Source organism: Paracoccus sp. SJTW-4 (assembly GCF_047716885.1).
Lineage (GTDB): Bacteria > Pseudomonadota > Alphaproteobacteria > Rhodobacterales > Rhodobacteraceae > Paracoccus > Paracoccus solventivorans.
Genome location: NZ_CP136681.1, coordinates 2,373,063 through 2,485,079, shown reverse-complemented (window position 1 = coordinate 2,485,079; position 112,017 = coordinate 2,373,063). Strand labels below are relative to the sequence as shown.

Below are 112,017 nucleotides of genomic sequence, written 5' to 3'. Positions count from 1 at the left end.
GCGCCACGGCGGCGGCGGCGGCCTCGTCGATCAGCCGGCCGGTGCGGAAACGGTCCAGCGTGAAGGGCGCGTTGATCGGGTGCGGCTCGTCCTTGGCGACGGTCCAGGCCAGCACATGCGCGGCCCCCGGCGTCGCCTTGAACCCGCCGGTGCCCCAGCCGCAGTTGACGTAAAGCCCCTTGGCCGGCGTCTTGCCCAGGATGGCCGAGCGGTCGGGGGTCACGTCCACGATCCCGCCCCATTTGCGCAGCATCCGCATCCGGTTGAAGATCGGGAACACCTCGGTGATCGCGGCGATGGTGTGTTCGATCAGCGGCAGCCCGCCGCGCTGGCTGTAGCTGGTGTACTGGTCGGTGCCCGAGCCGATCACCAGCTCGCCCTTGTCGGACTGGCTGATATAGGCGTGGACCGCGTTCGACATCACCACGCAGGGGAAGCAGGACTTCACCGGCTCGCTGACCAGCGCCTGCAGCGGATAGCTTTCCAGCGGCAGCCGCACGCCGGCGCTGTCCATCACCACGCTGGTATTGCCGGCGGCAGAGACCGCAACCTTTTTCGCCTTGATGAAGCCCTTGGCGGTGTCCACCCCGGCGACCGAGCCGTCGGGATTGCGCCGGATCGCCGTCACCGGGCAGTTCTGGATGATGTCGACGCCGCGCGCCGCCGCCGCGCGGGCATAGCCCCAGGCCACCGCGTCGTGGCGCGCGGTCCCGGCGCGTTCCTGCAGCGCGCCCCCCATCACCGGATAGCGGGCGTCGGGCGAGATGTTCAGCGGCGGGCAGTACTCCTTGCATTCCTGCGTGGTCAGCCAGCGGTTGTCGACGCCGTTCAGCCGGTTGGAATGGATGTGGCGCTTGAAGCTTTGCACGTCATGGACGTTGTGGGCCAGCATCAGCACGCCGCGCCGCGAATACATGACGTTGTAGTTCAGCTCCTGGCTGAGGTTCTCCCACAGGTCCACGGCGTGGTCGAACAGCCGCGCGCTTTCGTCATAAAGATAGTTCGAGCGGATGATGGTGGTATTGCGGCCGGTGTTGCCGCCGCCCAGCCAGCCCTTGTCGATCACCGCGACATTGGTGATGCCGTGTTCCTTGGCCAGGTAATAGGCCGCGCCCAGCCCGTGCCCGCCGGCGCCGACGATCACCACGTCGTATTCCGCCCGTGGCTGGCTTTCGGGCCATTGCTCGGTCCAGTGCTTATGCCCGGTCAGGGCGTTCCTTACCAACGAAAATGCGCTGAAGCGTGTCATGTCCGGCCGCCAACTCTAGGGATACAGTGCAATCTACGCTGGAGCGGCGAGCCAGGATGGAATATATGCGCCAGAGACGTTGGATGATTGCGCCATGACCCGCCCTGCCCCCCTGCCGCAGAAGCGGCTGCGCATCGGCTTTCTGCTGGCCGACCGCTTCACGCTGTCGGCCTTTGCCAATTTCGTCGACGTGCTGCGGCTGGCCGCGGACGAGGCCGACAATTCGCGCCCGATCCTGTGCGACTGGTCGGTGCTGTCGCACGACCAGTCCCCCATCCGGTCCAGCTGCGGCATCCGCGTCCAGCCCGACACGCGGCTGCGCAACAGCGGCGGCTATGACTATCTGGTGGTGGTCGGCGGGCTGATCGGCGACTATCGCCCGATCAGCGACGAGGCGCTGGACTACATCCGCACCGCCGCGGCCGCGGGCGTGCCCCTGATCGGCCTGTGCACCGGCGTGTTCATCCTGCAAGAGGCCGGGCTGCTGCAGGGCTACCGCTGCTGCGTCAGCTGGTTCCACCATCAGGATTTCCTGGACCGTTTCGACACCGAAACCCCGGTCTCGGACCAGATCTTCGTGATCGACCGCGACCGGATGACCTGCTCGGGCGGGCATGGCGCGGCGCATCTGGCGGCGTTCCTGGTCCAGCGCCATATCGGCCAGTCCGCCGCGATCAAGAGCCTGAACATCATGATGATCGACGACGCGCTGAGCGGAGAGCGCCCCCAGCCCGGCCAGCAGCTGGCGCAGCGGGCCGCCGATCCGCTGGTCAAGCGCGCGGTGCTGCGGATGCAGCAGAACATCGAGATGCCCAAGACCATCGACGATCTGGCCCGGGAACTGGCGGTGCCGCGCCGCACGCTCGAACGCCGCTTCCGGGCCGATCTGAAACGCTCGCCGCGCCAGGTCTATCTGGAGCTGCGCATCGACAAGGCGCTGCGGCGGCTGCGCTCGAGCTCGGACAGCCTGACCTCGGTCGCGCTGGCCTGCGGCTTTTGCGACGCGCCGCATCTGGCACGCACCATGAAGGCAGAGCTGGGGCTGACCCCCACGGAATACCGGCGGGCGCAGTCCGGCCATGCGGACGGGCAATATGCCACCGGGGTGCTGATCCCGCCGCCGGCGCAGGCCGGTGCGGGAAAGCCGCTTGCGTCCGGGGAAACGGACCCCCCCGCCACCGGCTGACGATCAGAACGTCATGCGGGTGGTCAGGTAGAAGCTGCGCCCCGGTTCCGGGAAGCCCTCGACCAGCTGGTAATTGCGGTCGAGGAGATTGCGCACCCCGAACACCACGCTGGCGCGGTCGGTCGCCTGCCAGTCGAAATCGAGATTGGCCAGCGCGAACCCCGCCATCCGCGTATAGTCGATGTCCAGGTCGCCGCCGGTCTGGACCGCGCTTTCCGACAGGCGCGAGCTGTAGACCTCGACCGAGGGCGAGACCGTCAGGCTCTCGCCCGCCTGCCAGTCCAGCCGCAGGAAGGCGCTGTGGCGCGGCGTATCGGTGGGGCGGAAACCCGGGCGCACCGGATCGCTGACCCCGCGATGCAGCCAGGTGTAGTTCGCCGCCAGCCCCAGATCGGGGGCGATCTGCCAGTTGGCGGCGATCTCGAAGCCCTTGTAGGTGCCGTCGCCGACGTTCTGGCTTTGCACCAGATCCTCCGCCGGATCGCCCACCGGCACAGAATGGATCATGTCCTTGACCTTGCTGTAGAACAGCGCCGACCGGATCGTCGCGGGCCCGAGATCGCCGCCATAGCCGACCTCGACATGGGTGGCGCGTTCGGATTTCAGCTCGGGGTTCGGAACCGCGCTGCCGAAACGGGTGCTGTAGCGTTCATGCAGCGTCGGAAAGCGGGTGCGCGACGAAATGCTGGCATGGTATTCGCCGCTGTCGTGATCGTAGATCGCCGCCAACTGCCAGTTGACCGCATCGGTCGCGCCGGTCGCAAGCCCCGGATCCCCGGCCGTGCGGTCAGCTTTCAGCACCTCGGCCCGGTCATAGCTGATCCCGGCGATGACGCTCAGATCCTCGCGCGCGGCCCAGGTGTTTTCCAGCGCGACCGAGATGGTTTCCTCGTCGCTGGTCTCGGCCGGGTCGAAGGTGTTCGCGCCATCAGGCGCATTATGTTGCAGGCTGACATGGCGGTCGCGGCGGTAATGCAGCGCGCCGCGCAGCGTGTTCGCGGAGCCCAGATCGACCCCGGCCTCGGCGCTGCCCCCCCAAGAGCGGTCGTTGTAGTGGCTGTTGAAGGCGCGGCGTTGTGTCTGGCTGCTCTGGGTGGAATCGTCCCAGGCCGACAGCAGGTTGTCGAAACGGTTGTAATAGGCCCGGGTCTTCAGATAGCCGCCGCCGAGTTCGGTGTGCGAATAAAACGCCAGGCTGTCGATGTCCCATTCCGGCCATGTCCAGTCCCGCTGCGCCCCGCTGGGGCCCCCAGTCTCCGGCCGTCCGCGCATCGGCAGATCGATGTTGTAGGGCGCGCGCTTGGCCCCGGTCTGGCGGGTATAGCTGAGAACATATTCATCCGTCGCGTTCGGCGTCCACCCGGCCTTGAGGTTCAGGCGGCTGTCATCGGTATCGGCGAATTCGCGCAGCCCGGCGCCCTGCTGCGGGCGCGGCACGAAGTCGCGCGACAGATAGAACCCGTCGCTGTCCCGGCGCAGATAGCTGCCTTGCAGGTAGAAATCCTGCTGCCTTGTGCCCAGCGACAGATAGCCGCTGCGGGCGGCGATGTCGCCGCGATTGCCGGCCTCGACGCCCAGCCGGGCCTCGCCCTCGAAGGGTTTCGAGGGCTGGCGCGTCGCCAGGTTCAGCGCCCCGCCCATGCCACCCGGGCCGTTCAGCACCGAGACATAACCCTTCTGTACCTGGATCTCGGCCAGGTCGGGGGTCAGGAAACGCCCGTAATCCAGCCGGTTGTCGGCCGGCAGATAGACGCGGATGCCGTCGATCGACAGCGGCACCTGCAGGCGGTCGAAGCCGCGCACATAGACTAGCCGCTCGTTCCGGCTGCCGCCGGTGTTGCCGATGGCGACCCCCGGCACGGTGCGCAGCGCGTCGTCCAGCGTGACGCGGTTCTGGCGCAGCACCTCTTCGCCCGAGACGGTGGACGAGGTCCCGCCCTGATTCTGCTCGCCCTCGGCGGTGATCACGATCGTGCCCAGCACGAACACATCGCTCGGTCTGTCCTGCGCGCCGGCGCCCAGCGGCATCAGCCACAGGGCCGCCGCCCCCATCAACGCCCGTTTCCCCAGTCGCATCAATCCCTCCTGATCGTCGTTCCCCCTCGGGATGGAGGGAATCGTTATGTGCACGCATACATAACGAGATCGTAACGATGCAACCACCCTTGCGCCGAGCTTGCCAAGGACTTCCGATATGTATCATAATTCACAACGAAACCGCCATGGAAGGGAAGCGCATGGACATCCGCTATGTCTGCTCGGACGAGGAGCAACGGACCGACAGGGTGCTGGGCGGGGTGGCGGAACGCGCCGCCCGCGACGGCATCGCGCTGGCGGGCACGGTGCAGGTGGCGGACCCCGGCGCGCCGCAGGAAAAATGCCATATCATCCTGGCGCTGCTGCCCGACGGGCTGCGCCACGACATCAGCTTTCCGCTTGACCCCGACGTGCCCGGCTGCCGGCTGGACCCCGAGGCGCTGGAGGATGCGGCGCTGGTCGTGAACCGGCGGCTGGCCGCGGCGCAGGCGCTGGTCGTCAACAAGTTCGGCAAGCAGGAGGCCACGGGCCGCGGCCTGGTCCCCGCCATCGGCGACGCCTGCGAACGCGGCCTGCCGGTGCTGGTCGGGGTGGCGCCGCAGTGGCTGGACGCGTTCCTGGCCTTTGCCGGCGGCGACGCCAAGCCGCTGCCCGCCGACGAGGAACAGGTGCTGGCATGGCTGCACGGCGCCTGCAGAGCTGCCGCAGCCTGACCGATTCACGAAAGGGAAATCCCATGAAACTCAGCGCCCGCAACGTCCTGCCCGGCACCGTGACCGAGATCATCACCGGCGCGGTCACCAGCCATGTCCGCATCGACCTGGGCGGCGGCAGCAGCATCACCGCCTCGATCACCAACGAGGCGGTGAAGGAGCTTGGCCTCAAGGTCGGCGCCAGCGCCTCGGCGGTGATCAAGGCGTCGGACGTGATGGTGGGGGTCAATGACTGACCCCGATGCCTTGCGACCGCATGAGCTGGCAGTCACCGTCCCCGACAGTTTCGACGCGCAGCTCTGGTTCATCGGCCGCATCCATACGCCGTGGACCCGGCGCGGCGACTGTCCGCACCGGGGCGACCCCGAGAACGGCCCCGACTGCCGGATCGAGGTCTTCGACCCCTGGGTGCCGGGCCTGACCGGGATCGCGCAGCACGAACAGGTGCAGGTGCTGTACTGGATGGACCGCTCGCGGCGCGACCTGGTGTTGCAGAACCCGCGTTTCAGCGACGAATCCACCGGGACCTTTGCCCTGCGCTCGCCGGTGCGGCCCAACCCGGTGGCCTCGTCGGTGGTGCGGCTGCTGGGCGTCGAGGGGCGCTGGCTGACGGTGCGCGGGCTCGACTGTCTCAGCGGCACGCCGCTGCTCGACCTCAAGGCCGCATTCGGAGCCCTTGCATGAGACCGCTTTCCCGCCGCGCCCTTGCCGGTGCCCTGGCCGGGCTGCTGCTGGCAGCCGCGGCCCTGCCGGCGCTGGCCGGGGACCGCACGATCACCGACGCCACCGGGCGCGAGCTGTCGGTGCCCGACGACCCCGCCCGAGTCTTTGCCGCCGGCCCGCCCGCCGCGGTGCTGCTGTATGCGCTGAAGCCGCAGGCGATGGTCGGCTGGGTCAGCGCCCCCAAGCCCGAGGCGCTGCCGTTCCTGCGCCCCGATGCCGCGGCCCTGCCCGCGCTTGGCCGCCTGACCGGGCGCGGCGACACGCTGAACCTGGAAGTGCTGCTGGCCGCCGATCCCGAGCTGATCGTCGATTACGGCACGGTCAGCGACACCTATATCGACCTTGCCGGCCGGATCCAGGACCAGGCCGGCCTGCCTTATGCGCTGGTCGACGGCCGCTTCGCGCAGATGCCGCAGGGGATCCGGCAGATGGCCGGGCTGCTGGCCGTGCCGGAACGCGGCGAGGAGCTGGCCTCTTACGCCGAACGGACCCTGGCCGATCTGGACGCGCTGCTGGCGACCATCCCCGAGACGGATCGCCCCACCGTCTATCTGGCCCGCGGCCCCGAGGGGGTCGAGACCCCGGCGCGCGGCTCGATCAACGCCGAGATCATCGAGCGGGTCGGCGCCCGCAACGTCGCCGCCGCCGAGACGCGCGGCCTTGCCACTGTCTCGCCCGAGCAGGTGCAGGCCTGGGCGCCCGAGGTGATCATCACCATCGACCGCGACTTCGCCGCCAATGTCGGCCGGATGCGGGAATGGCGGGGCATCCCGGCGGTGGAAAACAACCGGGTCTATCTGGCGCCCTCGGCCCCCTTCGGCTTCATCGACGCGCCGCCCTCGGTCAACCGGCTCGCCGGGCTGATCTGGCTGTCGCACAAGCTCTATCCCGATGCCGCGACGGGCGACCTGCAGGCGAAGATCGCGGAGTTCTACGAGCTGTTCTATGGCATCCGTCCCGACGAGGCCGCGCTGGCGGGGCTGCTGGGTGACTGAACGCAGCCTGACCGGGGCGCTGCTGCTGTCGCTGGGCGCGGTGCTGATCGCGGGCGCGGCGATCGGCCCGTTTCCGCTGTCGCCCGACCGCATCCTTGCGGTGCTGGGCGGCGACCGCTCGGACGCGCAGGCGGTAACGGTGCTGCTGAACATCCGCCTGCCGCGGGTGCTGGCCGCCGCGGTGGTCGGCGCGGCGCTGGCGGCCGCAGGGGCGGCCTATCAGACCACCTTCCGCAACCCGCTGGTCTCACCCGACATTCTGGGAGTATCGGCCGGGGCCGGGTTCGGGGCGGTGCTGGGCATCCTGCTGGGCCTGCCGGTGATCGGCATCCAGATGCTGGGCTTTGGCACCGGGCTGCTGACCGTGGGGCTGGTGCTGGCGCTGAGCCTGGCGCTGCGCGGCACCGGGCAGGTGCTGGTCATGGTGCTGTGCGGCATCGCCATCGGCGCGCTCGCGGGGGCCGGGATCTCGCTGGTCAAGCTGCTGGCCGACCCCGAACAGCAGCTGCCGGCGATCACCTTCTGGCTGATGGGCAGCCTGGCCGGGGTCAAGCGCGCCGATCTGGTGGCGGCGCTGCCGGCGCTGCTGGTGGGCATCGCGCCGCTGCTGGCGCTGCGCTGGCGCATCGGGCTGCTGGCGATGGGCGACGACGAGGCCCGCGCCATGGGCATCGACGCGGCCAAGCTGCGGCTGCTGGTCATCGCCTGCGCCACGCTGATGACCGCGGCGGCGGTGGCCATGGCGGGGGTGATCGGCTGGATCGGGCTGATGGTGCCGCATATGGCGCGGCTGGTCACCGGCCCGCGCTTCGACCGGCTGCTGCCCGCCGCGATCCTGATCGGCGCCGGCTTCATGGTGCTGGTCGACACCGCCGCCCGCAGCATCGCCACGCTCGAGGTGCCGCTGGGCATCCTGACCGCGGTGCTCGGCGCGCCGGTCTTCGTCTGGCTGCTGGCGCGGGGGGCAAGACCGTGGAGCGAGTGACGCCCCTGATCGAGGCGCGCGGCCTTGCCATCGGCCATCACGGCCGGCCGCTGATCGCGGGCATCGACCTGCAGCTTGGCGCAGCCGAGGTGCTGTGCCTGCTGGGCCCCAACGGCGCGGGCAAGACCACGCTGTTTCGCACCCTGCTGGGGCTGATCCCGCCGCTGGGCGGCCGCATCACCCTGGACGGCCAGCCGCTGGCCGGGCTGTCGCGGGCCCGGATCGCCAGCCGCCTGGCGCATGTGCCGCAGGCGCTGGCTACCCCTTTTGCCTTTACCGCGCTGGACATCGTGCTGATGGGGGCGGCCGCGGGGCTTGGCCCCCTTGCCCGCCCCGGTCCGCGGGAAACCGCCCGGGCAAGGGCCGCGCTGCACCGGCTGGGCATCGCCGATCTTGCGGGGGCCGAGGTGACAAGCCTGTCGGGCGGCCAGCGCCAGCTGGTGCTGATCGCCCGGGCGCTGGCGCAGGACGCGGCGGCGATCATCATGGACGAGCCGACCGCCAGCCTCGACTTTGCCAACCGCCGGCAGGTGAACGAGGCGATCCGCTGGCTGGTCGCCCAAGGCACCGCGGTCATCCTGTCCACCCACGACCCGGACCAGGCCGCCGCCCTTGGCGACCGGGCAGTGCTGCTGAACCGCGGCGGCGTGGTCGCGGCGGGCCGGGCAGAGCAGGCGCTGACCGCCGCAAACCTGTCGCAACTCTACGGCATCCGCGTCCACCGCGACCGCACCGCCGACGGCAGGGTTCATTTCTACTAGGCGGGGCGGCGCTGGCGTTGGGCGGGCAGCGGCTCAGCCGCCGGACGCTCGCGCTTTCGACCGGCAGGCCGATCCCGCGCGCGAGGCGGGTCAGCTCCAGCGCAGCCGCATAAATAATCCGGCAGCACCGCTTCCCGGCCCTTGCCTACCCTACCCCTCCTGTTCGCGGTCGATATCCACCCGCGAGGGCCAGAGTTCGGCGCATTTCAGATAGAACGGATGGCCGATCAGTTCGTCCCGGGTCGAGACCTTGAAGATGCCGCGCGCGCTCATCACCGGGGTGTTTTCCACCCGCGCCACCATCTGGGTGAAGCACATCTTCCGGGTCAGGCCGGTGATCTCGACCCGCGCCGTCACCCATTGCCCGGACAGGACCGGCTGCAGAAAGTCGATGGACAGGGTGATCGTGGGGTGACCACCCGGGACAGCCCCACGGCATATTGCGCACCCAGCGCCGCGTAATCCGCAAAGGCCGCGATCGCGCCGCCGTGGTCGCCCCATTTCTGCCTGTCCCCACCGGGCAGGCCTGGGCGCAGGCAGCGCGGGGCCGCCTGCGCCGGTGATCCGCTCAGGATTGCAGCATGTCGCGCAGCAGGAATTTCTGGATCTTGCCGCTGGGGGTGCGGGGCATCGCCTGGATGATCTCGATACGCTCGGGCCAGTATTGCTTGGCGACCTTTTTCTCGTCCATCCAGACGCGCAGATCGTCCAGCGACACGGTGGCGCCGTTTTCCGCCACCACAAAGGCGCAGGCGCGCTCGCCCAGACGCTCGTCGGGATAGCCGACCAGCGCGGCGATGGTGATCGCGGGATGCTCGACCAGCAGGTTCTCGATCTCGACGACCGGGATATTCTCGCCGCCGCGGATAATGACATCCTTGGTGCGGCCGGCGATGCGGATATAGCCGGCGCAATCCCCGTCGGCCAGGCCATAGGCCAGATCGCCGGTGTCCATCCACCCCTCGGCGTCGAAGGTATCCTCGGGGGGGATGCCCATGTAGCCGATATGCAGCTGCGCGCCGCGCACCAGCAGGCGCCCGCGCTCGCCCGCCGCCAGCGTCCGGCCGGAATCGTCGACCACCTTCACCTGCATCCCCGCCACCGGCCGCCCGTCCGAGGTCGCGGACAGCTGCCCCGCCCGCTCGGGCTCTGTCATGGTCGAGGCCAGGCTTTCCGTCATCCCCCAGACCGAGGTCACCGTCGTGCCCAGCACCTCGCTGGCCTGACGGACCAGCACCGGGGGAATCGGCGCGCCGGCGCACAGGAACAGCCGCAGCGTTTCGGGACGCGGGGCGCCGGCCTGAACCTCGCGCACCAGATCGGCCAGAAAAGGCGTGGCGCCGCCGCTGAAGGTGACCTTGTATTCGTCGATCAGCTCCAGCGCGTGGCGGCCGTTCCAGCTTTCCTGCAGCACCATGGTGGCGCGGTTGAAGATCGCCAGCAGCACCCCGGCCGCAAGTCCCAGCATGTGGCCCACGGGCGAGCCGACCAGCAGCACGTCGTCATTGGTCAGATGGCCGCGCTCGGTCATGCTGCGGGCCGCGTTCACCATGCTGTTGACGGTGTGCTGCACCCCCTTGGGCGAGCCGGTGGTCCCCGAGGTGTACATCAGCATCGACGCCTCGCCCGGATCGGTGACCGGCGGGGTACCCGCGGGCGGCAGCTCGACGCGCTCGCCCGACTCCAGCAGCGCCTCGAAACTGTCGGGGCCGGTGCCGTTCGCCACCACCACATGGTCCAGATGGTCCAGCTCGTCGCGCAGCAGCCTTGCGGTGCCGACCAGATCCAGCGAGCCGAAGCCCTGCGGCACGATGAACACCTTGCAGCGCGCAAACCCCAGCATGAAGCGCAGCTCGCGTTCGCGGAAGATCGGCATCAGCGGGTTGGTGATCGCGCCCAGCCGCTGGGTCGCCAGCACGGCCACCACGAACTCCCACCAGTTGGGCATCTGCAGCGCCACCACGTCGCCCTTGCCCACGCCCAGCTTGCGCAGGCCGCCGGCGGCGCGGGCGATGCGGTCCTCGAGCTCGCGGAAGGTCAGCCGGACCACACCCGAGGCGCGATCGCCGACCACCGCCAGCTTGTCGGGGTGGTCCTGCAGCGCCCGGCGCAGGAAATCGTCGTAATGCTCATCCGTCCAGTGGCCCTGGTCGCGCAGCTTGCGCCTGTGCGCGGCGAGGTCGAATCGGGTCATGTGTATCCCTCCCATGAATTGGCGCAGCGCCCCTCCACCCCCGGGGCGATGGCTGCGAAAGCGGCGGCTGCGGTGCGGCCGCGTCAGCTGGCGATCGGGGCGATCAGGCGGCGGACGCCGTCGCTGCCGATGGAATCGTAAAGCGCGAAGGGGCCGCCCAGATATGCGGGGAAGCCGGCGGCGCTGATGCTGTGGAAATCGGCGGCCCGGCGGCTGTCGGCATCCAGATCCCCGCCGTGTTCCAGCGCCGCGACCACGGCCGCGCCCAGCAGCGCGCCGGCGATGACCTGATCCTGCCCCTGCGGCGCGTCGATCCAGATGCCGGTGGGGGCGATGCCCGGATGCTCGCCCAGCACCCCGGCCGAGACCGGCTGCACCGGCCCGCCCGGCAGGATCGTCGCCGACAGCCGCGCCCAGCGGGCCGCGGCCTCGACATCGGCGGGCTCGAACCGGGCGGCCACATTGGCCCAGCTCTGGCGGATGGCCGCGGCAATGCTGTCGTAGACCTCGGGCAAGGCGCCGCTCTTGCGCTGCTTCTGCCAGGTCTGCTTGCCCAGAAACAGGCTCGAGATCATGTCGCGCGGCTCGGGGCGCTTGATCAGATCGGCGAAGATGTCGATTTCCTTGCCGACCGCGGCATCCATCGGCAGCGGCAGGCCGAACTCGACGCAATCGAGGATCGCGGTGATCGCCGGATAATGGCCGCCGGTTTCCTCCTGCCGGGCGCGGCGCAGCCCTGCCAGCCGGGCCGCGACCTCCTCGGCCGGGGGGATGCGGTAGTCCGCGCGGTCCCAGGGTTGTTTCGGCTGGGGGCCGGACCGGATCCATTCCACGCAGGCGGCGATTTCCTGCCCGGCAGGCACGACGCGATGCGCGACCCCGGCGGCGACCGCATCGGCGGCGGTAAAGCGGGCCGCGTCCAGCAGCACCGGCATCGCCGCCTCGATCCCGACCAGCCGCGGCATCCGCTGGGTGCCGCCGCCGCCCGGCAGCAGCCCGACCAGCGATTCGGGCAGGCCGAGCGCGGTCGCGGGCGTGTCGGCCAGCACCCGGTAATGCCCGGCCAGCGCGAATTCGCAGCCGCCGCCCAGCGCCAGCCCGTTGATCGCAGAGGCGACCGGCACGCCCGCGGTTTCCAGCTTGCGGAAGGCGCGGCCGATGGGGGCGAAATGGTCGCGCCCGATCTGCCAGCGCTGGTCTTCAGGGGCGGCGATGATCATCGCATAGGCCTGTGCCAGCTCGCCCAGATCGGCCCCCGCGCAAAAGGCGGTGGCTTTGCCCGAAGAGATCACCAGCCCCCGCAGCCCGCTGCTTCCCAGCCAGTCGGCGACCGCCTCGGCCTCGTGGATGGCGCGATTCGAAAAGACATTCATGGTCCGGCCCGGCATATCGAAGACCAGATGGCCGATGCCGTCCTCGAGCAGCTCATATCGGAACTCGATAAGTTCCGGCGGTTGCGTGGTCATGTCCTGTCCTCCCAGCAGACGGCGGTGCCGGCACGAATATAGTGTGCTGCAATATAGTGCACATGCATACCGGATGCGTCAATTCCCTGAATGCGGGAAGCGCCGGAATATGCGCGCGCTCAGCCGGCGGAGGGCGCGCGCAGGTAGATGCCGGTCGCGATGGTGCGATAGACCGCCACCCCGTCCTGATTCTCGCCCTCCATGCGGAACGAGACGATGCCCCGGTCCGGCTTCGACTGCGACGGCCGCGCGGACAGCACCTCGACCCGCAGCCACAGCCGGTCGCCCGGCCGCACCGGATGCAGCCAGCGCAGTTCGTCACAGCCCGGCGCCGCCAGCCCCGCCCGCGACGGCAGGAACCCGTCGACCAGCAGCCGCATCATCAGCGCCGCCGTCATCCACCCCGAGGCGATGACGGAACCATAGGGCCCGGCCGCGGCCGCCTGCGGGTCGATGTGGAACGACTGCGGATCGTAGCGGCGGGCGAACTCGATGATCTCCTGCTCGGTCACCTCGACCGGGCCGAACCGACAGCGGTCGCCGGGGCGATAATGCTCGAACCAGCGATCTGCCGCCGGTAGCTTGAAACCGGTTTCCGTTGTCATCCGTCCCGCCCTTATCCAGCCCTGCGCGCCGGCAGATCAATTGCTAGCATACTATATGATTGCATATTTATTTGGCATCGTCTAGGCTGGTCCCTGCATCACAGCTCAAGCACCGGAGGAGGGGGCATGGAGTTCCAGGGGCAGTCCATCAGGATGACGATGGAGGACGGGCTTGCAAGGGTGACCCTGTGCCAGGCCGAGCGCGGCAATCCCATCGACGCGACGCTGGGGGCCGAGCTGCTCGAACTCTCGGGCATCCTCATGACCGCGCCCGGCGTGCGCGCGGTGCTGCTGACGGCCGAGGGGCGGTTCTTTTCCGTGGGCGGCGACCTCAACAGCTTCAAGGACCGCATCGACGAGCTGCCCCGGCTGGTGCTCGACTGGACCTCGGATTTCCACACCGCGCTGTCCCGCCTGCGCCGCATGGACGCGCCAATTGTCTGCGCGGTCGAGGGTGGCGTCGCCGGCGGCGCGGTGTCGATGATGGCTTTCGCCGACGTGATCCACGCGGCCGATTCGATCAGGTTCACCGCCGCCTTCCCCGCCATCGGCTTCTGCGCCGACAGCGGCACCACCGTGTCGCTGTCCGAGCGGATGGGCATCGCCCGGGCGCGCCGCTTCATCCTGTGCAACGAAACCATCACCGCGGCCGAGGCGCAGGCCGCCGGTCTCGTCGATCACCTGCACCCCGTGGCCGAGGTCCGCGCCGCGGCCGAGGCGACGGCCCGGCGCCTCGCGCAGGGGCCGACCCGCGCCTATGGCATGATCAAGCGCTGCTTTTCCGGCGCCCTCGGCCGCAGCCTCGACGAGCAGCTCGAGCTCGAGGCGGTGTCGCTGTCCCAAGCCGCCGGCTTTGCCGATGCGCGCGAGGGGATCACCGCCTTCGTGCAGAAGCGCAAGGCGGATTTCACCGGCAGCTAGTTTCGCCGCCCGACCCCGCCGGCCGGGCAAGCAATGGCAAGAAGAAGGAAACGGACGATGAAGGTTCTCGTTCCGGTCAAGCGGGTGATTGACTACAACGTCAAGGCTCGTGTTAAGGCCGATGGTTCGGGGGTTGACCTCGCGAACGTGAAGATGTCGATGAACCCGTTCGACGAGATCGCGGTGGAAGAGGCGATCCGTCTGAAGGAGAAGGGGGCGGCGTCCGAGATCGTGGTGGTGTCGATCGGCGTCAAGCAGGCGGCCGAGACCATCCGCACCGCGCTGGCCATGGGCGCCGACCGCGGCATCCTGGTGGTGGCGGCCGACGACGTGCATCAGGACATCGAGCCGCTGGCGGTGGCGAAGATCCTGGCCAAGGTGGTCGAGGAAGAACAGCCCGGGCTGGTGATCGCCGGCAAGCAGGCGATCGACAACGACATGAACGCGACCGGGCAGATGCTGTCGGCGCTGCTGGGCTGGGGGCAGGCGACCTTTGCGTCTGAAGTGGCGATCGAGGGCGATGCTGCCAAGGTCACCCGCGAGGTCGACGGCGGGCTGCAGACCATCTCGGTCAAGCTGCCGGCGGTGGTCACCGCCGACCTGCGGCTGAACGAGCCGCGCTATGCCAGCCTGCCCAACATCATGAAGGCCAAGAAGAAGCCGCTGGATGAAAAGACCGCCGCCGATTACGGCGTCGACGTCGCCCCGCGGCTGACGGTGGTGTCGGTGCGCGAGCCCGAGGGCCGCAAGGCCGGGATCAAGGTCGGCTCGGTCGACGAGCTGGTGGCGAAGCTGAAAGAAGCGGGGGTGGTGTGATGGCGGTTCTGCTGCTGGGCGAAGTGACGGATGGGCAACTGAACCGCGACGCCACCGCCAAGGCGGTCAAGGCCTTGGCGCCGCTGGGCGATGTGACGGTGCTCTGCGCCGGGGCCTCGGCCGCGGGCGCGGCGCAGGATGCGGCGAAGATCGCGGGCGTCGCCAGGGTGCTGGTCGCCGAGGATGCGCGCTACGGCCACCGGCTGGCCGAGCCCACCGCGGCGCTGCTGGTCAGCCTTGCGGGCGATTACAGCCACATCGCGGCGCCGGCCACCACCGACGCCAAGAACGTGATGCCGCGGGTGGCGGCGCTCTTGGACGTGATGGTGATCTCGGACGTGATGGAGGTGGTCGACGCCAACACCTTCGCCCGCCCGATCTATGCCGGCAACGCCATCCAGACGGTGAAATCCGCGGATGCCAAGAAGGTGCTGACCATCCGCACCGCCAGCTTCGACGCGGCGGCCGAGGGCGGCGCGGCCGCGGTTTCCGACGCGGCACTGGCCGAGGACCCGGGCCTGTCGTCCTGGGTCGAGGACAAGGTGGCGGCCTCGGACCGCCCCGAACTGACCTCGGCCAAGCGCATCGTCTCGGGCGGGCGCGCGGTGGGCTCGAAGGAGAACTTCGCCCTGATCGAGGCGCTGGCCGACAAGCTGGGCGCCGCGGTCGGGGCCTCCCGCGCCGCGGTCGATTCGGGCTATGCCCCGAACGACTGGCAGGTCGGGCAGACCGGCAAGGTGGTGGCGCCGGAACTGTACATCGCCGCCGGCATCTCGGGCGCGATCCAGCACCTGGCCGGCATGAAGGACAGCAAGGTCATCGTCGCCATCAACAAGGACGAGGAAGCCCCAATCTTCCAGATCGCCGACTATGGTCTGGTCGGCGATATCTTCACAGTCCTGCCGGAACTGACCGAGAGACTGTGACCCGACGCCACGGCAAAATCCCCCCGGCGGGGATTTAGCGGTGGCGGCCCCTCAAACAGATATGCATACTGACGATATTGATACGAACGATAATCGCAGCACGTCGCCTGATCGCAATCGCACCCCTGCCGCATGACTGGAGGAGAGCCCCACATGGCAAACGCACCCGCTTTCGAGGACATCATCTACGAGGTCCGCGGCCGCGCCGCCTGGATCATCATCAACCGCCCAAAGGTCTACAACGCCTTCCGCGGCCAGACGCTGGAAGAGATGATCCGGGCGCTGCATCTGGCCGGCAACGACAAGGACGTGGCCTCGATCGTCATCACCGGCGCCGGCGACAAGGCGTTCTGCACCGGCGGCGACCAATCCGCGCATGAGGGCAATTACGACGGCCGCGGCGTCGTCGGCCTGCCCATCGACGAGCTGCAGGGCCTGATCCGCGACGTGCCGAAGCCCGTGATCGCCCGGGTGAACGGCTTTGCCATCGGCGGCGGCAACGTGCTGGCGACGCTGTGCGACCTGACCATCGCCTCGGAAAACGCCATGTTTGGGCAGGTGGGACCGAAGGTCGGCTCGTTCGACGCCGGCTGGGGCACCTGCCTGCTGGCCCGCATCGTCGGCGACAAGAAGGCCCGCGAGATCTGGTATCTGAACGACCGCCTCTCGGCCCGCGACGCCATGAGCTATGGGCTGGTCAACAAGGTCGTGCCGCTGGAGGAGCTGGACGCCGCGGTCACGCAATGGACCGACACGCTGGCGGAACGCTCGCCCACCGCGCTGGCCTTCCTCAAGCGGTCGTTCAACGCCGACAGCGACTCGATCCGCGGGATCTCGAACCTCGCCCTGCATGCGGTCAAGCTGTATTACGCGACGCCGGAATCGCAGGAAGGCGTCAATGCCTTCAACGAGAAGCGCAAGCCCGATTTCTACAACTTCGTGGAATAAGCGGGACCTGCCATGGCACCCTTGCGGATCGGTTCGCACGACATCGCCGGCCATCTTCCCGCCGGCGCCCGCATCTGGCTGCACGCCTGTTCGGGGGAAAGCGCGCTGATCCGCGACGGGCTGGAGGCCGCGGATCTGCGCGGCCTGACCTTTACCGGGATCTTCGTACCCGGGCTGAACCGGCTGGGCGGGCTGCTGGCGGCCGGGGCGCGGATCGACAGCTATTTCATGATGCCGGAGTTCGCGGGAAATGACGCGCAGGTCCGCTTCCTGCCCTTCTGCTACCGCGATATCCGCCTGCATCTGGGCGCGCTGCTGCCCGATGTGGCGCTGGTCATGGTCGCCCCCCCGGATGAACAGGGCATGTGCAGCCTTGGCCCGGTCAACGACTTCATTGCCGATATCTGGCCGCAGGTCCCGCGCATCATCGCGCATGTGAACCCGCTGCTGCCGCGGACCCATGGCCGGGCGATTCCCTACGACCGCTTCCACGCGGTGATCGAGGGCGAGGCGCCGCTGCCGGTGTCGGACCCCGGCACGGACGCGGTGTCCGCCCGCATCGCGGCGCTGGCGGCCGGGTTGATCCCCGAGGGGGCCACGATCCAGGCCGGGCTGGGCCGCACCCCGGAAGCGGTGCTGTCCGGGCTGACCGGCCACCGCGATCTGTCCATCCATTCCGGGCTGATCGGCAACTCGACGCTGGACCTGCTGAACGCCGGCGCCCTGCGCGCCGATGCCCCGATCCTTGCCGGGGTCGCCATCGGCAGCGCCCGGCTTTACGACGCCGTGTCCCGGCCCGAGTTCCGCTTTGCCCCGCCCTCGGTCACGCATGACATCGCGCAGCTGGCGACGATGGGGCGTTTCGTGACCATCAATTCGGCCATCGAGGTGGATCTGGCCGGCAATTCCCATGCCGAGGCCACGCCGAGGGGGCTGGTCTCGGGCCCCGGCGGGGCGTCGGATTTCGCGGCTGGCGCCCGCGGCCTGCAGGGGCTGCGCATGGTGGTGCTGCCCGCGACCGCTGCCGGCGGCAAGATCAGCCGCATCGTGGCCCCCGGCCGGGCCAGCGGCCCGGTGTCGCTGGGACGGTTCGATACCGACGTGGTCGTCACCGAATACGGCATCGCCGATTTGCGCGCCGCCAGCCCCGCCGAGCGCCGCGAAAGGCTGATCGCCATCGCCGCGCCAGAGCATCGGGACCGGCTGGCGGACGGCTGATCCGCCCCGCACCCGGCCTTGCGGCCCCCGCCACACGAAAGGAAACCACATGATCGAACGCAGCCTGTTCAACGAGGAACACGAGCTTTTCCGGGCCACCGTCCGGCGCTTCGTCGAAAAAGAGATCACGCCCTATCACGCGCAATGGGAAAAGGACGGCATCGTCCCGCGCGAACTATGGCTGAAGGCCGGCGAACAGGGCCTGCTGTGCTGCACCGTCCCCGAGGAATACGGTGGGCTGGGCCTCGACTACCTGTTCGACGTGGTGGTGTTCGAAGAGCTGTGGCGCGCGGGCGCCTCGGGCCCCGGCTTCCTGATCCACACCGATCTGGTGGCGACCTATATCCTGTCCTTCGGGACCGAGGACCAGAAGCGCAAGTTCCTGCCAAAGATGGTGACCGGCGAATGGATCGGCGCGCTTGGCATGACCGAGCCGCATGCCGGTTCCGACCTCAAGGCCATCCGCACCCGCGCCACCCGCGACGGCGATGATTTCGTCATCAACGGGCAAAAGGTGTTCATCTCGAACGGGCAGCACGCGGATGTGCTGGTCTGCGCCACCAAGACCGGCCGCGACGCCGGGGCCAAGGGGGTGACGCTGTTCCTGATCGAGGGCGACCGCGAGGGCTTCCGCCGCGGCCGCAACCTGGAAAAGCTGGGGATGCACGCGCAGGACACCTCGGAACTGTTCTTCGACAATGTGCGCGTGCCGGCCGCCAACATGCTGGGGGCCGAGGGCGAGGGCTTCGCCCTGATGATGACCAAGCTCAGCCAGGAGCGGCTGGCCCAGGCCATCCGCTCGGCCGCCGTGGCCGAGACGATCATCGAATGGACGCTGGACTACACCACCCAGCGCGAGGCCTTCGGCAAGACGATCTTCGATTTCCAGAACACCCAGTTCAAGCTGGCGGAACTCAAGACCCAGGCGACGCTGGCCCGGGTGTTCACCGACAAATGCATCGAGCTGTTCATGCAGGGCAAGCTGGACCCGGTCGATGCGGCGATGGCCAAGATGTACACCACCGAGCTGCACTGCAAGGCGGCCGACGAATGCCTGCAGCTGTTCGGCGGCTGGGGCTACATGTGGGAATACCCGATCTGCCGCGCCTATGCCGACGCGCGGATCACCAAGATCGCCGGCGGCTCGATCGAGATCATGAAGACGATCATCGCCCGCGCCATGAAGGCCGAGCACGAGCGGCGGTAAGGGGCGGCCCCGGCGCGCGCGCTGCGCCAGTCCCGGGACACCACTGCCTGCCGAGGTGGCTTGGCGCACCGCCGCCATGACCGCGAGCAACGGTCCCGGACACCCCACACCCTCCTGAGCCGCGCCCCCTGAAAGCAGAAGGGCGCCGCCGGAAGCGGGGCCCCATGCGGCCGATGGCGTTCCGGCGCTCAGCCCCGGTTCTTCAGGATCTGCGGCTGCACTGCGCGGTGAAAGCCGTTGTATTCCGGGATGTTGGTCGCGGGATAGTTCTGGGTCCAGGTCTGCCGGCGGTTCGGCGCGCCGCCGTCGACGCGCAGGCAGCTGCCGGTCACATAGGCCGCCGCCGGCGACAGCAGATAGGTGATCGCGGCCGAGATTTCCGATTCGGTGCCGTAGCGCGGCAGCGGCACCTGCGCCGGATAGGCCAGGATGCGCTCGGTGATCTCGGGGGTGTACTGGTCGAACCCCGAGGACGCGATTCCCCCCGGCGCCACCGCATTCACCCGCACCCCCGAATGCGCCCATTCGCAGGCGGCGGTTTCGGTCAGCGTCCACATCCCCCCGCGCGAGGCGCCGGAGTGCCCCATCTCGGGCCAGCCGTTCCAGATGTCGGCAATCACGTTGACGATGGCGCCGCCGTTGCCCTCCATCCAGCGGTTGTAGATTTCCCGCATGAAGATGAAGCCGCCGGTCAGGTTGTTGCGCACCACCGCCTCGAACCCTTTGGTCGAGATGGTCCTGAGCTCGGCGCGGTATTGCCCGCCGGCGTTGTTGACCAGCGCGTTGATGGCGCCAAAGCGTTCGAGCGTCTGGTCGATCACCCCGATGACCTGGGCTTCGTCGCGGATGTCGCAGGTGGCGGTGTGGACCTTGCCGCCGTCCTCGGTGATCTCTTGCCGGACGGTTTCCAGCTTGTCGGGGTTGCGGCCGACGATCACCACCTGCGCGCCCAGATGCGCCAGCTCGTGCGCGGTGCAGCGCCCGATGCCGCTGCCGCCGCCGGTGACGATGATGGTCTGGTCCTTGAACAGGCCGGGTGCATATACGGAATTATAGGGCATTCGCATCTCGCTGGTGCTGCGGCGGGCGCAAGGCCGGCCTGTTGACATTTCTCCCGCGGCGGGGCTGAAGCATACCGTGCGCTTGTATACTATATTGCCCCGATGACGACGCAACGGTTATTTGCCCCGCCCTACGGGCTGCCGCATCACAGTCCCTGCCCGGCGCGGCGGTAAAGCCGCTCGCTATAGACCGACAGCAGCAGGGCCAGCCCCGCCACCGCGCCGCCGGCGACGCCCAGCCAGTCATAGCCCAGCCCGGCCACTACAAGACCGCCCAAGGCGGATCCCAGCGCAAATCCCAGATAATTCATCGTCGCGTTCAGCCCCAGCACCACCGCCCCCCGTTCCGGGTTGCGCTGCATCAGCAGGATCTGCTGCGGGATCATCATGCCGCCGGCCAGCAGATGCCACAGCAGCGCCTGCACGATCAGCAGCGCCCCCGGCAGCGGCGCGATGCCGATCAGCGGCAGCGACAGCACCGGCAGGATCACCAGCTGCGAGCCGATCGCGATCCTGCGCGCCCGCACCGCCCCCAGCCGCTGGGTGACGCGGCCCATCATCAGCCCGGCCACCACCCCGCCGACACCGAAGGCCCCGACCGTCAGCCCGACATTGCCGCCGTGCCGCATGACCAGCGGCGCGATCAGCCCATAGCACAGGATCAGCGCGCAGGCGTGCAGCGCCATGATCGACACCGCCGCCAGCGCCCTGAGGTCGCGCCCCGCATCCAGCAGCGTGCGCAGCGAAGTGACGGGGACCACCACCCGTCGGGGCAGCGTCCACCACAGCCCGGCCGCCGACAGCATGCCCAGCCCGGCCACGGTCAGGAACGCCGCGGGCCAGTCCAGCTGATGCGCGATGACCACGCCCAGCGGCAGCCCGGCCGCTTGCGACAGCTGCAACCCGGCAAAGACCAGCCCCAGCGCCCGGCCGCGCCGCGGCTCGGGCACGGTGGCAAAGACCACCGATGCGGCGACCGGCGTGTAAAGCCCGCCGCCAAAGGCCGCCAGCGCCCGCGCCGCCAGCATCACCTCGAACGAACGGGTAAGGGCGCAGACCAGCGCCGAGGCCACCACCATCGCCAGGGCGGCAAGCAGCAACCGCCGCCGCCCGATCCGCCCGGTCGCCGAGATCAGCAGCGGCGAGCCGATGGCATAGGCGCCCGCATAGATGGTGAACAGCAGCGCCCCCTGGGCCAGGCTGACGCCCAGCCCGGCGGTGATCTCGGGCAGGATGCTGACGACGATGAAGCCGCTGGTTCCAACGACAAAGTTCCCCGTCGCCAGCAGGACGAGGGCCAGCGGCGATGCGGGCACCGGCTCGTCCCTGCCCTGCCCGACCGCACCCGCCGCGATGCCGGCCTGCCCGCTGGCGGGGCGGGCATTTGGGGCTGCGCCGGATTGGCTCACCCGCAGCGCACCGGCCGGAGCCCTTGAATGGGCTTCCTGCGGGTTGACCGGATCGTCCATCTTTCTCCACCCGTCCGCTGCCGGAGATTTCCGCATATCATACACTTATTGATAATTGATATACATATCAGATGACCGCCGCCATGGTGGGGACCGCCTTCAACCCTCGCTCACAAACAAAGCCCAGCTGCCCGGGTCGGTGTCGTGGCCGATCCCGATGCCCGGCGCATAAAGGATGCTGTCCCGCTCGTCACAGCTTTGCGTGACCTCGGGGATGCGCAGCGCCCTTTCGGGAAGGATCGCCACCCTGCTACCCCGCCGCCGGGGGCGTGGCGCCGTCGCCGCCCAGCCGCTCCCAAAGCGCCTGCGGAAGCCCCCAGTCGCTCCAGATCTCACGGCTGTTTTCACCCGGCGCCGGGGTGGTGCGGCGCAGGCTGCCGGGGGTGCGCGACAGCCGCGGCACGGGCGCGGGGTGGACCAGCCCGCCGAACCGCTCATGGACCGCGCGCGCGCGCATCTGCGGATGCTCCCACGCCTCGGTGATGCTGAGCACCGGAGAGAAACAGGCGTCGCGCCCGGCCATCGCCGCTTCCCACTCGGCGCGGGTCCGCTGCCGGAAGCGGTCGGCGAAAAGCTGTTTCAGTGCAGGCCAGTTCGCCCGGTCGGCACGGTCGGGGATCGCGGCCGGGTCCAGCCCCAGCGCCTCGAGCAGCGCGGCGTAGAACTGCGGCTCGATGGCGCCCACGGCGACATGCTTGCCGTCCGCAGTCTCGTAGCAGCCATAGTCCGGCGAGCCGCCGTCCACGATGTTGTCGGCCCGCCGCTCGGTCCAGATTCCCTGCTGGGTAAAGGCCATGAAGGCCGATATCAGATGCGACACCCCGTCGATCATCGCCGCATCCACCCGCTGCCCCCGGCCCGAGCGCCGCGCCTCGTGCACCGCGGCCAGGATGCCAAAGGCCAGATACATCCCGCCGCCGCCCAGGTCCGCCACCAGATTCAGCGGCGGCGCCGGCGGGCGGTCGGAATAGCCAATGGCGTGCAGCGCCCCGGTCAGCGCCAGATAGTTGATGCCGTGCCCGGCCTCCATCGCCATCGGGCCGTCCTGCCCCCAGCCGGTCATCGAGCCGTAGATCAGCCGCGGATTGGCGGCGGCGCAGGCGTCATAGCCCAGCCCCAGCCGATCCATCACCCCCGGCCGGAACCCCTCGATCACCACATCGGCGGCCGAGACCAGCGCCACCGCCGCCTCGCGCCCCGCCGCGGATTTGAGATCCAGCGCGATCGAGCGCTTGTTGCGGTTGTAGAAATCATATTCAGGCGGCAGCAGCGGCGGGCCCGGACGGTCGACGCGGATGACATCGGCGCCGAAATCCGCCAGCAGCCCGCCGGCGAAGGGCCCGGGCCCCTGCCCCGAAAACTCGACGATCCGCAGATCGGACAATGGTCCGCTCATGTGACTTTCTCCTCCCTACGGCGGACGGCCGCGGAATGGCGGCGTCTCGCCGGAATCTTCCGATGGGCTACCCATTCAAGGACGTAATCAGCGCTTGTGTTTTATATTCGCTTTCATACAGTAACAATGCTAAATATTTTGACAAGCTGGCGTAACATCCAGTCTGCGCGGACCGCACGGCTCTCGGGGGAGGAGGGAACATGCAGGACCTGCACCATCCGACGCCGTCTGCGGACAGCCGGCACAGGACATGTCCGTAACAATTCGGGCAAAGATCGAGGGGGAAAACCACATGCAAGGTACGCTGCTGCTCAAGCAGGCGCTTCACCGCAACCGCGACGGCGTCGCCACCATTTGCGGCTCGCGCAAGCGCCTTTGGCGCGAAGTGGGCGACCGCGTTCCGCGCATGGCTGCGGCTCTGCGTCGGCTTGGCGTGGAAGACGGCGGTTTCGTCGCCGTGCTGGCAATGAACTCGGACAGATATCTGGAACTGTTCTATGCGGTGCCCTGGGCGGGCGGTTGCTTCGCGCCAATGAACGTCCGCTGGTCGGCCCAGGAAAACCTGCTGGCGCTGCGCGACTGCGACGCGGTGGTCCTTTGCGTGGACGACAGCTTTGCTGAGCAAGGCCAACAGCTGCGCAGGGATTTCCCGGGGCTCAAGGCGGTGATCCACATCGGCGACGCACCCACCCCCGAAGGCATGCTGTCCTATGAGAAGTTGATCGCCAGCCATGACCCGATCGAGGACGCCGACCGCAAGGGCGACGATCTTTACGCGGTGTTCTATACCGGCGGCACCACCGGCCAGCCCAAGGGCGTGGCGCTGACCCATAACGCGCTGGGACACGCTGCCACCGCGTGGCTGGCCATGATCCCGGATGTCGAGGATCTGAGCTTTGCCTATGTCGGCGGCTTCTTCCATTTTTCGGGCGCAAGCCCGGTGCATTACATCACCATGGCAGGCGGCACCCATGTGGTGCTGCCCAAGTTCGACCCGCTGCTGATGATGCAGGCGATTCACGAACACAAAGTCACCAACGCGGTGATGGTGCCCACTATCGTCAACATGCTGATCAGCCACCCCGAGTTCGACAAATACGACCTATCGAGCCTGCGCACCTGCGTCTATGGCGGCTCGCCCATGCCCGAGGCGCTGATGGCCGCGGCGGCGGCGAAACTGCCCGACCTGCGGTTCTACCAGATCTACGGCATGACCGAGACCGGCGGCTTCGCCACCATGCTGCGCTGGCGCGACCATGTGTTCAGCGGCCCAAAGGCGGAACGCATCCGCTCCTGCGGCCAGCCCGGACCGGGGGTCGAAGTCAGGATCGTCTCGCCCGACGGCCGGACCCTGCCACCCCGCGAGCTGGGCGAGATCGCCATGCGCTCGGACTATCTGATGATGGGCTATCTGGGCAAACCCGAGCAGACCGCCGAGGTGCTGCGCGACGGCTGGATGTATTCGGGCGATGCCGGCTATCTGGACGAGGACGGTTATCTGTATGTCGCCGACCGGGTGAAGGACATGATCGTCACCGGCGGCGAGAATGTTTATTCGATCGAGGTCGAGCGGGCGCTGTTCCAGCACCCCGCCGTGCACGAGGCGGCGGTGATCGGCATCCCGTCCAAGGAATGGGGCGAGCAGGTCCATGCCGTCGTCGTGCTCAAGCCCGGCGCGACCGCGACGGAAGACGAGCTGATCGCGCATTGCCGCACCCTGATCGGCGGCTACAAATGCCCCAAGTCGGTCGAGTTCCGCTCTGAGCCCCTGCCGCTGGCCCCCAAGAACACCGTGATGAAGAACGTGCTGCGCGACCCCTACTGGGCCGGGCATGAGCGCAAGATCTGATACCGGCCGGTCTGCCCCCGCCGGGGCAGATCCTTCATCCGCCCGTGGCGGCGGCAATATACAGGGAGTATCGAATGTCGTTTTTCAACCGCTCTGGGCTGCTGGCCGGGGTCATGCTGGCGGCCAGCGCCGCCGCGGCGCCGGCGCAGGAGGTCACCCTGCGCTATTCCAACTGGCTGCCCGCCGGCTATGCGCTGGACGCCCAGCTGATGGAGCCCTGGATCGCCGAGATCGAAAAGGTCACCGAGGGCCGGGTCAAGATCCAGAAGACCCCTAAGGTGGTGGGCAGCGTCGCATCGCAATATGACGTAGTGGCGGACGGGATGGCGGACATGTCGCTGATGGTGCTTAGCTATGCGCCCGGCCGCTTCCCGCAGGTCGAGGGGATGGAGCTGCCCTTTGCCAGCGACGACGAATCCCGCACCTCGCCCGCGGTCTGGGCCACTTACGAGAAGTTTCTGGCCGATCAGGAGGTCTTCCCCGATGTCGTGCCGCTGGCGCTGTTCCAGACCGGGGTGTTCCACGTCTTCACCACCGGGCGCGACCTGTCGGTGGTGGACAACTGGGCGGGCGCCAAGATCCGCAGCTCCAGCCCGTCGCTGACCCGGATCATCGAGCTGCTGGGCGGCACCCCGGTCAACAAGCCGGTGTCCGAGGTCTATGAGCTGGCCTCGGGCCGCATGATCGACGGCGCCACCACGCCGCCCGACGCGCTGCTGGGCTTCAAGCTGGACGATGTGCTGCACAGCATGACCTTTGTGCCGGGCAGCCTCGGCTCGACCACGGTGCTGGTGTCGGTCAATCCCGACGCCTGGGCGCGGATCTCCGAGGCCGACCAGCAGGCGATCCGCGAGGTCTCGGGCGCTGCGGTCGCCCGGATGTCGGGCGAGCTGCACCGCAAGGAAACCGAGGCCGCCATCGCCGAGATGCAGAACCGCGGCCGCACGATCCACCGCATGAACGACGCGGAACTGGCCAGGATGAAGGAACGGGTGGCGCCGCTGACCGCGGAATGGCTGGACAAGGCCAAGGCCGCGGGGCTGCAAAATCCGCAGGAAATGCTGGATTTCTTCCGCGCCCAACTGGACCGGCCCGCGCAGTAATTCCCTCTCGTCCTGCGCGGACGGCGGGCGAGCCCCTCGGGGCTCGCCCTTCTTGCTGTGGGAAAGGCGGAATCGCCCTCTCCCGCCGGAAGATGCAGGACGCGCGCCAACCCGGCGCCCGCCCATACGCCCCGGCCGCGGATGCGGGTCCGTGGCGGAAGGCGCGCAAGCCCGAAGGCTGCCGCCATCACGCCGCGGCGGCTGCGCTCAGATATGGTCGGTGGGGCGGATTACCACCTCGGCCAGCGCGACGCGGCGGGGGCGGGTGACGATATGGGCGATGGTCTCGGCCACGTCCTCGGGGTGCAGGTATTCCACCTCGGACAGGCCCGCGACAGGCGTTCCTGCGCCTTTGGGGCCTGATGGTCGAACAGTTCCGTCTGCACCGCACCCGGCTCGACGACCGAGACGCGGACATTGCGCCGGGCGAACTCCTGCCGCAGCGCCTCGCTGAAGGCGGTAACTCCGAACTTGGTCGCGTTATAGACCCCTGCCGTCCGCGACGCCACGCGGCCGGCGATCGAGCTGATGTTCACCACGTCGGCCACGCCCCGCGCGCCCTGCGCCGCCTGAACCAGATGCGGCAGCGCCGCCTTGGTGGTCGCCAGCAGCGCCATCAGGTTCAGGTCGACCATCTGTTCCCATTCCGACAGCGGCCGTTCCAGGGCATCGCCGTTGAGCATCACCCCGGCCGCGTTCACGAGGATGTCGAGCCGCCCTTCCGCCGCGACCGCATCCGCCACCACCTGCGCGGGCACCCCGCGTTCGGCGATGTCGGCGGCCAGCACCCGCGCCTGGCCGCCGGCCGCGGCGATCCTTTCGGCCAGCTCGGCCAGCCGCTCGGCCCGCCGGGCGACCAGCACTACAAGGGCGCCCTGCGCCGCCAGTTCGACCGCGGTCGCCGCGCCGATCCCGCTCGAGGCGCCGGTCACCAGCGCCACATATCCGTCCAGCTTCCCCGCCATCCGCTCCTCCTCGTTGATCGCTCGCCTTCTTGCCCGGCAGCGGCCGCTAGGCCCGGGCCGCGTCGCGGTGGAACACCACCGCATCCTCCAGCCCGGCCCGGCCGACGCGGGCGCGGTTCGCCTCGACCGCCGGGTCCTCGTAGCCGAACGAGATGCCGAAGATCAGCCGGTGCGTCTGCGGCAGGCCCAGATGCTCGCGGATGATCCCCGGATACAGCCCCAGCGCCCCCTGCGCGCAGGAGGAAATCCCGCGCGAGGTCAGCAGCAGCATCAGCGTCTGCGCATAGATGCCCAGATCGACCGCCTCGCGTTCCTCGAACGTGTGATGCAGGAAGATCAGCGCTGCATGGGGCGCGCCGAAGAAATCGAGGTTGCGGCGATAGGCCCAGTCCCGGCGCGGGCGGTCGTGCCGGTCGATCCCATCGCACCGTAAAGCTGGACGGCGGCGTCGATCTGGCGGGCGCGATAGACCCCCTCGAACTTGCGGTCGGCAGAGAAATCCGGGTCCGGGGGAATCCCGGCCTCGGCTGCCGCCACCATCTTGTCGCCAAGGCTGCGCAGGCTGGGCCCGGACAGCACATGGGTGATCCACGGCTGGATATTGCAGTTCGAGGGCGCCATCTGCGCCAGCGCCAGCAGCTCGCGCAGCCTGTCCTGCGGCACCTCGTCGGGCAGATAGCCCCGTACAGAGCGGCGCCCGGCCACGGCCTCGTCGATGCTCATCATCCCCGGTTCCCCCTAAAGCCCGCTGCGGGCCGCGATCTCCATCCCGCGGCGAGCATAGGCGCCGGCAAGCCGGCGGCCAACCTGCGCGGAATCGGGCAGCGTGCTGTTGCCCAGCTCGCCGCGATACGCGACGCCGGCGCTGCCCACCGCGGCGCGGAACATCGCAAAGACGCGGTGGAAATCGCTCAGCCGCTCGGTGGTGCCGGCGGCGGCGTAATAATCCTCCAGATAATCCGCCTCGGCCGGGATCCCCTCGGCCGCCAGCTCGATCCCCAGCAGGCCGCCGTTTTCATCGGGGGCCATGTGCCAGGCCTGGGTATTGAACGCCACGTCGACGAGCGGGTGGCCGAGGGTCGAAAGCTCCCAATCCAGCACGCCGATGACGCGCGGCTCGGTCGGGTGGAACATCAGATTGCCGATCCGGCAATCGCCATGGCACAGCGCCAGCAGCTGGCTGTCGGGGATGCGGGGGCCCAGCCAGTCCAGCATCCGGTCCAGATCGGGGTTGTCGGCATCGCCCTTGCGATACTGCTGCCAGAGCTGCGACCAGCGGCTGATCTGGCGCTCGAAGTAATTCCCCGGCCGCCCGAAATCGCCAAGCCCCGCGGCGCGGAAGTCGAGGCTGTGGATCGCCGCCATCGTCGCGGCCATGGATCGGTAGATCGCGCCCCGCTGCTCCGGGGCCAGCCCGGGCAGCGCGTATTCGGTGAAGATGCGGCCGTCGAGCCACTCCATCAGGTAGAAGGGCGTACCCAGCAGGCCCGGGTCCTCTTCGTAATGATAAAGCTGCGGGACCGGCACGGCGCTGCCCTGCAGCGCCCCGATCACCCGGAACTCTCGGTCGATGGCATGGGCCGATTTGGCCAGCTTCATCCCCGGCTGCTTGCGCAGCACCGCCCGCCAGCCGTCGGCGGTGACGAAATAGGTCGGGTTCGACATCCCGCCCGAGGTGGGCGCGACCGTCAGGTCGCGCACCTCGCGCCCCAGGAAGCCGCCAAGAAAGCCGCGCAGCGCCTCGGGATCGAAATCGGTCGCCGGGGTTGAGGGGGACGCGCTCATTCCGCCCTCCGGCCGCGGAAACCGAACAGCTTCTGGGCGATGCGGCGCTTCTGCACCTCTTCCGAGCCCTCGGTGATCTTGTAGCGGCGGTGGTGGCGGTAGATGTGCTCGAACGGCATGTGCCGGGAATAGCCCAGGCCCCCATGCACCTGCATGGCGAAGTCCGCCGCCCGGCAGACCAGGTTGTTGGCCATGTAGTTGCAGATCGACACCTCGTCCGACATCGTGGCAGAGTCCTGCCGGTCCATCTTCCAGGCGGTGCGGAAGACGTAGTTGCGGATCACCTCGCATTCGGCGTGCAGTTCCGCCAGCGGAAACTGGATCGCCTGCCGCGAGGAAAGGGATTCGCCGAACAGCACCCGTTCTCTGGCGTATTTCACCGCCTCCTGAATGCAGTAGCGGGCGGCGCCAACGCTGCCTGCAGCCTGGCGGATGCGGTTTTCGTGGATGAACATCATCGCGATCTTCAGCCCCTCGCCCTCGACATGCAGGATGGCGCTGTCTGGGACGCGGACATCCTTCAGCTCGACCTCGGAATGGTCGGTGGGCATGTTGAAGGTCCAGTGGTTCATCACGATGCGATGGCCGGGGGTGTCGGTCGGCACGATAAAGGCGGTGATGCCCTGCGCCTCGCCGGGGTTGCCGCTGGTGCGGGCAAAGACCAGGTTCGCCTGCGCGCGGCCGACCTGGCTGTTCCAGCGCTTGCGGCCGTTGATGATCCAGTGGTCGCCGTCGCGGACCGCCCTGGTTTCCAGCCAGGTCGCGTCCGAGCCGTGGCGCGGCTCGGTCAGCGCAAAGCTCAGGTGGCGCTCGCCGGTGATGATGCCCTCGATATAGACCTGCTGGTCCGCGGTCCCGTATTTCGCGATGGCGGGCACGATCGGGAAGTTGCCGACCACCGAGTTCTCGTCCTGCAGGTCGTTGTGCAGCCCCAGCCCCTTGGCGGCCAGATGTTCGCGGATCGCCGCGTTCATCAGGTTGCCGGCCGCCTGCCCGCCGCAGCTTTCCGGCAGGCACAGCCGCAGATGCCCGGCCTTGTCGGCCCGGCGCTCCATCTCCGCCAGCAGCGCGCGCCATTCCTTGCTGGGGGCGCCGTCGTTTTCCCAGTCGGTGCGGTAATATTCGCGCCGGTGGTCGAAGAACCTGGCGTTCTCGCGTTCCAGCGGCCTGATCTCGGCCTCGATGAAGGCGTCAAGCTCGGCGAGCTTGTCGGTGATGGCCTGCGGCAGTTCGAAATCCATGTGACTGTTCCTGCGGGTTTGAGGAATGCGGGGGGCAGACCGTCGCCAGCCGCCTGCGCGAAGCTTTGACCGCGGCGGGGTCCGCCGCCTGTTTGTCGGGCGGCGGGACCGCCCTGCCGGACGCGCGCCGCCTGCAGACATGCGGGTGGGGCCGGGCTAATGTGATATACTAGCTTACGATACTGAAGCATGGCGGAATTGCCGCCGTCAAGCCTTGCATCCGCCCCATGCGAAACCGCCGCACCGGGGCGCGCGGGACCGGCGGTCAGTAGACGAACTTCCCCGCCGGGTGGGTGGCGGAAATCCCCCCGTCCACCGGCAGCAGCTGCCCGTCCATATAGGCCGAATCGTCCGAGGCGAGGAACGCCGCCACCGCCGCCATGTCGTCCACATGGCCCGGGCGCTGCAGGGGGGTGAGCTTGCCCAGCCGGTCCTCTTTCCCCGCGGTGCGGGCCCAGTCGAACATCGGCTTGGTCAGGCCGGTCTCGGTCAGCCCCGGCAGGATCGCGTTCACCCGCACGTTGCGGCCCGCAAAGGCGCAGGCCGCGGTCATGGTCAGGTGGTTCACCGCCGCCTTGGCCGCCCCGTAAGCCTCGGTGCCGCCGCGGGCCCGCAGCGACCCGGTGGAAGAGTTCAGGATGATCGAGCCGCCGCCATGCTCGGCCATATGGCGCCCGGCCAGCTTGCAGGCGATGAAGGCCGGGACCACGTTGTCGCTGAACATGGCCTGCCACTGCGCGACGGTCTGTTCCAGAAACGGGGTGACGGAATCGGTGTTCCCGGCATTGGCGAAAAACACCTCCAGCCCGCCCAGTTCCTGCACGCAGCGGTCGATGGCGACCTGCATGGCGGCCTCGTCGCCGGCGTCGGCGACATGGGCGATGCAGATGCCGCCCGCCGCGCGCGCCAACTCGGCGGTTTCCTGCAGCGGCGCCTCGCGCCGGCCCACGGCCATGACCAGCGCGCCCTCGGCCGCAAAGCGCAGCGCGCTGGCGCGGCCGATCCCGCTGCCGGCGCCGGTGATGATGGCCCTGCGGCCCTCGAGTCGTTTCACGGTACCTCCTCCCGGACCTTTCTCCCCGGTCCGCCAAATCCCGTATCCGGGACAGTGTGAAGCTTAGCTACCATAAAGTAAACAAGCTTTCGATCTTGCGCACCACGCTTGCCATGTTAGTTTGCATGAGCATCATCCTGCGAACCGCAACCCCCCGGCAAAAGAGGCGATCATGCTGCAAGACCCCGTGCTTGTGGACGACACCCATCCGCGCGTGACCGTGATCCGGCTGAACCGCCCCGAGCGGCTGAATGCCTTTGACGACGCGGCGGTCGATGCGTTCTTTGCGGCGCTGGACCGGATCGGCCGCTCTGACGCCAGCGCCGTCATCGTCACCGGCGAGGGGCGCGGCTTCTGCGCCGGCTTCGACCTGAATGCGGCGGCCGAAACCGGCGAGGATCCGGTCGCGACCGCCGCCTATTGGACCGGGCGGCAGGAACATTTCGCCCAGCTGGTCACCCGGCTGCGGGCGCTGCCCCAGCCGGTGATCGCCGCGGTCAATGGCGCCGCCTGCGGCGCGGGGCTGGGGCTGGCACTGGGCTGCGACCTGCGCATCTGCTCGGACCGGGCAAAGTTCAACGCCGCCTTCATCAAGGTGGGCATGACCAGCTGCGATATCGGGGTCAGCTACCTGCTGCCTCGCGCTATCGGCACCTCGCGCGCGTTCGAGATGATGCTGACCGGCCGCATGGTCGACGCCGACGAGGCCGCGCGCATCGGGCTGGTCCACAAGACCACCACCGCCGCGGGGCTGATGCCCGCCGCCCTCGAGCTGGCCGAGACCATCGCTGACAACGGTCGCCTGAACACCTGGCTGACAAAGCGCGGCATGTGGGCCAATCTCGAGGCCGGAAGCCTTGCCGCCGCGATCGAGCTGGAAAACCGCAGCCAGATCCTGATGCAGGGCACCGGCAATCTGGAGCGCGTGGCAAGGGCGCGCGGCTTCCTTTAAGCATTCCCAACCATAAGGACGGCAGCATGACCATGAATCGCAGCTGGGTGCTGGACAGCTATCCCGAAGGCGCCGCGCGGGCCGAGAATTTCCGGCTGGTCGAGAACCCGATTCCCCAGCCCGGCCCGGGCCAGATCCTGATCCGCACCCGCTGGCTGTCGATGGACCCCTATATGCGCGGGCGCATCAGCCCGGCCAAGAACTATACCGCCGGCGTTCGCCCGGGCGAAACCATGCACGGCGGCGGCGTGGGCGAGGTCATCGCCTCGAACCACCCCGGCTGGCAGGTGGGCGAGCTGGTCGAATCGATGAACCTCGGCTGGCAGGAATATGCGGTGATCGCGCCCGATCAGGGCGGCACCGCCGCCGCCAACCGGGTGCTGCCCGATGCGCCGCCGCAGGCCGCGCTGTCATGGCTGGGGATGCCAGGGCTCACCGCCTATATCGGCCTGTTCGAGATCGGCCGGCCGAAGCCCGGCGACACGGTTGTCGTTTCCGCCGCCTCGGGCGCGGTCGGGCAGATTGCCGGGCAGATCGCCAAGTTGATGGGCGCGCGGGTGGTTGCGGTGGCCAGCAGCGACGACAAGCTGGACTACTGCCGCTCGATCGGCTTCGACGCCGGGATCAACTATCGCACCGCGCCGGACCTGGCTGCGGCGGTCGCCGACGCCTGCCCCGAGGGGGTGGATTTCTTCTTCGACAACACCGGCGGGCCGATCCACGATGCGGTGCTGGCCAATCTGGCCAATTTCGCGCGCGTGGCCATCGTCGGGCGCATCGCCGTCATCGACAAGCCCGCGTCCGAGGATATCGGCCTGCGATCGAGCGCCCGGCTGGTGGTGACCCGCGCCACCGTGCAGGGGCTGGTGGTCTTTGACTGGTGGCACCGCCGCGACGAGGCCTTTGCCCGGCTGCTGAAATGGCACCGGCAGGGGCATCTGCAATTCCGCGAGGACGTGCTGGAGGGGATCGAAACGGCGCCCGAAGCCTTCCTGCGGATGATGTCGGGGCGCAACCACGGCAAGCAGCTGGTGCGGCTGTAGAACGCACGGCGGGCCGGGTTGTCACCCCGGTCCGCCTTTGCGCGTGCAGCCTGCCGGGCCGAAGGCCGCTCAGGATGCGCCCTTGTCCCCGTCGCGTTTCCGGCCGATCTTGTAGACCACGCTGGCGTTCACCGAGGGCACGCCGTCCGCGGTCAGCACGCAGCGGCTGAACAGGATGTTGCGGGTGCGGCGCAGGATCTGGGGCTGCGCCTCGACCCATTGCCCCAGCACCACCGGCGCAAAATAGTCCAGCGTCATCGAGATGGTCGGATTGACCTCGCCAAGATCCTCGCGGCGGCTGATCGGGGTGATGTTCATGTCGGCCAGCGTCGCCAGAACCCCGCCGTGGCACATGCCGCCGCGATTGAGGTGCCGGCGATGCACCCTGAACCCGATCGCGGGTGCATCCTCGTCCAGACGCACGTAATAGGGACCCGAAAGAAGCTCGGCCTCGGAACAGGGGTTCAAGGGCACAAAGCCGGGGGGCGGATTGTCCGCCTCCCGGTCGTCGGCCGCCTGCGGCTCGTTGCGCATCTGCGTCAAATCATGTTCATCCCGCCCGAGACCGAGATGGTCTGGCCGGTGATGAACCCCGCGTCATCGGACGCCAGGAAGGCGACGATGCCCGCGTAATCCTCGGGCTCGCCCATGCGGCGCAGCGGGATGCCGCGGACCATGGCGTCCTTCCATTTCACCGCATCCTCGCCCGTGCCCAGCACCGACGCCATCATCGGGGTGTTGGTCGGCCCCGGGCAGACCGCGTTCAGCAGCACGTTGCTGCGCGCCAGTTCCCGCGCCATGGATTTGGTGAATGCGATCACCCCGCCCTTGCAGGCGGAATAGACCGCCTCGGTCGAGGTGCCGACGCGGGCCGCGTCCGAGGCGATGTTGATGACCCGGCCGCCCTTGCGGCCGACCATATGCGGGCAGACCGCCTTGTGGGTGTTCAGCGGGCCGCGCAGGTTGATGGCGATGATCTTGTCCCACAGGTCGCTTTCGGTCTGCAGAAACATCGCGGGCTTGTCCCAGCCGGCGTTGTTCACCAGCACCCAGATCGGGCCGACATTTTCCTCGACATCCGCGACCGCCGCGTTGACCGCGGCCTCGTCGGCCACGTCCAGCCCGTAGACCTTGACCTCGACACCGCTGGCGCGGGCCTCGGCGGCGGTATCCTCGGCCAGCTCGGGTTTCAGGTCGAAGATGGCGACGTTGTAACCTTCGTTGGCAAGGCGCAGGGTGATGGCACGCCCGATTCCCTGCCCGCCGCCAGTGACGATGGCGGTTTTGCTTGTGCTGGACATTGATCTCTCCTCCGATGGCAGGGCCCGGTATCCGGCTGGGGGTCCTGTCCCGGCCGCATGAACTTAATACGGATACGATATGCTAGCATACAATTGCTGGCAACAGTATTTTCCGCCGCGGACCCCGCGCGGCGCTTTACAGATATAGTTTACGTAAATACCATAAGTAAGCAAACGAAATTGGACCCAGGGCCATGGCAGCGCGCCCAGGCCCGCCGTCCCCGAGGAGGAGGAAGCCATGCGCCCATCCAGCAAGGTGATCGTCAGCTGCGCCATCACCGGCTCGATTCACACCCCGACGATGAGCCCGCATCTTCCGGTCAGCGCCGAGGCCATCGGCACCCAGGCCATCGACGCCGCCCGCGCCGGCGCGGCGATCCTGCATCTGCACGCCCGCGTCGAAGGCACCGGCGCGCCCTCGCAGAAGCCCGAGGACTATGCCCGCTTCCTGCCGCGCATCCGCGACAACTGCGATGCGGTGATCAACATCACCACCGGCGGCGGCCTTGGCATGTCGCTTGAGGATCGGCTGGCGCCGGCGCTGGCCTTTGCGCCGGAACTCGCCTCGATGAACATGGGCTCGCTGAACTTCAACATCTCGGGCGCTGCGGCCAAGATCAAGGAGTTCCAGCACGACTGGGAACGCCCCTATCTGGAGATGACGCAGGACTTCATCCTGTCGAACACCTTCACCCAGATCGAGCGCGGCATCCGCACCCTGTCCGAACAGGGCACACGCTTCGAATACGAATGCTACGATGTCGGGCATCTGTACAACCTCGCGCATTTCCTGGACCGCGGGCTGGTCGACGGGCCGCTGTTCGTGCAGGGCGTGTTCGGCATCCTCGGCGGGATCGCCGCGGAAACCGAGCATCTGCTGCACATGCGCCGCACCGCCGACCGGCTGTTCGGCGACCAGTATGTGATGTCGGTGCTGGCGGCGGGCCGCCACCAGATGCCGATGGCGGTGACCAATGCCACGCTGGGCGGCCATGTCCGCGTCGGGCTGGAGGACAGCATCTATATCGCCAAGGGCGAGCTGGCGCGGTCGAACGCCCAGCAGGTCGAAAAGATCACCCGCATCCTGAACGAGCTGTCGATCGAGACGGCCACCCCCGATGAAGCCCGCGCCATGCTGGGCCTGAAAGGTGCCGCCCATGTCAAGTTCTGAGATCCGCGCGCAAAGCCCCTACAAGCCCGACCTGCTGGCGGGCAAGCGCATCCTGGTCACCGGCGGCGGCACCGGGCTGGGGCTGGAAATGTCGCGCGGCTTTTCCGCGCTTGGCGCGCACGTGTTCATCTGCGGCCGGCGCGAGGAGGTGCTGGCCGAGGCCTGCAAGACCATCGCGGCCGAGGGCGGTGCGGCCGATTACCTGATCACCAATGTCCGCGACCCGGAAAGCGTCGATGCGACCGTGGCGAAGATCTGGGACAGCGGCCCGCTGACCGGGCTGGTCAACAATGCGGCGGCGAACTTCATCGCGCCGACCGAGACGCTGAGCCCGCGCGGCTATCAGGCGATCACCCAGACGGTGATGGACGGCTCGTTCTACGCCACACTTTCCTGCGGCAAGCGCTGGATCGCGGGCGGGCTGCCGGGCACCGTGCTGTCGAACCTGGTCACCTGGGTCTGGACCGGCTCGGCCTTCGTCACGCCCTCGGCCATGTCAAAGGCGGCGATTCAGGCGATGACCATGTCGCTGGCGGTCGAATGGGGGCCCAAGAACATCCGCCTGAACGCGATTGCGCCGGGGCCGTTCCCGACCCCGAACGCCTGGGAAAAGCTGAACCCGATCCCCGGCTCGTCGGTGGGCGCGACGCAAAAGGAAAAGGTGCCGCTGCGCCGCTTCGGGCAGATGCATGAATTGCGCAACCTGACCGCCTTCCTGATGTCGGACGCCTGCAGCTACATCAACGGCGCCACCATCGCCGTGGATGGCGGCCACCATCTGGCCGCGCCCTCGACCTTTGCCGATCTGTCGGACATGAGCGCCGACGACTGGGCCGCCGCGCGCGAGGCGCTGCGGGCCTCGGCCGAAAAGGAAAAGCAGGGCCGCAAGGCCTGATGGCGTCACAAGGAAAAGCCCGCCGACCGGCGGGCTTTTTCGTTCCGCGCTTCCAGCCGGTCAGGTGCTGCTGCGCTGGTAATAGTCGGCGTAGGTTTCGCGCAGATCCATCTTGCGGACCTTGCCGGTCGCGCTCAGCGGGAACTCGGCGATCTGCACCACGTCGTCGGGCACCCACCATTTCGCCACCTGCGCACCGATCAGCTCAAGGATCGCCTGCGCATCCAGCACCGCGCTCTCGCGCAGCTGCACGATCAGCAGCGGCCGTTCCTGCCATTTCGGGTGGTTGACCGCGATGGCCGCCGCCTGCACCACATCGGGATGGCTGGCCGCGATCTTTTCCAGATCGGACGAGCTGATCCACTCGCCCCCCGATTTGATCAAGTCCTTATCGCGGTCCACGATCTTCAGATAGCCGTCGGGGTCGATGGTGGCGATGTCGCCGGTCACCAGCCAGCCGTCGCTGTCCAGCGCGCAATCCTCGGGGTGGTTCAGATAGCCCCGCGCCGCCCACAGCCCCCGGACGCGCAGATGCCCGCGGGTGGTGCCGTCGCGGGGCAGGACATTCCCCTCGTCATCGACGATCCTGATCCGGGTCAGCGCGGTCTGGCGGCCGTCCTTCAGCAGATAGGGCATCCGTTCTGCCAGCGGCAGGTCGGCGTGCAGGCTGAGCAGCGCCCCCGAGGTGCCGAACATGCATTCGGTCATCCCCCAGCTGTGGGTGGTGGCGTTGCCATGGTCGTGCAGCCAGGCGATCAGCTTGGGCGCCGCGCCGGCGCCCGAGGTCACGACGGATTCCAGCCGGCCCAGATCCAGCCCGTTGGCGAGCACATGCTCGATGATATTGGTCAGGATCGAGGGCACCATGGCGGCGCAGGTCACGCCTTCGTCCGCGATCACCCTCTGCAGGTTTTCCGGCGACAGGTTGCGGCCCGGCAGCACCAGCGGCACCCCGGCGTAAAGCGCGCCAAAGGGAAAGTTCCAGGCATTGGAATGAAACATCGGCGCGACGGCCAGCAGCACCGGCTTGCCCCGCCGCGTCGGCGGCAGCCACCCCATCGAGGTGAAGGTCATCGTCTGCAGCACCGTGGCGCGGTGCGAATAGACCACGCCCTTGGGCAGCCCGGTGGTCCCCGAGGTGAAGCAGATGGTCGAGGCGGAACGCTCGTCGAACTCGGGCCACTGGAACTGGTCGGATTCCGCGGCCAGCCAGTCCTCGTAGGATTCAAGCGCCAGCGGCCCGCCGTCGGGCAGGTTCCCGCGCGGCTCGAGCACCACGAAGTGACGGACCTGCGGCAGCTTCCCGGCCAGCTCGATCGCGCGGGGCACGAGGTCCGCGTCAAGGAACAGCACCTCGGCCCCGCCTTCGTTGATGATGTATTCCAGATGCTCGGTGGTCAGGCGCGGGTTGACGGTGTGGATGGGGCAGCCCATCCCGGTGGCCCCATAGAAGATTTCCATGTGCCGGTGGGTGTTCCAGGCCAGCGTGGCGACCCGCTTGCCAAGGCCCATGCCCCGCGCGGTCAGCGCATTGGCCAGCCGCTTGCTGCGCCGGTTCATGTCCAGAAAGCTGTAGCAATGGCGCTGGCCGGCCAGATCGTAAGAGACGATTTCCGTCCGCCCGTGCGCCTCGGCGCCATGCTCGTTGATCGCCGAGATCAGCAGCGGCAGATCCATGCTCAGACCCATGAGATGTGACATCGCTTTCCTCCCGCCCGCGGGCCTGTTGCCACGGACCAATTTCTTCAGGTCACGGCCAGGGCCGGGCGCCTACAGCTCGAACAGATGGGCGTTTTCCTCGGCCGCCATGTCGGCGCTGGTGCCGCCGCCCCTGATCTCTCCCTTCGCCATCACCACGAAACGGTCGGTGACCGCCCGGATCAGCGCGTGATGCTGTTCGACCACCAGGATGCCGGTGCCGCTGGCGCGCACCTTCAGCAGCGCCTCGGTCAGCACATCGACCAGCACGGGGGCCAGCCCCTCGGTCGGCTCGTCCAGCACCAGCACCTCGGGGTTGGCCATCAGCGCCCGGCCGATGGCCAGCATCTGCAACTGCCCGCCCGACAGCGCCATGCCCGGCTGGCGGGCGCGTTCGCGCAGCACCGGGAACAGGTCAAAGACCCCTTCCAGCGTCCAGTCGCCCTTGCGGCCGGTCGCCAGGCTCATGCACAGGTTTTCCTGCACCGTCAGGTTGGGCAGGATCATCCGCCCCTGGGGCGAGAACGACACCCCCAGATGCGCGGCGCGGTAGGCGGGCAGCCGGTCGATGCGGGTGCCGGCGACGCGGATCTCGCCGCCGAAGATGCGGGTCTGGCCGAAGATCGACAGCAGCAGCGTCGATTTGCCGGCACCGTTGCGCCCGACGATCCCCACGGATTCGCCGCGATCGACCGACAGCGACAGGTTGCGCAGGATCGTGGCCTTGCCATAGCCCGAGGTCAGGTCCGAGATTTCCAGAAAGCTCATGCTGCGGTTCCCAGATAGGCGGCGACGACCTGCGGATTGGCGCGGATCTCGGCGGGCGTGCCGGTGGCAAGATGGCGGCCAAGGTCAAGCACGGTCACCACATCGGACAGCGCAAACACTGCCTCGACATCATGTTCGACCACCACGGCGGCGATATCGCGTTCGGCTGCCAGCTTGCGCAGATGCCTGAACAGATTGGCGGTTTCCTCGGCCGACAGGCCGGCGCCGGGTTCGTCCAGCAGCAGGATGTCGGGCATCCCGATCAGCCCCAGCGCCACGTCGACCCGGCGTTGCACGCCATAGGCGGCCCTCGCGGCTTCGAGATGCAGCACCTCGCGCAGGTCCATGGTGTCGATGATCGCGCCCAGGTCGGGTTCGTTCAGATGCGCCGCGACCAGATCGAGCTGCTCAAAGATGGTCAGCCCGGGAAAGATCGAGGTCTTCTGGAACGACCGCGCCATGCCGTTCTTGCGGCGCCGCTGGATGCTGTCGCCGCTGATGTCGCGGTCCTTGTAATAGATGCGACCGGCGCTGGGACGGCGCTTGCCGACGATGGCATCCATGAAGGTCGATTTCCCGGCGCCGTTCGGCCCGATGATGGAATGGACCTGCCCGCGCCGGCCCAGATCGACCGAGATGTCGGTCAGCGCCTTGAAGGCGCCATAGGCGACCGTCAGATTCTCGACGCGGATCATGCCCGCCCCCCTTTCCGGCCGAGCAGCCGCAGCGGGTGCAGGATGCCCTTGGGAATGAACAGCATGACCAGGATCACCGCGATGCCGGTGAACAGCTGCGAATAGCCCAGCGCCCCGAACTCGCTGATCGCCCAGGTATAGATGACCCCGCCCATGACCGGCCCGACGACCGAGGACACGCCGCCGGTGATCGCTGCCAAGAGCGCGTTGGTCGAGGTGATGATGCTGAACATCTCGGGCGAGGCAAAGCCGGTGGCCAGCGCCTGGATCACCCCGGCGACGCCCGCGGCCAGCCCGACCCCGGCAAAGGCGAAGACCCGCGGCCAATAGGTGTCGAAGCCGGAAAACCGCATCCGTTCCTCGTTTTCCTTGATGGCGCGCAGGCGGACCCCGAAATGCGAGCTCGCCACGATCAGGAAAAGGCCGGCGATCACCCAGGTCGCGATCCAGATCAGCGGCCAGACCTGCCCGGTGTCCAGCAGGTCCATGGCGTCGATGCCGAACACCCGCCCCTCGGGCATGAACAGCAGCCCGTCGCTGCCGCCGGTGGTCCTGCGCAGGCTGGGCAGCGCGACAAGGTGGCGCATCAGCTCGGCCAGCGACAGGCAGATCATCATGAAGGCCAGCGGCTTCACCCGAATGACGATGGCGCCGACCAGAAACGCCGCGACCAGCGTGACCAGCAGCGCCACCGCCGCCGCGGCCATCGCGGAAAACCCGAAGCTGTTGACCAGGATCGCGCAGGCATAAGCCGCAAGCCCGTAATAGGCGGCGATCCCGAACAGCACGAAACCGCATTGATGCATGATGAAGGCCACGCACAGCGCCAGGATGCCGGTGATCAGCCCGTTGTTCAGCAGCGACTGCAGATAGCCGCCCTCAAGATACCCGGGCAGCAGGAAACCGGCCAGGAAGACCGCCAGCGCGACACCGCCCAGCACGGGCCAGCGCATTGCCGAAGCCGGGCGGCGGGACAGGGGAAGGCTGGTCATTCCGCGCCTCCTCCGAAATTGAGGCCCCGCGGGCGCCAGACCAGGATCGCGACCAGCATCAGATAGGGCAGAAGCACGGAAATCTCGTGCAGGTAGACGGTGCCGAAGGTCTGCACGAAGCCAAGGATCAGCGCGGCGAAGATCGCCCCCCAGATCGAGCCGGTCCCCCCGATCACCACCACGATCATGCAGGTGATGATCATCGCCACGTCCATGCCGGGGTCGATCGACAGATACGGCCCGACCAGCACCCCGGCCAGCCCGGCAAACGCGGTCGAAAGCATCGAGATCAGCAGGCTCAGCCGGTTGGCGTTGATCCCCATCATCGACGACACGTCGGGCGCATGGCTGACGGCGCGGACGAACATGCCGGTCCGGGTGGCGTTCAGCCAGACCGCCAGCGCGACCACGGAACACAGCCCGACCACGGTGATGAACAGCCGATAGACCGGATAATCCGCGCCGAAGATCTTGACCGAGGACGCCAGCAGCGGCGGTGCCGCCACTGACAGCGGGGTGCCGCCATAGATGCGAATCACGACCTGCGCGATCACGATGCCGATGCCGAAGGTGATCAGCGCCACCTCGATCTGCTGACGCCGTTCCAGCGGCCGCAGCACCGCGAGTTCCAGCAGCACGCCAAGGACCGACATCAGCAGCGGCACGATCACCAGCGCCGCCCAGAAGTTCATGCCCGAGGCGATGGTGTAGCCCAGATAGGCGCCGACCATGTAGATGGCGCCGTGGCCGAAATTCATCACCCGCCGCAGGCCGAAAATCAGCGCCAGTCCGCTAGCCATCATGATATAGAGTGACGAGACTGCCAGCGCGTTCAGGATCAATGTGGGTATCATTCCGCCCCTCCCAAAGCGAAAAACTCCCGACCGGCCGGACTGCCTGCGGCCTCCGGCGGTTCCGCTGCGACGTCTCGGCCGCCGGCACCGTCGAGACTTAAATAGCTAGCAAACTATATGCTTGCAGTCAACACGCTGAAGCGGCGGTCTGCGCATGGTGGCGCCCCCGCGGCCCCAGCGGCTATGGAGGGCAAAGAAACCCCTTGTCGGCGCATAATTCGCCAGCATACATCTGGATCGACATGCACGAAAAGCGTGTGGGGAAGCCCATCCATGACGGGCATGGCACGCCTCGCCCGGCGCAGGCCGGCAAGGCATCGGCACATGCACAAATCCAGAAAGGACGGGGCCAAATGCTGCTGAACTTCCGCGAGATCGCCGGCCTGCGGGGCCATGAGGGGCGCCGGATCCGGCCGGGGATGATCTTCCGCGGCGGCGCGGTCACCGATCCGGCCGCGGCCCTGCTGATGGGCAACCACCGGGTGACCACGGTCTATGACCTGCGCAACCGGCGGGAAGAGGCCGACCGCCCCTCGGCCCTGCGCGGGCTGGGATTGCGCCACCCCGTCCGCCAGCACGACATCGACCTTGCCGCGCCGATCCGCATGATGCGCGACAGCACCGCCAGCGCCGAAAGCAACCGTGCCGCGATGCTGGGGATCTACGGCGAGCTGCCCCGCCTGTTCCAGCCGACGTTCGAGGCGGTTTTCTCGGACCTGCTGGCCAGCGACGGGCCGATCTACATCCATTGCGCCGTGGGCAAGGACCGCACCGGGGTCAAGGTGGCGCTGCTGCTGAGTGCGCTTGGCGTCGGGCGCGAGGCGATCGACGGGGACTATCTGCTCAGCAACGATGCCTACGGCGATATCGCCGCCAGCATCCGCCTGCGCCACCCGCAGCTGTCGACGGCAGAGAACCCCGCCCTGCGCCCGATCATTGCAGTTGAAACGGCCTATCTGGACGCCTTCCTGGACCGCATCGAGACGCCCGAGACCTATCTGCGCCAGAAGATCGGCCTGGACGAGGCCGCCCTGACTGCCCTGCGCCGGCGCTTTCTGGACTGACCCTGCAAGCGGGGGCGGTTGGTCTTTCGACCGCTGGCCCCCTCACTCGTGCCTCGGCGCGCCCAAGGCCACGCTGTCAGGACGGCCCGACCGTATAGCGGCTTTCCATTTCCACGAGATAGTCAGACCGGGCGCCCTTGAAATAATCCTCGCGGGCATATGCGTGGAAATCATGGATGAAGAGTCCGGCCAAGCGGATGGTTTCCAGGACCGGCGGCGGGGCGAAGACGACGAAAAACTCGTGGTCGAGCGGTTGCCAGACATAGGTTTCCGCGGACTCGAAGGCGACCAGCACATTTGCGTAACCGAGATCGAAGGACTGTCGACCGGCCTCGTCCAGGCTCAGCCTCGCAAGATGGTGCGGTTGCTGCTGATGCTGACAGCTCCACAGCTCCGCACGCTCTGCCCCCGCCAGCCTGCCGACCGCCACGATGTCGTCGGGGCTTGCCCATTCGGGAAACGGCAGGGCCGCAAGCCCGGCGGCGCGGATCGCCCCGGCGTCGAGTTCGGTCCCGTCCGGGATGAACCGGGTGAAACTATCCATCTTTCCCCTCTCGCATCCTGCCGCCGCCTGCGGCCTTGCAGAGGCGCGCCGGCGACCTTTCGGGCCGGGATCGCCGCCGGGCAGCAGATCCGGGAACTGTCACCCCCTGATGATCCGCCATTTGGTGCCAAGGGCGCAATATCCGTTCCGTCCCAGCCCGGGGGCACCTACTCCTCCTGCCCTCCGCCCGGATCATGGGCCGAGGCTGCTTCCGGCGCCTGCGTTTGATTTCGCCGGTGAGATATCCTAGCCGTCCAGTGACAGGACACGCCCTTCTCGCTGGGCCGCCCGACCAGTTACGATTGGCCCGAATGAAGCATCGGAGCGACACCATGGCCGCAACCCGCCCCGCCCCCGACCTGGCCGGTTCCATGACGCGTGCCGGGCTGTCCGCTGGCGGCGCCCGGCGCGCCACTGTTCCGATGCTTCGGCCACGGGGCTGAGCATGGATCGCCGCACCGATTACGAAAACCTCGACGAGGCGCTGATCCCCCACCGCCACAGCGGCAACCCGATCATGCGCATCGGCCTGCGGACGCAGCTGTTTTTCCCCGGCGGCACCCGGCCGCAGGTGCGGGTCGCGGCGGTCGAGGCGCTGGAGGCCTATGCCCGGCTTGCCGGCCCACATCTCACCCGCATCCTGCCCAACGGCTCCAAGCGCCTGGCGAACATCGCCCGGGCGGATTTCCCGGAACGGCAGCGCCAGCAGGCAGCCAAGGCTGCGCCCGGCGAGGTGTTCGGGATCACGATCTGCGAGGATCGGAAGATCCCCCTCTGGCACGCCGCGGCCCAGCTGCCCGGGGATTATGCGCCAGAGCTGCTGTCCTATTTCACCGCCGCCACGCCCGCCTCGTTCATCAAGGAAGACCCCGACCGCCATGTTGCCGCCGTGGTGGAATGGGCGTCGATGGTCCGGCCCGATTACGGAACCGCCGGTTTCGCGCTGATTGCAGAGCCGGGAATGGAGTTGCAATGGCCCGATGAAAGCTGGCCGGTCCTGTCGCGATTCTGCGGGCTCGACCATCTCGGCGCGTTCAACCTGAACCGGAAGCCGGGCTGCGTCCAGGCGGTGAACTGGCTGACCGTGCTGGGCGAGGCCGCGCTGGCCGCCATCGGCGGACGCGAGCGGCTTGCCGCGCGCCTGTCCCGGGCGTGGTCCGAGATCGCCCCGGCCGCGCCCGGGTTTTCCCTGCATGATTTCGACGGCGGCATCGTCGTCCGCGCCGGGGATCATCCGCAGATGGGCGATCTGCAGCAGGACGGCATCCCCGAAACCTACCGCGCCGCCAGCGCCGCCCTGCGCCCGATCATCTTCGCCGGATACCGGAACCGCCCCGGCGACCTGCTCAAGCTGCCCGCAAAGCTGGATCGTCACCGCGAGACGATGGGCTGGATCTTTCGCTTCGACGGGGACGATCGCGCCGCAGGGTCCGCGCCTGAGGCCACGTGAAAGCTGTGCCAGAGTGGCCGGACGAGGCCGGCGTCCTGTTCGGGCAGACGCGGGCAGCGCGCCGGCTCCAGCGGGCGCAGCGAGCGCCCCACCGGCATGGGTCTGCGCCAGGTTCAGACCGGATCCCAGGTGAACACATCGCCCGACTTGTGCAGCGGGTAGAAGTCGTTGCGGAACATCGGGAACACACGTTCGGCCACGGTTTCCGGGGTCCAGCCGTCCGAGGTATGCGCGGTGCGGATCGGGCGCGGCTGCGAGAACAGGTAGATCTCGTTGTTGCGCACGCCGAAGATCTGGCCGGTGACCTCGCTGCCCGCGTCCGAGGTCAGCGCCACCACGAAAGGCGCGATCTTTTCGGCGACCAGCTTTTTCAACCCCTCGACGCGCTTCTTCTGCTCGGGGGTCTCGTCGGGGATCGAGGACACCATGCGCGTCCAGGCGAATGGCGCGACCGCATTCGAGCGGACGCCGAAACGCTGCATGTCGATGGCGATGGCCTTGGACAGCCCGGCAATGCCCAGCTTGGCGGCGGTATAGTTGGCCTGCCCCAGATTGCCGATCAGCCCCGAGGTCGAGCTCATGTGCACATAGGCGCCCGAGCCCTGTTCCTTGAAATGCGGGGCGGCGGCGCGGCTGACGTTGAAGGTGCCCTTCAGATGCACGGCGACGACGGAATCGAACTCGTCCTGCGACATGCGGTGGAACAGCACGTCGCGCAGGTTGCCGGCATTGTTCACCACCGCGTCAATGCGGCCGAAGGTGTCAAGCGCCGACTGCACCATCGCCTGGGCGCCGTCCCAGTCGGCGACGGAATTTCCGTCGGCGATAGCCTGGCCGCCCATGGCCTCGATCTCGGCCACCACCTCCTGCGCGGGGCTGAGGCCGCTTTCCGAGGCGCCGCTCAGCGCCACGCCCAGGTCGTTGACCACCACCGCCGCCCCGGCTCGTGCCATGTCCAGCGCGATGCCGCGCCCGACGCCGCGGCCGGCGCCGGTTACCAGGACCACCTTGCCATGCATTGCCTTGGTCATGATGGCCCTCTCAGTAGGATTTCGGCAGGCCGAGAACCTTCTCGGCGATGAAGCTGGAGATCAGCTGTTCGGTGATCGGGGCGATGCGGGTCACCGCCACCTCGCGGAACAGCCGCTCGACATGGTATTCCTTGGCATAGCCAAAGCCGCCCATGGTGAAGATGGCGCGTTCGCAGGCCTCGTATCCGGCGCGCGCCCCCAGGAACTTGGCGGCGTTCGCCTCGGCCCCGCAGGGTTTGCCGGCGTCGTAAAGCTCGGCCGCCTTCATCGCCATCAGCCAGGCGGATTCCAGATACATCCAGCGTTCGGCCAGCGGGTGCTGGATGGCCTGGTTCTGGCCGATGGGGCGGTCGAAGACCACGCGTTCCTTGGCGTATTGCGTCGCCCGGCGCAGCGCGTCCTGGCCGATGCCGATGGCCTCGACCGCGATCAGCACCCGCTCGGGGTTGAGGCTGTCGAGGATGTAGCTGAACCCCCTGCCCTCGTCGCCGATGCGGTGTTCGTCGGGGATGAACAGGTCGTCGATGAAGATGGCGTTCGAATCCACCGCCTTGCGGCCCATCTTGGGGATGCGCTGCACGTCGATCTTGCTGCGGTCGAGGTCGGTGTAGAAGATGGTGATGCCGTCGGTCGGGCGCTTGCAGTCCTCGAACCTGGTGGTGCGGGTCAGCAGCATGATCTTGTTGGCGACCTGGCCGGTCGAGGTCCAGACCTTCTGCCCGTTCACCCGGTAGCCGCCCGGCACCTTTTCGGCGAATGTCTTGATGCGGGTGGTGTTCAGCCCGGCGTCGGGTTCGGTAAAGCCGAAGGCGACCTGATCCGAGCCCGCGATCAGCCGCGGGATCCATTCGGATTTCTGCTCATGCGTGCCGTGGACGACGATCGGATGCGGCCCGAACAGGTTGATATGCACCGAGGATGTCGCGGCCATGCCGCCGCCATGGCTGGCGACCTCGTGCATCATGATCGCGGCCTCGGTCACGCCCAGCCCGGCGCCGCCGTATTCCTCGGGCATGGTGATGCCCAGCCAGCCGGCGTCGGCCATGGCGCGGTGGTATTCGCGGGGGAACACCCCGTCCTCGTCGCGCGCCAGCCAGTAGTCGGCGTCGAAGCGCGAGGCGACGGCGCGCACGCCCTCGCGGATCGCGGCGCGGGTCTCGGCCAGTTCCTCAGCGGATTTATCACTACTCTGGGACATGGTTATCCTTTCTGCACACTGGCGAGGGTCCGCCGCGCCTGTTTCAGATGCGGGATGTCATACATCTTGCCGTCGATACCGATGGTGCCCAGCCCGGGGTCGGCCTCGAAGGCGGCGACGATGCGGGCGGCCAGCGCCAGATCCTCGTCCGAGGGGGCAAAGGCGCGGTTGATCGGCTCGACCTGGGCCGGGTGGATCGCCAGCCGGCCGGCAAAACCGTCGCGACGCGACACGCCGCAGGCCTCGATCAACCCGGTTTCGTTGCGGAAGTCGGCGTAAAGCGTATCCAGCGCCGGCACCTCGGCCGCGGCGGCCGCCATCAGGCACAGGCTGCGGGCCAGTTGGTAGGGCTGCGACCAGTCGCCGTCGGCGCCCTTGTTCGAGGTGGCGCCGACCACCGCCGACAGATCCTCGGCCCCCCAGGTCAGCGCCGCCAGCCGCGGATGCGCCGGCGCGTAGGAACCAAGGTTGAACATCGCCTGCGCGGTCTCGGTCGCCACCACGAGGATGCGGATGCCGCCCGCCGGCAGACCGGCGCGGGCTTCCAGCGCGTCCAGATAGTGGCCCAGCTGCGCGACATCCTGCCCACCGTTGGCCTTGGGCAGGATGATCCCGGCCAGCCCCGGCCGCACCACCGCCGCCAGATCGGCCAGCGTCAGGCCGGTGTCCAGCGCGTTGACGCGGACCCACAGCGCCGGGCCGTCCGAGGCTTCGTCCAGCCAGCCCGCGACCATGGCGCGGGCGGCATCCTTGTTGGGCGAGGCCACGCTGTCTTCCAGGTCGAGGATCAGCCCGTCGGCCGCGGTCCCGCGCGCCTTGCGGTATTTCCTTTCGCTGTCGGCGGGAACGAACAGCAGCGATGTCAGCCTCATGTCGGGCGCTTCATCATCAGGGCCAGGCGCTTGCATTCGCAGACCACCTCGTCGCGCTGGTTCAGGCCGCGGTGCAGGAAGGTGACGATGCCCTGCGTCGGGCGCGATTTGGATTCGCGCCGCGCGATCACCTCGGTTTCGGCGCGGATGGTGTCACCGGCAAAGACCGGTTTGGGAAACTTGACCTCTTCCCAGCCCAGGTTGCCGATGGTGGTGCCCAGCGTGGTGTCGCCGACCGACAGGCCCACCACCAGCCCCAGCGTGAAGACGCTGTTGACCAGCGGTTTTCCGAACTCGGTCGTCTGGCAGTAGTCGTGGTCGATGTGGATCGCCGCCGGGTTCATGGTCATCGTCGAGAACTGCATGTTGTCCCAATCGGTGACCGTGCGGCGCACGTCATGGCGGATGACATGGCCGACCTCGAGCTCTTCGTAATACTTCCCTGCCATGCGCTTTCCCCCTGTTATTCCAGCCGGCCCAGCACCGACACTGCCGCGACCGAGTTCGACGGATGCCCGCCCAGGTTATGCGTCAGGCCGAAGTCGATATTCGCAAGCTGACGCGCCCCGGCGCGGCCCTTGAGCTGGGTGTAGACCTCGTAGGCCATGCGCAGCCCCGAGGCGCCGACCGGATGGCCGAAGCACTTGAGCCCGCCGTCGATCTGGCTGGGCAGCCGCCCGCTCGCGTCGAAGGCCCCGTCCAGCACGTCGAACACCGCCCGGCCGTCCTGCGACAGACCCAGATCCTCCATCGTCACCAGCTCGGTGATCGAGAAGCAGTCATGGACTTCGGTCAGGCCCAGATCGGCGGGGGTGATGCCCGCCTCGTCATAGGCGCGGCCGGCGGCGATGCGGGTGTTGCGGACGTAAGAGCCGTCCCATTCGCCATATTGCATCTCCCACCCGTTCGAGGCGCAGACCTGCACCGACTTGACCGAGACCAGCGCGTCCCGGGACAGGCTGCGGGCGATTTCGGGCGTGCAGATGATCGCGGCCGCCGCGCCGTCCGAGACGCCGCAGCAGTCGTAAAGCCCCAGCGGATCGGCAACCATCGGCGCATTCAGGATCGTCTCCATCGTGACCGCCTTGCGCAGGTGGGCCTTTTCGGCATGGACGCCGTTCTGGTGCGATTTCCACGACACATGTGCCATCGCCCGCTTGAGGTCGGCCGCGTCGATGCCGTGGCGCGCCGCATAGGCACCGGCCAGCTGCGCGAAGGTGCCGGGGGCCGAGCCATAGGGCATCCACAGGTCGTTGACCGAGCCCTTGGTGCGGATCGGCAGGCCGCCGAAGCCGGTATCCTTCAGCTTTTCGACGCCCAGCGCCAGCGCGATATCGACGGCCCCCGAGGCGACGGCATAGGTCGCGGCCCGCAGCGCCTCGGTGCCGGTCGCGCACATGTTCTCGACCCGGGTGACCGGCATCGGCGGCAGCCGCAGTGCCGTGGCCAGCGGGATGGCCGAGTTGCCGACGTTCACGTCGTCCAGCGCCGAGCCCAGCCAGGCCGCGCCGATCTGGTCGCGGCTGATGCCGGCATCGGCCAGCGCCTCGTCGAAGGCTTCGGCCATCAGCATGTCGGAACTCATGTCCCAGCGCTCGCCAAAGCTTGTGCAGCCCATGCCGAGGATGACGGCCTTGTCGCGGATGCCTTGCGCCATGGGTTTACTCCTTTGCTGCAAGCTGCGGGCGCGCCAGCGGCGCAGCCTTCCAGAAATAGCTGCGGAACTGGCGCTGCCGGTCGATGGCCTTGATGCGGAACCGCATCCGCAGGGGGGCGCCGACCTGCTGCGCCCCGCCCTCGACGTCGCAATGCTCCATCACCACGCGGGCGCCGTTCTCGAACTGCACCAGGCCGAAATGGAACGGCGGGTCGGGGGTGAAGTTCAGCCGGTCGGCGGTGATCGAGACCACGCGCGCCGGTTCGTCGCGCAGGATGACGTCCTGATAGGCGCCGGGTTCGTCCAGCCCGGGGTTGACCGGCATCGGGGTCTTGGGGAACTGCACGTTGCCGCCCTGGTCGCGGCCACCGACAAAGCCGTGCATCTCGCGCCCGTGGCGGGCCAGCACGCTGGCGGAAACCTTCTGGTTCACCTCGGCGCGCGGGCCCCAGTCGAGGTCGATGCCGCCGGTCAACGACAGCAGACGGGAATAGCTGGTCAGGGCCGCGCCCTCGGCCAGCGCCTGATGCGCGGGGCGCCGGTCGGTGCTGCCGGTCACCTCGAGCAGCAGCACGTCGCAGCCGTTGCCGCAGCCGGCCAGCAGCACGATCTGGCCCGGCTGAGCCTGTTCCAGCGCCAGCGCCAGCCCGAACAGCGGCGCGGCGGTGCCCAGCTCGCCGGCCTCGGCACCCAGCCGCTCGATGAGGTTCGGCGCCGACAGGCCCAGCTTGCGGGCGGCGGCGGCATAAAGCCCCGACACCGGCTCGGGCACCACCGCCAGCGCCACATCGGCGCCTTGCAGCCCGGCCTCGGCCAGCGCGGCCTTGGCGGCGGGAATCAGCGCCTCGGACAGCATCACGTCGCGGGTGAACCGCTCTTCGGCGGCGTAGGGAAGCCCGCGCGCGACCGAGGTATAGCTGTCGAGCAGGTCGAGATTGACCCGCCCCGCGCCCCGCAGCCGCGCAATGCCCGGCCCGTCGCCGACGACGACCGCCCCCGCGCCGTCGCCCCAGTTCAGGTTCGCGGCGCTGCCGGGCTGGGTGGCGCGCTTTTCGCCGGCGGCGATCAGCTCGACCCCCTCGGGCCCGCGCAGGGCGCGCAGCAGGGCCGACACGGCGGACCGGCGGCAGTTGGCCAGATCGACGGTTTCCGCATCGCGGGGCAGATTCAGCGCCTCGGACAGCAGCACCGACTGCGAGCGGTCGGAGAACGCGGCCGAGGTCGAGGCGAACACCACCCGCGCCACCGGCCCCTGCGCGGGCGCAAGCGCCTCGCGTGCGGCCTCGACCGCCTGGGTCAGCGCATCCTCATCCCAGCCGGCGACCGCGCGCCGCCCCTTGCCGTTGCCGCCCAGCCCCGCCCAGGAGAGTTCCGCCCGCGCGGCCTTCCGCTCGAATCGCAGCAGTGGCAGGTAAGCGCCGGTGCTTTGGATAGATCTGTTGGCCATGCCCTCTCCTCCGATGCAGGAAGTATGCACTATTGCATACTATACGCAAGCTAAACATTACGCTTGAACTATATCATTTGCATTATAATATGCTTGCAGTCAAAGGCTGGGCCGACACCGCTGCCGCACATGAAAACTTGCAGACAGGACAATGGGATGGAGTGGAGTTGGACCGAAGCCGACAGCGACCGACTGGTCGCCTGGCTCAAGGCCCGCCAGCTGGTGCCGCAAGACGGCCGGCCGGTGCTGAAGATCATCGGCGAAGGCCATTCCAACATCACCACCCTGGTCGAGCTGGGCGATTCGCGGCTGATCCTGCGCCACCAGCCGGTCATCCGCGCCAATGCGCCGGATGTGCTGCGCGAGGCGCGCCATATCGCCAAGCTCAACACGGCGGGGGCGCTGGCGCCGCTGGTGCTGGCGATGGCCGAAGCGGGCGAGGCGCTGGACGTGCCGCTTTACGTGATGGAGCATGTCCCCGGCATCGTGGTGTCCGGCGACCTGCCGGAACCGCTGCGCCGGGATCCCTGCGGCATGGCCCATGCGATGATCGACGCGCTGGCCGATCTGCACGGCATCGACGCCGCGCGGATCACCTCGCGCCCGCTGGACGACCCCGAGGCCAACCGCACGCATTTCGCCATGATGCGCGGCCTGATCGCCCAGCTTGACGGGCACGAGGGCGAGGCCCTGCGAGCCATGGCGCAGCGGCTGGACGACCGCGTGCCCGACGCCGCCCAGCAATGCGTGGTCCACAGCGATTTCCGGCTGGGTAACCTGATGTGGGCCCCGGACCTGCCGCCCCGGCTGGTGACCGTGCTGGACTGGGAGCTGAGCACCACGGGGGACCCGCGGCTGGACCTGGGCTATTTCATGATCGCCTATCCCGCCCCGGGGATCACCCGCACGCCGCTGCAGGATCTGGGACGGGCCCTCGACCAGGCGGACTTCCCGCCGATTTCAGAGCTGATGGCCCGCTATGCCGGGCGGACCGGGCGGGCGCTGGCGGACCTGCACTGGTTCGCCGCCTTCGTCGCCTGGAAGACGGCGGTGTTCTATGTGCTGTCGCGACAGCGCGGCGAGGATCGCTATTACGACGACGACGCCCATTGCCGCGCCTTCCTGGGGGCCAGCGCCGATCACCTGGCACGTCGGGACAAGTGACGAGAGACGAATGGACATCGAAGCATTGCGTCATTTCCGGTTCGACGAGATCCGGCAGAGCTATTCGAAAAAGGATACCATCCTTTACGCGCTGGGTCTGGGCTACGGCAGCGATCCGCTGAACCCCGACGAGCTGCGCTTCACCTATGAACAGGACCTGCACGCCGTCCCCTCGATGGTCAACATCCTGGCCCATCCGGGGTTCTGGGTGCAGCGGCCGGAACTGAAGCTGAACTGGCGCAAGCTGCTGCACGCCGAACAGCGCTTCGACATTCTGCGCCCCCTGCCCCCCGAGGGCGAGCTGAGCGCGACCTATCGCGTGACCGGCGTCGTCGACCGCGGCGCGGCCAAGGGGGCGTGGCTCTATCAGCGCAAGGATCTGAGCGATGCGGCGGGCCGGCCGGTCGCGCAGGTCAGCTCGACCTATCTGCTGCGCGGCGACGGCGGCTGCGGCATGTTCGGCACCGCCGAACCGGAACTGCCGCCCTTGCCGCACCGGCGGGCCGATCACGTGCTGCGCCAGCCCACCCTGCCGCAACAGGCGCTGCTGTATCGGCTAAGCGGGGACATGAACCCGCTGCACGCCAGCCCTGAGGTGGCGCGGCAGGCCGGGTTCGACCGGCCGATCCTGCACGGGTTGTGCACCATGGGGATCGCCTGCCGGGCGCTGATCTCGGTCCTGTGCCCCGGCGCGCCCGAGCGGCTGCGGCATCTGTCGCTGCGGTTTTCGCACCGGGTCTACCCCGGCGAGACGATCCAGACCGAGGTCTTCGATCTTGGCGCCGGCGAGATCCGCTTCCGCTCGCGGGTGGTCGAGCGCGACGTGATCGTGCTGGATCGCGGCCGCGCCGAGCTGGCGCCGGCAATCGCCCCCGCCCCCGACGAGATGGCGGTGTCCCCGGGCTGATCCGGCCGGGGACGCCAACCCGCGCCGTCCGGGTTGCGAAAACCATCCCCCGGGACGACACCGGCGCACCCGCCACCACGGTCGCGCGCGCCTGATTCCGCGCCGGAGACCGCTCACCTAAGTTCGATAGTGATTTTTATGCAAGCATACCATGCTCAACATATATAAGTCGCTTGGTTACTATAATCTTTGCATGTAACGTCCCCTTCGTGCGCCGAGCTTCGGCACACCACAGATTGGGAGGAGACTACATGTTCGGAAACTACCGATCCCCCGCCGCGGTCGCGGTGGGCATGGCTGCTGCATCCTTGGCCGTGGCGGGCAGCGCCCAGGCCGAAACGCTGACGCAGCTCGAGGCGCGCATCGCCGCGCTGGAGGCGAAAGAGCAGGAACCGGTCCAGGTGACCAACCGCTATGGCATGGCCCTGTCCTTCTACGGCACGGTCAAGGTCGATGCGGTGATGGATAACAATTACGGGCTGGGCAACACGATCGGGGGCATCGCGCAGATCCTCGACGGCACTGCCGAGGAAAGCGATCAAAAGATCCACGCCTTCCAGTCCCGCTTCGGCTTCCGCGGTGAACAGGACACCGAATACGGCAAGCTGCGCTTCAACGTCGAGGGCGACTTCTTCGGCGGCGGCGGCGGCACGTTCCGGCTGCGGCACGCCTATGGGCAGCTTGGCGGCTGGACCATCGGTCAGACCTGGTCGACGTTTTCGGTGCTGGGCGAAGCCCCGGCGGTCTGGGACTTCAACGGCCCCGCCGGTCCGGCCAGCTTCCGCGTGCCGCTGGTCCGCTATTCGCATGATTTCGGCAACGGCAGCAACATCACCGCCTCGATCGAGGAAGACTATGTCAGCTGGGGCGACCGCCCGGCATTTGCCGTGGCGGCCAGCCACAGCTTCGATCAGGGCAGCGTCCGCGTTGCCTATATCAACCGCAAGCTCGACTACGCCGGCGGCACCGTCACCGGCTGGGGTGCGAATGTCGGCGCGACGTACAAGCCGTGGGAAGGCGGGCTGATTCAGGCCAGCTATACCCGCGGTGAAGGGATTTCGTCGATCCTGGGCTTCAGCGGCTATGCCGGCCAGCAGGCCGGTGCCGGCGCCCCGACCTTCTTCGACGTCGACACCAATGGCGACGCGATCGAAATGGACGGCCTCAGCCTTGCGGTCAGCCACAAGATCCGGCCGGATCTGTCGGTGCTGGCGGCCTATGGCCGGCAGAGCTACGATTCCTTCGCGGGCGCACGCGCCACCGATACCGACAAGCTGGAAACGGTGAACATCGGCGGCAAATACAACCTGACGGAAAACTTTGCCGTCGGCGGCGAAGTCATCTGGGCGAACCGGACGCAATTCGACGGCGCGGAAGTGGACAACACCCGCTTGCATCTGGGCGCGACCTTCGACTTCTGACCCACACCCACGGGGACGAGCCGGAACCGGCTCGTCCCAGACTGCAATCCGCTTCCCTGATCCCGATACAAGGATGAATAGGATGTCCGAGGCCCGTTACCTGCACAAGCTGGACCCCGCACTGGCCATGTTGGCGCGCGCCGAGGACGATCTGCGCCACCGCCCTGCGCCGGGGGGGCAGATGCGCGATTCGCTGTTCTGGCAGGTGAGCCTGGCCGAGGAAAAGCTCTGCCTGCAGATCTATTTCTTCGCGACCGAGGACGGCAATGCCGGCTGCAACATCTGCCTGTGGGGCGAAGGCATCGCGCCGGCGGTGGTGGATTTCCATTCGGGCAGCATCCCCGACGACTGCGACTTCTCGGCCATCGACCTGGCGGGGCTGGTGGTGCGGCAGGACATCGCGGCCCAACGCTCGACCCTCTCCTACGAGGGCGCGCGGCTGAAGCTGAGCTTCAGCTTTGCCGCGCTGCACGACGCCTTCAGCTATCACACCAATGCCGACGGACTGCCCGGCTGGATGGCCACGAACCGCATCGAGCAAAGCGGGGTCCTGCAGGGCTGGCTGGACATCGACGGGCGCCGCGTGTCGCTGGACGGGCGGATCGGGCACCGCGATCATTCCTGGGGCCTGCGGGAATGGGCGATGCCGCAGCACTGGAAATGGCTGGCAGCCTATACCCCTGACGGCGCCATCACCATGAACGGCTGGATCTGGATCGCGGGCGGCGAGCGCGGCGTGGCCGGCTATGTGGCCCGCGACGGCAAGGTCAGCCCGATCACCGCCATCCGGGACCGCACCGAATACGATGCCGAGATGATGCAGCAATCGGCGACCCTGAGCATCGACTATGGGGCCGAGCAGCCGCTGGAGCTGCGGCTGGAGACGTTTTCGGCGATTCGCTTCCCCAGTTCGAAACGCAACCCGATCACCATCACCGAGGCGGGCTGCGCCGCGACGCTGGACGGCATCCCCGGATCGGGTCAGTTCGAGACCCACTGGCCGACGCCGTATCTGGATTATCTGCGCCAGCGCAAGCAGGCGTCCGCGGGCTGACCGCGGATGGATGACCCGCGCAGGACAGGCGACACGCCGGGTCCTGCCGCGGGCCGGCCGGGTCAGCCCCGGCCGCGCAGGGCGGCGATCCTTGCCTGGATCTCGGCCGCGCCCACCGCGGAGTTGAGGGCGATGGCGGTCTCACGCTCCAGCGCCAGCGCCTGGTCGAAGGGCAGTCCCGCGCCGTTCCCCAGCAGCGCCTTGTAGGCTTCGACCCCGCCCGCGGGGGCCGCCAGGCTTTGCCGGGCAAGGTCGAGCGCGGTCGGCAGCAGCGCCTCGGGCGGCACCAGATGGTTGATCAGCCCCCAGTCCAGCGCCTCCTGATCGGACAGGAACCGTGCCGTCACCGCCATTTCCAGGGCGCGGGCCATGCCGATCCGCTCGGCAAGCCGGACCGAGCCGCCCCAGCCCGGCAACAGCCCCACCCGGCTGTGGGTATCGGCAAAGCGCGCGCCCTGTGCCGCGACCAGCAGGTCGCAGGCCAGCGCCAGCTCCAGCCCGCCGGTCACGCACAGCCCGTTGATCGCGCCGATCACCGGCCCGGAAAACCCCCGCAGCGCCGCCACCGGATCATGCAGCCAAGCGCCCGCGGCGGGCCCCCCGGCGCTGTCCCATTCCGAGACCTCGAGCCCCGCGGAAAACGCCCGCCCGGTCCCGGTCAGGATCAGCACCCGCACTGCCGGATCCGCCTCGAGCCGCGCCACCTCGGCGACAAGCGCCTTGCGCAGCGAAACCGACAGGGTGTTGAGCCGCTCCGGCCGGTTCAGGCGCAGAACCGCCCAACCCTCGTCTGAAATCTCCGTCAATAGCTCAGAGTCGGACATGAGGCCCCCTATATTCATGCAAGCTTACAATAAGCTTGCATTGCAAATGGGCAAGCCTCGGAAATCAAAGATCCTCGCCGGCCAGATCGTCCTCGCCGACGTTATTCCCATGCAGCTCTTGCATGATATTGGTTTTCATCTTCGCCAGCACCTCTTCGGCCGTGCGGATGGCTTCCTTGGGGATATCCTTCAGGATCAGCTCGTTGAGTTCCTGGCTGACGCTTTGCACCTGCCGCAGCGTGGCCCGGCCCGCCTCGGTCACCACCACCCGTTTCGCGCGGCGGTCGTTCGGGCAGGGCATCCGGCGCACGAAGCCCCCGGCCTCGAGTCGGTCGATCAGCCCGCCGACGGTGACCTTGCCCACGTCCAGCACATTCGCCAGCTCGGTCTGCAACATGCCCTGTTCGCCCAGAGTCTTTTCCGACCGGCCCAGCTGCGCCAGCACCCACCATTGCGAGCGGGTCACCCCCAGCGGCTTCATCTTCTGGTCGAACAGGGTGCGCCGCAGGCGTGAAACATCATGCACGAAATAGCCGATCCGCAGATCGCTGCTGGCGCGGCCGGACTTGTCGATGATGCCGGTGGTGTTGTCGTTCATGGCGGAAGCCCTTGTCATGGAAATATGCTGTTGCCTGTCTGCGAAAGCCGGAGTCTCGATCAGGTTCAAGATCACATGATATCCAAGCTTATGTTGTGCTACCAGCACCAACGCACTACAAGCCGGTAATATGGTTCGCTTGCGCAATGTATCCCAGCATCCCAAGCTGCGCGGCGCCACCGGGGAGGGTTTGCAACATGCTTTTCACCGAAGAACAACAGGCTGTCCGCGACATGGCCATGCGCTTTGCCCGCGAGACGCTGCAACCCGGCTATCTTACCCGCGAAAAACAGGGCGGGCTGGATCGCGATCTGATCCGCGAGCTGGGCCGGCTGGGCTTTCTGGGCGCCGATCTGCCCGAGGATCTGGGCGGGCTGGGCACCGATTCGATCATGGTCGGGCTGATCGCCGAGGCGATGGGTTACGGCGATTTCTCGATCAGCCAGGTGCCGGTGAACGTGTCGCTGAACGCGGCGATCCTGCTGCGCCACGCGCCGCGCGCCATCGTCGAGGAATGGGTGCCGCAGATGGTCCGCGGCGAAAAGATCATGTCGATCTGCCTGACCGAGCCGCGGGGCGGTTCGGACGCGGCCAATATCCAGCTGCGCGCGCGCAAGCGCGGCTCGGACTATGTGCTGACCGGGGAAAAGACCTCGATCACCTTTGCGACCGAGGCCGACATCCATCTGGTATTCGCCCGCACCGGCCCGGCCGACAGCGGCGCGCGCGGAATCTCGGCCTTCTTCATCCCCGAAGGGGTGGCGGGGATCTCCACCACCAGCTTTGACGACGTGGGCTGCCGCCAGATCGCCCGCGGCTCGGTGTTCTTCGAGGATGTGATGGTGCCGGCCGAATTCATGCTGGGCGACGAGGGCGGCGGGTTTTCGCAGGTCATGCAGGGGTTCGACTATTCCCGCGCCCTGATCGCGCTGGAATGTTGTGGCGCCGCGCAGGCATCCCTGGACGAGGCTTGGGACTATGCCCGCACGCGCGAGGCGTTCGGGCGGCCCATCGGGCAGTTCCAGAACGTGTCCGGGCCGCTGGCCGACCACGACACGCTGGTCGCGGCGGCGCGGCAACTGGCCTGGCACACGCTGCAACTGCGCGAGGCCGGCAAGGACCACACCGCCGAGGCCGCGATGTGCAAATGGTTCGGCCCCAAGGTCGCCTTTGACGCCATCCACCAGGCGCTGCTGACCGAGGGGCATTACGGCTATGTCACCGACAGCGCGCATCAGCAGCGGATGCGCGACGTGCTGGGCCTGCAGATCGGCGACGGCACCGCCGGGGTGATGAAGCAGATCATCGCGCGCAGCCGCATCGGCCGCGCCGCGGTCCAGTACTGAGCGTCCCGCGCCCGTTCCGGCGACGTCGGTCCGGCCGAATCCCCCTTTACGGTAGGCACCAATATGATATGCTAGATTACTAATAAATTGGAGGGGGAAAAGGTTCATGCTGCCCAATCGCGCCATCTACGACGATGAACACCAGCAGCTGCGCAACACCGTGCGCCGCTTTGTTGCGGCCGAGGTTGCCCCGAACTTCGCCCGTTGGGAAGAGACCGGCATCGTCGCGCGCGAGTTCTGGGCCAAGGCAGGCGAGGCCGGGCTGCTCTGCCCCACCGTCCCCGAGGAATACGGCGGCATCGGCGCCGATTTCCGCATGAACATGGTGGTCTGCGAGGAAATGGCCTATTCCGGCTTTGCCGGGCCCGCCGCCGACATCTCGGTGCACTCCGATGTCTGCCTGGGCTATCTGATCAAGCACGGCACCCCCGAACAAAAGGCGCGCTGGCTGCCGGGCATGGTGGACGGCTCGGTTGTCTGCGCCATCGCCATGACCGAACCGGGCACCGGCTCGGACCTGCAGGGCGTGCGCACCACCGCGGTCCGCGACGGCGACGATTATGTGATCAACGGGCAGAAGACCTTCATCTCGAACGGGCAGCATTGCGACATCGTGATCGCAGTCACCCGCACCAATGCCGAGCGGGGCTCGGGCTCGATGAGCCTGATCGTGGTCGAGACCGACCGCGACGGCTTCCGCCGCGGCCGCAACCTCGACAAGCTCGGGCAGCTTTCGGCCGATACCTCCGAGATCTTCTTCGACGACGTGCGGGTTCCGGTGGGCAACCTGCTGGGCGGCGAGGGCCGCGGCATGAACATCCTGATGTCGGAACTGCCGCAGGAACGGCTGACCATCGGCGTCACCGCGCTGGCAGCGGCGCAGCGCGCCTATGACATCACCCTGGCCTATGCGTTCGAGCGCAAGGCCTTCGGCAAGCCGATCGGCGATTTCCAGGTCAACCGCCACAAGCTGGCCGACATGAAGACCGAGTTGACCATCGGCTGGGCCTTTGCCGACCAGTGCATCGCGCGCCATGTCGACGACCAGCTGAGCGCCGCGGAAGCCTCGATGGCCAAGCTGTGGCTGACCGAGATGCAGGGCCGCATCGTGGACCAATGCCTTCAACTGCACGGCGGCTATGGCTTCATGCGCGAATACGACATCTGCCGCATGTATGCCGATGCCCGCATCCACCGCATCTACGGCGGCACGTCGGAGATCATGCGCGAGCTGATCTCGCGGGCGCTGTGAGCTGCGACGCGGACGGGGAATTGACAGGATAATAAACTAGGATACGATACTCTATAGAAGCACATAGCCCGCCGCTTGCGGTCCGGCATGGAATGGATGACGCATGACGATCCGCTATCCCGACATCCTGGACTATGGATTTCCGCCGGGGCGGCAGAGCTATGGGCCGCGGGACTGCATCCTCTATGCGCTTGGCACCGGCTTCGGCCGCGACCCGCTGGACCCCGAGCAGCTGCGCTATGTCTACGAAAAGGACCTGCGGGTCTCGCCCACCCTCGCCTCGGTCCTGGGCGAGAATACCGATTGGAGCAACGATCCCCGGCTGGGGCTGACCACCAGCGGCCTGCTGCATGGCGAAGAGCATCTGGTCCTGCACCGCCCGCTGCCGGCCGCGGGCGAGATCCGTTGCCGGACCCGCTTCAGCGAGGCTTTCGACCTGGGGGCGGAACGCGGCGCGCTGCTGGTGATGGATCGCCGGATCGAGACCGCGGCGGGCGAGCTGCTGGCCGAGCTGCGCCGGATCGAGTTCGCCCGCGCCGACGGCGGCTTTGGCGGGCCCGCGCCGGGTCAGGGCCGGATCGAGCTGCCGCCGCTGGCCGCCATGCCCGGCCGGGACCCCGACCAGCGCGTGGTTCTGGACATCGACCCGGCGACGCCGCTGATCTATCGGCTGTCCGGCGATCTGGTGGCGATCCATGTCGACCCCGCTGCGGCCCGCCGCGCCGGCTTCGACCGCCCGATCCTGCACGGCCTGTCCACCTTCGGCTTTTGCTGCCAGGCAGTGCTGGCGGCGGCAGCGGATTACGACGGCGCGCGGCTTGCCCGCATCGGCGCCCGCTTTGCCGCCCCGGTCTTCGGCGGCGACCGGCTGGTCGTCAGCCTGTGGATCGACGGGCCGCAGGTGCGGTTCCAGGCCGATGTTCCCGACCGCCAGGCCACGGTGATCCGCGGCGGCTATGCCGAGCTGACAGGCCCCGCAGCGCCCCATTGATATTCCAGAGGAGGAGAATGGAATGAAACTTGCAGCAGCCGCCCTGTCGGCAGCGGCGCTTTCGGCGGCAGCCGGAGCCGCTTGGGCGCAGGACACGGTCAAGATCGGCGCGCTGATGATCGACAGCGGGCCGCTGGCCGCGTTCTACCAGTATTCGGTGGCCGGGCTGGAAACCGCGGTGGTCGAGATCAACGAGGCCGGCGGCATCAACGGCCGCCCGGTCGAGCTGGTCTTGATGACCTATTCGGGCACGCCCGAGGCCGCCCTGCAGACCGCCACGCGCCTGGTCAAGAACGACAAGGTCGCCGCCATCACCGGCATGATCCCCACCGCGGTGGCGCTGGCGATCGCAGGCCGGGCCACGGCGCTGGACACGATCATCATCGACCCGCTTTCGGCGGCGGGCACGCGCTGCAACCAGAATTATTTCCGGGTCAAGGCATCCAGCGAGATGCTGGGCGCGACCTACAAGGCGTTCTGCAGCAGAACCCGCTGGAATCCTGGGACATCATCGCCGGGGACACCACCTCGGGCCACGACAATGCCGAATCCTTCGCCGAGGACGTGCAGGAACTGGGCGGCGAGGTCCGCAAGCAGCTATTCACCCCGGTGCCCACCCCCGACTTCGGCACCTATATCACGCAGCTGAACCAGGAACCGGCCAAGGGGCTGCTGGCGATCGTCTATGGCGCGGACGGCGTGACCTTTGCCAAGCAGCAGCAGCAGTTCGGCCTGCTGGACAAATACGAGGTCGTGCTGGGCAACAACTTTGCCATTCCCGCCGTGTTGCCGGCGATGGGGGAGGCCGCGCTCGGCGTGATCCAGAACGTCACTTACGTCCCGCAGGTCGAGGGCGACGGGCCCCGCAAGTTCGCGGACGCCTTTGCGAAAATCGCGGGGCACGAGCCGGACGACGTGGCGTTCGACATGTATACCTCGATGATCGCGCTGGCGCAGGCGATGAACAAGGCCGGCACCGAAGAGGCAGCAGCGGTGTCCAAAGCGCTGGAAGGGCTGGTGATCGACAGCCCCGTCGGCCCGCTGGAGATCCGGGCCGAGGATCACCAGATGAGCCGGCCCTATATCTTTGCCGAGGTGGTAGCGGCCGCCCCCGACAGCGGCAAGACCGTCGACTATCAGATCAAGTCGATCATCCCGGCTGCGGACTACATGCCGCCGCCGTCGCCGGAATGCACGATGTGAGAACCCGAAAGCCCCGCCCTCGCGCGGGGCTTTTCCATCGGGACTTGGGCCGGGCGCTACGAAAAACATCGTGACGTGCAAGGATGCTGGATAGCAATATACGAGTTAAAATACCGCGCGCGGCCGTGATCGGGCGATAAGCCCGGGGGTTCCACGCCCGGCCGCGCAACCGCGATCGGGCCCTGCCATCAGCCTGTTCCTGCCAAGGTTTCCGTTCTGAAGGCAGGCAGCGGCGTCAGAACATCTTCATCCGCATCCCGCCGTCGATATGGATGGTCTGGCCGACCGCATAGGCGAACTCGCCCGAGGCCATGGTGGCGACGACCTTTCCGATTTCGTCAAGCTCCCCCCAGCGCCCGGCCGGGACGAAGCCCTCGGCGATCAGTCGGTCGTATTTCTCGCGGCTGGTCGAGGTCATGGGGGTCTGCATCATGCCGGGGCGGATCTCGAAACAGTCGATGTTCTGGGGCGCCAGGCGGGCGGCGAAATGCTGGACCATATGCGCCAGCCCCGCCTTGGACATGGAATATTCCGCCAGCACCCTGCCCACGACGTGATCGACGGCCACCGTGGTGATCGTGACGATCGCCCGGCGGCGCGCGGACGGCGCCGCCAGCATGTGCCGCGCCACCGCCTGCGTCAGGAAGAACTGCGCCCGCAGGTTCACCGCGATGCAGCGGTCGAAGCTTTCCGGGGTCACCTCCAGCAGGTCGCCCCGCGACAGCACCGAGACGCCGGCATTGTTCACCAGCACGTCGAGCCGGCCCATCCGCGCCGCCACCCCGGCGACATAGCCGGGCAGCTGCGCGACCTGCGCGATGTCCTGCGCCATGATCTCGACTCGCGCGCCCAAGGCGCGCAATTCCTCCGCCAGCGCCTCGAGCCGTTCCGACGGCTCGAGGTCGTTCAGCACCAGATCATGCCCGCGCCCGGCCAGCGCCCGGGCGATCGCCGCGCCCAGGCCGCCGCCGGCGCCGGTGACCAGCGCGACCGACGCCGTGCCCATGCTAGGCGACCACCGAGTTGCGGACCGGGCGCGCCCAGGCGGTCTCGGCCAGCTCGCCCGCCCGGATCATGTCGGCCAGCAGGTTCTTCTGGATCTTGCCGGTGGCGGTCATGGGGTAGCTCTGGACGAAGAACCACTTCTCGGGGGTCTTCTGCGGCGACAGGTTCTTGCGGCAATAGGCGTAAAGCTCCTCGGCCGAGGGGCAGTCGTCGCCAGCGCAGGGCAGCACCACGGCCGCCACGATCTCGCCCCAGGTGTCGTCGGGCAGGCCCAGCACCGCCACCTGCGAGACCTTGGGATGGTCGAAGATCACCTCTTCGATTTCCTTGGGATAAAGGTTCATCCCGCCCCGGATGATCATCTCCTTCAGGCGCCCGGCGATGCGCATATAGCCGTTTTCGTCCATCGTGCACAGGTCGCCGGTGCGCAGCCACCCGTCCGGGGTCAGCGCCGCCGCGGTCGCCTCGGGCTGGCCGTAATATCCCTTCATGGTGCCGAAGCCGCGCATCCACAATTCCCCGACCGTGCCGACGGGGACCGTCTCCAGCGTCTCGAGATCGACGATCTTGACCTCGACATGGGGAACCGGGCGGCCGATGGTCTCGGACTGCAACTCGACCGGATCGGTGGTCAGCGTCTCGATGAAGGGGCCGTTGCTTTCGGTCTGGCCGAACATGATGGCGAAATCGACGCCGAACTCTTTCTTTGCGCGATGGACCAGCGCCGCCGGCACCGCCGCCGCCCCCGACAGGATCGAGCGGAAGCTGCTGACGTCGCGGGTCTTCATGTCCGGGTGGTTCAGCAGCGCCAGGATCATGGTGGGCACGATCAGCGAACAGTTCACGCCCTCGGCCTCGATCAGCTCAAGAAACAGCCCGGGGTCGAACTGCTGCATCAGCACGAAGGTGCCGTGGCGGCTGAAGGTGCCGATGGCGGACACGATGCCGCCGCCGATATGGAACATCGGCATCGAGTTGATCCAGACCCCGCCGACGGGGAAATCGGCGCGCTCGACGATCAGCCGAGCCGAGTTGATGACCCCACGGTGATGCAGGCAGGCGCCCTTGGGGAAACCCGTGGTCCCCGAGGTGTACTGGATCTGCATGATCTCGCCGGGGTCCAGCCGCGGCAGTTCGCGGTCGGGGCGGCCCTCGGCCTTGAGCCGGTCCAGATCGGTGATGCAGATGGCATGGACCAGATGCGGGATGCTGGCCTGCACCGTCTCGATCATCGGGCGCAGCGCCTTGCCGCGCGAGGTCTCGGCAAAGACGATGCCCTTGGCCTCGGCGTTGCGCAGGATGAACTCGAGCTCGCGTTCGGTATAGGCGGGGTTCACGGGGACGATGACCAGCCCGGCCATGCAGATCGCGTGCTGGAAGATCACCCATTCCGGCGTTTCCGGGGCGATGATGCCCACCTTGTCGCCGGGGGTGAAGCGTTCAAGCAGCCCGCGCGCCACCGCGGCCGCGTCGTCGACCAGCTGCCGGTAGGTCCAGCGCCGGCGCCGGGTCGGGTCCGCGATCCCCTCCACCAGCGCGATGCGGTCGGGGTGGTCCTTGGCATTCCACTGCATCAGTTCGGGGACGGTCATGTCCCACAGCGGCTCTCCGGGCTCGGCCGGAAAATAGGACATGGTGAACTTGTGGCTCTGGGACATTCCTGGCTTCCTCCCTCGCATTCCGCCGGCTCCTCTCCGGCACTGGAATGCTTGTGTGCGTTGCGGTCGTTGGCGGCAGGACGGCGGCCGCCCTGCCGCGGTGGCGCCTAGGCCGCCGAGATCCCGCCGTTGCAGCTGATCGCCTGGCCGGTGATCTTGGCCGCCTGCGGGCTGGCCAGGAACACGATCAGCGCCGCCATGTCGGCGGGGGTGACGACGCCCAGCTGCGCCATCTTGATCGCCTTGCCGAACAGCTTGCTGGAAAACTCGGCCGCCATGACCTGCTGATAGGTGGCGGTGCCCTCGATGATCGAGGGGGTGACGATGTTGACGCGGATGCCGTTGCGCTTGGCCTCGATCGCCATGGTGCGGCTGAACATGATGATCCCGGCCATGGCGGCGCCGATCACCGATTCGCCCGGCGTGGTCAGCTTGCCCGCGTCCGAGGCGATGTTGACGATGGCGCCGCCGCCCTTTTCGCTCATCCACGGCAGGACGATGCGGCTGGTCAGCAGCGGCGCCATCATCTGCTTGAGCACGATGTCCTGCAACTGCTCGACCGGGATCTTGTGCAGCAGCGTTGGCCCATAGGGCCCGACGGTCGAGTTCACCAGGATATCGACCGAGCCGAAGGCCGCCCGCGCCGCCTCGCAGACAGCATTCGCCTGATCGGCCTCGTTGCAGTCGCCCTGAAGGAACTCGACATGCACCCCCGGCTGGCGGGAAAGGACCGCGTCCCGCGCCGCCTGGCCGCGTTCGGCGTTGCGTCCGACGATGGCGATGCGGGGCACCCCGGCCTCGGCCAGCTGGCAGGCGGTTTCCAGCCCGACCCCCGAGGTGCCGCCGGTTATCAGCGCGCTCGCCTGTTCAAAGGGGATGGGTGTGCGCCTGATCGCGTCGGTCATGTCTGTGTCCTCCCAGATGTGCCGCATATGATTACGATATGCTAGCGTAGTTTACTTTGGTAAAAAAACCCGCCCTATTTGCGGGGGGCGGGTTCATGCCATGCAGTCAGGCTGCACGCGCCTTTGCATCCAGCGCCTCGACCATCGCTTCCAGCCGAACGTTCAGCAGTTCGTCCTTGTAGAAGGATTCGTCGGCCACGTCGCCTTCGAAGAACAGCGCCTGGCGGCCATGGCGCTTGGCGCTGTCGGCGATCAGGAATTGCGAGTTGGTCATGCCCCGGCAGGTGCGCGCCGCGTGCATCACCATCCCGTCGATCTTGAACTTGTCGCAGATCCGCTCGATCTCGCCGATCATGATCGGGGCGCCGTGGTTGTTGGGGCAGATCAGATAGTTCTGCGCCATCCCCAGCACCGGGTTTTCCAGGTCGATCAGCTCGGGTTCCTGCCAGAAGGACATATGCGTATAGATCGGCAGCTTGGGCAGGCCGGCGCGGATCACGTCGGCGGTGCCCAGCAGCCGCACGCAGTAGTCCCCGAACAGGATCGCGTCCAGCACCTCGAACTCGCCCCGCAGCGCCTGGTCGATGATCGAGCGGTTGTAGCCGCAGTAGAAGTTGAACACCTGCGCTGGCCGACGGTGACCAGCTCGTCATCCTCTTGCAGGATCACCGGCAGCGCGCCGGCCGCGTGGGCCAGCTCGCCGGGGAAATGCATCGGGAACAGGCCGATCACGCGGCCCTGCGTCTCTTGCTTCCATTGGCGCGCATAACCCAGGGGGTCACCGGCCACGGCATCCCTATGCCGACATGGGGTCGAAATGCATCCTGCGCGGCTCGCTGTTTCTCGACAACGTGCGGGTGCCCGCCGCGAACCTGGTCGCATCCCACGCCGCCTATCAGCAGGCGCTGGCCGCCCATCAGGGCCGCAAGGAAACCGACATGTGGCCGATCACCGGCTATAACGCCGTCAAGTTCCTGGCCGCCGCCATCGAGGCCGCCGGAACCACCGAGCCGACGGCCGTGGCGGCCGCGCTGGACGGGCTGACCATCCAGACCCCGCTGGGCGAGATCACCGTCGACCCGGAAACGAACCGCGCCAACTCGCCCGAGTTCTACGGCCGTTTCGAACCGCAGGAAGGCTCGGACGTCGCGCGCATGACCGATCTGCGCCTGGTGCGATTTCCGGGCTGATCCTGCCGACGACCGGCAGCATCGCCCTGGAGGGGCAGCGCCTGTCGCGGATGAAGCCGCATGAGATCGTGCGGATCGGCATGGCGCGTTCGTTTCAAAAGGTGAATGTGTTCCCCCGCAAGACCGCCTTTGAAAACGTGCAGGTGGCGCTGATTGCCAATCGCAAGCTGCAATTCAACCCGTTCCGCGCCGCCGCCAGGCTGTTCGGAGACGAGATCCTGCAATTGCTGGAACAGGTCCCGCTGGGCGGCGATTCCGGCCGGCGGGCGGGCGAATTGGCCCATGGCAAGCAGAAACAGCTGGAACTGGCCGTGGCGCTGGTGGCGGACCCGAAAATCCTGCTGCTGGACGAACCCATCGCCGGCATGTCCATCGCCGAAACCCTGTCCAGCATCGCGCTGATCCGCGATATCGTGCAGCAACGCGGAATTACGCTGCTGTTCACCGAACACGACATGAATGTGGTGTTCGAGATCACCAGCACGATTTCCGTCCTGCATCACGGAGAGATCATCGCGACCGGCCTGCCGCATGAGGTCCGCGCGAATGACGATGTGCAGCGCATCTCGCCCCGCTGATCGTCGCCCAGATCGGCGAAAAGATCCGCGAATTGCGCGATGCCGGCGTGTCCATCATTATGGTGGAACAGAACCTGGATTTCGTCCTGAACCTCAGCGACCGCTGCTATGTCCTGGAAAAGGGCGTGGTGGTCTATCACGGAACCGCCGCGGAACTGTGCGACAACGAGGATGTCCAGAACCGCTATCTGCATATCTGAGAACCTTGCGGCTGATCCGGCCGCATCATTCGTCAACGAGGGATTGCAGCCCCCTAACCCGCGGGGGGCGTCATCCTTGCGTTGTGCAATTCATTGGCAAGCTGGCCTGCCATATGCTCGAGCCGCTCGATCATCTCGGTCGTCAGCGGCTTTTGCGTGCTGATACCGTCGAGGATCATGTCCGTGATGCCGCGGGCGGTGACCTCGACGGAAAATTCCTCATCCTCGCCGCGCAGGAATGCCCAAGTGGCGTGTTCGATCGCGCCAAAGATCATGTCGCGCGCAAGCTTGCGGTTCAGATCGGCCCGGATCAGCCCCCGCTGGATGCCAAGGTCGATGACGCTGACCACCGATTTCGCGAAACGCCGGCTTTGCCGATAGGTGGGCAGATTGCGATAATTCGGGTCCGCCCGCAGTTCCATCAGCACGAAACGCGTCAGCGCCGGCTCTCTCTTGATCGACATCAGCGAGCTCCAGATCACCTGGAACAGCTGGTCGCGCAGCGGCTGGTCCTGGTCCGGGACCGGCGCCTCGCTGAGGAATTCCTCGAACCAGTCCTCGGCCACGCGCTCCATCAGCTCGCGCTTGCTCTTGAAATATTTATAGACCATGCCTTCAGAAACGCCGCTGCGCTGCGCGACCTCAAGCGGCAGGAAATTCTCGAAACCCTTTTCGCGAATCAATTCGCGCGCGGTCCGAAGGATCAGCGCAATCCTGTCATCCTTGGACAGACGCCGGGAGCCCGATCTGGATAATGTTTTCGAGCTCAATCGACGCATCCCGAAGCAGCTTCCCGCAGAAGAACCACGGGCCCGGGTGAAAGTCCAGCGCAAGGCGAGGCGATGCGGGTCGACGGCGGGCAGCTGGAACCCCTAACCCCGCCGCGCCATCCACTTCCGCATTTCCGCGAACCACAGCACGACGCTGCCCAGCGCCGCGCACAGCAGCCATTGCCCGGGCGACAGCGGCCTGGTGCCGAAGGCGAGGTTGAGGGGCGGCAGATGGACCACGGCGATCTGCAGCAGCGTCGAAAGGATCACCGCGCTCCACAGCCAGCGGTTCACGAACAGATGCCGAAAGGCGCTGACGGTTTCCGAGCGGGCGCTGAAGCAGTTGAAAAGCTGGGCAAAGACCAGCACGGTGAAGCCGGCGGTGCGGGCCTCCTCGAGCGAGGACGAGCCCTCGACCAGACCGCCCGGCAGGTGCAGGTCGATGGCCAGCAGCGTGGCCAGCGCCATCACCACCCCGGTGGAGATCACGCTTTGCCACATCCGCCGGTCGATGGCGCGCTCGGTCGGGCGGCGAGGCGGGCGGGCCATGACGTCCTCGGTTTCCGGGTCCACGCCCATGGCCAGCGCCGGGCCGGAATCGGTGATCAGGTTGATCCACAGGATCTGCGTCGCCAGCAGCGGCAGCACCAGCCCGTCGCCCCCCGCGGCATCGAGGCCGATCACCCCGGCGCCGACCACGCCCAGGAACACCGTCAGCACCTCGCCCATGTTCGAGGACAGCAGATAGCGCAGGAACTTGCGGATATTGTGGAAGATCACCCGCCCCTCGCGCACGGCGGCGACGATGGTGGCGAAATTGTCGTCCGCCAGGATCATCTTGGCGGCCTCCTTGGTCACCTCGGTGCCGGTGATCCCCATCGCCACGCCGATATCCGCCGACTTGAGCGCGGGCGCATCGTTCACCCCGTCGCCGGTCATCGCGACCACATTGCCGTCGGCCTGCAACGCATCGACGATGCGCAGCTTGTGCACCGGCGCGACCCGCGCATAGACCGCAGTCTCGCGCACCGCCGCGGCCAGCGCCGGCGCGTCCAGCGCGTCCAGATCGGCGCCGGTCAGCGCCACGGCGTCGGGGGCCGCGATACCCAGCTGGGCGGCGATGCGGGCGGCGGTGCGCGGGTGGTCGCCGGTGATCATCATCACCCGGATGCCGGCACGGCGCGCCTCGGCGATCGCCTCGGCGGCTTCCTCGCGCGGGGGGTCGATGATGCCGACGGTGCCGACAAAGATCAGGTCGCGCTCAAGCCCCTCGTCGGCGCTTGCAGCCTCGGCCTCCGACAGCGGCCGATAGGCGACGGCCAGCGTGCGCAGCGCCTCGCCGGACAGGCGCTCGACATCGGCCAGTGCCTCGGCGCGGCTTGCGTCGTCGAAGTCCAGCACCTCGGTGCCGACGCGGATGCGGTTGCAGCGCTGCATCAGCACGTCGGGGGCGCCCTTGGTAACCAGCACCAGCCCGCCGCCCTGTTCCAGGTCGCGCTCGATGCTGGACATCATCTTGCGGTCGGAACTGAACGGGATCTCCTGCACCCGCTCAAAGCGGCGGTGGCGGCGGGCGTCGGTGCCCAGCTTCCTTTCGGCGACCAGGAACGCGGCCTCGGTGGGATCGCCCTGGATTTCCCACGACCCGTCGCCGGCCTGGCGCAGGGCCGCGTTGCCGGCCAAGCTGCCGCCGCCCAGCACCACGACATGTTCGGCCCGCAGCGCGCCGCCGACCGGATCGCCCGCCTCGGTCTCGACCCTTCCCTGCGGCGCATAGCCGACGCCGGTGACGCGCGTGTCCCCCGAGGCGGTGGCGATGCGCTGGATCGTCATCTCGGACCGGGTCAGCGTGCCGGTCTTATCGGAGCAGATCACCGTCGCCGCGCCCAGCGTCTCGACCGAGGACAGATGCTTGACGATGGCATTGCGGGCGGCCATGCGCTGGACGCCCAGCGCCAGCACCAGCGACAGGATGGCAGGCAGCCCCTCGGGCACGGCGGCGACCGCCAGCGACACCCCCAGCAGCAGCACCGTGACCACATCGCCGATGCCGTCGATCTCGGACAGGGCGAGGATCGTCGCCACCACCACCAGCGCGATGACCACCACGGCGATGCCGAGCAGCCGCCCGATCCGCGCCACCTCGCGTTGCAGGGGCGTCGGTTCCTCACGGGTTTCGTCCAGCATGGTGGCGATGGCGCCCATTTCGCTGCGCATCCCCGTGGCGGTGACCAGCGCCCGGCCGCTGCCCTGGACGACGGCGGTGCCCTTGAACACCATCGAGGACCGCTCGGCCAGCGGCGCCGGGGCCGGCAGGGTGGCGGTGTCCTTCGACACCGGCTCGCTTTCGCCGGTCAGCGAGGCTTCCTGGACCCGCAGCGCGGCGGCGGTCAGCAGCCGCGCATCCGCCCCGACGGCATCGCCCTCGTCCAGCATCAGCACATCGCCGGGCACCAGTTCGGCCCCCGGAATTCGCCGCCGCTCGCCGTCGCGCAGCACCGAAGCGGTCACCTCGGTCATCCGCGCCAGGGCGGCGACGGCATTGGCGGCCTTGCGTTCCTGCGCAAAGCCCAGCGCGGCATTCAGCAGCACGACGGCGGCGATCACCACCGCATCGACCGGCCAGCTTTCCTGCCCCTCGATCAGCCAGGCCGCCAGCGCGACGACCACCGCGCCCAGCAGCAGATAGACCAGCGGGTCCCGGAACTGCGCCAGGATCCGCCGCCACACCGGCACGGCGGGCGCGGCCCGCAGCTGGTTCGGCCCGTAGCGGCGCAGGCGACGCGCGGCCTCCTCGGCGGAAAGCCCGGTGTCCGGGTCGACCTGCAGCGCCCGGGCTACCGCCAGCGCGTCGCGGGTCGAGGCATCGTCGATCGTTTCCATGACGCTTCCTTTCAGGCGGCCCGCCCCCGGCCGGGTCCCGGCCCAAGGTTCCTGCCGCCTGATCGGCCGCGCAAGGCCGAGTCGCAACCGTCCCTGCGCCCGGCGATCCGATACCGCGTTGATTGGTCGCGACCCCCCGCCGCTGACGCGCCGGTCAGCGGGGCCGGTCCAGCCGGGCGCCGATCGCCTGCATCTGCTCGATCTCGCGCCGCTGGGCGGCGATGATCTGCTCGCACAGGGCCAGCAATTCGGCGTCCTGCAACGCCGCCTGCCGGCACATCAGGATCGCCCCGGAATGATGCGGGATCATCGAGGCGACGAACTGCCGGTCGCCGATCAGCGCCTGCGCGCGGGTGGCGGCGAACGAGGCCGCGGTCAGCACCGCGAACAGCGCGTAAAGCGCAAGGTTCAGGCGCTTGCGGGGGAACATCCCCGGCATCGTCGCCAGCATGAAGATGCCCATCGGCGCCCACATGGTGACGGCCATGTAGAGCATGTTGAGATTGTGCCGGAAATCCCGCGGCCCGTCGATCATGGTGAACATGACCAGATACATGACCGCCAGCCCCAGCGCCATGTTCAGCCAGAACATCAGATAGGGACGGCCATGGCCGTGGTGCTGGCCGGTGGGTCGAGGCTGCGCCATCTCTGCTTTCCCTCTGTCAGCGCGGGGAACGGCGCCCGCGGGGCCGCCTGCCCGTTTCGCTGCTGCCCGGCGCAGGGCCGGCCTAGCGGGCGGTCAGCCGCTGGACCTGCTGCGCGGTCAGATAGCCGGTGGCACTGAAATCATTGGCGCGCTGCCAGGCGGCGATGGCGTTGCGGGTGCCTCGGCCGAAGACGCCGTCCACCCCGCGGGTGTCAAAGCCGCGCCGCGTCAGCCCGGCCTGGATGGTGGCGCGCTGCTGGCGGTTGAGGCTCAGCGCCGCCTCGGTCTGCGCCGCGCCGGTGGCGCCGCTGCCCGGCTGTCCGCTGGCGGTGCCGCGCAGGATCTCGTTCGCCTGCGCCACACTCAGCGTGCCGGTCTGCGCATAATTGCGGTCCCGCTGCCACAGCGCGATGGCGCGGCGAGTGCCGGGGCCGAAGTTCCCGTCCACGCCGCTGGTGCTGTAGCCCAGCGCGCTCAGCCGGCGCTGGATCTCGGCCCGCTGCTGCGCGGAAAGCGAGGCGGTGTCGCCCACGGGCTGGCTGCCGGTGGCCGGGGTTCCGCCCAGCCGCTGCACGCGGTCGCGCGCCTGTTCGGCATACATCCCGTTGGGGAACTGCCGCAGATAGGACTGATAGGCCGACAGCGTGTTGGCGCTTTGCGCCTGCGCAAAGGCGGCGCGGTCATGTTCCTGTTGCAGATACTGCCGGGCGATCCCGCCCACGATGTCCCCGACATCCTGCGCCTGCACCGGCGCGATCATCAAAGCGGCGGCAAACGCCGACGAAAGCATTGTCCTGACCATCGGTTGGCCTCCTTTCGGTCGATCCGTCGGTCGAAGTCTGGGGGTATAGCGCGGAACGCCGCCCCCGGGTTCCGATCGGGCGAGCAGATGTAGCGCTGGACAACGCAGCCGTGTGGCCGCACTGTGGGGTCACGATGTGACGGCCGCGATGCCGGGCATGTTGCGAGGTTGGCCATGCTGGAACAGTTGGACGCCGTCCTGCTTGCCAGATTGCAGTTCGCCTTCACGATGTCCTTTCACATCGTGTTTCCGGCGTTCACCATCGGCCTTGCCAGCTATCTTGCGGTGCTGGAAACCCTGTGGCTGGCGACGGGACGCGAGGTCTACCGCAACCTGCTGAAATACTGGATGCGGGTGTTTTCCATCGCCTTCGGCATGGGCGTGGTGTCGGGCATCGTCATGTCCTATCAGTTCGGCACCAACTGGTCCGCCTTCACCGATGTCGCGGGGGCGGTGATCGGGCCGCTGATGGCCTATGAGGTGATGACGGCGTTCTTCCTGGAAGCGGGCTTCCTGGGGGTGATGCTGTTCGGCACCGACAGGGTGGGCAAGGGGCTGCACGCCTTCGCCACCTATGCGGTGGCGGTCGGCACGCTGCTGTCGGCCTTCTGGATCCTGTCGGTGAACAGCTGGATGCAGACGCCGCAGGGCCATATCGTCGGCGCCGACGGCCGCATCGCGCCGGGCAGCTGGTGGGAGATCGTCTTCAACCCCTCGCTGCCCTATCGGCTGGTCCATATGGTGCTGGCCGCCTATCTGACCACCGCGCTGGTGGTCGGCGCGGCCGCCGCCTGGCACCTGCTGCGCCGCCGCGCGGCCGAGGAAAGCCGCGTCATGTTCTCGATGGCGATGTGGATGCTGCTGCTGGTGGCGCCGGTCCAGATCCTGGCCGGGGACCAGCACGGGCTGAACACGCTGGAACACCAGCCCGTCAAGGTGATGGCGATGGAGGGGCATTTCGACAGCCACCCCGAGGGCGCGCCGCTATATCTGTTCGGCCTGCCGAACATGCGGGAGGCGCGGATGGACCACGCCATAGCCATCCCCAAGCTGGGCTCGCTGATCCTCAAGCACGACCCGAACGCGCCGATGGAGGGGCTGGAGACCGTGCCCCGCGACCAGTGGCCGCCGGTGCCGATCGTGTTCTGGTCGTTCCGGCTGATGGTCGGCCTGGGCCTCCTGATGCTGGCCGTGGGGGTGTGGAGCGGCCTCGCCCGCTGGCGCGGCCGGCTGCATGACTGGCGCTGGCTGCATCTTGCGGCGCTGGCGATGGGGCCGGCGGGGTTCGTCGCGGTGCTGGCCGGCTGGGTCACCACCGAGGTCGGCCGCCAGCCCTGGGTGATCTACGGCATGTTGCGCACCGTGGACGCGGCCTCGCCCGTGGCGGCGCCGGCGGTGGGGGCGTCGCTCGCTGCCTTCGTCGTGGTCTATACGCTGATCTTCGCCGCCGGCACCACCTATCTGCTGCGGCTGATGGCGCGCCCGCCGCATGGCGGCGAACAGGGCCCAGCCGCGGGCCAGCCCCAGCACGCCGCCGGGATCATGCCGGGGGGCGCCGCGGCCGCCACCGCCGGACCGGAGCTGCGCCGATGATGCTGGACATGCCCCTGCTGATGGCCCTTACCGTCGCTTTTGCGGTGTTCCTTTACGTGGTGATGGACGGGTTCGACCTCGGGCTCGCCATCCTGTTCCCCCTTGCCCGCAAGCAGGACCGCGACACCATGATCAATTCCATCGCGCCGGTCTGGGACGGGAACGAGACCTGGCTGGTGCTGGGCGGCGGCGCGGTGCTGGCCGGGTTCCCGCAGGCCTATGCCATCCTGCTGCCGGCGCTTTACGTCCCGATCATCGCGATGCTGCTGGGGCTGGTGTTCCGCGGCGTCGCCTTCGAGTTCCGCTTTCGCAGCCGCAAGCGCGGGCACTGGTGGGACCGGGGCTTCGTGCTGGGCTCGGTGGTGGCGGCCTTCATGCAGGGGATCGCGCTGGGGACGGTGCTGCAGGGGGTGCGGGTCGTCGACGGCGCCTATGGCGGCGGCTGGTTCGACTGGGTGACGCCGTTTTCGCTGCTGTGCGGGGCCAGCGTCTGCATCGCCTACATGCTGCTGGGCGCCTGCTGGCTGATCGCCAAGACCGAAGGCCATCTGCGCGACGACGCCTATGCCTGGGCGCGCAAGCTGGCCATCGCCATGCTGGCCGCCATCATCGCGGTCAGCCTGGCCACGCCGTTCCTGCTGGGGGAATACTGGCAGCGCTGGTTCGAGTGGCCGGCGATCACCGTCACCGGGCTGGTGCCGCTGCTGGTGGCGGCGGTATGGCTGGGCCTGCTGCGGATGCTGGCCGCGCGCCGCGACCGCTGGCCGTTCTTCCTGGCGCTGGCACTGTTCGCGCTGTGCTTCGTGGGGCTGGGAATCTCGATCTATCCGGACATCGTGCCGGGCAGCCTGACCATCTGGGACGCCGCCGCCCCGGAAAAGAGCCAGCGCTTCTTCATGACCGGGGTGATCCTGCTGGTCCCGGTGATCCTGGTCTATACCGGCTATTCCTACTGGGTGTTCCGGGGCAAGGTCGACCCCGACGCGGGCTATCACTGATGGGCCGCAAGCTGGCCTGGTTCGTGGCGCTGTATCTTGGCGGCGTCGCTGCGGTGGCGGCGGTTGCGGGGGTGTTGCGGATGTGGATTGGGTAGGCTGGGGCGCCTGCTCGGCCTTCCAACCTCTCCCGTTGGAATCCGTATCGCTCCTTCGGTCGCAGCCCGGACCGCAGCCGCCTCGGACAAGCAGTTCCCGGCAGACCGGACGGAACGCAGGCTACGCGCAGATTTCTCTGTACCGGACACTCGCCACGAGCGCGGAGCGCATGACCGAGGGACTCCCGAGCTGACCCCGATCAGGTCATCGGCAGGGTGAGCATCCGGCCCAGCTTTTCGCTGGCCTCGGCCAGCGCTGCCAGATTGTGCTCTTTGTTCGGACCGAGGATGCTGTTCTCGGGCCCGGTCAGGCCGACCACATAGCGCACCTCGCCCGACGGGCCGAAGATCGGCCGCGCCACCGAGGCCAGTCCGTAGACATGCTCGCCACATTCGATGGAATAGCCGCGCTCCGGCACCCGGGCGATATCCTCGACCAGTTCCGCCCGGTCGGTAAGCGTGCGCGAGGTGAAGGCTTCGGGCTCGTGCGCATCAAGGATGCGGTCGCGCAGCTCCGGCGGCAGATAGCTGAGGATCGCCTTGGCCGAGGCCGAGGCATGGGGCGGCATCACCGTGCCGGGAACGATATGCAGCCGCACCGTGGTATCGGGCGCCACGCAGTTCACCGAACGGATCTCGGTCTCGTAGAGCCGGGCGAGGAAGGCCGATTGCTCGGTCGCCGCCGCAAGCTGTTGCAGGGGCCGGGCGCTGATGCGCTCAAGCCAGCTGGTGTCGTTGGCGCCGTGCAGCAGATGCAGAATGCGCGGGCCCAGTTGAAAGGCGCGCGCGCGCCCCGGGCTGGGCGCGATTAGCCCGCTGTCGAGCAGCACGTGAACCATCCGGTTGACGCTCGCCTTGGGCAGATCGAGCGCGCGTTCCAGTTCGGATTGGGTCAGCCCGTCGGCGTGCGGGGCCAGAAGCTCCAGGGTCGTCATATACCGTTCGAGCGGTGTGTCGCGGTTTTCCGATGCGGCCATCGAGCTAATGCCAGCCATTTTCAGGTAAATCCTGTCACGTCTACCCCGAGCCTAAGCCGCCGCGCAACCTGATAGCTGGCCGCGTCGACCGCCCCGCGGGGGCCGAAGCGGCGCCGGAAAGCTTCCGGCGCCGCTTCCTTCTTCGTCCCCGTGCCGGTCTGGGCCGGGGGGCGGGGATCAGTCGATCACGCGGCTTTCGCCGACATCGGCCGCCGACGGGTCGAGGCCATAGGCCGAGAGCACCTCGCCGATCACGCCGGCGCTGCGGTAGTCTTCAATCGAGGCATTGACCGCAGTCACGAACTCCTCGTTGTTCTTGGGCAGCAGGAACGCCGTCTGCGAGGCGAGCGTGGTGGCGGTGATGCGCGGGTCGGCCTCGAGCAGGACGACCTTCACGTCGGTGCCGGCATGCAGCACGACGGCGGCGCCGAAACCCTCCAGCCCGGCATCCAGCCGCCCGGCCTGCACATCCTGCGCCAGGTTCAGCGACGAGGGATAGGTGGTCGAGCCGTCGATGGTGTCCTCCATCTCCATCACCCAGTCGTAGCCCTCGACGGTGCCGATCTTCTTGCCGATCAGCTGGTCGACGGTCGAAAGCCCGTCTTTCGAGGCGACCGCCAGCTGGTCCAGATAGACCGGGGTCGACAGCGTGATCACCTTGTCGCGCGCCGCGGTGCGGTAGAACCCGCCCAGCGCGACATCGGCGCGGCCGGTCTGCACCGCCGAGACCGCGGCCGGATAGGTGAAGATCTCGTAGGCGATCTTCAGGCAGTTCTCTTCGGCGAATTTCGCCAGCAGATCGCCGTCGATGCCGCCGACGGCGCCGTCCTTCTCGGCCGAATAGGGCGGGGTGTTGGTCAGGGCGACCGTCAGCGTGCCCTCGGACAGGGTTGTGAAGCTGTGCTTCGGGGTGCAGTCCTGCGCGAGCGCGAGCCCGGCCCCCGAAAGGGTCAGTGCAATGGCGGCGAGCGAAAGTCTTGCGGTGTTCATGGTCTTCTCCTCCTGTTGGATGGGGTTTCAGCCGAGATGGCTGCCAAGGCGCCGCGCGGCGCGGTTGACGAGCCAGCCGAACGGAATGGTGATGGCGAGGTAGACGAGGCCGGCCAGGATAAGCACGTCGAGATAGAGGTACGTCGCCGCCCCGATCCGGTAAGCCCGGGCCAGCAGCTCGGGGATGGCGATGGTGAAGGTCAGCGCGGTGGCCTGGAAGATCAGGATCGCAAAGCCCATCAGCGCCGGAACCGCGAAGACCACCCCTTGCGGGATCACCACGAAGCGCAGCACGTCGCCCGGCGTCATGCCCAGCGCATGGCCGGCCTCGACCTCGCCCCTTGGCACGGCGTTGATGCCTGCGCGCAGGATCTCGCTGGTATAGGCGCCGGTGGTCAGCGCCAGCGCCAGCGCGCCCGAGACAAAGGCGCTGACGTTGATCCCCGCCGAAGGCAGGCCGTAATAGACCATCTGCAGGACCACCAGCGCGGGCGCGCCGCGGCCCACCTCGACCAGCGCGATCGCGGGCCATTTCAGCCAGGGCGTGCGCGCCGAGGTCAGCAGCGCCAGCGCCAGCCCCAGCGGAAGCCCCGCCGCCAGCGCGGCCCCGGTCAGTTGCAGGCTGATCAGCAGCCCTTTCCACAGCTGCGGCAGCCAGTCGGCCCAGTTCGCCAGAAGCTCGCTCATGCCGCAATCCTCCCGCGCATCCTTGCATCCATCGTGCGGGCCAGCACCGCCACCGGGATCGACAGCAGGATGTAAAGGACCGCCGCCGCGATGAACGGGGCAAAGCCGCCGCCTGCCGCCTGCGCCTGCTGCGTTACCAGCATCATCACGTCGCGCACGCCGATGGTCGAAGCGACGGTGGTGTCCTTCAGCAGGCTGACCAGAAAGGTCGCCATCGGCGCGACCGAGACCCGCAGCACCTGCGGCGCCAGCACATAGCGCAACGTGTCGAGCCGGGTCAGGCCCAGCGCCACCGCCGCCGCATTCTGCCCCGCCGGCAGGGTCAGAAAGCCGCCGCGGTAGATTTCGGCCAGATAGGCGGCCGAGATCAGCCCCATCCCCAGCACCGCCGCCCGGAACGGGCTGAGCGCGATGATGCCGCTACCGAGGCCGAAGAAGATGATGAACAGCCAGACCACCGGCGGGATGCCCCGCATCACGTCGATATAGATCCGCGCGATCAGCCGCAGCAGCCAGGACCGCGCGCGCCGCATCAGCACCAGCGGTATGCCCAGAACGGCGCCGATCAGGAACGCCAGCCCGGTCACCGCCAGCGCGACCGGAACCCCCTTCAGCAGGGCAAGGAAGACCCCGGTCATCAGTGGCGGTCCAGAATGGCGCGGAAGAACTTCTGCGTCCGCGGCAGCTGGGGATTGCGGATCACCTGATCGGGCGGCCCTTGTTCGATGATCTCGCCATCGGCCATGACGATCACCCGGTCGGCCACCTCGGCGGCAAAGGCGATCTCGTGGGTGACGACGATCATGGTCATGCCGTCCGCGGCCAGTTCGCGCATCACCTCCAGCACATCCAGCCCCAGCTCGGGGTCCAGCGCCGAGGTCGGCTCGTCGAACAGCATGACCTTGGGATCCAGCGCCAGTGCCCGGGCGATGGCGATGCGCTGCTGCTGGCCGCCCGACAATCTTGCGGGATAGGCTTTTGCCTTGTCGGCCAGATGCACCCGTTCCAGAAGCCGCGCTGTCACCTTGTCGGCCTCGGCGCGCGAGCGCCCCAGTACCCGCATCTGCGGCAGCGAGATGTTCTTCTCGACCGTCATGTGCGGGAACAGGTTGAACTGCTGGAATACCATCCCGGTCGAGCGCCGCAGCGCCAGCAGCTCTTTCTGGCTGAGCCTGTGGTCGAGCGAAAAGGTGAAATCGCCGACGTGAAGCGTGCCGGAACTGGGCGTCTCCAGCATGTTGATCGCGCGCAGAAGCGTGCTCTTGCCCGCCCCGCTGGGCCCGACCATGGCGACCACCTCGCCGCGCGCGATGTCCAGCGAGACATCGCGGACCGCATGATGGTTGCCGTAGCGGATGTTGATCTTCTTGAGCGAGACGACCGGCGGCCCGGCCGGGGTTTGCGCTTCGGACATCAGTGCTGCTCCTCGTGGTTCGCGGCGGCACTTACGGGGCGGTTCCGGTCGGGTGAAGGCCGCAGCGCCTCCAGCCCCGGGGCCGAGACGACAGCGCCGTGCAGCGCCCAGTCGGCGGCCGCGATGCCGATCACCGGGGAAAGCTGGATGCCATAGCCCCCGCCGCCGCCCGCGGTGATCAGCCCCGGCTCGGACGGATCCACCGGCCCGGCGAAGGGCTTGTGGTCGGCGGTGATCGGATAGAGCCCCGCCCAGCCCCGGCCCAGCCGCGCGCCGGGCAGATCGGGCAGACGTTCCAGCAGCAGCTCCGCCAGATATTCGCGCGATGCGTCCATGCACTGGTCGTTGTAGTCGTCGGGGTCCGAGAATGTGCCGGTCGAGACCTTGTGGATCTCGGAAATCAGTTCGTTCGGCTTTTCGTGGCGGAAATTGAGCCCGGTGCCCTGGCCCTCGATCAGGTCCATCACCATCGGCATCGTATAGTCGAGCGGCTGATCCAGCAGGATCGCCATGGCCTCGTGGCGCTCGGGGAAGATGTGAAGCTCCTGCCCGAACATCGCCGCCACTTTCGGCGCCCAGGCGCCGGCGGCATTGACCACGACATCGCAGTCGAGCCCGCCCTTCGTGGTCTCCAGCCGGTAGCCGCCGCTGCGCCGCGCGATCCCCGTCACCTTGCAGAACTGGCGGATCTCGCCGCCCTGTTCGCGCAGGCGCGCGCCCAGGAAGGTGCAAAGCTCGTAGGGATCCAGAAAGCCGTCGTCCGGCCCGAAGATCCCGCCCGCCAGCCCCTCGACCGACAGATGCGGGATCAGCTGCACCATCTCTTCCGGGGCAAGGACGCGGGCGCGGAACCCCGCCTCTTCCTGCATGCGCTGGGATTCTTCCAGCGCGCGCATCTGCGCAGGGGTGCGCGCCAGCCGCAGATAGCCGATATGGTTGAAGCGGAAGCCCTCCCCTTCCCATTCGCGGAACCGGGCCTGGCCATAGCGCCGCATCAGCAGCTGGAACGGATCGGTCATCTGGGTGCCCACCACCCCGACCGAGCGCCCCGAAGACCCCGAGCCGAGCGCATCCGCTTCCAGCACCGTCACCCTTGCGCCCTGGCGGGCCAGTTCCAGCGCCGTGGCCATGCCGGCCGCGCCGCCGCCGATCACCGCCGCATGAAGTTTCGCTGTCATCTTCTTTTCCGTCCTGTTCCGGCGCCTCAGCCCTCGCGGGCGATCTCGCCGAGCGTGTCTTCGATGGCCGCAAGGATTTCGGCCGCGTCGGTTCGGGTCATCGGGGTCGAAAGCGCGAACAGCCCGTAGCTGGCCGAAAGCACCCCGCGGTCCAGCAGCCCGCGGTGGAAAGCGCCAAGGCGGCGTTTTTCGACCGGGCCGGGGTAGACCGAGCGATAATCGGTGATCGGCTGCGCGGTGAAATGCACCTTGAAGAGCGAGCCGAGCCCGACGCAGCGCCCCGGCAGCGACAGCCGCGCCAGCGCCGCATTGATGCCATCGCGCAGGAAATCGCCCAGTGCGTCGAGATGGGTGAAGGCCGCGGGCGTCAGCGCACGCATCGCCGCCAACCCGGCCCGCATCGTCACCGGATTGGCCGTGAAGGTGCCGCCATGCGGCAGAGCGGGCTTGCCGGAGGTGGGATCGAACACCGCCATCACCTCGGCCCGGCCCGCGACCGCGCCGACCGGAAAGCCGCCGCCGATGATCTTGCCCAACGCGGTCAGGTCCGGCCGGATGCCCCACAGGCCCTGCGCCCCGGAATGGCCCAGCCGGAACGAGATCACCTCGTCGAAGATGACCAGCGCGCCCGCGCCGCGGGCGATCTGCGCCATCGCCTCCAGATAGTCCTTGCGTGCAGGGATCAGCCCGGCGCGGTTCGGCATCGGGTCGATCAGCACCGCGGCTATGGTTTCGCCGTCGCGGGCAAAGACGGCGCGCAGGGCTTCGGTATCGTTGAAGGGTACCACGATCACATCGGCCAGCACCCCCGCCGGAGTGCCCCTGGCATAGGCGGTCGCGGCCGGCATGTCGCCCCAGTTCCCCGGCGCGCTGTCGAGGCTGACTTCGGCGAAATCGTAGGAGCCGTGATAGGCGCCCTCGATCTTGACGATCTTCGGCCGGCCGGTGAAGGCGCGCGCGGCCTTGATCGCCATCATCACGCCTTCGGTGCCGGAATTGGCAAAGCGGATCTGGTCCATCGCCGGCAGGCGGCCGATCAGCAGCTCGGCCAGCTCGATCTCGGATTCGGTGGGTGCGCCGAAGGCGGTGCCAAGCGGCAGCTGCGCCGCGACCTCGGCCACCTGTTCCGGCTGGCCGTAGCCGTGGATCATGGCGGTGAAATTGTTGATGCAGTCGTAGAACACCTGGCCGTCGGCGTCCCAGACCCGGCAGCCCTCGCCCCGGACGGCATAGATCGGGAACGGGTCGAGGAAGACCGTGGTCCGGGTGTTCCCGCCCGGCATCACCTTGCAGGCGCGTTCGAAAAGGCGGCGCGAGGCGGGAAAGCTGTCTGGATAGGTCGGCATGATGATCCGCAGGGATGGAGGTCGGAAAAAAGAGGGCGCCCCCGGGGAAGGGGGGCGCGGACCGCTCAGACGGTCATGATCGTGTGGCTTTGTTCGTGCATGAACTGCGGCAGATACCAGGTGCCCAGCCCGCCCTTGCCGCCGACGCCGGTGCCCTTCCAGCCGCAGAACGGCTGCCCGCCCGGCCAGGCGCCGGTGGTCGCGCCCGAGGCGCGGTTGGCATAAAGCACCCCCGCCTCGGCATGGGTCAGGAAATGGTCGATCTCGGCCTGATCCTGCGAGAAGATCCCTGCCGACAGGCCGTAGGAGACGTCGTTGCCCTCGGCCAGAGCGGCCTCCAGCCCGTCCACGCCCCGCAGGACGAGGAAGGGCATGAACAGCTCTTCCCGGGTCAGGCGCGACGGCCCGTCCATCTCGACCAGCGTCGGGGCGAAGTAATTGCCGGGCAGATCAGCGATCCGCTCGCCGCCCAGCAGGACGTTGCCGGTGGCGCGGGCCTCGGCCACGGCCTGCGAGAAACGCGCGGCGGCGGCATCGTTATAGAGCGGCCCCATGAAGGTGGCGGCATCACGCGGGTCGCCGACCTGCAGCGTTGCGGCAAAGGCCCGGAACGCCTCGATGAACTTATCTTTCACCGCATTGTCGACATAGACCACCGAGCAGGCCGAGCATTTCTGCCCCTGCAGACCATAGGCCGAGCGGGCGACCCCGGCGGCGGCGCGTTCGATGTCGGCATTCTTGGTAACATAGGCCGGATTCTTGCCACCCATCTCGGCGATGACCGGGCGCATCCAGGGACGCGCCGCCATGTGGCGGAAGATCGACATGCCGGTCTTGTGCGAGCCGGTGAAGACCACGCCGTCGATCCCGGGATCGGTGGTCAGCGCCTCGCCGGTCGCGGCACCGCCAAGCACCAGGTTGAACACCCCCTCGGGCAGGCCGGCCTTGCGCAGCGTTTCCGCCAGCAAGAGCCCGGTCAGCTGACATTCGGGCGACGGCTTGTAGACCACCGCATTGCCGGTCAGCAGCGCGCCGCAGAGCATCCCCACCGACAGCGCCACCGGGAAGTTGAAGGGCGCGACCACGGCGAAGACGCCATAGGGCCGCTGGACCGAGATCGCGGTCTCTCCCGGCACCATTTCGATCATCTCGCGGCGGTAGCCGGCGTTCGCCTTCAGTTCGGCCGGGTAATAGTCGAGCATGTCGACCGCTTCTTCGGCCTCGCCGATGGCTTCGGTCCGCGACTTGCCGACCTCGAACAGCGCAGCGATGCCGAGACGGTATTTCGCCTCGTCCAGCGCCGCCTGCCAGCGCGCGGCAAAGGCGAGACGGTCGTCGAGGCTGGCCTGGTTCCAGACCGCCGCGCCCTTGCGCGCCGAGGCGACGGCGGCCTTGACATCAGCTTCGGTCGACACCGGGAAGCGGCCCAGTTCCAGCGCCGGGTCGATGGGGCTGGCCACCGCGGCAAGCGGGCCGGTGGCGAAGGGCGTCGCCCAGTCCTTGCCCAGCATGTCGTTCTGGAACGCCGGGATCTCGCGGTCGAGGAAGGCGTGCAGCGGGGAGAAGTCGGCTCCAATGTTGGAGTAGGTTACCCGGGGCAATGTGTCGGTCATCTGTCTGGTCCTGATTTTCGGGCTTTATATCAGAAATCGGTATATTCGTGATGTTGTCAACTCTTTTTTGCACCTCGTCGCTGGACTTCGTGGGCGGTCACGCGAGCAGCATGGGCTTGCGCGGATGCAAAGGGTTCCGGCACCCTGGTCTGTCGGGTCGCCATGCTGCGGCGGACAAACGGCGGCGGATGGGGCGGGTCCAGAGTCCGACGCGATGGACAGTCGGATTCGATATTGCCGAGGAAGAAAGAAGCCCCTGCAAAAGCTGCCGTCGGATTCCCACAAGATGCCAGAGACCCGCTCACGGCCGAAAGGGCACGGAACGGATCGGCTGGCTGCGCGAAAAGCAATCTGACGGCTATGCGATAAAGCCCCTGTAAACCGCAAAACCGCCATTCCGTTGCGGCGCACATCAGGCGCCTGTTCGTCAAATTCCACTATGCAGTTGGCAAGGCTGCCTTATACAGGTTTCCTGTGTGATCTTCGGAAGGAACACGGCATGTGCCAGGTTTGCCTTGAGGCAGCGACCGACAGTAGGCATTCGAGCTTTTGCCAATGTGGCAGCCCGGCCACTTTCGCCGCCATGCGCAGGATCGAGGCGGATATCTCGCGGCGGCAGATGCTGGGCGGGATGTCAGCGGTGGTCGGCATGTTCGCGGGCTTCGGACTGGCACCGCAGGAGGTCAAGGCGCAGACGCCGGGCGCAGCAATCCTGCTGACCAACCTGCGGCTGTTCGATGGCGAAATCCTGGCGATGCGCGAGGGGGTCGAGATCCTGATCGAGGGCGAGCGCATCACCGCGCTGCCGCCCGTGGGGCAAGGCCCCCAGGATGCGCAGCGCATCGACTGCGGCGGGCGCGCCGTCATCCCCGGGCTGATCGACGCCCATTGGCACGCAACGCTGGTGGGTGTCAGCCAGATCGCCGCGCTGACCCAGGACATCGGCTTTGTCCACCTGATGGCGGGACGCGAGGCCGGGGCCACCCTGATGCGCGGCTTTACCACCGTGCGCGACATGGGCGGGCCGGCCTTCGGGCTGAAGCTGGCCATCGACAAGGGCGCGGTTACCGGGCCGCGCATCTTCCCCAGCGGCGCCATGATCTCGCAGACCGGGGGCCATGGCGATTTCCGCCTGCTCAGCGACTTGCCGCGCTTTCCGGACACGCCGCCCGGCAATATCGAACGGCAGGGCGTCGCGCTGATCGCAGATGGCGTGGACGCGGTGCTGCGCGCCACGCGCGAGCAGCTGATGAAGGGCGCCAGCCAGATCAAGATCATGGCGGGCGGCGGGGTATCCTCGCTTTATGATCCCCTTGACGGCGTGCAGTATACCGAGGCCGAGATGCGCGCCGCGGTCGAGGCAGCCGCCGACTGGGGCACCTATGTCAGCGCCCATGTCTATACGCCCGGCGGCATCCAGCGGGCGGTCCGGGCCGGGGTGAAATCCATCGAGCACGGGCAACTGGCCGACGAGGAATCCGTGGTGATGATGGCCGGTGAAGGCGCATGGTGGTCGATCCAGCCGTTCCTTGCCGACGAGGATTCCAACCCGAAGCCCGACCCGATCCAGCAGGCCAAGCAGGCGCAGGTGTCCGAGGGAACGGTGCGCGCGTTCGAACTGGCAAGGAAACATGGCGCCTTGCTGGCCTTCGGCACCGACATCCTGTTCAACCCGGCCGGCGCCGCCAGCCAGGGGCGGCAACTGGCGAAGTTCGCCCGTTTCATGTCGCCGCTGGAGGCGCTGCACAAGGCCACCGGCGCAGCGGGTTCGCTGCTGGCGCTGTCGGGCGAGCGCGCGCCCTATGACGGACGGCTGGGCGTGATCGCCGAGGGCGCGCTGGCCGACCTGCTGGTGATCGACGGCGATCCCGAAACCGATCTGGCGTGGCTGGACACGCCCGACGCCTCGCTGCGCGTCATCATCAAGGGTGGCCGCATGTTCAAGAACATCCTGTGAAGACCAGACCGGTGATCCGCAACCTTCTGGCGGCTGCGGCCGTCATTGCCCGGGATGGCTTCCTGCATCGGCTGACGACTGGTCGGGCCAGATCACGCCTTATGTCTGGGCGGCGGGACTTGGCAGCGATGTCACGCCGATGGCCGGCGCGCCAACGATTTCCTTTGACAAGGGGTTTTCACGATAGCTCGACTTCATCCGTGCTGACGCCGGCCAGATGACCGCCGCGTTCCATCCGTATTGCAAGCGCGCTTCGGCCTTCCAGATTCACAGCAGCCATTCGACCGGCAGGATGCCGATCACCGCGATGGCGATCTGCTGGACCCATGTTGCGGCGGGTTCTTCCTGATAGATTTCGACCCGGCCTTCCGGCAGCCTCTCGATCCAGACCATCTTGGCCTCGGGCGTCAGCGCGGGCTGGTAGCTGACCAGCGGGATGGGGCTGTCGAAGGCACCGGAAACCTGGGCGGCCATCCTGGGGCTGTCGATCAGGAAGCCCATCTCGCAATTCAGATCGACCTAGCGCGGATCGAAATTGAAGGCCGAGTTGATCCGCGCCATGCAGGACTGGTTGGCCGATCAGTCGGATGGCGACGAGATCCCCGACGAACGCTCGATCCGGCGCCGGGTCAGCGCCATCTGAAAGTCCTTGAGCCAGCTGCGGAAGGCCGGGTAGGCCTCAGCCAACAGCAATCCGGCGAACCGGTGACGATCGAGGCGGCGATCCTGCAGAGGGTGCTGGAAACCCATGTCAGAGCGCAACTCGACGCCCTCGCCGATCTCCGGGTTTCCCTCGGGTGGCGGGGAGACAGGCCACCACCTGACCAGCGACGACCTGACCGCCGATCTCGACCTCGGCTTTGACGGGGCCGAGGACATCCTGCGGGTCTGGCGCAATGGGATGCGCCCCGATCCGGACCTGACGGTGTCGGAATGGGCCGATGCGCATCGCCGGCTCAGTTCGCGCGCCGCAGCCGATCCGGGGCGGTATCGCACCGCCCGCACCCCCTATCTGCGCGGCATCATGGATGCGCTGTCGCCCAGCCATCCGGCGCAGCGGATCAGCTTCATGAAAGCCGCGCAGGTCGGCGCGACCTGCCCGGCCATGGGCGGGATCGGCGCGCATCCCTCGCCTGCGACTGGCTGCCGACCAAATGGGACTGGATCGACCCCGCCAAGGATGCATCGGCGGAGATCCTGCAGATCGAGGCCGGGCTCAAATCTCGCAGCCAGGCCATCGCCGAACGCGGCTTTCATGCCGAACAGGTCGACCGGGAAATCGCCGCGGAACGCAAACGCGAGGCCGAACTGGGGCTCGACTTCCGGCGGCCGGGATCACCGGCGCAGGCGGCGGGGAGCGGCTCTGGGACCAGCGACACCGAGGACCAGCAGGCCGACGCACAGGACAATGACAATCGGGACGATGAGGACAAGGACCGGAAACCCCGGCTTCCGGAGGAGGGATGATGCACCACAGCCAGATCGCCCAGCGCGTTCTTCAACACGCCACTGATAGTCGATCCCGCCAAGGCGCTGGCCTTCGTCATGGGTCTCGGCCCCCGGATCACCGGGAAGGACATCACCTTCCAAGGGCTGGAGTTGGCAGCTGGGGATCAAGGCGCAGTCACCCTGCCCGCGCGGTCTTCGCTGTTCGGCGACACTCTCACCCGCCGCCAGGCGCAGGGCGGCAGCCAGCCCCTCGCCGTCGTCGACGGCATCGTGGTGATCGAGATCGCCGGCACGCTGGTGCATCGCGGCGCCTGGATCGGGCAATCCTCGGGGCTGACCTCCTATGAGGACATCGCGGCGCAGCTGCAGGCGGCGCTCGCCGACCCCGCCATTCGCGGCATCGCCCTCGACATCGACAGCTTCGGTGGCGAGGTGGCCGGCGCCTTCGATCTGGCAGACCGCATCCGCGCCGCGCGTCAGGTCAAACCCGTGCAGGCCTTCGTTGCCGATCACGCCTTGTCTGCCGGCTATGCGCTGGCCTCCCAGGCCGACCGCATCATCCTGCCCCGCACCGGCGCGGTGGGCAGCATCGGCGTGGTGGCCATGCACAGCGACATGAGCGGGGCCGCTCGACAGACAGGGCATTGCCGTCACCCTGATCCATGCCGGGGCGCGCAAGGTTGATGCGAACCCCTACCAGCCGCTGCCCGAGTCTGTGCGCGCCCGGATCGCTGACGAGCTCGAGGATCTGCGCCAGCTCTTCGCCAGAACCGTTGCTGAAGGCCGGGGCCAGCGCCTCGACACGCTGCAGGCGCTGGGCACCGAAGCCGCCGTCTTCCGCGGAGAGGCGGCGGTCTTCGCCGGTCTCGCCGATGAGGTCGCCGATCCCGTCACCGCCTTCCGCGCCTTCGCCGCCGCACCCCGCGGCACATCCAGCCCAAGAGGAAAGGGTTTTCTGATGACCACTACTCCCGAAGACCATGCCGAACCGACGCCGGAGCCTGCCGCGAACCCGGCGCCGAAACCGATCCCGACCCCGGCGGCCGCACCGCCACAGGCGGAAGCGGCACCCTCACCCGAAGCCATCCGTGCCGAGGCGGCGGAAGTGGCGCAGGTCTGCGCGCAGGCCGCCCGGCTCGGCGTGGCCATCGACGCCGCCGATGCCCTGACGCGGGGCATTAAGCCCGAAGCCCTGCGGGCGAGGGTCCTGCCGACCTCGCCGCCCGCAGCGATGCCGCCGGCATCATCGCCACCACCCCGGCGACCGGGGCGAAGGAAAGCCCCATCGTGGCGGCGGCGAAGAAGTCGGCCGCCGCGCGCTGATCGCCGCCCCCCATCCCCACAACCCGAGACCGAACCATGGCCGTCCTGACGCAACCGCCCGGCATGGGCGATGTCCTCAAATATGAGCTCAACCCGAACTATTGCCGCGAGGTGGTGACCCTGCTCGCCGGCACCGACTACCCGGTCGGCGCGGTGCCGGGAAAGATCACCGCCAACGGGAAGTATATGCTCTCGGCCGCCACCGGCTCGGACGGCACGGAGACCGCAGCTGCGGTACTGCTCTATCCTGTCGACGCCACGCTGGCCGACGCCTGCGGCATCATCGTCGCCCGTGGTCCGGCCATCGTCTCCCCGCGCCGGCCTCGTCTTCGACGCCAGCGTCGATGAAGGGCACCAAGATCGCTACCAAGATCACCGAACTGGCCAGCGCCGGCATCATTGCCCGCGACAGCGCCTTCCCCTCATTCCCCGGAGCCTTCCCATGACCATCACCCGCAACCCGTTCGATGCCGGCGGCTATTCGCTGGCCGAGATGACGCAGGCCATCAACATCCTGCCCGATCTCTACACCCGTCTCGGCCAGATCGGCCTGTTCCGTTTCGAAGGCGTCAGCCAGCGCTCGGTCATCATCGAGCAATATGAGGGCATCCTCAGCCTGCTGCCCTCGGTCCCGCTCGGCGGTCCTGCGACCATCGGCACGCGCGAAGGCCGGTCCATGCGGTCCTTCGCCCTGCCATGGATCCCGCATGACGATGTCATCCTACCGGCCGATATCCAGGGGGGTCCGGCGCTGGGGGTCTCGGACGCCGCCGATCCACTGGTCGGCGTGATGAGCCGCAAGCTGATACTGATGCGCCGCAAGCATGCCCAGACCCGCGAATATATGGAGATGAACGCGCTCCGAGGCATCGTGAAGGACGGCGCCGGCACCACGCTTTACAACTACTTCACCGAATTCGGCCTGACCCAGATCTCGGTGGATTTCCTGCTCGGCACCGCCGGCACCAATGTTCAGGGAAAGGTGCGCGAAGTGCTGCGCGCCATCGAGGACAACCTTCTGGGTGAGGCGCTGGTCAGCCGCGAGTTCTTCGACAAGCTGATCAGCCGTGCCAAGGTGGAAGAAGCCTACAAGTTCTACGCTGCCACCGGCGCCCAGCCGCTGCGCGAGGACATGCGCCGCAACTTCCCCTTCGCCGGCATCCTGTTCGAGGAATATGCCGGTGCGGTGACGCTCTCCACCGGCGCGGCGGAACGGCTGGTCCCCGCCAACGAAGGCATCGCCTTCCCCTTGGGCACCATGGACACCTTCACCACCTATGGCGGCCCGGCGAACCTGCTGGAGGCGGCGAACACCATCGGCCTGCCACTTTATGCCCGCCAGCATCTCGACGAGAAGGGCCGCTGGATCGACCTGATGACCGAAGCCTCGATCCTGCCGGTCAACAAGCGCCCCCGGCTCGCCGTCCGCCTGCATACGTCGAACTGACGCCACGCGGAAATCGTCATGTCCGTCTTCGTCGCCGCCATGGACCGTATCTTCGCGCATGCCGCTATGGCGGTCCCCGTGCTCTGGATCTCGGCCACCAGTTCGGAGGAACGGAGGGTCCGCATCATCCGCCGCGCCCCGGATCGCATCACCGATTTCGGTGCCGGGCGCTTCGTCAGCGACACCATGGTGGTGGGATGTGCGCGTCGCCGACCTGCCTGATCCCCGTCCGGGCGATCTGATCGTCATCGGCACGGGCAGCCATGTCATCCAGGGAGAGCCAATCCGCGACCGGGAACGGCTGATCTGGACCTTGGACCTGCGACCGGCATGAAGCTGAAGCTCGAGATCACCGATATCGCCAGGCTAATGCAGGCGGAGATCGCTGCCGGGGAAAAGGCTGTATCCGTCGCGATCAAAGATGCCGGCACCGGCTTGAAATCCGCCTGGCGCGCGCAGATCACCGGCGCAAGCCTCGGGCAGCGACTTGCGCGCACCATCCGCTCCGAGACCTATCCGAAAGCGAGGCCCAGCTTGAACGCCGCCGCGCTGGTCTGGTCGAAGGCCCCGGTGATCATCTCCGCGCATGACACCGGCCCGCTGATCCGGTCCCGGGGCGGGCTGTGGCTGGTGATCCCGACCGAAGCGGCCGGCAAGGGCCGGGGCGGCAAGCGCCCAACCCCGCGGGAATGGGAAGCCAGGACCGGGCTGACACTGCGCTTCATCCCACGCCGCAACGGCCCCAGCCTGCTGGTTGCCGAGGGGCGGCTGAACACCAAGGGCCGGGCGGTGGCATCACGGTCGAAAACCGGGCGCGGGCTGACCAGCGTGCCGATCTTTCTCATGATCAGACAGGTACGCCTGCGCAAGCGGCTCGATCTGGCGAGGGACGCCGAGCGGGCAGTGAATGGTCTGCCGGGGCGGATCGTGGCGGGGTGGGTGACGCATTCAGGTAAAGGGTGATACGCGATGCTCTTGGTTCGCTTGATGGTTGGTGTTCTCGTTGTTAGCCTGCCACCGCATGTAGCAAGATTTCGGAGCAGCTTATGCCATTGAGACCGTTTGTTTTCGCAATTGCACTTGCTGTTGCCAACTCTGCATTTGCACAAGATACCTCACTTCCGACGGAGTTGGCAGAAATCGAGCGCCAACTGACAGAAATTGAGGTTCAGGCTGCGCGCTACGATGGCGGTTTGATCGTGACCCTGCTCGATGCGCGCCGGGAAGCCCTCCTACTTGCGCGGACATTGATCGAGAACCGGATCCATGCGGAAGCCGGTGCCGCCACCGTGGAAGTGACTGTCCCTGCCGTTGAACCCGATGAAGCACGCGCAGCACGTATTCTTGGCGGAATGACCTCCGTTCAACAGCGTATCGAAGAGGCGGAACGTGAAGCTGCATCCGGTGGCGGGCTGATTCAAGCGCTCGCCCTCAGCCGCGCCGAAACCGAACGGCTCACGCTCGCCCAGTTGCAGATGGGCTATTTGCAGGCGAAATACGGGATCGCATTTCCAGTCATGGTACCCCAGCCTGCAGCGTCTGCGGCACCCGCTGCACAACCGGCCGACACGGCAACGGAGTCTGAGGAAGCCGCGCAAACGGTCGCATGGGCGGATTCGCGTTTCCCATCTATCGACTATACCCTGCTCCCGTTCGAGCAGGCCAATCGGGACGGAGACCAGATTTCAGGCTGGTGGACGATTGAATCGACTCGAGCAGCGGTGGATGACAGCCCGCAAAGATCGTTCAGCCAAGCTACCTCATGAGCCCGCGCGTCGGTAAAGCGCAGCGCGACAACGCCGAAGCTCATGTGAACGCTGCGGAATATCTGACCCTCGACATCAAGCAATTCTATCCTTCAACGACGCGCGGTATGATCCGGAACGCTCTGGTCGGGCAGTTTGGAATGGCCGCCGACGTTGCGGGATTGATCGCCCACCTGACCACGGCAGACGACAGGGCGTGCTTCGGCTCCCCGCTGACGCCAGTTTTGGCGTCTATCGTACACCGGCCCATGTTCGATGCGATAGCGAACCTATGTGCAGAGTATGACCTCAGCTACACAGTGTGGGTCGATGACTTAACGATCTCCGGCGATTGCATTCCCGGGGAGTTTCGCGCCAAGATTCGGACCATCGTTTCGAAGAGCGGGTTGCAGTCGCACAAACTTCGAATGCGAACGGGGAACCGTGTCGTGTTCATCACTGGCGTTGGGGTGGTCGGCTCAGAGCTGGTAGTTCCCCGCCGTCTAGAGTTACGAAGCAAGGAACTCTGGAGCGAATTTAAGGCTGCTGGATCATTCGACGCGCTGGACCTGGCGGCGACTCGTTTACTCGCACATCTCGGTGGAATTCGGCACGTTGTGGGCAAGGCATCCCAAAGGGGACGGAAGCTTGCCGATGAAATGAACTCTGTTCGGCAGAAACGCGAAAAGACCGCCGGGCGAATGTAGCACGCTTGACGGCGGAGATGACTGGCCTGAGATACCTTACGGACGAAGAAAAAGAAGAACGTAAGGAAGAGATCGCCGCTATCCCCTTCTAGTGCTGATCGCCCGATGGAAGATTCCGGGGGGCAGGTCACAAGGGATCGTTTAGTCGTCATTGACTTGCGGAGTCGTTGCTAAGACTCTGGCCGACGCAGAGCCCGTCACATGCCGCAGTTGGAGGATCAGCGGGCCGGCGCCGCGAAGATGGGGCATGCGCCAGACGAGTTTGCCCGACCTGCTTTTCATATGGTGCCCCCTGACCCAATGGGTTCTTCGAGGCATGCCTTCACGCTCATCAGCGGACATGTCCCCCTTCATGGCCGCGCCCCGCCTTGCCTAGGGCGATCTTCGTGATGAGCGTGCCAGGAAGCGGCCGAAGACGGAGCCGTCATTCTGCCGCATGATCCCATCCTTCCCCACGAAAGGTGGCACGATGATTATGTTCGCAAGGCGCGCGCGCCTATGCCGGAATCTGGGTCACGAATTTGGTAACCAGATAGGCATCTATCGCCTCGGACCCGCCCTCGGTGCCATAGCCGGATTCCCGTACCCCGCCGAACGGCACTTCGGGCAGCGCCAGCCCCAGATGGTTGATCGTGGTCATGCCCGCGTCGATTTCCAGCCCCAGCCGCTGCATGGTTTCGGCCGAGCGGGTGAACCCGTAGGAGGCCAGGCCGAAGGGCAGGCGGTTGGCCTCGGCGATCGCCTCGTCCAGCGACGTGAAGCGATTGACCACCGCGACCGGGCCAAAGGGCTCCTCGTGCATGATGCGGGCCGACAGCGGCACCTCGGCCAGCACGGTCGGGGCGAAGAAGTTGCCGCTGTCGCCGATCCTTTCGCCGCCGGTGATCAGCCGCGCGCCCTGCTCCAGCGCATCGGCGACCAGCGCCTGCAGCGCGGCAACGCGGCGGTCGTTGGCCAAGGGCCCCATCTGCACGCCTTCGTCAAAGCCGTTGCCGACGCGCGCCCCGGCCAGCGTGGCGCTGAAATCGTCCAGGAACGGTTCATACGCCGCGCCCTGCACCAGGAAGCGCGTGGGCGAGACGCAGACCTGTCCGGCATTGCGCAGCTTGCTGCCGGTCATGATGCTGGCGGCGCGGGCGATGTCGGCATCCTCGCAGACGATGACCGGTGCATGGCCGCCCAGCTCCATGGTGGCGCGCTTCATGTGCTGGCCGGCCAGTGCAGCCAGATGCTTGCCGACCGGGGTCGAGCCGGTGAAGCTGATCTTGCGGATCACCGGATGCGCGATCAGATATTCCGAGATCTCGGCCGGAACCCCATAGACCAGGTTGACCGCCCCCGCGGGCACGCCGGCATCAGCAAAGCAGCGGATCAGCTCGGCCGGCGAGGCCGGGGTTTCCTCGGGCGCCTTGACGATGATCGAACAGCCCGCCGCCAGCGCGCCCGACAGCTTGCGCACCACCTGGTTGATCGGAAAGTTCCAGGGGGTGAAGGCCGCGGCAGGCCCGACCGGCAGCTTCAGCGCCATCTGCGTCACACCCGCCGCGCGCGCGGGGATGATCTGCCCATAGGCGCGCCGCCCCTCTTCGGCGAACCAGTCGATAATGTCTGCGGCGGCCAAGGTCTCGCCCCGCGCCTCGGCCAGCGGCTTACCCTGTTCGCGTGTCATGATGGCGGCGATGGCATCCGCACGGTCGCGCAGCAGCTCGGCGGCCCGTCGCATGATGCGATAACGCTCAAAGACGCCGGTCGCGGACCACAACCGGAAGCCACGCTCGACCGCACCCAGCGCGTCGTCCAGGTCAGCACGCTCGGCATGGGCCAGCCGGCCGATTTCCTCGCCGGTTGCGGGGTCGGCCACGGCGATGGTGCGGCCGGTGCTGCCGGGCCGCCACTGGCCGTCGATGAACAGCAGCGTGTCGGGATAGGCGACGGTCATGTCATTCCTTTCGTGGGTGGCGGGATCGGCAACGGGTCAGAGGGTCAGCCACGTGACATATAGCCCAGCGCAGCCGAGATGGCATGCGCCGCCTCCAGCACCTGCGGCGCGATGTCCCGCAGTTGCTTGCGCTTGATGCGCGAATCCGGGCCCGACATGCCGATGGCGCCCGCCAGCTCGCCCGAGCGGTTCAGGATCGCGCAGGCGCAGGCGGCGATGCCCTCGCGCCATTCGCCCTCGGGGACAACGGCATAACCCTGTTCGCGGGCAAGCCGGATATCCTCACGCAGCTCGGCCAGCGTGGTGCGGGTGGTGTCGGTATAGCGCACCATCTGCCCTTCGAACCGGTCCAGATAGTCGTCGGGCATCTGCGCCAGCATCGCCTTGCCAGTGGCGACAGTATAGGCGGGGGCGCGGGCGCCGACGCTGGTATGGGCGCGGATGTGATGGGCGCTTTCGATCTTGTCGAGATAGACCACGTCGCTGCCGTCCAGCACCGACAGATGCACGGTCTCTCCGGTCTGTTCGGCCAGACGCGACATGGCCGGGCGGGCGATCTGGGTCAGGTCCATGCGGCGGATCACATGGCTGCCCAGTTCCCAGATGCGGGTGGTCAGCGCATAACGGCTCTGCGGCGGCACCTGCCGGACGTAGCCCTGCGCGATCAAGGTGGCCAGCAACCGGTGCACGTTGCTTTTCGTCAGCCCGAGTTCGGCGGCAAGATCGGTCACGCCGCGCGGCTCGTCGCTGAGCGCCAGCGCCTCGATCAGGCGCAACCCCTTTACGAATGCCTTGTCCATGTCCCGCCTGGTCTTTTCCTGCTGGCGCGGGCCAAAGCGGCCCGCGCGATTGTCATTATACATGGCATGAGGCCGGGGCCGACAACCCGGCCCCTACGTCACCCCGCCAGCAGCGCGTTCAGCTGTTCCTGGCCGTATTCCTCGTTGGTGGTGGTGCCATGGCCCGAGGCGGCGCCCCAGTAATCCGGGCTCCATTCGATGGCCTTGGCGAGGTTTTCGGGATTGTTCGCCCAGTATTTGGCGATCTCCGGGTCCGCCGCCTCATAGACCAGCGGCGAGGGCAGCGCGACCGGATAGGCCGAGGTCAGCTGCGCCGCACGTTCTGCATCCAGCCGCCAGGACAGCAGCTTCAGCGCGTTGTCGTAGTTCGGCGCCCCCTTGGGGATCGAGAAGAAGTCGTAGTAGACGAAGCCCTGGTTCCATTCGACCTCGAGCGGCGCGCCCTCGAGCGCCAGGATCGAGGTGGCGCCGGTATAGGCCATGCACAGGTCCGCCTCGCCGTCCAGCAGCAGCTGCGGCGCCTGCGCCGAAGTCGTCCACCATTTCGATACATACGGCTTGATCTCGGCGATCTTCTTCAGCGCGCGCTCCACGTCGACGGGATAGAGCTCGTCCTTGGGCACGCCGTCGGCCATCAGCGCGGCCTCCATCACGAAGCGGGGCCAGGCGGGCATGCAGCGCCGGCCCGGGAACCTCTCGGTATCCCAGAAATCCGCCCAGCTCTGCGGCTGCTCGCCGGAATAGACATCGGTGTTGTAGACCATGGCGACGCCGATGACCTGCAGCGCCACGCCCTTGGGCCGTTTGAGGTTGTCGGGCATGGTCGCCAGCGTCTTCTGCGCCTCGGGCGACAGCTTGGAATAGTCGATGTCGGCCAGGCAGCAGTCGCCCAGCAGCCTGGTTTCCTGATCAAAGATGAAGGTCAGGTCCCATTCCGTCTTTCCCGCGTCGACCTGCGCCTTGATGCGAGGGCCCGAGCGCGCCTCTTGCACGGTCACCACGTCGATGCCGGTTTCCTTCTCGAAGGGATCGTACATCACCTCGCGCAGCGCGTCGCCATAGGCGCCGCCGGGGTCCTGCATGACCACCTCGCCCTCGGCCAGTGCCGGTCCGGCGACCAGCGCGGCTACCGCCAGCGCCGGGACCAGGCCGGCGGCACTCTTGTTCCATGGCAGCATTTCATCCTCCTCCATTGGATTTCGCTTCGGTTCACGCGCCCCGGCCGCGGGCCAGCACCGGCCGGGCCAGGATGATGCCCCCCACGACCAGCAGCACCTCGAGCGTCGAGACCACCGCCAGCACCGGGTTCAGCTGATAGTTGATGTCGCCCCACAGCATCAGCGGCAGTGTCCTCATTCGCGGGCTGGACAGGAACAGCGACAGAACCAGTTCATCGAACGAGTGCAGGAAGGCGAAGAACACCGCCGCCGCCAGTCCCGGCGCGATCGCGGGCAACGTAACCGTCCGCAGCACCGTCAGCGGCGAGGCGCCGTGCACGGCCGCGCCCTGTTCCAGCCGTTGGTCCACCGCCTGCAGCGATGCCGCGACCACCACCACCACAATCGGGATTCCCCCGATCGCATGGGCCGCGGCCAGTCCCAGATAGGTGCCGACCAGCCCCAGTTTCAGGAACAGCGCGTAAAGCGACAGGCCCAGCACCACCGGCGGTACGATCATCGGGCTGACCAGCAGCAGCATGACCGCGGATTTGTAGCGGATCTTGCTGCGCACGATGCCCATCGCCGCCGTCGCCCCCAGCGTGACCGAGATCACCGCCGACAGCGAGGCGATGCCCAGCGAGTTCCAGAACGCCGTCATCCAGTTGCTGTCGGAAAAGAACTTCTCGTACCAGCGCAGCGACCAATCGGGCGGCGGAAAGGTCAGATAGCTGGCCTTGCTGAACGAAATCACCATCACCACCACGATCGGCACGATCAGCGTGGCGATGACACAGCCACCCAGAATGCGCACCGTCCAGCGGCCCCAGCTGGCCGGCAGCCGCCCCAACAGCCGCAGCAGCGGCCAGCCCAGCAGATCGGCCAGCACCATGGCGGGGCCGCGGCGGGGCGCACGGGCGCGGACCGCGGGCGCAGCGGCAAGGGTTGCGGACTTCGGCGGGGCATCGCCCAGCTTGCCGCCGCCCCAGATGAACTCGAACCCGATGATCCGGCCCGCTACGCCAACCACCACCAGGGTGATGACCAGCAGCACCACGCCCAGCGCCTGCAGGAAACCCTCGCCGGTGATGGAATCGGCCTGCTGGGTGATGTGCATGGCAAACATCTGGTCACCCGGCCCGCCCAGCAGCGTCGGCGTGATGAAAAAGCCCAGCCCGGCGACGAAAACCAGCAGGAACCCCGCGCCGATCCCGGGCAGCGTCAGCGGCAGCAGCACCCGCCAGAACACCGCCAGCGGCCCGGCGCCAGAGGCCAGCGCCGCCCGCACCAGCCCCTGGTCCAGCCGCGAGACCGAGGCATAGATGCTCAGCACCATCAGCGGCAGCAGCACCGCGGTCATGCCCAGCAGCACCGAGCCGCGGTTGAACAGCAGCGCCAGCGGCGAATCGATCAATCCCAGCGATTGCAGCAGCTTGTTGATCGGGCCGTTGCGGCCCAGCAGAACCATCCAGGCATAGGTACGAATGAGGATGGCGATGAAATAAGGCAGGATCACCGCAGTCGCGACCAGCACCTGCACGATTCCGCGGGTACGGTGGATCAGAAGCGCGGTCGGATAGCCGACCAGCACGCACAGGCACGCCACCGTAAAGGCGATCTTCATCGTGCGCAGCAGCGATTCCCAATACAGCGGGACCGAGAACACCCGCTCGAAATGCGTGGACCAGCTGGGCCCGGACATGCTGATGCGCAGCAGGTCGATCAGCGGCAGCAGATAGAACAGCAACAGGAACAGCACCGCCGGCACCAGCAGCAGCGCGGGGTTTCTCAGCCGGTGGCCCAGATCGGCGGCGCGGGTGGCGGGGGACAGGCTTGCGTCGGTCACGACAGCACCCAGCTGTCGGCTGCGCCCCAGCCGATATTCAGCCGTGTTCCGACCGGCGGGAGGTCACGCCCGGCAATGTCGGGGCAGCGGATCAGCAGGGTCTGGCCGTCGTCCAGCACCACCTCGATGCGCAGCACCTCGCCCAGAAACAGCGCTGAAGTCACGGTCGCGGGGATGCTGCCCGGCACCGGCGCATCGTGCAGCGCGATGCGTTCGGGGCGCACCAGCACTGTCGCCTTGTCATCCTGGATGCCGTTGCGCGACTCCGCCTCGAACACATGGCCGCCGGGGGTGCGCAGCACCAGGGTGCGGCCGTTGCGGCCGATCACCTGCGCGTCGATCAGGTTGCTTTCGCCGACGAAGGCCGCGACGAAGCGGCTTTGCGGGCGGCGATAGATCTCGGCCGGGCGGGCCACCTGCACGATATGGCCGGCATCCATGACCGCGATGCGGTCGGACATGGTCAGCGCCTCGGACTGGTCATGGGTGACGAACAGGATAGTGCTGCCGATGGTCTGGTGCAGCTCGCGGATCTCGATCTGGATCGATTCGCGCAGGCGGCGGTCCAGCGCGCTGAGCGGCTCGTCCATCAGCACCACACGCGGGCGCATGACGATGGCGCGGGCGATGGCAACGCGCTGCTGCTGGCCGCCCGACATCTGCGAGGGCAGTTTGCCGGCATGTTCGGACAGCCGCATCATCTCGAGCGTCTCTGCCACGCGGCGGTCGCTGGTGGCGCGGTCGATCCGCGCCATGCGCATGGGAAAGGCAACATTCTGCGCCACGGTCATGTTGGGAAACAGCGCATAGCTTTGGAACACCATGCCAAAGCCGCGCCGATGCGTCGGCACGTGCTGAATGGGCACGCCGTCGACCAGGATCTCGCCACCGTCGATGGCCTGGAACCCCACCAGCAGGTTCAGCAGCGTGGTCTTGCCGCTGCCCGAGGGACCCAGCAGGGTGATGAACTCTCCGGGTTCGATGTCCAGGCTGATGCGGTCGGCCGCGACGAAGGCGCCGTATCTCTTAACGACCCGCCGAATCGAGATGCCCGAACCGATCGCCTCCTGCGGGCGGATGGCTCCGGCCGCCTGAGCCCTGGGCGATTCGAGGCGCAATTCGCGCCGCGCCAGTATCTGCGCCATATTTCCCCTCCATCGTTCTATAATACAGAACGTCATTCCGTATTTCATTTTCTGCGCTCTTTCTTGCTTGTCAAGAAAATCCGCACCTCCGCTCAAAACTCAATCAAACATGGCAGAATGAATGGATTGACTTGTCGACCCGCCGCTGCCTAACATGATTTTCAGAATGATGTTCTGCATTTCAGAACATAAAGCGATGGGCGAAGGAAACCACATGCCAGAGGATCTGCGCGCGCTTGCCAGCCGCATTCGCCCAGGCATGTCGCTGGCGCTGCCGGTCGATTACGCCGGGGTGTCCATGGCGATGACCCGGCCCCTGATCGACCATGGCGCGGACGGGCTGCATCTGGTCTGCGTGCCGACCGGGGGGCTGCAGGTCGACCAGCTGATCGGCGCCGGGCTGGTGCGCAAGGTCGAAACCAGCGCCGTGTCGCTGGGTGAAGCCGGCGGCGCCCCTCGCTTCAATCAGGCGGTGCGCGAGGGTAGCATCCAGATCCTCGACGCGACCTGCCCGGCGATCCATGCCGGGCTGATGGCGGCGCAAAAGGGCGTGCCCTTCCTGCCGATGCGCGGGCTGATCGGGTCGGACGTGCTGGAAAATCGCCCCGACTGGCGCGTGATCGACAACCCCTTCGCCGCGGGCGATCCCCTTGCTCTGATCCCCGCCATCCGCCCCGACGTGGCGATCTTCCACGCCCCCATGGCCGACCGTGAGGGCAATGTCTGGATCGGCCGCCGGCGCGAGCTGGCTGCCATGGCCTATGCCGCCTCTGAGACGCTGGTCACGGTCGAACGCATCGTCGACCGCAGCCTGCTGGCGGATGAGCTGACGGCCGCGGGCACTCTGCCTGCGCTTTACGTCACCGCGGTGGCGCTGGCGCCGCGCGGAGCCTGGCCTTATGGGCTCTGGGGCGAATACGCCACCGACACCGCCGAGCTGATGCGTTATGCTGCCGCCGCCCGCACCGCCGAGGGATTTGCCGACTATATGACGCAAGAGGTGTCGGCATGACCGCCCTGCCCCGCGAAATCCTGATCTGCACCATCGCCCGCCTGCTACAGGGAGTGCGTCATATCGCGGTCGGTGCTTCGTCGCCGATGCCGGCCGCCGGCGCCATGCTGCGCCGCGCGCTGGATGACGGGCAGCGGCAGGTGCGGCTGTCGATCCTGGGATCGGTCGAGCATAACTTCTTCACCAACGGCTCGGCCGAGCTGTTTGACAGCGCCGGCCAGGGGCGGCTGGACGCGTTTTTCCTGGGCGGCGGCCAGATCGACGGGCAGGCCAATGTGAACCTGGTGGGCGTGGGCGACTATCCGCAGGTCAAGGTGCGCTGGCCCGGGTCCTTTGGCTCGGCCTATCTGTATTTCACCGTGCCGCGAGTGATCCTGTTCCGCGAGGAACATTCTCCTCGCGTGCTTGTGGACAAGGTCGATTTCATCAGCGCCCCCGGAGTCAGCGCCCCCGGCGTCCATCGCCCCGGCGGGCCGGTGGCGCTGCTGACCAGCAAGGCGCTGTTCCAGTTCGACCGGACTCGACCGGGGTTCACGCTGGACAGCATCCACCCGGGCCACGACCTGGATGAAATCCGGGCGGCGACCGGCTTTGCCTTTGACCATGCCGCAGTGCCCGCCACCACGCCGGCCCCCGATGCCGCCACGCTGTCGCTGCTGCGCGGCCGGGTGCTGGACGAGCTTGCCGAAACCTATCCCGCCTTCGCCGCCGACTGGCGCGGCGCGCTGGCGGCCACGACTTCCGAAAGGGCGCCCGCATGATCTCTCCTGGCTCACTGGCCAATCTCAAGGTAATCGACGCCAGCCGCGTGCTGGGCGGTCCCTATGCCGGCCAGGTCCTTGCCGATCATGGCGCCGACGTCATCAAGCTGGAACCCCCCGCGGGCGACGAGACCCGCGGCTGGGGCCCGCCCTTCCTGGGCGACGCGGCCAGCTATTTCCTGGGGCTGAACCGCAACAAGCGCGGCATCGCCGTGGACCTGTCGCATGACAAGGGGCGCGAGCTGCTGTTGGCGCTGCTCGAGGACGCCGATGTGCTGATCGAGAACTTCAAGACCGGCACGATGGAGCGCTGGGGCCTAGGCCATGACGAACTGGCGCGCCGGTTTCCGCGGCTGATCCATTGCCGGGTGTCGGGCTTCGGCTCGGACGGGCCGATGGGCGGGCTGCCCGGCTATGACGCCGCCATCCAGGCGGTTTGCGGGATCATGAGCGTGAACGGAGAGCCCGGCGGCACGCCGCTGCGGGTCGGGTTGCCGGTGGTGGACGTGGTGACGGGCTTGAACGCCGCCCTGGGCATCCTGATGGCGCTGAACGAACGCGCGGCCAGCGGCAAGGGCCAGTTCGTCGAGGCCAGCCTGTACGATTGCGGCATCTCGCTGCTGCATCCGCATCTGCCGAATTATTACCTGTCGGGCCAGGTGGCGGGGCCCTCGGGCAATGCCCATCCCAACATCTGCCCCTATGACAGCTTCGCCACCCGGTCCGAGCCGATCTTTCTGGCTGTGGGCAACAACCGGCAATTCGCCACGCTCTGCACCATGATCGGTCGCCCCGAGCTGCCGGAGGACCCGCGTTTCGCCTCGAACAGCCAGCGCAACATCCACCGCGACGCGCTGAAGGAGCAGTTGGAGTCCGCGCTGGCCGCCTTTGACTGCGCCGAGCTGGCCGAGCGGCTGATCCGGGCGGGCGTGCCCTGCGGGGCGGTGCGCAGCATCGACCAGGTAGTCGCCGACCCGCACACCGTCCACCGCGAAATGGTGGTGGACATCGGCGACTATCGCGGCACCGGCAGCCCGATCAAGCTGTCGCGCACGCCCGCCAGCTATCGCCGCGCGCCCCCCGCATTCGCCCAGCACAGCGCCGAGGTGATGGCCGAGCGCGCGCTGGACCCCGACAGCTTCCGCGAGGTGCTGCCGGGGCTCGACCCCGCACCGCAAACCCCACGCAAGCAAGCCCAGGGAAAAGCATGACCGACAGGCTGACCATCGGCATCATCGGCGACGGCTTCATGCAGCCCGGTTTCTTTGAAACCGCGCTGCGCGAGAAACTGCCCGGCCGTGAACTCGACATCCGCAGCATCGAGATCGACTGGCCGCTGCGCTTGAAGTCCACCAAATACGACCCCACCCTGCCCGTGGGGGAATTCGTCGGCCGCCCCGAGGATTATTTCGACTTTCTGCGCGATCTGGACATCCTGATCACGCATCTGGCGCCGATCACCGCTGACAGTCTGGACCATGCGCCGCGGCTGAAGGCCATTGCGGTGTCGCGCGGCGGGCCTGTCAACATCGAGATGGCGGCCGCCCGCGCACGTAGCATCCCGGTGGTGAACACGCCGGGCCGCAATGCCTCGGCCGTGGCCGAGTTCACCGTGGCCTCGCTGCTGGCCGAGACCCGCAACCTGATCCGCGGCCATCTCACCGTCGCCAGCGGCAAGTTCGGGCGCGAGTTCTATCACTATGCCAACGCCGGCCCCGAGCTGTGCGAGTTGACCGTTGGCATCGTCGGTTATGGCGACATCGGCACGCGGGTCGCGCGGTTGCTGCAACCCTTTGGCTGCCGCATCCTGATCTATGATCCGTTCAAGGAGCTGACGCCCGAGGAAGCCGCTGCCGGCTTCGAAAAGACCGGCCTGGACGAGCTGATGGCCCACGCCGACGTTGTCACGCTGCACCCCAGGGTCACCCCGGAAACCAGGGGCATGATCTCGGCCGAGCGGATCGCGATGATGAAGCCCGGAGGGTATATCGTGAATACCACCCGCGGGCAGGTCCTGGACTATGGCGCACTTTATGATGCGCTGGTCTCGGGCCATCTCAAGGGCGCGGCGCTGGACACGTTCGAGCCGGAACCCCCACCCGCCGACTGGCCGCTGCTCAAGCTGCCCAATGTGACGCTGTCGCCACATATCGCCGGCGCCTCGCGCTATTCCGCGATCAAGGCCGCGGGCATGATCGCTGGCGACATCGCCCTGATTCTGGACGGCAAACCCCCGCTCCACCCCTGCAAGTGAGGCTCCGATGACCGCCGAAGACCGCGCCCTGCGCATCGAACTGATCGAATCCTGCCGCGCCATGAACCGGCTGGGCATCAACAAGGGCACCTCGGGCAATATCAGCGTCCGTCACGGCGACGGTTTCCTGATCTCGCCCACCGGAATTCCCTATGACAAGCTGGAGCCGGAGCATGTCGTGGCGATGAGCTGGGACGCCACCTATGCGGGCGAGGTCCAGCCCTCGTCCGAGTGGCGCTTCCACCGCGACATCCTGCAGGCACGGCCGGACCTGAACGCCGTCGTCCATACCCATTCCACCCACGCCACCGCGCTTTCGATCATGGGGCGCGAGATCCCGGCGATCCATTACGTCATCGCCGCCGCCGGCGGCAACAACATCCGCTGCGCCCCCTATGAGCTGTTCGGTACCCAGGAACTGGCCAACCGCGTGGTCGAGGCGCTCGAAGGGCGCCGCGCCTGTCTGATGGCGCATCACGGTGTGATCGCGGCCCATGTCAACATCGCCCGTGCGCTGGCGCTCGCCGTCACCGTCGAAGAACTGGCCCGGCAATATCTGCTGTGCCTGCCGCTGGGAGAGCCGCCGGTGCTGTCAGACGAGCAGATCGCCGAGGTGCTGGTCAAGTTCAAGACCTATGGCCAGCAAAGCAGCGCCGCGGTGGAAGGGCTGCGTCAGGCATCCTGACCCATGGCCCCCATGCTTCCATGAACCCCGTGCTTCTCTGCCTCGATTCCGGCACCACATCGGTCAAGGCGGCGGCCTTTGACGGGCAAGGCCGCCTGCTGGCCCGAACCGAGCGTCCGAACGGCGCCCTGCACCGCGAGGGGCTGCGCGTCGAACAGGACATGGCGCAGACCCGGGCCGAGGCGCTGGGCGTGCTGCGTGATTGCGCCGCGCAGCTTGCAGGGCATGTCGCGGGAAAGGTGGCTGGGCTGGTCGTTACCGGACAGGGGGACGGGCTCTGGCCCGTGGACGGCAGCGGCCAGCCGGTCGGGCGGGCGCTGACCTGGCTGGACGGCCGCGCGCGCGAGCTGGCGGCCGGTATGGGCCCGGCGCTCAACGCGGTGCAGGCAGCGACGGGATCGCGGCCGACTGCGGCATCCGCCAGCCTGCAACTCTTGTGGCTGCAGCGGAACGACCCCGCCCGCCAGGCCCGCATCGCCCTCGCCCTGCGGCTCAAGGAATGGTTGTTCCTGTCGCTGACCGGCCGCGCGCTGGCCGAGCCCAGCGTGCTGCTGCCGGTCTGGGGAGATTGGCGCAGCGGCGCGCTGGCGCCCACGGTATCGGACACGCTGGGGCTGTCGCGCGGGGCCGAGCTTTTGCCCGAGCTGGCACCGGTGGGCGCGGCGCGCGCCGGCCTGTCAGCCGAGGCAGCACAAGCCACCGGACTGCCGCAGGGGCTGCCGGTGCTGCTGGGTCCAGGCGACGTGCAATCGACGCTGATCGGCCTGGGGCTGGGAAGCCGGCAAGGTGTTGCGCGGGCCTCGATCTTCGGCACCAGCGCGATCCATGCCTGCCTGCTGGACGACCCCGCGGAGATGCCGCAGGCACCTGCCGGGGCGATGATCCAGCAATTCGTGCTTGGCCCCGGCTATCTGTGTTTCCACCCCTGTTTCAACGGCGCCACGCTGCTGCACCACCTGTCGCGCCGCTTCGCTGACCTGCCCGCTGCCCCCGCGCCCGAATACTCGGCGTTGATCCTGCACCCCTTCCTTGAACCGGGCGGAGAGCGCGCACCCTGGACCGATCCCGATGCCAGCGGCGCGCTGTTCGGCCTTGGCGCGGCCACCACCCCGGCCCAGATCGCCTGGGCGGGGCGCGAGGCACTGGCCTTTGTCACCCGCGCGAGCCACGCCATGATGGGTGCCCCGGACGGGGCGCTGTCGCTGGGCGGCGGGCTGGCAGGCGACGGGCATTTCGCGCAGTTCCTTGCCACGCTGACCGGCTGCACCGTGCAGCGCGGCCCAGGCAGCCACGCCGGGCTGCGCGGGCTTGCCGCCATCGGCGCACGCTTCCTGCTGGATGCCCCCGACCCCGCCGCCTGGATCGGCGACCCGGAACAGAGCCTTGCCCCCGAACCCGGGCCGATCGCCGCCTATGCCGACCGCAAATACCGCCTTTTCTCTGCACTGCTGGATGCTGCGAACCCGTTCTGGGAACCGCTTTCCCGCTTGGGGGCCGAGGCCGAACGATTGATGGAGACCCCATGAACGGCGCCGATCTTCTGTGCGAAACCCTGCTGGCGAACGGCATCGACACCTGCTTTGCCAATCCCGGCACCTCCGAGATGCATTTCGTCGCGGCGCTGGACCGCCAGCCCCGGATGCGCTGCGTGCTGGGGCTGTTCGAGGGCGTGGTGACGGGCGCTGCCGACGGCTATGCCCGCATGGCCGACCGGCCGGCCGCGACGCTGCTGCATCTGGGGCCGGGGCTGGCGAACGGGCTGGCGAACCTGCACAACGCCCGGCGCGCCCGCTCTCCGATCGTCAATGTGGTGGGGGACCATGCCACCTATCACCTGCAATACGACGCGCCGCTGACCAGCGACATCGACAGCCTGGCCCGGCCGATGTCGCACTGGCTGGGACGGGCCCAGACCGCCGACAGCGTGGGCGAGCGCACGGCGCAGGCGATCGCCGCCGCGCAGACCGGGGCGGGCGGGATCTCGACCCTGATCCTGCACGCCGACGCGGCCTGGACCGACACTTCGGCCCCCGTGCCTGCCGCCGTGGTCCCGCCCGCTCCCGCCGCCCCCGACCCCGTCCGCATCCGCGCCGCGGCCGAGGCGCTGCGCGACGGCAAGCGCACCACCATCCTGGTCACCGGCCGCGCCCTGCGCGCGCCGCAGGCCGAGATGCTGGACCGGATCGCGCAACGGACCGGCGCCCGGCTGCTGGCGCAGCAGGCCAATGCCCGGATGCAGCGCGGCGCGGGACGGGTGGCGCTGGACCGCGTGCCCTATGTGATCGACCAGGCGCTGGCAGCCTTTGCCGACACCGAGCAGCTGGTGCTGATCGGCGCGCGGGCCCCGGTCGGCTTCTTCGCCTATCCGGGCAAGCCCGGCTCGATGCTGCCGCCCGATTGCCGCGTGATCGAGGCTGCGGGCCCCGACGACGACCTGCCCGCCGCCATCGCCGCGCTGGCCGCGGAAACCGGCATGGCCCCCGCACCCCGGCTGGCGGAACGCGGCACCCCCGACATGCCGCAGGGCACGCTGACCCCCGACGCCATCGCCATCGCGCTGGCACGGCTGATGCCCGAGAACGCCATCGTCTGCGACGAATCCGTGACCTCGGGGCGGGACTTCTTCCGCTCGACCCACGGCGCCGCGCCCCATGATTTCCTGCAGCTGACCGGCGGCGCCATCGGCGAGGGCATTCCCATGGCTACCGGCGCCGCCGTCGCCTGCCCCGACCGCAAGGTGATCGGGCTGCAGGCCGACGGCAGCGGCATGTATACGGTGCAGGGACTGTGGACCCAGGCGCGAGAGCGGTTGGACGTGGTGACCATCATCTTTGCCAACCGCCTGTACAAGATCCTGCATGGCGAGCTGCGCAACGTCGGTGCGAACGCGCCCGGCGAAAACGCGCGCCGGATGCTGGACCTTGACGACCCGGCACTGGACTGGGTGGATATCGCCCACGGCATGGGGGTCGAGGCCGCCCGCGCCGACACCGCCGAAGCATTTACCGACCTGCTGCGCAGCGCCCTGTCGCGCAAGGGGCCGTTCCTGATCGAAGCCGTGGTCTGAGGAGGGACCGCATGATCCACCGCATCCCCCATTGCAGCCACTGGGGCGCCTACACGCTGCTGGTCGAGGACGGCCGGATCCTTGGCGCCGAGCCCCTGCCCGAGGATCCGGCGCCCTCGGACATCATCCATTCGGTCACCGAATGGGCCAACCCCGAGCGTCGCGTCCTGCGCCCCATGATCCGAGAGGGCTGGCTGGCCCGGCGCGAGGGCAGCGATCGCCGCGGCCGCGGGAACGAGCGTTTCATGGCCGTGCCTTGGGATGAGGCGCTGGACCTGGTAGCGACCGAGATCGTGCGGGTGGCGCAAACCCACGGCAATGCCTCGATCTTTGCGGGCAGCTATGGCTGGACCTCGTGCGGGCGCTTTCACCACGCGTCCTCGCTGCTCAAGCGGATGCTGAACCTGGCGGGCGGCTTTACCGGCCATGTCGATACCTATTCCATCGCCGCCGGACCGGTGATCCTGCGCCATGTGCTGGGCGACGACCGCGCCTGCGGCGGTCAGGCCAATACGCTGGACGATATCGCCGCGCATACCGAAACGCTGGTGGTGTTCGGCGCCATGTCGCCGCGCACCGCGCAGATCGAGGCCGGGGGGATCGGCGCGCATCACCTGACCGGCTATCTGCGCCAGATCGCGGACCGCGGGGTGCGGGTGGTGCATGTCTCGCCCTTGCGCGACGATCTGCCGGACTGGCTGGGCGCCGAGTGGTGGTCGATCCGGCCCAACACCGACGCCGCCCTGATGCTGGGCCTGGCCGGAGAGATCGTCGCAGCCGGGCGCCACGACGCCGGATTCCTGGCCCGCTGCACCAGCGGCTCGGCCGAGTTCCTGGCCTATCTGCGCGGCGAGCCGGACGGGCAGCGCAAGGATGCCGCCTGGGCCGCACGCATCACCGGCCTGCCCGCCGATGCGATCCGGGCGCTGGCGCAGCGGCTGGTGGACAGCCGCAGCATGATCACCGTCAGCTGGGCGCTGCAACGCGCCCACCATGGCGAGCAGCCCTTCTGGGCGGCGCTGGGGCTGGCGGCGGTGGCGGGACAGATCGGCCTGCCCGGCGGGGGCGTGGGCTATGGCTACGGCTCGCTGGGGGGCGTCGGCGCGCCCTTTGCGCTTGGCCGCTCGCCCGGCATGTCGCAGGGGGTCCGGCCCATCGACAGCTTCATCCCGGTGGCGCGGATCAGCGACATGCTGCTGAACCCCGGCGCCCCCTTTACCTATCAGGGTGAAACGCGAACCTATCCCGACACCCGGCTGGTCTATTGGGCCGGCGGCAATCCGTTCCACCACCATCAGGACCTCAATCGCCTGTCCGAGGCCTGGACCCGTCCAGAAACGATCATCGTGCAGGACCCGATGTGGACCGCCACCGCGCGGCGGGCGGATATCGTGCTGCCGGCCTCGACCTCGATCGAGCGCAACGACCTGGCGGGCAACAAGCGTTGCGACCTGATCTTGGCCATGCGGCAGGCCATCACGCCGCTGGGACAGGCGCGGTCCGATTTCGACATCTTCGACGCGCTGGCGCAGCGGCTGGGCTTTGGCCCCGCCTTCAACGAGGGCCGCGACGAGATGGGCTGGATCCGGCATCTTTACGAGGAGAGCCGTATTTACGCCCTGCAGGCCCATGATTTCGCGATGCCGGACTTCGAGACTTTTTGGGGCCGCGGCCACGCGCCGGTGCCGGTGCAGCGCAACCACGTCTATCTGGAGGAATTCCGTGCCGACCCCGACGGCCACGCGCTGGCTACGGAAAGCGGGCGGATCGTGCTGGGCAGCAGGACGCTGGCGCGGCTGGGGCACGACGACTGCCCGTCGCATCCCGCCTGGCTGCCCCCGGCCGAGTGGCTGGGCCAAGCCGGCGCGGACGAGCTGCACCTGATCTCGCACCAGCCGCGGGGCCGGCTGCACAGTCAGCTGGAAAGGGCCGAGGCCAGCATGGCCGACAAGCGCGACGGGCGCGAGCAGCTGCGGCTGAACCCCGCGGACGCGCAGGCGCGCGGTATCGCCGACGGCGCCACGGTGCGGCTGTGGAACGCGCGCGGCGCCTGCCTGGCCACCGCTACGCTTTGCGCAGACACCGCGCGCGGGGTGGCGGTGCTGCCCACGGGGGCGTGGTTCACGCCCGCCGGCGAGGGGCCCGAGCTTTCGGGCAACCCCAACGTGCTGACGCTGGACATCGGCAGCTCGGCATTCGGGCAAGGCTGTTCGGCCCATACCTGCCTGATCCGCGTCGCCCCCCATGCCGGCGACAACCGCGACCCGATGCGGACCTATCAATCGCAACTGGCAGAGCTGCTGCCCGACCTGGAGGACCCCCTGTGAACACCCCCGCAACCCCTGCATCCGCCGCCGCCGACGCCCCGATCAGCCGCTTTCCGGTTCCCCGGCTGGCCGACCTGCCCGAGGACATCCGCGCCCGCATCGAGGCGGTGCAGGAAAAATCCGGCTTCATCCCCAACGTGTTCCTGGCGCTGGCGCATCGGCCCGACGAGTTCCGCGCCTTCTTCGCCTATCACGACGCGCTGATGGAGCGTCCGGGCAACCTGACCAAGGCCGAGCGCGAGATGATCGTCGTCGCCACCTCGACCGTGAACCAGTGCCAGTACTGCGTCATCGCCCATGGCGCGATCCTGCGCATCCGCGCCAAGAACCCGCTGATCGCCGACCAGGTGGCGGTCAACTATCGCAAGGCCGACATCACGCCGCGGCAAAAGGCGATGCTGGATTTCGCCATGAAGGTCTCGGCCCGCGCGCAAGAGGTCGGCGACGCGGATTTCGCCACCCTGCGCGGCCACGGCTTTAACGAGGACGACATCTGGGACATCACCGCCATCGCCGCCTTCTTCGGCCTGTCGAACCGGCTGGCCAACGTGTCCAACATGCGCCCGAACCCCGAGTTCTACGCCCTGGGCCGCTGAGCGGCGGGCGGCCGGGCGCAGCCGCAGGATGGAGGGTGCGGCGCGGCCCGCTGCCAGTAGCCAAGCGCCCGGCAAGCGGATAATCCCGGCCCAGTTGCCGGGTGGCGCGAAGGGGGAATGAACATGAGCCAATACGACCAGGGGCTGGAGCGCCAGGCGGCCAATCACCAGCCGATGACGCCGATTTCCTATCTGCAGCGGGCGGCGCTGATCCATCCCGATCACATCGCGGTGATCCACGGTCGCCAGCGCCACAGCTATGCCCGGCTCTGGGCCGATTGCCGGCGGCTGGCCTCGGCGCTTGCGGCGCGGGGAATCGGGCGCGGCGACACCGTCTCGGTGCTGCTGTCTAACACGCCGCCGATGATCCAGGCGCATTTCGGCGTGCCGATGGCCGGGGGCGCGGTGCTGCATTCGCTCAACACCCGCTCGGACCCCGCCACCGTCGCCTTTCAGATGGACCACGCGGACACCCGGGTGCTGATCGTGGACCGCGAGTTCTCGGCCCTGGCGGCCGAGGCGCTGGCGCAGGCAAGGGTGCAGCCGCTGGTGATCGACTTCGACGACACGGAATACCCCGACGACGCCCCTCACCCCAAGGGCGAGCCCATCGGCAGCCTGGATTACGCGCAGTTCCTGGCCGCGGGCGACCCGGATTTCGAGGGCACCCGGCCCGGCGACGAATGGGACGCGATCGCGCTGAACTATACCTCGGGGACCACCGGCAACCCCAAGGGGGTGGTCTACCACCACCGCGGCGCGGCGCTGATGGCGCTGAACAACGTCATCCACGCCGGGCTGGGCCGGCATCCGGTGTATCTGTGGACGCTGCCGATGTTTCACTGCAACGGCTGGTGTTTTCCCTGGACTGTGCCGGTGCAGGCGGGCACGCAGGTGTGCCTGCGCTGGGTGCGGGCCGGGGCGATCTACGACGCCATCGCCGACCACGGCGTCACCCATCTGTGCGGCGCGCCCGTGGTCATGACGACGCTGCTGAACGCGCCCGCCGGGCAGAAGCGCAGCTTTCCGCAGCAGGTGGTGTTCAACACCGCCGCCGCGCCGCCCCCCGAGACCGTGCTGCGCGCCATGGCCGAGGCCGGCTTCAGCGTCACCCATCTTTACGGCCTGACCGAGACCTACGGCCCCGCGGTGGTCTGCGAATGGAACCCCGCCTGGGACGCGCTGCCCGCCCCGGAGCAGGCGGCCCGCAAGGCGCGGCAGGGGGTGCGCTACCTGTCGCTGGACGACCTGGCGGTGATGGACCCCGACACCATGCAGCCCGTGCCCGCCGACGGCCGCACCCTGGGCGAGGTGATGTTCCGCGGCAACAACGTGATGAAGGGGTATCTGAAGAACCCCGAGGCCACCGCCGAGGCCTTTGCCGGCGGCTGGTTCCATTCCGGCGACCTGGCGGTGATGCATCCCGACGGCTACCTGCAGCTCAAGGACCGCTCCAAGGACATCATCATCTCGGGGGGCGAGAACATCTCGTCGATCGAGATCGAGGAACAGCTTTACCGCCACCCCGCGGTCGCGATCTGCGCAGTGGTCGCCATGCCCAGCGAGAAATGGGGCGAGACCCCCTGCGCCTTCGTCGAGCTGCACGAGGGCCACGAGCTGACCGAGGCCGCGCTGATCGCCCATTGCCGGGCGGGGCTGGCGGGCTACAAATCGCCCGCGCGGGTGGTGTTCGGGGCGCTGCCCAGGACCTCGACCGGCAAGATCCAGAAATTCGCGCTGCGTGCGCGCGCGGCGGAACTGGCGCAGACGCCGGCCTGACGGGCAGGCCGGACCCCCTGCCGGCCCGGTTCCCGGACACTCCGCCGGCGGAGTATCCGGGAAACGGTGAAAGACAATGGCGGCGCAAACGCCGGCGAGGGATGGAACCGGAGCCGCCCGGTTCCATCCGCGGGCCCTATCCCGCGATGTCGATGACCACCCGACCGCGGATGCGCCCGGCCACGATGTCGGCCGCAAGCCCGGGCAGTTCCGACATCGGCTCGACCCGGGCGATGCGGTCCAGATGCGCCTTGTCCAGATGCGCGGCCAGCGTCGCCCAGGCCCGATCGCGCTTGGCCTGCGGCGCCATCACGCTGTCCACCCCCAAGAGCGCCACCCCGCGCAGGATATGCGGCATCACCGTCGCCGGAAGATCGAACCCTCCCGCCAGCCCGCAGGCCGCCACCGCGCCGCCGTAACTGGTCTGCGCCAGCACATTGGCCAGCGTGGTGGACCCTACGCTGTCCACCGCCCCGGCCCAGCGTTCCTTTTGCAGCGGGCTGCCCTTTTCGGCCAAGGTGGCGCGATCGACGAAGCCCGTGGCACCCAGCCCGGCCAGATAGTCATGCGTCTCGGGGCGGCCGGTGGCGGCGGTGACGGTATAGCCCTTGGACGACAGCAGGCTGACCGCGGTCGAGCCGACCCCACCCGCCGCGCCCGTCACCAGCACCTCGGCGCCGCCGGGCCGGATCGCGCCCCAGTCCTCGAGCGCGTCGACGCAAAGCGCGGCGGTATAGCCGGCGGTGCCGATGGCCATGGCATCCTGCAGCGAAAACCCTTCGGGCAGCCGGGTCAGCCATTCGGGCTTGAGGCGCTGGAACCGGCTGTAGCCGCCCCATTCGGTTTCCGACAGGCCCCAGCCGTTCACGATCACCCTGTCGCCCGGCCGCCAGCGGTCCGAGCGGCTTTCGACCACCGTGCCGGCAAGGTCGATCCCCGCCACCATCGGCAGGCGGCGCGCGATGCGGCCCTTGCCGGTGATGGCCAGCCCGTCCTTGTAGTTCAGGGTCGAATAGGCGACCTCGACCAGCACCTCGTGGTCGGGCAACTGGTCGACGGTCAGGTCGCGAAAGCCGGCCGCCGGCTTGCCGTCGCGGTCCTCGATCAGCAGGGCGCGGAATGTTTCGGTCATGGGGCTCCTCCTTGGGGTTTGCGGGCGTTGCGGCGGGCCAGCGCCTGGTCCAGCGCCGCCCGCATGTCCTCGACGTGATCCTGCATCAGCCGCGCC

The 112,017-nt window shown here is 67.9% G+C and carries 106 protein-coding genes and 5 pseudogenes (2 of these 111 running past the window's edge); 55 read left to right on the top strand and 56 right to left on the bottom strand.

What is annotated here, in order from left to right; translation table 11 throughout:
• Nucleotides 1-1,249, bottom strand: the 5' portion of a protein-coding gene (locus RSP45_RS12195; RefSeq protein ID WP_415392124.1) for a sarcosine oxidase subunit beta family protein. Its footprint begins 5 nt before the window's first position; 1,249 of the gene's 1,254 nt are visible here — the first part of the coding sequence; the start codon lies at nt 1,247-1,249; its stop codon lies off the left edge, out of view.
• Between the two features lie 94 nt (nt 1,250-1,343).
• Here RSP45_RS12195 and RSP45_RS12190 point away from each other — a divergent pair, with 94 nt between their 5' ends.
• Nucleotides 1,344-2,435 carry a GlxA family transcriptional regulator gene (locus RSP45_RS12190; protein ID WP_415392123.1) on the top strand — a complete coding sequence of 364 codons (1,092 nt, stop codon included), beginning with the start codon at nt 1,344-1,346 and terminating at the stop codon, nt 2,433-2,435.
• 3 nt (nt 2,436-2,438) lie between these two features.
• Here RSP45_RS12190 and RSP45_RS12185 read toward each other — a convergent pair whose 3' ends face one another.
• A complete protein-coding gene (locus tag RSP45_RS12185) occupies nt 2,439-4,511 on the bottom strand; it encodes a TonB-dependent receptor plug domain-containing protein (RefSeq protein WP_415392122.1) in 2,073 nt (690 codons plus the stop codon).
• A gap of 146 nt (nt 4,512-4,657) precedes the next feature.
• Here RSP45_RS12185 and RSP45_RS12180 point away from each other — a divergent pair, with 146 nt between their 5' ends.
• The 6 genes from RSP45_RS12180 to RSP45_RS12155 are packed head-to-tail and all read left to right on the top strand — an operon-like array spanning nt 4,658 to nt 8,649.
• Nucleotides 4,658-5,185, top strand: coding sequence for a DUF2478 domain-containing protein (locus tag RSP45_RS12180; RefSeq protein WP_415392121.1), 528 nt, complete (start codon nt 4,658-4,660; stop codon nt 5,183-5,185).
• A 23-nt stretch (nt 5,186-5,208) separates the two neighbouring features.
• Entirely contained in the window at nt 5,209-5,421 is a 213-nt protein-coding gene (locus RSP45_RS12175; RefSeq protein WP_415392120.1) for a TOBE domain-containing protein, read from the top strand.
• Nucleotides 5,414-5,869 carry an SAM-dependent methyltransferase gene (locus RSP45_RS12170; protein ID WP_415392119.1) on the top strand — a complete coding sequence of 152 codons (456 nt, stop codon included), beginning with the start codon at nt 5,414-5,416 and terminating at the stop codon, nt 5,867-5,869. Before RSP45_RS12175 ends, RSP45_RS12170 begins: the two co-directional genes overlap by 8 nt.
• On the top strand, nt 5,866-6,903 hold the full coding sequence (locus RSP45_RS12165; protein WP_415392118.1) for an ABC transporter substrate-binding protein: 1,038 nt from the start codon (nt 5,866-5,868) through the stop codon (nt 6,901-6,903). The genes RSP45_RS12170 and RSP45_RS12165 overlap by 4 nt, the downstream gene beginning before the upstream one ends.
• Nucleotides 6,904-6,925: 22 nt before the next feature.
• Nucleotides 6,926-7,888 (top strand): FecCD family ABC transporter permease, encoded by a 963-nt coding sequence (locus RSP45_RS12160; protein ID WP_415394061.1) that lies wholly within the window; start codon nt 6,926-6,928, stop codon nt 7,886-7,888.
• Nucleotides 7,885-8,649, top strand: a complete 765-nt coding sequence (locus RSP45_RS12155; RefSeq protein ID WP_415392117.1) for an ABC transporter ATP-binding protein — start codon at nt 7,885-7,887, stop codon at nt 8,647-8,649. Before RSP45_RS12160 ends, RSP45_RS12155 begins: the two co-directional genes overlap by 4 nt.
• Nucleotides 8,650-8,799: 150 nt before the next feature.
• Here RSP45_RS12155 and RSP45_RS12150 read toward each other — a convergent pair whose 3' ends face one another.
• From RSP45_RS12150 to RSP45_RS12135, 4 genes are all read right to left on the bottom strand, one after another.
• A complete protein-coding gene (locus tag RSP45_RS12150) occupies nt 8,800-9,150 on the bottom strand; it encodes a PaaI family thioesterase (protein WP_415392116.1) in 351 nt (116 codons plus the stop codon).
• Between the two features lie 67 nt (nt 9,151-9,217).
• Nucleotides 9,218-10,843 carry an AMP-binding protein gene (locus RSP45_RS12145; protein WP_415392115.1) on the bottom strand — a complete coding sequence of 542 codons (1,626 nt, stop codon included), beginning with the start codon at nt 10,841-10,843 and terminating at the stop codon, nt 9,218-9,220.
• A gap of 83 nt (nt 10,844-10,926) precedes the next feature.
• Nucleotides 10,927-12,309 carry an enoyl-CoA hydratase-related protein gene (locus RSP45_RS12140; protein WP_415392114.1) on the bottom strand — a complete coding sequence of 461 codons (1,383 nt, stop codon included), beginning with the start codon at nt 12,307-12,309 and terminating at the stop codon, nt 10,927-10,929.
• Nucleotides 12,310-12,428: 119 nt separating this feature from the next.
• Nucleotides 12,429-12,914: a MaoC family dehydratase gene (locus RSP45_RS12135; RefSeq protein ID WP_415392113.1), complete on the bottom strand. Its 486-nt coding sequence runs from the start codon at nt 12,912-12,914 to the stop codon at nt 12,429-12,431.
• A gap of 126 nt (nt 12,915-13,040) precedes the next feature.
• Here RSP45_RS12135 and RSP45_RS12130 point away from each other — a divergent pair, with 126 nt between their 5' ends.
• The 6 genes from RSP45_RS12130 (at nt 13,041) to RSP45_RS12105 (ending at nt 18,950) form a co-directional block, all read left to right on the top strand.
• Nucleotides 13,041-13,835 carry an enoyl-CoA hydratase/isomerase family protein gene (locus RSP45_RS12130; protein WP_415392112.1) on the top strand — a complete coding sequence of 265 codons (795 nt, stop codon included), beginning with the start codon at nt 13,041-13,043 and terminating at the stop codon, nt 13,833-13,835.
• Nucleotides 13,836-13,892: 57 nt separating this feature from the next.
• Nucleotides 13,893-14,651, top strand: a complete 759-nt coding sequence (locus RSP45_RS12125) for an electron transfer flavoprotein subunit beta/FixA family protein (RefSeq protein WP_415392111.1) — start codon at nt 13,893-13,895, stop codon at nt 14,649-14,651.
• A complete protein-coding gene (locus RSP45_RS12120) occupies nt 14,651-15,577 on the top strand; it encodes an electron transfer flavoprotein subunit alpha/FixB family protein (protein ID WP_415392110.1) in 927 nt (308 codons plus the stop codon). The genes RSP45_RS12125 and RSP45_RS12120 overlap by 1 nt, the downstream gene beginning before the upstream one ends.
• A 153-nt stretch (nt 15,578-15,730) precedes the next feature.
• Entirely contained in the window at nt 15,731-16,525 is a 795-nt protein-coding gene (locus RSP45_RS12115) for an enoyl-CoA hydratase-related protein (protein WP_303730711.1), read from the top strand.
• A 12-nt stretch (nt 16,526-16,537) separates the two neighbouring features.
• Entirely contained in the window at nt 16,538-17,743 is a 1,206-nt protein-coding gene (locus RSP45_RS12110; protein WP_415392109.1) for an acetyl-CoA hydrolase/transferase family protein, read from the top strand.
• A 49-nt stretch (nt 17,744-17,792) separates the two neighbouring features.
• Nucleotides 17,793-18,950 (top strand): acyl-CoA dehydrogenase family protein, encoded by a 1,158-nt coding sequence (locus RSP45_RS12105; protein ID WP_415392108.1) that lies wholly within the window; start codon nt 17,793-17,795, stop codon nt 18,948-18,950.
• A 188-nt stretch (nt 18,951-19,138) separates the two neighbouring features.
• Here RSP45_RS12105 and RSP45_RS12100 read toward each other — a convergent pair whose 3' ends face one another.
• The 4 genes from RSP45_RS12100 to RSP45_RS12085 form a co-directional block, all read right to left on the bottom strand.
• Nucleotides 19,139-20,011: an SDR family NAD(P)-dependent oxidoreductase gene (locus RSP45_RS12100; RefSeq protein ID WP_415392107.1), complete on the bottom strand. Its 873-nt coding sequence runs from the start codon at nt 20,009-20,011 to the stop codon at nt 19,139-19,141.
• 146 nt (nt 20,012-20,157) lie between these two features.
• On the bottom strand, nt 20,158-21,480 hold the full coding sequence (locus tag RSP45_RS12095; protein WP_415392106.1) for an MFS transporter: 1,323 nt from the start codon (nt 21,478-21,480) through the stop codon (nt 20,158-20,160).
• Between the two features lie 99 nt (nt 21,481-21,579).
• A complete protein-coding gene (locus RSP45_RS12090) occupies nt 21,580-21,726 on the bottom strand; it encodes a hypothetical protein (RefSeq protein WP_415392105.1) in 147 nt (48 codons plus the stop codon).
• Nucleotides 21,727-21,730: 4 nt separating this feature from the next.
• Entirely contained in the window at nt 21,731-22,876 is a 1,146-nt protein-coding gene (locus tag RSP45_RS12085) for a CaiB/BaiF CoA transferase family protein (RefSeq protein ID WP_415392104.1), read from the bottom strand.
• Nucleotides 22,877-23,126: 250 nt separating this feature from the next.
• Between RSP45_RS12085 and RSP45_RS12080 the strand changes: the two genes are divergently transcribed.
• Nucleotides 23,127-24,725: an AMP-binding protein gene (locus tag RSP45_RS12080; RefSeq protein ID WP_415392103.1), complete on the top strand. Its 1,599-nt coding sequence runs from the start codon at nt 23,127-23,129 to the stop codon at nt 24,723-24,725.
• A gap of 74 nt (nt 24,726-24,799) precedes the next feature.
• Nucleotides 24,800-25,828: a TRAP transporter substrate-binding protein gene (locus RSP45_RS12075; protein ID WP_415392102.1), complete on the top strand. Its 1,029-nt coding sequence runs from the start codon at nt 24,800-24,802 to the stop codon at nt 25,826-25,828.
• A 230-nt stretch (nt 25,829-26,058) separates the two neighbouring features.
• On the opposite strand, the gene RSP45_RS12070 is transcribed toward RSP45_RS12075, so the two are convergent.
• From RSP45_RS12070 to RSP45_RS12045, 6 genes are all read right to left on the bottom strand, one after another.
• Nucleotides 26,059-26,793 (bottom strand): SDR family NAD(P)-dependent oxidoreductase, encoded by a 735-nt coding sequence (locus tag RSP45_RS12070; protein WP_415392101.1) that lies wholly within the window; start codon nt 26,791-26,793, stop codon nt 26,059-26,061.
• Between the two features lie 46 nt (nt 26,794-26,839).
• Nucleotides 26,840-27,124: a nitroreductase family protein gene (locus RSP45_RS12065; RefSeq protein ID WP_415394060.1), complete on the bottom strand. Its 285-nt coding sequence runs from the start codon at nt 27,122-27,124 to the stop codon at nt 26,840-26,842.
• A gap of 5 nt (nt 27,125-27,129) precedes the next feature.
• Entirely contained in the window at nt 27,130-27,519 is a 390-nt protein-coding gene (locus tag RSP45_RS12060) for a nitroreductase family protein (RefSeq protein WP_415392100.1), read from the bottom strand.
• Between the two features lie 12 nt (nt 27,520-27,531).
• The gene (locus RSP45_RS12055; RefSeq protein ID WP_415392099.1) at nt 27,532-28,578 is read right to left on the bottom strand and encodes a phosphotransferase family protein; all 1,047 of its coding nucleotides are present in this window, start codon (nt 28,576-28,578) and stop codon (nt 27,532-27,534) included.
• Nucleotides 28,575-29,819: an acyl-CoA dehydrogenase family protein gene (locus tag RSP45_RS12050; protein ID WP_415392098.1), complete on the bottom strand. Its 1,245-nt coding sequence runs from the start codon at nt 29,817-29,819 to the stop codon at nt 28,575-28,577. Before RSP45_RS12050 ends, RSP45_RS12055 begins: the two co-directional genes overlap by 4 nt.
• 265 nt (nt 29,820-30,084) lie before the next feature.
• Nucleotides 30,085-30,873 carry an SDR family NAD(P)-dependent oxidoreductase gene (locus RSP45_RS12045; protein ID WP_415392097.1) on the bottom strand — a complete coding sequence of 263 codons (789 nt, stop codon included), beginning with the start codon at nt 30,871-30,873 and terminating at the stop codon, nt 30,085-30,087.
• 172 nt (nt 30,874-31,045) lie between these two features.
• On the opposite strand from RSP45_RS12045, the gene RSP45_RS12040 reads away from it, so the two are divergent.
• Both RSP45_RS12040 and RSP45_RS12035 read left to right on the top strand, forming a co-directional pair.
• A complete protein-coding gene (locus tag RSP45_RS12040) occupies nt 31,046-31,825 on the top strand; it encodes an enoyl-CoA hydratase-related protein (RefSeq protein ID WP_415392096.1) in 780 nt (259 codons plus the stop codon).
• A gap of 26 nt (nt 31,826-31,851) precedes the next feature.
• Nucleotides 31,852-32,868 carry an NADP-dependent oxidoreductase gene (locus RSP45_RS12035; RefSeq protein ID WP_415392095.1) on the top strand — a complete coding sequence of 339 codons (1,017 nt, stop codon included), beginning with the start codon at nt 31,852-31,854 and terminating at the stop codon, nt 32,866-32,868.
• A 69-nt stretch (nt 32,869-32,937) separates the two neighbouring features.
• On the opposite strand, the gene RSP45_RS12030 is transcribed toward RSP45_RS12035, so the two are convergent.
• Complete coding sequence (locus RSP45_RS12030; RefSeq protein WP_415392094.1) at nt 32,938-33,402, bottom strand: PaaI family thioesterase; 465 nt, start codon at nt 33,400-33,402, stop codon at nt 32,938-32,940.
• A 5-nt stretch (nt 33,403-33,407) separates the two neighbouring features.
• Nucleotides 33,408-34,169: a glucose 1-dehydrogenase gene (locus tag RSP45_RS12025; protein ID WP_415392093.1), complete on the bottom strand. Its 762-nt coding sequence runs from the start codon at nt 34,167-34,169 to the stop codon at nt 33,408-33,410.
• A gap of 238 nt (nt 34,170-34,407) precedes the next feature.
• On the opposite strand from RSP45_RS12025, the gene RSP45_RS12020 reads away from it, so the two are divergent.
• On the top strand, nt 34,408-35,340 hold the full coding sequence (locus RSP45_RS12020; protein ID WP_415392092.1) for a 3-keto-5-aminohexanoate cleavage protein: 933 nt from the start codon (nt 34,408-34,410) through the stop codon (nt 35,338-35,340).
• Nucleotides 35,327-36,235 carry an SDR family oxidoreductase gene (locus RSP45_RS12015; RefSeq protein WP_415392091.1) on the top strand — a complete coding sequence of 303 codons (909 nt, stop codon included), beginning with the start codon at nt 35,327-35,329 and terminating at the stop codon, nt 36,233-36,235. The genes RSP45_RS12020 and RSP45_RS12015 overlap by 14 nt, the downstream gene beginning before the upstream one ends.
• A gap of 60 nt (nt 36,236-36,295) precedes the next feature.
• On the opposite strand, the gene RSP45_RS12010 is transcribed toward RSP45_RS12015, so the two are convergent.
• The 5 genes from RSP45_RS12010 to RSP45_RS11990 form a co-directional block, all read right to left on the bottom strand.
• Entirely contained in the window at nt 36,296-37,936 is a 1,641-nt protein-coding gene (locus RSP45_RS12010) for an AMP-binding protein (protein ID WP_415392090.1), read from the bottom strand.
• Between the two features lie 69 nt (nt 37,937-38,005).
• Nucleotides 38,006-38,701, bottom strand: coding sequence for an ABC transporter ATP-binding protein (locus RSP45_RS12005; RefSeq protein ID WP_415392089.1), 696 nt, complete (start codon nt 38,699-38,701; stop codon nt 38,006-38,008).
• A complete protein-coding gene (locus RSP45_RS12000; RefSeq protein WP_415392088.1) occupies nt 38,698-39,396 on the bottom strand; it encodes an ABC transporter ATP-binding protein in 699 nt (232 codons plus the stop codon). The genes RSP45_RS12005 and RSP45_RS12000 overlap by 4 nt, the downstream gene beginning before the upstream one ends.
• Complete coding sequence (locus RSP45_RS11995; RefSeq protein WP_415392087.1) at nt 39,393-40,388, bottom strand: branched-chain amino acid ABC transporter permease; 996 nt, start codon at nt 40,386-40,388, stop codon at nt 39,393-39,395. Before RSP45_RS11995 ends, RSP45_RS12000 begins: the two co-directional genes overlap by 4 nt.
• Nucleotides 40,385-41,242 carry a branched-chain amino acid ABC transporter permease gene (locus RSP45_RS11990; protein WP_415392086.1) on the bottom strand — a complete coding sequence of 286 codons (858 nt, stop codon included), beginning with the start codon at nt 41,240-41,242 and terminating at the stop codon, nt 40,385-40,387. The genes RSP45_RS11995 and RSP45_RS11990 overlap by 4 nt, the downstream gene beginning before the upstream one ends.
• A gap of 353 nt (nt 41,243-41,595) precedes the next feature.
• On the opposite strand from RSP45_RS11990, the gene RSP45_RS11985 reads away from it, so the two are divergent.
• Entirely contained in the window at nt 41,596-42,306 is a 711-nt protein-coding gene (locus RSP45_RS11985; protein ID WP_415392085.1) for a tyrosine-protein phosphatase, read from the top strand.
• A 76-nt stretch (nt 42,307-42,382) separates the two neighbouring features.
• Here the strand turns inward: RSP45_RS11985 and RSP45_RS11980 are convergent, their stop codons facing one another.
• The gene (locus tag RSP45_RS11980) at nt 42,383-42,850 is read right to left on the bottom strand and encodes a hypothetical protein (RefSeq protein WP_415392084.1); all 468 of its coding nucleotides are present in this window, start codon (nt 42,848-42,850) and stop codon (nt 42,383-42,385) included.
• A gap of 445 nt (nt 42,851-43,295) precedes the next feature.
• Here RSP45_RS11980 and RSP45_RS11975 point away from each other — a divergent pair, with 445 nt between their 5' ends.
• Nucleotides 43,296-44,300 carry a type VI immunity family protein gene (locus tag RSP45_RS11975; RefSeq protein ID WP_415392083.1) on the top strand — a complete coding sequence of 335 codons (1,005 nt, stop codon included), beginning with the start codon at nt 43,296-43,298 and terminating at the stop codon, nt 44,298-44,300.
• A gap of 113 nt (nt 44,301-44,413) precedes the next feature.
• Here RSP45_RS11975 and RSP45_RS11970 read toward each other — a convergent pair whose 3' ends face one another.
• Genes RSP45_RS11970 through RSP45_RS11945 form a run of 6 tightly spaced genes read right to left on the bottom strand, consistent with a single transcriptional unit; the run spans nt 44,414 to nt 50,505 of the window.
• A complete protein-coding gene (locus RSP45_RS11970) occupies nt 44,414-45,331 on the bottom strand; it encodes an SDR family NAD(P)-dependent oxidoreductase (protein WP_415392082.1) in 918 nt (305 codons plus the stop codon).
• A gap of 10 nt (nt 45,332-45,341) precedes the next feature.
• The gene (locus RSP45_RS11965; protein WP_415392081.1) at nt 45,342-46,529 is read right to left on the bottom strand and encodes an acyl-CoA dehydrogenase family protein; all 1,188 of its coding nucleotides are present in this window, start codon (nt 46,527-46,529) and stop codon (nt 45,342-45,344) included.
• Between the two features lie 2 nt (nt 46,530-46,531).
• A complete protein-coding gene (locus RSP45_RS11960) occupies nt 46,532-47,401 on the bottom strand; it encodes an HpcH/HpaI aldolase/citrate lyase family protein (protein ID WP_415392080.1) in 870 nt (289 codons plus the stop codon).
• On the bottom strand, nt 47,398-47,850 hold the full coding sequence (locus RSP45_RS11955; protein ID WP_415392079.1) for a MaoC family dehydratase: 453 nt from the start codon (nt 47,848-47,850) through the stop codon (nt 47,398-47,400). Before RSP45_RS11955 ends, RSP45_RS11960 begins: the two co-directional genes overlap by 4 nt.
• Before the next feature lie 14 nt (nt 47,851-47,864).
• A complete protein-coding gene (locus RSP45_RS11950) occupies nt 47,865-49,058 on the bottom strand; it encodes an acetyl-CoA acetyltransferase (protein ID WP_415392078.1) in 1,194 nt (397 codons plus the stop codon).
• 4 nt (nt 49,059-49,062) lie between these two features.
• Complete coding sequence (locus RSP45_RS11945) at nt 49,063-50,505, bottom strand: hypothetical protein (protein ID WP_415392077.1); 1,443 nt, start codon at nt 50,503-50,505, stop codon at nt 49,063-49,065.
• A gap of 156 nt (nt 50,506-50,661) precedes the next feature.
• Between RSP45_RS11945 and RSP45_RS11940 the strand changes: the two genes are divergently transcribed.
• The 4 genes from RSP45_RS11940 to RSP45_RS11925 all read left to right on the top strand — a co-directional run bounded on the left by RSP45_RS11940 (nt 50,662) and on the right by RSP45_RS11925 (nt 55,051).
• A complete protein-coding gene (locus RSP45_RS11940) occupies nt 50,662-51,669 on the top strand; it encodes a phosphotransferase family protein (protein ID WP_415392076.1) in 1,008 nt (335 codons plus the stop codon).
• A gap of 10 nt (nt 51,670-51,679) precedes the next feature.
• On the top strand, nt 51,680-52,576 hold the full coding sequence (locus tag RSP45_RS11935; RefSeq protein WP_415392075.1) for a MaoC/PaaZ C-terminal domain-containing protein: 897 nt from the start codon (nt 51,680-51,682) through the stop codon (nt 52,574-52,576).
• Between the two features lie 251 nt (nt 52,577-52,827).
• Complete coding sequence (locus tag RSP45_RS11930; RefSeq protein WP_415392074.1) at nt 52,828-53,997, top strand: DcaP family trimeric outer membrane transporter; 1,170 nt, start codon at nt 52,828-52,830, stop codon at nt 53,995-53,997.
• Nucleotides 53,998-54,079: 82 nt separating this feature from the next.
• Nucleotides 54,080-55,051, top strand: a complete 972-nt coding sequence (locus RSP45_RS11925; RefSeq protein WP_415392073.1) for a hypothetical protein — start codon at nt 54,080-54,082, stop codon at nt 55,049-55,051.
• 62 nt (nt 55,052-55,113) lie between these two features.
• Here the strand turns inward: RSP45_RS11925 and RSP45_RS11920 are convergent, their stop codons facing one another.
• Both RSP45_RS11920 and RSP45_RS11915 read right to left on the bottom strand, forming a co-directional pair.
• Complete coding sequence (locus RSP45_RS11920) at nt 55,114-55,857, bottom strand: enoyl-CoA hydratase-related protein (protein WP_415392072.1); 744 nt, start codon at nt 55,855-55,857, stop codon at nt 55,114-55,116.
• Between the two features lie 82 nt (nt 55,858-55,939).
• The gene (locus RSP45_RS11915) at nt 55,940-56,473 is read right to left on the bottom strand and encodes a MarR family winged helix-turn-helix transcriptional regulator (protein ID WP_415392071.1); all 534 of its coding nucleotides are present in this window, start codon (nt 56,471-56,473) and stop codon (nt 55,940-55,942) included.
• Nucleotides 56,474-56,670: 197 nt separating this feature from the next.
• On the opposite strand from RSP45_RS11915, the gene RSP45_RS11910 reads away from it, so the two are divergent.
• From RSP45_RS11910 to RSP45_RS11890, 5 genes and pseudogenes are all read left to right on the top strand, one after another.
• Nucleotides 56,671-57,819, top strand: a complete 1,149-nt coding sequence (locus RSP45_RS11910; RefSeq protein ID WP_415392070.1) for an acyl-CoA dehydrogenase family protein — start codon at nt 56,671-56,673, stop codon at nt 57,817-57,819.
• 106 nt (nt 57,820-57,925) lie between these two features.
• Nucleotides 57,926-59,071 carry an acyl-CoA dehydrogenase family protein gene (locus RSP45_RS11905; protein ID WP_415392069.1) on the top strand — a complete coding sequence of 382 codons (1,146 nt, stop codon included), beginning with the start codon at nt 57,926-57,928 and terminating at the stop codon, nt 59,069-59,071.
• Nucleotides 59,072-59,174: 103 nt separating this feature from the next.
• On the top strand, nt 59,175-60,062 hold the full coding sequence (locus RSP45_RS11900) for a MaoC/PaaZ C-terminal domain-containing protein (RefSeq protein WP_415392068.1): 888 nt from the start codon (nt 59,175-59,177) through the stop codon (nt 60,060-60,062).
• Nucleotides 60,063-60,084: 22 nt separating this feature from the next.
• A pseudogene (locus tag RSP45_RS11895) lies at nt 60,085-60,471 on the top strand (ABC transporter substrate-binding protein); the annotation flags it as partial.
• Nucleotides 60,472-60,473: 2 nt separating this feature from the next.
• A complete protein-coding gene (locus RSP45_RS11890) occupies nt 60,474-61,265 on the top strand; it encodes an ABC transporter substrate-binding protein (RefSeq protein ID WP_415394059.1) in 792 nt (263 codons plus the stop codon).
• 235 nt (nt 61,266-61,500) lie between these two features.
• Here RSP45_RS11890 and RSP45_RS11885 read toward each other — a convergent pair whose 3' ends face one another.
• The 4 genes from RSP45_RS11885 to RSP45_RS11870 all read right to left on the bottom strand — a co-directional run bounded on the left by RSP45_RS11885 (nt 61,501) and on the right by RSP45_RS11870 (nt 65,455).
• Nucleotides 61,501-62,271, bottom strand: a complete 771-nt coding sequence (locus tag RSP45_RS11885; RefSeq protein WP_415392067.1) for a 3-ketoacyl-ACP reductase — start codon at nt 62,269-62,271, stop codon at nt 61,501-61,503.
• Between the two features lies 1 nt (nt 62,272).
• Entirely contained in the window at nt 62,273-63,928 is a 1,656-nt protein-coding gene (locus RSP45_RS11880; RefSeq protein ID WP_415392066.1) for a class I adenylate-forming enzyme family protein, read from the bottom strand.
• Between the two features lie 107 nt (nt 63,929-64,035).
• The gene (locus RSP45_RS11875) at nt 64,036-64,833 is read right to left on the bottom strand and encodes an SDR family NAD(P)-dependent oxidoreductase (protein WP_415392065.1); all 798 of its coding nucleotides are present in this window, start codon (nt 64,831-64,833) and stop codon (nt 64,036-64,038) included.
• Between the two features lie 106 nt (nt 64,834-64,939).
• Nucleotides 64,940-65,455 carry a 2-hydroxyacyl-CoA dehydratase gene (locus RSP45_RS11870; protein WP_415392064.1) on the bottom strand — a complete coding sequence of 172 codons (516 nt, stop codon included), beginning with the start codon at nt 65,453-65,455 and terminating at the stop codon, nt 64,940-64,942.
• A 184-nt stretch (nt 65,456-65,639) separates the two neighbouring features.
• Between RSP45_RS11870 and RSP45_RS11865 the strand changes: the two genes are divergently transcribed.
• The 3 genes from RSP45_RS11865 to RSP45_RS11855 are packed head-to-tail and all read left to right on the top strand — an operon-like array spanning nt 65,640 to nt 66,801.
• The gene (locus RSP45_RS11865) at nt 65,640-66,023 is read left to right on the top strand and encodes an ABC transporter substrate-binding protein (protein ID WP_415392063.1); all 384 of its coding nucleotides are present in this window, start codon (nt 65,640-65,642) and stop codon (nt 66,021-66,023) included.
• Nucleotides 66,011-66,601, top strand: a complete 591-nt coding sequence (locus tag RSP45_RS11860; RefSeq protein WP_415394058.1) for an ABC transporter ATP-binding protein — start codon at nt 66,011-66,013, stop codon at nt 66,599-66,601. Before RSP45_RS11865 ends, RSP45_RS11860 begins: the two co-directional genes overlap by 13 nt.
• Nucleotides 66,602-66,648: 47 nt before the next feature.
• Nucleotides 66,649-66,801 (top strand): hypothetical protein, encoded by a 153-nt coding sequence (locus tag RSP45_RS11855; protein WP_415392062.1) that lies wholly within the window; start codon nt 66,649-66,651, stop codon nt 66,799-66,801.
• Nucleotides 66,802-66,854: 53 nt separating this feature from the next.
• On the opposite strand, the gene RSP45_RS11850 is transcribed toward RSP45_RS11855, so the two are convergent.
• The 4 genes from RSP45_RS11850 to RSP45_RS11835 form a co-directional block, all read right to left on the bottom strand.
• Nucleotides 66,855-67,580, bottom strand: coding sequence for a TetR/AcrR family transcriptional regulator (locus RSP45_RS11850; RefSeq protein WP_415394057.1), 726 nt, complete (start codon nt 67,578-67,580; stop codon nt 66,855-66,857).
• Nucleotides 67,581-67,673: 93 nt separating this feature from the next.
• A complete protein-coding gene (locus tag RSP45_RS11845; protein ID WP_415392061.1) occupies nt 67,674-70,454 on the bottom strand; it encodes a cation-translocating P-type ATPase in 2,781 nt (926 codons plus the stop codon).
• 154 nt (nt 70,455-70,608) lie between these two features.
• Nucleotides 70,609-71,100, bottom strand: coding sequence for a DUF305 domain-containing protein (locus RSP45_RS11840; protein ID WP_073067712.1), 492 nt, complete (start codon nt 71,098-71,100; stop codon nt 70,609-70,611).
• An 82-nt stretch (nt 71,101-71,182) separates the two neighbouring features.
• Entirely contained in the window at nt 71,183-71,902 is a 720-nt protein-coding gene (locus RSP45_RS11835) for a peptidoglycan-binding protein (RefSeq protein ID WP_415392060.1), read from the bottom strand.
• Between the two features lie 174 nt (nt 71,903-72,076).
• Here RSP45_RS11835 and RSP45_RS11830 point away from each other — a divergent pair, with 174 nt between their 5' ends.
• Nucleotides 72,077-73,495: a cytochrome ubiquinol oxidase subunit I gene (locus tag RSP45_RS11830; RefSeq protein ID WP_415392059.1), complete on the top strand. Its 1,419-nt coding sequence runs from the start codon at nt 72,077-72,079 to the stop codon at nt 73,493-73,495.
• A complete protein-coding gene (cydB, locus tag RSP45_RS11825; RefSeq protein ID WP_415392058.1) occupies nt 73,492-74,493 on the top strand; it encodes a cytochrome d ubiquinol oxidase subunit II in 1,002 nt (333 codons plus the stop codon). The genes RSP45_RS11830 and cydB overlap by 4 nt, the downstream gene beginning before the upstream one ends.
• 295 nt (nt 74,494-74,788) lie before the next feature.
• Here cydB and RSP45_RS11820 read toward each other — a convergent pair whose 3' ends face one another.
• From RSP45_RS11820 to RSP45_RS11785, 8 genes are all read right to left on the bottom strand, one after another.
• Nucleotides 74,789-75,523, bottom strand: a complete 735-nt coding sequence (locus RSP45_RS11820; protein ID WP_303729078.1) for an IclR family transcriptional regulator — start codon at nt 75,521-75,523, stop codon at nt 74,789-74,791.
• Nucleotides 75,524-75,742: 219 nt separating this feature from the next.
• The gene (locus RSP45_RS11815; RefSeq protein WP_415392057.1) at nt 75,743-76,555 is read right to left on the bottom strand and encodes a substrate-binding periplasmic protein; all 813 of its coding nucleotides are present in this window, start codon (nt 76,553-76,555) and stop codon (nt 75,743-75,745) included.
• Nucleotides 76,556-76,582: 27 nt separating this feature from the next.
• Nucleotides 76,583-77,242 carry an amino acid ABC transporter permease gene (locus tag RSP45_RS11810; protein WP_303729080.1) on the bottom strand — a complete coding sequence of 220 codons (660 nt, stop codon included), beginning with the start codon at nt 77,240-77,242 and terminating at the stop codon, nt 76,583-76,585.
• Nucleotides 77,239-77,880, bottom strand: coding sequence for an amino acid ABC transporter permease (locus tag RSP45_RS11805; RefSeq protein ID WP_415392056.1), 642 nt, complete (start codon nt 77,878-77,880; stop codon nt 77,239-77,241). The genes RSP45_RS11810 and RSP45_RS11805 overlap by 4 nt, the downstream gene beginning before the upstream one ends.
• The gene (locus RSP45_RS11800) at nt 77,880-78,656 is read right to left on the bottom strand and encodes an amino acid ABC transporter ATP-binding protein (RefSeq protein WP_073067696.1); all 777 of its coding nucleotides are present in this window, start codon (nt 78,654-78,656) and stop codon (nt 77,880-77,882) included. The genes RSP45_RS11805 and RSP45_RS11800 overlap by 1 nt, the downstream gene beginning before the upstream one ends.
• Nucleotides 78,656-79,834: an NAD(P)/FAD-dependent oxidoreductase gene (locus RSP45_RS11795; protein WP_415392055.1), complete on the bottom strand. Its 1,179-nt coding sequence runs from the start codon at nt 79,832-79,834 to the stop codon at nt 78,656-78,658. Before RSP45_RS11795 ends, RSP45_RS11800 begins: the two co-directional genes overlap by 1 nt.
• Before the next feature lie 26 nt (nt 79,835-79,860).
• Nucleotides 79,861-81,180 (bottom strand): aspartate aminotransferase family protein, encoded by a 1,320-nt coding sequence (locus RSP45_RS11790; RefSeq protein ID WP_415392054.1) that lies wholly within the window; start codon nt 81,178-81,180, stop codon nt 79,861-79,863.
• A gap of 65 nt (nt 81,181-81,245) precedes the next feature.
• Nucleotides 81,246-82,793, bottom strand: coding sequence for an aldehyde dehydrogenase family protein (locus tag RSP45_RS11785; RefSeq protein WP_415392053.1), 1,548 nt, complete (start codon nt 82,791-82,793; stop codon nt 81,246-81,248).
• A 583-nt stretch (nt 82,794-83,376) separates the two neighbouring features.
• Here RSP45_RS11785 and RSP45_RS11780 point away from each other — a divergent pair.
• Nucleotides 83,377-84,750 carry an amidohydrolase family protein gene (locus RSP45_RS11780; RefSeq protein WP_415392052.1) on the top strand — a complete coding sequence of 458 codons (1,374 nt, stop codon included), beginning with the start codon at nt 83,377-83,379 and terminating at the stop codon, nt 84,748-84,750.
• A gap of 267 nt (nt 84,751-85,017) precedes the next feature.
• On the opposite strand, the gene RSP45_RS11775 is transcribed toward RSP45_RS11780, so the two are convergent.
• Nucleotides 85,018-85,251 carry a hypothetical protein gene (locus RSP45_RS11775; protein WP_415394101.1) on the bottom strand — a complete coding sequence of 78 codons (234 nt, stop codon included), beginning with the start codon at nt 85,249-85,251 and terminating at the stop codon, nt 85,018-85,020.
• A 247-nt stretch (nt 85,252-85,498) separates the two neighbouring features.
• Between RSP45_RS11775 and RSP45_RS11770 the strand changes: the two are divergent.
• From RSP45_RS11770 to RSP45_RS11730, 9 genes and pseudogenes are all read left to right on the top strand, one after another.
• Nucleotides 85,499-85,870, top strand: a pseudogene (locus tag RSP45_RS11770) (phage terminase large subunit family protein); the annotation flags it as partial.
• Nucleotides 85,831-86,217 (top strand): annotated as a pseudogene (locus RSP45_RS11765) (phage portal protein); the annotation flags it as partial. The pseudogenes RSP45_RS11770 and RSP45_RS11765, both read left to right, overlap by 40 nt.
• Nucleotides 86,217-87,522: pseudogene (locus tag RSP45_RS11760) on the top strand (S49 family peptidase). The pseudogenes RSP45_RS11765 and RSP45_RS11760, both read left to right, overlap by 1 nt.
• A 36-nt stretch (nt 87,523-87,558) precedes the next feature.
• A pseudogene (locus RSP45_RS11755) lies at nt 87,559-87,968 on the top strand (head decoration protein).
• The gene (locus RSP45_RS11750) at nt 87,965-88,969 is read left to right on the top strand and encodes a major capsid protein (protein ID WP_415392051.1); all 1,005 of its coding nucleotides are present in this window, start codon (nt 87,965-87,967) and stop codon (nt 88,967-88,969) included. Before RSP45_RS11755 ends, RSP45_RS11750 begins: the two are co-directional and overlap by 4 nt.
• 18 nt (nt 88,970-88,987) lie before the next feature.
• On the top strand, nt 88,988-89,191 hold the full coding sequence (locus RSP45_RS11745; protein WP_415392050.1) for a hypothetical protein: 204 nt from the start codon (nt 88,988-88,990) through the stop codon (nt 89,189-89,191).
• Between the two features lie 108 nt (nt 89,192-89,299).
• Nucleotides 89,300-89,932 carry a DUF6441 family protein gene (locus RSP45_RS11740; RefSeq protein ID WP_415392049.1) on the top strand — a complete coding sequence of 211 codons (633 nt, stop codon included), beginning with the start codon at nt 89,300-89,302 and terminating at the stop codon, nt 89,930-89,932.
• A 167-nt stretch (nt 89,933-90,099) separates the two neighbouring features.
• Nucleotides 90,100-90,735, top strand: coding sequence for a hypothetical protein (locus RSP45_RS11735; RefSeq protein WP_415392048.1), 636 nt, complete (start codon nt 90,100-90,102; stop codon nt 90,733-90,735).
• A complete protein-coding gene (locus RSP45_RS11730) occupies nt 90,732-91,421 on the top strand; it encodes a hypothetical protein (RefSeq protein WP_415392047.1) in 690 nt (229 codons plus the stop codon). Before RSP45_RS11735 ends, RSP45_RS11730 begins: the two co-directional genes overlap by 4 nt.
• 496 nt (nt 91,422-91,917) lie before the next feature.
• On the opposite strand, the gene RSP45_RS11725 is transcribed toward RSP45_RS11730, so the two are convergent.
• From RSP45_RS11725 to RSP45_RS11705, 5 genes are all read right to left on the bottom strand, one after another.
• Complete coding sequence (locus RSP45_RS11725; RefSeq protein WP_415392046.1) at nt 91,918-93,360, bottom strand: NAD-dependent succinate-semialdehyde dehydrogenase; 1,443 nt, start codon at nt 93,358-93,360, stop codon at nt 91,918-91,920.
• A 44-nt stretch (nt 93,361-93,404) separates the two neighbouring features.
• A complete protein-coding gene (locus tag RSP45_RS11720; protein ID WP_415392045.1) occupies nt 93,405-94,160 on the bottom strand; it encodes an IclR family transcriptional regulator in 756 nt (251 codons plus the stop codon).
• Nucleotides 94,161-94,258: 98 nt separating this feature from the next.
• On the bottom strand, nt 94,259-95,338 hold the full coding sequence (locus tag RSP45_RS11715; protein WP_415392044.1) for an extracellular solute-binding protein: 1,080 nt from the start codon (nt 95,336-95,338) through the stop codon (nt 94,259-94,261).
• A 31-nt stretch (nt 95,339-95,369) separates the two neighbouring features.
• On the bottom strand, nt 95,370-97,163 hold the full coding sequence (locus RSP45_RS11710; RefSeq protein WP_415392043.1) for an ABC transporter permease subunit: 1,794 nt from the start codon (nt 97,161-97,163) through the stop codon (nt 95,370-95,372).
• On the bottom strand, nt 97,160-98,308 hold the full coding sequence (locus RSP45_RS11705; protein WP_415392042.1) for an ABC transporter ATP-binding protein: 1,149 nt from the start codon (nt 98,306-98,308) through the stop codon (nt 97,160-97,162). Before RSP45_RS11705 ends, RSP45_RS11710 begins: the two co-directional genes overlap by 4 nt.
• Nucleotides 98,309-98,522: 214 nt before the next feature.
• Here RSP45_RS11705 and RSP45_RS11700 point away from each other — a divergent pair, with 214 nt between their 5' ends.
• From RSP45_RS11700 to RSP45_RS11655, 10 genes are all read left to right on the top strand, one after another.
• Nucleotides 98,523-99,320 (top strand): CoA transferase subunit A, encoded by a 798-nt coding sequence (locus RSP45_RS11700; protein WP_415392041.1) that lies wholly within the window; start codon nt 98,523-98,525, stop codon nt 99,318-99,320.
• Entirely contained in the window at nt 99,317-100,081 is a 765-nt protein-coding gene (locus RSP45_RS11695; RefSeq protein WP_415392040.1) for a CoA-transferase, read from the top strand. The genes RSP45_RS11700 and RSP45_RS11695 overlap by 4 nt, the downstream gene beginning before the upstream one ends.
• Nucleotides 100,078-101,292 (top strand): CaiB/BaiF CoA transferase family protein, encoded by a 1,215-nt coding sequence (locus RSP45_RS11690; RefSeq protein WP_415392039.1) that lies wholly within the window; start codon nt 100,078-100,080, stop codon nt 101,290-101,292. Before RSP45_RS11695 ends, RSP45_RS11690 begins: the two co-directional genes overlap by 4 nt.
• Entirely contained in the window at nt 101,289-102,335 is a 1,047-nt protein-coding gene (locus tag RSP45_RS11685; protein WP_415392038.1) for a 2-hydroxyacid dehydrogenase, read from the top strand. Before RSP45_RS11690 ends, RSP45_RS11685 begins: the two co-directional genes overlap by 4 nt.
• A gap of 7 nt (nt 102,336-102,342) precedes the next feature.
• Nucleotides 102,343-103,020 (top strand): class II aldolase/adducin family protein, encoded by a 678-nt coding sequence (locus RSP45_RS11680; RefSeq protein ID WP_415392037.1) that lies wholly within the window; start codon nt 102,343-102,345, stop codon nt 103,018-103,020.
• 20 nt (nt 103,021-103,040) lie between these two features.
• Nucleotides 103,041-104,546, top strand: a complete 1,506-nt coding sequence (locus RSP45_RS11675) for an FGGY family carbohydrate kinase (protein WP_415392036.1) — start codon at nt 103,041-103,043, stop codon at nt 104,544-104,546.
• The gene (locus tag RSP45_RS11670; RefSeq protein ID WP_415392035.1) at nt 104,543-106,087 is read left to right on the top strand and encodes an acetolactate synthase large subunit; all 1,545 of its coding nucleotides are present in this window, start codon (nt 104,543-104,545) and stop codon (nt 106,085-106,087) included. Before RSP45_RS11675 ends, RSP45_RS11670 begins: the two co-directional genes overlap by 4 nt.
• Before the next feature lie 11 nt (nt 106,088-106,098).
• Nucleotides 106,099-108,414, top strand: coding sequence for a molybdopterin-dependent oxidoreductase (locus RSP45_RS11665; RefSeq protein ID WP_415392034.1), 2,316 nt, complete (start codon nt 106,099-106,101; stop codon nt 108,412-108,414).
• A complete protein-coding gene (locus tag RSP45_RS11660; protein ID WP_415392033.1) occupies nt 108,411-109,010 on the top strand; it encodes a peroxidase-related enzyme in 600 nt (199 codons plus the stop codon). Before RSP45_RS11665 ends, RSP45_RS11660 begins: the two co-directional genes overlap by 4 nt.
• 117 nt (nt 109,011-109,127) lie before the next feature.
• Nucleotides 109,128-110,789 (top strand): acyl-CoA synthetase, encoded by a 1,662-nt coding sequence (locus RSP45_RS11655; protein ID WP_415392032.1) that lies wholly within the window; start codon nt 109,128-109,130, stop codon nt 110,787-110,789.
• A gap of 136 nt (nt 110,790-110,925) precedes the next feature.
• On the opposite strand, the gene RSP45_RS11650 is transcribed toward RSP45_RS11655, so the two are convergent.
• Nucleotides 110,926-111,921, bottom strand: coding sequence for an MDR family oxidoreductase (locus RSP45_RS11650; RefSeq protein ID WP_415392031.1), 996 nt, complete (start codon nt 111,919-111,921; stop codon nt 110,926-110,928).
• Nucleotides 111,918-112,017: the final stretch of a FadR/GntR family transcriptional regulator gene (locus RSP45_RS11645; RefSeq protein WP_415392030.1), read on the bottom strand. Its footprint extends 656 nt past the window's final position; only the last 100 of its 756 coding nucleotides appear in the window; the start codon falls outside the window, past its right edge; the stop codon is at nt 111,918-111,920. Before RSP45_RS11645 ends, RSP45_RS11650 begins: the two co-directional genes overlap by 4 nt.

Excerpts from the sequence above, each read along its gene's own strand:
- RSP45_RS12190 (WP_415392123.1), top strand. The coding sequence starts at position 1,344 with ATGACCCGCCCTGCCCCCCTGCCGCAGAAGCGGCTGCGCATCGGCTTT.
- RSP45_RS12185 (WP_415392122.1), bottom strand. The coding sequence starts at position 4,511 with ATGCGACTGGGGAAACGGGCGTTGATGGGGGCGGCGGCCCTGTGGCTG.
- RSP45_RS12180 (WP_415392121.1), top strand. The coding sequence starts at position 4,658 with ATGGAAGGGAAGCGCATGGACATCCGCTATGTCTGCTCGGACGAGGAG.
- RSP45_RS12175 (WP_415392120.1), top strand. The coding sequence starts at position 5,209 with ATGAAACTCAGCGCCCGCAACGTCCTGCCCGGCACCGTGACCGAGATC.
- RSP45_RS12170 (WP_415392119.1), top strand. The coding sequence starts at position 5,414 with ATGACTGACCCCGATGCCTTGCGACCGCATGAGCTGGCAGTCACCGTC.
- RSP45_RS12165 (WP_415392118.1), top strand. The coding sequence starts at position 5,866 with ATGAGACCGCTTTCCCGCCGCGCCCTTGCCGGTGCCCTGGCCGGGCTG.
- RSP45_RS12150 (WP_415392116.1), bottom strand. The coding sequence starts at position 9,150 with ATGGGGCGACCACGGCGGCGCGATCGCGGCCTTTGCGGATTACGCGGC.
- RSP45_RS12145 (WP_415392115.1), bottom strand. The coding sequence starts at position 10,843 with ATGACCCGATTCGACCTCGCCGCGCACAGGCGCAAGCTGCGCGACCAG.
- RSP45_RS12140 (WP_415392114.1), bottom strand. The coding sequence starts at position 12,309 with ATGACCACGCAACCGCCGGAACTTATCGAGTTCCGATATGAGCTGCTC.
- RSP45_RS12135 (WP_415392113.1), bottom strand. The coding sequence starts at position 12,914 with ATGACAACGGAAACCGGTTTCAAGCTACCGGCGGCAGATCGCTGGTTC.
- RSP45_RS12130 (WP_415392112.1), top strand. The coding sequence starts at position 13,041 with ATGGAGTTCCAGGGGCAGTCCATCAGGATGACGATGGAGGACGGGCTT.
- RSP45_RS12125 (WP_415392111.1), top strand. The coding sequence starts at position 13,893 with ATGAAGGTTCTCGTTCCGGTCAAGCGGGTGATTGACTACAACGTCAAG.
- RSP45_RS12120 (WP_415392110.1), top strand. The coding sequence starts at position 14,651 with ATGGCGGTTCTGCTGCTGGGCGAAGTGACGGATGGGCAACTGAACCGC.
- RSP45_RS12115 (WP_303730711.1), top strand. The coding sequence starts at position 15,731 with ATGGCAAACGCACCCGCTTTCGAGGACATCATCTACGAGGTCCGCGGC.
- RSP45_RS12110 (WP_415392109.1), top strand. The coding sequence starts at position 16,538 with ATGGCACCCTTGCGGATCGGTTCGCACGACATCGCCGGCCATCTTCCC.
- RSP45_RS12105 (WP_415392108.1), top strand. The coding sequence starts at position 17,793 with ATGATCGAACGCAGCCTGTTCAACGAGGAACACGAGCTTTTCCGGGCC.
- RSP45_RS12100 (WP_415392107.1), bottom strand. The coding sequence starts at position 20,011 with ATGCCCTATAATTCCGTATATGCACCCGGCCTGTTCAAGGACCAGACC.
- RSP45_RS12095 (WP_415392106.1), bottom strand. The coding sequence starts at position 21,480 with ATGGACGATCCGGTCAACCCGCAGGAAGCCCATTCAAGGGCTCCGGCC.
- RSP45_RS12085 (WP_415392104.1), bottom strand. The coding sequence starts at position 22,876 with ATGAGCGGACCATTGTCCGATCTGCGGATCGTCGAGTTTTCGGGGCAG.
- RSP45_RS12080 (WP_415392103.1), top strand. The coding sequence starts at position 23,127 with ATGTCCGTAACAATTCGGGCAAAGATCGAGGGGGAAAACCACATGCAA.
- RSP45_RS12075 (WP_415392102.1), top strand. The coding sequence starts at position 24,800 with ATGTCGTTTTTCAACCGCTCTGGGCTGCTGGCCGGGGTCATGCTGGCG.
- RSP45_RS12070 (WP_415392101.1), bottom strand. The coding sequence starts at position 26,793 with ATGGCGGGGAAGCTGGACGGATATGTGGCGCTGGTGACCGGCGCCTCG.
- RSP45_RS12060 (WP_415392100.1), bottom strand. The coding sequence starts at position 27,519 with ATGATGAGCATCGACGAGGCCGTGGCCGGGCGCCGCTCTGTACGGGGC.
- RSP45_RS12055 (WP_415392099.1), bottom strand. The coding sequence starts at position 28,578 with ATGAGCGCGTCCCCCTCAACCCCGGCGACCGATTTCGATCCCGAGGCG.
- RSP45_RS12050 (WP_415392098.1), bottom strand. The coding sequence starts at position 29,819 with ATGGATTTCGAACTGCCGCAGGCCATCACCGACAAGCTCGCCGAGCTT.
- RSP45_RS12040 (WP_415392096.1), top strand. The coding sequence starts at position 31,046 with ATGCTGCAAGACCCCGTGCTTGTGGACGACACCCATCCGCGCGTGACC.
- RSP45_RS12035 (WP_415392095.1), top strand. The coding sequence starts at position 31,852 with ATGACCATGAATCGCAGCTGGGTGCTGGACAGCTATCCCGAAGGCGCC.
- RSP45_RS12030 (WP_415392094.1), bottom strand. The coding sequence starts at position 33,402 with ATGCGCAACGAGCCGCAGGCGGCCGACGACCGGGAGGCGGACAATCCG.
- RSP45_RS12025 (WP_415392093.1), bottom strand. The coding sequence starts at position 34,169 with ATGTCCAGCACAAGCAAAACCGCCATCGTCACTGGCGGCGGGCAGGGA.
- RSP45_RS12020 (WP_415392092.1), top strand. The coding sequence starts at position 34,408 with ATGCGCCCATCCAGCAAGGTGATCGTCAGCTGCGCCATCACCGGCTCG.
- RSP45_RS12015 (WP_415392091.1), top strand. The coding sequence starts at position 35,327 with ATGTCAAGTTCTGAGATCCGCGCGCAAAGCCCCTACAAGCCCGACCTG.
- RSP45_RS12010 (WP_415392090.1), bottom strand. The coding sequence starts at position 37,936 with ATGTCACATCTCATGGGTCTGAGCATGGATCTGCCGCTGCTGATCTCG.
- RSP45_RS12005 (WP_415392089.1), bottom strand. The coding sequence starts at position 38,701 with ATGAGCTTTCTGGAAATCTCGGACCTGACCTCGGGCTATGGCAAGGCC.
- RSP45_RS12000 (WP_415392088.1), bottom strand. The coding sequence starts at position 39,396 with ATGATCCGCGTCGAGAATCTGACGGTCGCCTATGGCGCCTTCAAGGCG.
- RSP45_RS11995 (WP_415392087.1), bottom strand. The coding sequence starts at position 40,388 with ATGACCAGCCTTCCCCTGTCCCGCCGCCCGGCTTCGGCAATGCGCTGG.
- RSP45_RS11990 (WP_415392086.1), bottom strand. The coding sequence starts at position 41,242 with ATGATACCCACATTGATCCTGAACGCGCTGGCAGTCTCGTCACTCTAT.
- RSP45_RS11985 (WP_415392085.1), top strand. The coding sequence starts at position 41,596 with ATGCTGCTGAACTTCCGCGAGATCGCCGGCCTGCGGGGCCATGAGGGG.
- RSP45_RS11980 (WP_415392084.1), bottom strand. The coding sequence starts at position 42,850 with ATGGATAGTTTCACCCGGTTCATCCCGGACGGGACCGAACTCGACGCC.
- RSP45_RS11975 (WP_415392083.1), top strand. The coding sequence starts at position 43,296 with ATGGATCGCCGCACCGATTACGAAAACCTCGACGAGGCGCTGATCCCC.
- RSP45_RS11970 (WP_415392082.1), bottom strand. The coding sequence starts at position 45,331 with ATGACCAAGGCAATGCATGGCAAGGTGGTCCTGGTAACCGGCGCCGGC.
- RSP45_RS11965 (WP_415392081.1), bottom strand. The coding sequence starts at position 46,529 with ATGTCCCAGAGTAGTGATAAATCCGCTGAGGAACTGGCCGAGACCCGC.
- RSP45_RS11960 (WP_415392080.1), bottom strand. The coding sequence starts at position 47,401 with ATGAGGCTGACATCGCTGCTGTTCGTTCCCGCCGACAGCGAAAGGAAA.
- RSP45_RS11955 (WP_415392079.1), bottom strand. The coding sequence starts at position 47,850 with ATGGCAGGGAAGTATTACGAAGAGCTCGAGGTCGGCCATGTCATCCGC.
- RSP45_RS11950 (WP_415392078.1), bottom strand. The coding sequence starts at position 49,058 with ATGGCGCAAGGCATCCGCGACAAGGCCGTCATCCTCGGCATGGGCTGC.
- RSP45_RS11945 (WP_415392077.1), bottom strand. The coding sequence starts at position 50,505 with ATGGCCAACAGATCTATCCAAAGCACCGGCGCTTACCTGCCACTGCTG.
- RSP45_RS11940 (WP_415392076.1), top strand. The coding sequence starts at position 50,662 with ATGGAGTGGAGTTGGACCGAAGCCGACAGCGACCGACTGGTCGCCTGG.
- RSP45_RS11935 (WP_415392075.1), top strand. The coding sequence starts at position 51,680 with ATGGACATCGAAGCATTGCGTCATTTCCGGTTCGACGAGATCCGGCAG.
- RSP45_RS11930 (WP_415392074.1), top strand. The coding sequence starts at position 52,828 with ATGTTCGGAAACTACCGATCCCCCGCCGCGGTCGCGGTGGGCATGGCT.
- RSP45_RS11925 (WP_415392073.1), top strand. The coding sequence starts at position 54,080 with ATGTCCGAGGCCCGTTACCTGCACAAGCTGGACCCCGCACTGGCCATG.
- RSP45_RS11915 (WP_415392071.1), bottom strand. The coding sequence starts at position 56,473 with ATGAACGACAACACCACCGGCATCATCGACAAGTCCGGCCGCGCCAGC.
- RSP45_RS11910 (WP_415392070.1), top strand. The coding sequence starts at position 56,671 with ATGCTTTTCACCGAAGAACAACAGGCTGTCCGCGACATGGCCATGCGC.
- RSP45_RS11905 (WP_415392069.1), top strand. The coding sequence starts at position 57,926 with ATGCTGCCCAATCGCGCCATCTACGACGATGAACACCAGCAGCTGCGC.
- RSP45_RS11900 (WP_415392068.1), top strand. The coding sequence starts at position 59,175 with ATGACGATCCGCTATCCCGACATCCTGGACTATGGATTTCCGCCGGGG.
- RSP45_RS11885 (WP_415392067.1), bottom strand. The coding sequence starts at position 62,271 with ATGGGCACGGCGTCGGTCGCGCTGGTCACCGGCGCCGGCGGCGGCCTG.
- RSP45_RS11880 (WP_415392066.1), bottom strand. The coding sequence starts at position 63,928 with ATGTCCCAGAGCCACAAGTTCACCATGTCCTATTTTCCGGCCGAGCCC.
- RSP45_RS11875 (WP_415392065.1), bottom strand. The coding sequence starts at position 64,833 with ATGACCGACGCGATCAGGCGCACACCCATCCCCTTTGAACAGGCGAGC.
- RSP45_RS11865 (WP_415392063.1), top strand. The coding sequence starts at position 65,640 with ATGGGGTCGAAATGCATCCTGCGCGGCTCGCTGTTTCTCGACAACGTG.
- RSP45_RS11850 (WP_415394057.1), bottom strand. The coding sequence starts at position 67,580 with ATGCGTCGATTGAGCTCGAAAACATTATCCAGATCGGGCTCCCGGCGT.
- RSP45_RS11845 (WP_415392061.1), bottom strand. The coding sequence starts at position 70,454 with ATGGAAACGATCGACGATGCCTCGACCCGCGACGCGCTGGCGGTAGCC.
- RSP45_RS11840 (WP_073067712.1), bottom strand. The coding sequence starts at position 71,100 with ATGGCGCAGCCTCGACCCACCGGCCAGCACCACGGCCATGGCCGTCCC.
- RSP45_RS11835 (WP_415392060.1), bottom strand. The coding sequence starts at position 71,902 with ATGGTCAGGACAATGCTTTCGTCGGCGTTTGCCGCCGCTTTGATGATC.
- RSP45_RS11830 (WP_415392059.1), top strand. The coding sequence starts at position 72,077 with ATGCTGGAACAGTTGGACGCCGTCCTGCTTGCCAGATTGCAGTTCGCC.
- cydB (WP_415392058.1), top strand. The coding sequence starts at position 73,492 with ATGATGCTGGACATGCCCCTGCTGATGGCCCTTACCGTCGCTTTTGCG.
- RSP45_RS11820 (WP_303729078.1), bottom strand. The coding sequence starts at position 75,523 with ATGACGACCCTGGAGCTTCTGGCCCCGCACGCCGACGGGCTGACCCAA.
- RSP45_RS11815 (WP_415392057.1), bottom strand. The coding sequence starts at position 76,555 with ATGAACACCGCAAGACTTTCGCTCGCCGCCATTGCACTGACCCTTTCG.
- RSP45_RS11810 (WP_303729080.1), bottom strand. The coding sequence starts at position 77,242 with ATGAGCGAGCTTCTGGCGAACTGGGCCGACTGGCTGCCGCAGCTGTGG.
- RSP45_RS11805 (WP_415392056.1), bottom strand. The coding sequence starts at position 77,880 with ATGACCGGGGTCTTCCTTGCCCTGCTGAAGGGGGTTCCGGTCGCGCTG.
- RSP45_RS11800 (WP_073067696.1), bottom strand. The coding sequence starts at position 78,656 with ATGTCCGAAGCGCAAACCCCGGCCGGGCCGCCGGTCGTCTCGCTCAAG.
- RSP45_RS11795 (WP_415392055.1), bottom strand. The coding sequence starts at position 79,834 with ATGACAGCGAAACTTCATGCGGCGGTGATCGGCGGCGGCGCGGCCGGC.
- RSP45_RS11790 (WP_415392054.1), bottom strand. The coding sequence starts at position 81,180 with ATGCCGACCTATCCAGACAGCTTTCCCGCCTCGCGCCGCCTTTTCGAA.
- RSP45_RS11785 (WP_415392053.1), bottom strand. The coding sequence starts at position 82,793 with ATGACCGACACATTGCCCCGGGTAACCTACTCCAACATTGGAGCCGAC.
- RSP45_RS11780 (WP_415392052.1), top strand. The coding sequence starts at position 83,377 with ATGCGCAGGATCGAGGCGGATATCTCGCGGCGGCAGATGCTGGGCGGG.
- RSP45_RS11775 (WP_415394101.1), bottom strand. The coding sequence starts at position 85,251 with ATGGGCTTCCTGATCGACAGCCCCAGGATGGCCGCCCAGGTTTCCGGT.
- RSP45_RS11750 (WP_415392051.1), top strand. The coding sequence starts at position 87,965 with ATGACCATCACCCGCAACCCGTTCGATGCCGGCGGCTATTCGCTGGCC.
- RSP45_RS11745 (WP_415392050.1), top strand. The coding sequence starts at position 88,988 with ATGTCCGTCTTCGTCGCCGCCATGGACCGTATCTTCGCGCATGCCGCT.
- RSP45_RS11740 (WP_415392049.1), top strand. The coding sequence starts at position 89,300 with ATGAAGCTGAAGCTCGAGATCACCGATATCGCCAGGCTAATGCAGGCG.
- RSP45_RS11730 (WP_415392047.1), top strand. The coding sequence starts at position 90,732 with ATGAGCCCGCGCGTCGGTAAAGCGCAGCGCGACAACGCCGAAGCTCAT.
- RSP45_RS11725 (WP_415392046.1), bottom strand. The coding sequence starts at position 93,360 with ATGACCGTCGCCTATCCCGACACGCTGCTGTTCATCGACGGCCAGTGG.
- RSP45_RS11720 (WP_415392045.1), bottom strand. The coding sequence starts at position 94,160 with ATGGACAAGGCATTCGTAAAGGGGTTGCGCCTGATCGAGGCGCTGGCG.
- RSP45_RS11715 (WP_415392044.1), bottom strand. The coding sequence starts at position 95,338 with ATGCTGCCATGGAACAAGAGTGCCGCCGGCCTGGTCCCGGCGCTGGCG.
- RSP45_RS11705 (WP_415392042.1), bottom strand. The coding sequence starts at position 98,308 with ATGGCGCAGATACTGGCGCGGCGCGAATTGCGCCTCGAATCGCCCAGG.
- RSP45_RS11700 (WP_415392041.1), top strand. The coding sequence starts at position 98,523 with ATGCCAGAGGATCTGCGCGCGCTTGCCAGCCGCATTCGCCCAGGCATG.
- RSP45_RS11695 (WP_415392040.1), top strand. The coding sequence starts at position 99,317 with ATGACCGCCCTGCCCCGCGAAATCCTGATCTGCACCATCGCCCGCCTG.
- RSP45_RS11690 (WP_415392039.1), top strand. The coding sequence starts at position 100,078 with ATGATCTCTCCTGGCTCACTGGCCAATCTCAAGGTAATCGACGCCAGC.
- RSP45_RS11685 (WP_415392038.1), top strand. The coding sequence starts at position 101,289 with ATGACCGACAGGCTGACCATCGGCATCATCGGCGACGGCTTCATGCAG.
- RSP45_RS11680 (WP_415392037.1), top strand. The coding sequence starts at position 102,343 with ATGACCGCCGAAGACCGCGCCCTGCGCATCGAACTGATCGAATCCTGC.
- RSP45_RS11675 (WP_415392036.1), top strand. The coding sequence starts at position 103,041 with ATGAACCCCGTGCTTCTCTGCCTCGATTCCGGCACCACATCGGTCAAG.
- RSP45_RS11670 (WP_415392035.1), top strand. The coding sequence starts at position 104,543 with ATGAACGGCGCCGATCTTCTGTGCGAAACCCTGCTGGCGAACGGCATC.
- RSP45_RS11665 (WP_415392034.1), top strand. The coding sequence starts at position 106,099 with ATGATCCACCGCATCCCCCATTGCAGCCACTGGGGCGCCTACACGCTG.
- RSP45_RS11655 (WP_415392032.1), top strand. The coding sequence starts at position 109,128 with ATGAACATGAGCCAATACGACCAGGGGCTGGAGCGCCAGGCGGCCAAT.
- RSP45_RS11650 (WP_415392031.1), bottom strand. The coding sequence starts at position 111,921 with ATGACCGAAACATTCCGCGCCCTGCTGATCGAGGACCGCGACGGCAAG.